The organism is Sinomonas atrocyanea (assembly GCF_001577305.1).
Lineage (GTDB): Bacteria > Actinomycetota > Actinomycetes > Actinomycetales > Micrococcaceae > Sinomonas > Sinomonas atrocyanea.
On the sequence record NZ_CP014518.1, the window covers coordinates 1751104 to 1863221 of the forward strand.

The window sequence follows — 112118 nt, forward strand, 5'->3', positions numbered from 1 at the left end:
CGGCCGGGGTGGGGACCCTCGTGGCCGAGGGCGGGCTCCCGCAGAAGTACGACGCCGACGGGAACGTCGTGCTCGCGTCCTCGCCGAAGGAGGTCCGCTCCTTCAACGGCGCCGACTACGTGCTCGAGGAGTCCCTGACCCCTGACTTCGCGCTCGTCCACGCCCAGAAGGCGGACCGCCACGGGAACCTCGTGTTCCACGCGACGGCCATGAACTTCAACCCGCTGTGCGCGATGGCCGGCAGGATCACGATCGCCGAGGTCGAGGAGCTCGTCGAGCCGGGGGAGCTGGACCCCGAGAACATCGACCTGCCGGGGATCTTCGTCCAGCGCGTGGTGCACGTCCCGCCGGGCAGCCCGCACAGCGAGAAGCGCATCGAGAAGAGGACCGTGTCGAGCACCGAGGGAGCGTCCTGATGCCGTGGACCCGCAATGAGCTCGCCGCGCGCGTGGCCAGGGAGCTCGAGAACGGACAGTACGTCAACCTGGGCATCGGCATGCCCACGCTGATCCCGAACTACATCCCGGACGGAGTGGAGGTGGTCCTCCACTCCGAGAACGGCATCCTCGGCACGGGCCGGTACCCGCGCGAGGACGAGGTCGACCCCGACCTCATCAACGCGGGGAAGGAGACCGTGACCGTCAACCGCGGCGCGGCGTTCTTCGACTCGGCGACCTCATTCGGCATGGTCCGCGGCGGCCACGTGGACGTCGCCGTGCTCGGGGCCATGGAGGTCTCCGCCCACGGGGACCTCGCCAACTGGATGATCCCCGGGAAGATGGTCAAGGGCATGGGGGGTGCCATGGACCTCGTGTTCGGGGCCAAGCGGCTCATCGTCATGATGGAGCACACGGACCGGAACGGGAACCCGAAGATCCTGCCCGAGTGCACGCTGCCGCTCACGGGGCGCGCGTGCGTCGACCGGATCATCACGGACCTCGCAGTGATCGACGTGGAGCGCAACGGCGTGGGCGCCGGGATGGAGCCCGGCACTGGCCCTGTGCTCGTGCTGCGGGAGCTCGCGCCGGGGGTGACCGAGGACCAGGTCGTCGCCGCGACCGCGGCAGAGCTCGAGGTGGAGATCCATGACAACGAGCCCTGAGCCGGCCCCCCTCCGCGTCGTCGAGCAGCGAGGCCTCTACTTCGACGAGCTCGAGGAGGGCGTCTCGTACGCCCACCGCCCCGGGCGCACGGTGACCGAGGCGGACAACGTCCTGTTCACCACGCTGACCATGAACACCCAGGCGCTCCACCTCGACGCGGCCTGGAGCGCGGGCCAGCCGTTCGGACAGCGGCTCATGAACTCGATGTTCACGCTCTCCACCATGGTGGGCCAGTCCGTGGCCCAGCTGACGCAGGGGACGATCGTCGCCCAGTTGGGCCTCACCGACGTGGCCTTCCCCCACCCGCTCTTCCACGGGGATACGCTCTACACCGAAACCGTCGTCGTGGAGAAGCGCCTCTCGGCCTCGCGCCCCGGACAGGGGATCGTGACGTTCGAGCACACCGGCCGCAACCAGGACGGCACCGTCGTGGCCCGGGCCCGCCGCTCGTGCCTCATGTGGACCAAGGAAGCACACACCCGGTGACCGAGATGACCGCCCAGCCCCACGCGCACGGAGCACCCTTCGCGATGGGTCCGGCCCTGCTGTTCTGCCCCGCCGACCGGCCCGAGCGCTTCGCCAAGGCCGCCGAGCGGTCCGACGCCGTGATCCTCGACCTCGAGGACGCGGTGGCGCCGGACGCGAAGGCGGAGGCCCGCAGGAACCTCGCCGAGACGCCGCTCGACCCGGAGCGGACCATCGTGCGGGTGAACTCGGCCGGCTCGGTCCACTTCGATGCGGACCTCGAGGCGCTCGAAGCCACGCCGTACCGCACGGTCATGCTCGCCAAGGCCGAGGCGCCCGAGGAGCTCGCGCTCCTGCGCGCGTACCGGGTCGTGGCCCTCTGCGAGACGGCCGCGGGGATCCTCGCGGCGCCGTCGATCGCCGCCGAGCCGAACACGGTCGGTCTCATGTGGGGAGCCGAGGACCTCGTGGCCTCCCTCGGCGGGACCTCCAGCCGCGCCGCCGACGGCGCGTACCGGGCCGTCGCCCTGCACGCCCGCTCCACGGTGCTCCTCGCCGCCGGCGCCCACGGGAAGGCGGCGATCGACGCCGTCTACACCGACATCCCGGACCTCGAGGGGCTCTCCGCCGAGGCCGCGGACGCCGTCGCCTCCGGCTTCGCCGCGAAGGCATGTATCCACCCGGGCCAGGTCGCCGCCGTGCGGGCCGCCTACGCGCCCTCGCCCGAGTCCGTCGAGGCCGCGCGGGCCCTCCTTGCCGCGGCGGAGGCCGCCGGGACGGGCGTGTTCCAGTACCAGGGGAAGATGGTCGACGGCCCGATCCTGCGCCACGCCGAGGCGGTGCTGCGCAGGGCCGGGCTCGGCTGATCGCGGCCGGGCCCTAGCTTGCCGGGCCCTCGCTCGGCGAACCCTCGCTCGCCGGCCAGAACAGCTCGGTCCGCCACGTGGCCGGGTCCGGCTCGGCGTTGGGGTCGCTCATGTAGACCTCCCACATGCTCGCCGCCGGGGTGAGGCCCTTCTCGCGCATCCACCCCGTGACCTCCTGATAGGTCTCGGCCAGGGACTCGTAGGGGCCCACGTGCAGCGCCCGGACCGTGCGTCCGCCCGGGAGGGAGCTCGCGGCCACCTCGTCCGCGCCCGTGAACGGGCCCGTGACCGGGAAGCCCGCCTCGACGTCGATGGTCTCCCCGGGCATGCCGTGGTACATCGCGAACGGCGGCCCGGCGACGCGGCCGCCCTGCGCCTGGACGGCGGCGACCACCGTGCCGAAGACTCCGTCGAAGAAGCCCCTCAGCTCGTCCATCTTCACGGTGGCCCGCACCACCGCGGTCGGCTGCTCGGGCAGGTCGGTGACGCTGATCTCAGTCATGGTTCCATGCTGGCCCATCGGCTCGCAGGACGCGAGTGTCGGCAGCGGCGGTAGGGAATACTGGAGGGCATGCACACTTCCGGCACCGAGAGGGACCCGCACGCCCAGCGCTCCGTCGTGATCCTCGGATCGACCGGCAGCATCGGCACCCAGGCGCTCGAGGTGGTCGACGGCGCTCCCCACCGCTTCCGGGTCGTCGCGCTCAGCGCCGGGGGCGGAAACCTCGAGCTCCTCGCCCGCCAGGCCGTGGGCACCCGCGCCGAGGCCGTGGGCATCGCCTCCGGCAGCGCCGACGAGCTGCGGTCCCTCATCGGTGCCGCCGCGGCCGCCGCGGGCCTGGCCGGCTACGAGCCGGAGCTGCTCGCCGGCCCCGACGCGTCGGCCCGCATCGCGGCGTGGAGCGGGCCGAGCGGCCCCGCCGACGTCGTGCTCAACGGCATCACGGGAAGCATCGGCCTTGCGCCGACCCTCGCGGCGCTCGCCTCCGGGGCGACGCTCGCGCTCGCGAACAAGGAGAGCCTGATCGTGGGCGGCGCCCTCGTGACCGGGGCGGCGCGGCCCGGCCAGATCGTCCCGGTGGACTCCGAGCACTCGGCGATCGCCCAGTGCCTGCGCGCCGGCCGCGCCGGCGAGGTCGAGAAGCTTATCCTCACCGCCTCCGGGGGCCCGTTCCGCGGCCGGGACCGGGAGCGGCTGGCCTCGGTGACGCCCGCCGAGGCGCTCAACCACCCCACGTGGGACATGGGCAAGGTCGTCACCACGAACTCCGCCACCCTCGTGAACAAGGGCCTGGAGCTCATCGAGGCGCACCTGCTGTTCGACGTGCCGCTCGAGGCGATCGACGTCGTCGTCCATCCCCAGTCCGTGGTCCACTCCATGGTCCAGTTCACCGACGGCTCGGTGATCGCCCAGGCGAGCCCGCCGGACATGCGCCTGCCGATCGCCCTCGGCCTGGGCTGGCCGGACCGCGTCCCGCGCGCCGCCCGGCCGTGCGACTTCACCCAGGCCGCGGCGTGGACGTTCGAGCCGCTCGACTCCCGCGCCTTCCCCGCCGTGGAGATCGCCCGCGACGCGGCGAAGCAGGGCACCACCTTCCCGGCGGTGTTCAACGCCGCCAACGAGGAGGCCGTGGAGGCCTTCCACGCCGGCAGGATCGGGTTCCTCGACATCGTCGACACGGTCGAGGCCGTGCTCGCCGAGCACTCGGGTTCCTCGGAACTCTCTGTGGATTCCGTGCTCGCCGCCGAGGAGTGGGCACGCGCGCGGGCCGGTGAGCGTTTGGGAATCCAGAAGCCTTAGGAGATCTCCCGCGTGAACCCCACTGTCCTGTTCATCCTCGGCGTCGTGTTCGTCGCCGTGGGCATCGCCGTGTCCATCGCCCTTCACGAGGTAGGCCACCTCCTCCCGGCCAAGCTGTTCAACGTCCGCGTCACCCGCTACATGATCGGCTTCGGCCCCACCCTCTTCTCCTTCCGCCGGGGCGAGACCGAATATGGGGTCAAGGCGCTACCGCTCGGCGGCTACGTGGCGATGGTGGGGATGTACCCCCCGAACGCGAAGGACGGCTCGGTGCGGCAGTCGAGCACCGGGATGTTCCAGAGCCTCGCCGAGGCCGCGCGGGACCAGGCGCACGAGGAGGTCCGCCCCGAGGACCACGGGCGGCTCTTCTACCAGCTGCCCGTGTGGAAGAAGGCCGTGATCATGCTCGGCGGCCCCGCGATGAACATCATCCTCGGCGTCCTGTTCACCGCGATCCTGCTCATGGGGTTCGGCACGCCGCAGCCCACCACGCAGATCGCGAACGTCTCGGCGTGCATGGTCACCCAGGGCGGCGCCGGCCAGACCGGCGGGAACCAGAACACCGACCCTGCCACGTGCACCAAGACCCCGGCGGCCGCCGCGGGCTTCCGCCCGGGGGACACGATCGTGGCGTTCGACGGCAGGAAGGTCACCGGCTGGGACCAGCTCACCAGCTGGATCCGGGCCTCCGCCGGGCGCGAGGTCGAGGTGACGGTCAAGCGCGGCGACGCGGAGGTCACCACCAAGGTCACACCCGTGCTGACCCAGCGGCCCGTCCTCGGCGCGGGCGGCCAGCCCGTCAAGAACGCGAACGGCACCTACCAGACCACCCAGGCCGGCTTCCTCGGCATCGGGCCGCAGCAGGGCCTCGTGCCCCAGCCGGCCTCGAGCGTCCTCCCCGCGGTGGGCGAGAACATCGCCCAGGTGACCGGCGTCGTCGTCAACCTCCCCGCCCGCGTCGTCGCCGTCGGGCAGGCGGCCTTCAGCAGCGCCCCGCGGGATCCGAACGGCCCGATCAGCGTCGTCGGCGTGGGCCGGGTCGCCGGCGAGGTGGCCTCGATGGAGGACGTCCCCGTCCAGGCCCGCCTCGCGACGCTCGTGGGGATCCTCGCCGGAGTCAATCTCGCCCTCGCGGTGTTCAACCTCGTCCCGCTCCTGCCGCTCGACGGCGGCCACGTCGCCGGCGCGCTCTACGAGGGCGTCCGACGCCGGGTGGCGGCCTGGCGCCGCCGGCCCGACCCCGGGCCGTTCGACATCGCCAAGCTCCTGCCCCTGACCTACGTGGTGGCCAGCGTGCTGCTCGTCATGAGCGCGCTGCTGATCTACGCGGACATCGTGAAGCCGGTCAACCTCTTCGGATGACGCCGACGACGTTCAGCGGCACCCGGCGCGAGGGGGATAGTCTGGACCCATGACTGTCTTCGCCGTCGAATACCGCTACGTGTCCGAGCCGGAGCAGGCCGCCCGCCTCGACGAGGTGCGCCCCGACCACCGCGCGTGGCTGCGCGAGCGGGCCGAGTCCGGCGACCTGCTCGCGAGCGGCCCCTACGAGGGCGGCGGGAAGGCCCTGCTCATCTTCCAGGCGGCGGACCGCCCCGCGCTGGACGCCGTGCTCGCCGAGGACCCCTTCGCGCAGGCTTCGCTCATTGCGGAGACGGCCGCCACGGCCTGGAACCCGATCATCGGACGTCTCGCAGACGTCGCAACGGTCTGACCGGCGTCCGGCGCCGCCGGCCCTGAAACCACCCAGCAGCACCCCCTGAAGGAGCCCCCCAGTGACCTCGGTCAGCCTCGGAATGCCAGCAGCCCCGCCGCCAGTCCTCGCGCCCCGGCGCAAGACCCGGCAGATCAGGGTTGGCTCGGTCGGCGTCGGCTCCGACTCCCCGATCAGCGTCCAGTCGATGACCACGACCCCCACGACGGACATCAACGCCACGCTCCAGCAGATCGCCGAGCTCACGGCCGCCGGCTGCGACATCGTCCGCGTGGCGTGCCCGTCCGCGGACGATGCCGAGGCGCTGCCCATCATCGCGAAGAAGTCCCAGATCCCCGTGATCGCGGACATCCACTTCCAGCCGAAGTACGTCTTCGCGGCGATTGAGGCCGGGTGCGCCGCCGTCCGGGTGAACCCCGGGAACATCCGGAAGTTCGACGACCAGGTCAAGGAGATCGCGCAGGCCGCCAAGGACCACGGCACCTCGCTCCGGATCGGCGTCAACGCCGGCTCGCTGGACCCGCGCCTGCTGCAGAAGTACGGCAAGGCCACCCCGGAGGCCCTCGTGGAGAGCGCGCTGTGGGAGGCCAGCCTCTTCGAGGAGCACGACTTCCACGACTTCAAGATCTCCGTCAAGCACAACGACCCGGTGGTCATGGTGCGTGCCTACGAGCTGCTTGCCGAGCGGGGCGACTGGCCGCTGCACCTCGGCGTGACCGAGGCCGGCCCGGCGTTCCAGGGCACCATCAAGTCCGCCACCGCGTTCGGGGCGCTGCTCTCCCAGGGCATCGGGGACACCATCCGCGTCTCCCTCTCGGCCCCGCCGGTGGAGGAGGTCAAGGTCGGGATCCAGATCCTGCAGTCGCTGAACCTGCGCCCCCGCAAGCTCGAGATCGTCTCCTGCCCCTCGTGCGGCCGCGCCCAGGTGGACGTGTACACGCTCGCCGAGGAGGTCACCGCGGGCCTGGAGGGCATGGAGGTGCCGCTCCGCGTCGCCGTCATGGGCTGCGTCGTGAACGGCCCGGGCGAGGCGCGCGAGGCGGACCTCGGGGTCGCGTCCGGCAACGGCAAGGGGCAGATCTTCGTCAAGGGCGAGGTCATCAAGACGGTCCCCGAGAGCCAGATCGTGGAGACTCTGATCGAAGAGGCGATGAAGATCGCCGAGGAGATGGGGGAGGCCGGTGGCGAAGATGCTGTCGAAGGCGGCCCCGTGGTCACCGTCTCGTAGCCGCCCTGCCCCGAGGGCGGTGCGCCGGCTCACCGACGAGGACACGCCGGCGCTCGCCGCGCTCGCGGCGGTGGACCCGGTCGCGAACGTGTTCGTCGCGGCGCACCTGGCCGCGCACGGCAGCGCCGCGGAGACGGGCACCGGCGCGGAGATCGTCGGGACGTTCGACGGCGACGGGCGGCTCGCGAGCGCCTGCTGGCTGGGGGCGAACATCGTGCCCGTGGAGGTCCCGGCCGAGCACGCCCGCGCCTACGCGGACGTGATCCGGCACTCGCGCCGCCGGTTCGCCTCCATCTTCGGCCCCGCCGAGGCCACCCTCGCCATCTTCGCCGAGCTGTCCGGGCCCCCGGCGCGCGACGTGCGCCGGGCCCAGCCGCTCCTGGCCATGGAGGGCGCCCCCGCGGTGCCCGCCGACCCGCTCGTGCGCGTCACGACCCTCGAGGACTTCGACGCGCTCGCCCCGGCCTGCGTGTCCATGTTCGAGGAGGAGGTGGGCTACTCCCCGGTGGCCGGCGGCAGCGACAACTACTACCGCAGGGTGCGCCAGCTCATCGCCGAGGGCCACTCGTTCGCCCGCTTCGGGGCGCAGGGGGAGGTCGTGTTCAAGGCCGAGCTCGGCTCCGTCTCGCCGGCGGCCTCGCAGATCCAGGGAGTCTGGGTCGCGCCCGCCCACCGCGGCGCCGGGCTCAGCCACGGGGGCATGGCCGCCGTCGTCGAGCATGCCCAGCGCACCGCTCCGATCGTGAGCCTCTACGTCAACGACTACAACTACAGGGCCCGCGCGAGCTACCGGCGGGTCGGCTTCGAGCAGGTCGGCACCTTCGCGACCGTCCTGTTCTGAGGACACAGCGCAACGGACATTGGGGGACACCGTGGGTCCACTGTCAGTGCCGTGGCGGCGCAGCGCCGCCACGGCAGCCACCGCCGTGCTCGCCGTCGGCGCCCTGGCCGGCTGCCGCGCCGGCGTGCAGGTCCCGCCCTCCTCGGGGCAGGGGGGCCCCGGCCTCAACGCCTCTGGCGAGCAGCGCAGCTTCACCGGCGATGAACTCGTGGGGACGGCCGCTGCGGCCAAGACCGCGCTCAGGCTCGGCGGCGCCGTGCTGGACGCGCCCCAGCTCGCGGCGCAGAAGGAGGCCGCCGTGCAGGGGCTGTTCACGGACACTTCCCCGGCGGCGTGCGCCGCGCTCACCGTGACGTCCACGCCCGCGGGGCTCGACCGCGCCGCCGCGGCACTCGTGGTCGCCCCCTCGGACAGCCACGCGCAGCACACCGCGGTGGGCCTCAAGAGCCGGGCGACCCCCGAGGAGGCGTCCGCCGAGGTGGCCGCCCTGGCCAAGGCCGCCGCGGCCTGCGGGCGCTACCAGGCCTCGTTCGGCGGCCTGCGGGTCCCCGTCACGGCGGCCGCGGCGGATCCGGGCGCGGATGCCCAGGAAGCGGTCATGGTCACCTCCACGGCGCAGGTCCCCGACGGCAGCGGCGGCACCCCCCAGGAGCGCACCGTGGTGCGGGCGCTGGCGGCCAAGGGGACCGTGGTCGTGGAGGTCCTCCTCGTCGACGCGCAGGCCGACGACGCCGCGGCCACCGTCCGCGGCTACATCGACATGGCGCTGGCGCGGCTGCCGCTCTAGGGCTGGGAAGCCCGAGGGGCGGGCAGCGGGCCCGTGAGATGGCGCTCGAGCGCCGGGGCGAGGAGTTCCTCTGCACGCTCGGCGCCCAGCGAGGCGAGGGGCTCGAGCTCGACGATGTAGCGGGCCACGAGGAAGCCGACCACCTGGGTCGCGGCGAGGGACGCGCGCAGCGACCGCTCGGCGTCGTCGTAGGGCAGGCCCTCGGCGACCCGGGCGAGGATCCGGCGGCGGACCACCTCCTTCAACAGGCGCGTCCGCGAGGTCGAGCCGATCGTCGCACGGAAGAAGGCTGCCAGGACGGGGCGCTGGGGTCCCTCCCACAGGGCCACCACCGCGTGCGCGAGGTAGCGGCCGCGGCCTTGGGGTGTCGTGGTGTCGAGGCCAGCCAGGATGTCTCCCGGATCCGCGGGGAGGGACACCGCTGCCGCGAACAGGGCGTCCTTGCCGTCGAAGTAGTGGTGCACGAGCGCCGGGTCCACCCTGGCCTCGCGCGCAACGCGCCGTAGGCTCACGGCGTCGAACCCATGGTCTGCGAAGAGCTGCGCGGCAGCGGCGACGATGCGCTCCCGGCGGTCCCCGCCGTCGTCCGGTCGGCCCCGGCGCCCGGCCCCCGGGGTCATGAGCTCTTGCGGGGCAGCGTGAACGAGGCGAGCAGGAGCAGTCCGACCACGATCGCGGCCATGATGCCGAAGTCCTGCCACAGTGCCGGGGTGGGGTCGGTGTTCTTCGCGATCTCCTGGAGCGCGTTGACCGAGTAGGTCAGCGGCATCCAGTCCGAGACGGCCTCGAAGACGTCGTTCATATGGTCCCGCGCCACGAACAGCCCGCACAGGAGGATCTGCGGGATCACCACCACGGGCATGAATTGGACGGCCTGGAACTCGGTGCGGGCGAAGGCGCTGCAGAACAGGCCGAGGGCCACGCCCAGGACTGCGTTGACCACAGCGACGAGCACCACGAAGCCGCCATTGCCCTTGATGTCGAGGTTGAACACCCAGTAGGCCACACCGGTGGCGATCGCCGACTGGACGGCTGCCATGAGCGAGAAGGCGATGCCGTAGCCGAAGAGGAGGTCGCCCGTATGGATCGGCGTGGTCATGAGCCGCTCGAGCGTGCCGGTGGTGCGCTCACGGAGCATCGTGATCGACGTGATGAGGAACATCACGATGAACGGGAAGATGGCGAGCATGATGAGCCCCACGCGGTCGAACGTGCGGGGCGCGCCCGGCGGGAGGGTCTCGTTCTCATAGAGCCAGTACACGATCGCGAGCAGCGCCGACGGGACCACGACGATCATGGCGAGGCTGCGATGGTCGTGGCGCAGCTGCTTGAGCACGCGCGCGGTCGTGGCCCACAGCATCCGCGGGTTCACGCGGCATGCTCCTTGGTTGCGAGGGGGCGGCCCGCGGCCTGCCGCTCGAGGTCCGCCCGGATGATCCCCAGGAACGCCTGCTCGAGGTCGCGGCTACCGCCGCGCTCGCGCAGGGCCTCCGGGGTGAGCTGGGCCAGGAGCCGCCCCTCGCGCAGCAGGAGGAGCGAGTCGCAGCGCCCGGCCTCCTCCATCACGTGGCTCGAGACCAGCAAGGTGGCGCCGCGGTCTGCGAGCGCCCTGAACCGGTCCCATAGGTCCACACGCAGCACGGGGTCCAGGCCCACCGTGGGCTCATCGAGGACGAGCAGCTGGGGATCCCCGACGAGGGCGCACGCGAGTGAGACCCTGCTGAACTGGCCTCCGGAGAGGTCTGCCGCACGGCGGCGGGCCAGATCGGCGAGGCCCACGGCGCCGACCGCCTCGCGCGCGTCTGCGGCGGACTTGCCGTGGAGGGCCCCGAAGTACTTCACGTTGTCGAGCACCGTGAGGTCCCGGTAGATGCTCGCCTCCTGCGTCATATAGCCGATCGCATGGCGCAGCGGCACCGAGCCCGCCGGCTGGCCGAGGACGGTGAGGGAGCCCGTCCACAGACTCTGGACCCCCACGATCGAGCGCATCAGCGTGCTCTTGCCGCTTCCCGAGGGCCCGAGCAGTCCGGTGATCCGTCCGGCCGGGACCGTGAAGTCCAGCTCGTGGAGGATGGGTCTGCGCCGGATGCGGACGGACAGAGTGTCCGCCTCGATGGCCGGAGCAGTGGAGGCGGCGTGGGCGGCCGTGTGCGGCATGGCTGGCTCCCGGGAGTGGAACGCTCATTCATCAACCGATGAATTGGAGGCTAGGCCCGTCCCCGGGCGCCGTCAAGAGCGGACACCTAGGCCTCCCGGCGGAACTGGACCTTCCACTCCTCGGGCCCCTCGACGAGGTACGAGACATCGAAGGCGCCCTCGCGGTAGCGCTGCCCGACCTGGGCCAGGAGCGGGAGCGGGGCGTGGTTGGCGATGATCACGAGCCCGGCGCCGACGGCGAGGGAGTCGAGGGCTCCGAAGATCGTCGCGTGGCGGATCGCGTGGGGGATGACGCGCACATCGAGCTCGGGGAACCCCTCGCCGTCGTGCTCTCCGCACGCGCATGCGGACTTCTGGGTCAGGGTGAGGGGGTTCTCTGCGGTGTACTCCACGGCGCATCCTTCCGGTGTGATCTGATGGCCGAAACTTTACTACAATAAATTCCGTGGAAAACAGTCCGCTCGGCCCCCAGCCGGCCGCTCCCGGCCCCGCTCTGCCGCTCTCGGCTGCGCGAGCGGCGGTGCTCGACCTCGTCAGGGCCCATCGGGCGCCGTGCACCGTCGACCAGCTCGCCGGCGAGACAGGGCAGCATCCCAACACCGTGCGCGAGCACCTCGAGGCGCTCGTGGCCGCGGGCCTCCTCGAGGCCGCCGCGGGTGCGCCGGCCGGGGACGGGCGGCGCGGACGGCCGGCGAAGCGGTACCGGCCGGCGGGGCAGCCGCTCGAGGCGCCGGGCTACGCCGCACTCGCCGGGGTGCTGGCCGCCGAGGTGGCACGGCTCGCCCCCGATCCCGCGGCGGCGGGGGCCGAGGCCGGCCGCCGCTGGGCGAGGCGGGCCGTCGTGGCCCCCGCGGGGCCGGTCTCGGCCGAGGACGCCCGACGCCGCGTGCTCGCCGAACTCGATGACCTCGGCTTCGCGGTCGCACCGGCACCCGCCGCCGAGTCCTCCGGGGGCGCCGAGCCCTCCGGGAGGCGCGTCCGGCTCGTCGCCTGCCCGCTCCTGGCGGCCGCGAAGGACCAGCCTGCGGTCGTGTGCTCCGTCCATGCCGGCCTCGTCGAGGAGTCCCTGAAGCTGCTCGGCCACCCCGGGCTGCGCGCCCGGCTTGAGCCCTTCGCCGAGCCGGGCGCGTGCGTGCTCACGATCGGCACGGCATGAGCCCGGCGTCCGGCCCCCGCTCCGCCGGTGTCCAGGGACCGTCTGCGGCGCGGGTCCCGCGTGCGGGAACGGCCGTCTGGCACCGCGCCGTCCTCCTCGTCCTGGGCGGCGCCTCGCTCGTCGCGGGCCTCGACGCGGCACTGGTCCTCCTCGGGCTTCCCGCCCCGGTGGGCGGGAACGCGGCCCCCGCCCTGCCCGCCGCCCACGGGACCCTCATGGTGCTCGGCTTCGTGGGCACGCTCATTGCCCTCGAGCGGGCGGTCGCGCTCCGCAGGGCCTGGGGCTACGCGGCCCCCGCCCTGCTCGGCGGCGGCGCCCTCGTCCAGCTCGGCCCCTGGGGTGCCGCGGCGTGGCCGGCACGGCTCTCGCTGCTGGCCGGCACGGTCGCGTTCGCCCTCGTGTACGTGCCACTGTGGCGGCGCCAGCGGGACCCGGCGGTCCTCGTCCAGGCGCTCGGGGCCGTGGCGGCGGCAGGGGCGGCCGGACTGCTGGCCGCCGGGGTGGCCGTGCCCGCCGTCGTGCCCTGGTTCGCCGCGTTCCTGCTGGCGACCATTGCGGGGGAGCGGCTCGAGCTCGCGCGCCTGCGGATCCGCGGCCCCTGGGCCGAACCCCTGCTCGTCGCCGTGAACGCCGCGCTCGTGGCGCTGTGCCCCGCCACGCTGCTGTGGCCCGCCGCGGGCTATCCGCTCTTCGGCCTCGCCGTGCTCGCGCTCGCGGCGTGGCTCGTGCGGTACGACGTGGCACGCGCCACGATCCGCGCCACAGGGCTGCCTCGGTACGTCGCAGCCTGCCTCCTGGCGGGCTACGCGTGGCTCGCGGTGGCCGCCGGCGTGTGCCTCCTCGTTCCGGGCGCGCCCTCGGGAGCGGCGTACGACGCGTTCCTGCACGCGGTCTTCCTCGGGTTCGTGATGTCCATGGTCATGGCCCACGCGCCGGTGATCCTCCCGGCGGTGCTGCGCCGCCCCCTCCCGTACCGGCCGGTGATGTGGGTCCCCGCCGCCCTCCTGCACGCGACGCTGCTGCTGCGGCTAGCTCTCGGCGACGCCCGCGGGGAGACGGCCGCCTGGCAGTGGGGCGGGGCCGGGAACGTCCTCGCCGTCCTCGCGTTCGTGGCGCTCGCGGCGCACTCGGCCGCGCGCGCACGGCACCCGCACGGATCCCGTGCATCGAGGGCGCTCGCGGGCGGGACGGGCGCCCCGTGATGCCCCGCATCGGCGCCGCGCCCTCAGCGCACCGTCCTCCTGCGGGCACCGGGCCACGGCCGGGCACCGGGCGCGCCGCGTGGCACCGCTGGGCCAACGCGCCCTCGCTCGCGTGGCTGCTCGCGATCGTGCTCGTCTCCGGGATCCACCGCGGCATCCCGGCCTCGGGGTGGCTGCTGGTGCACCTTGCGCTCCTCGGTGCCGTGACCAACGCCATCCTCGTCTACTCGTGGCACTTCGCCGAGGCGCTGCTGCGGCTGCCCGTGCCCTCGCGACGGGCACTCGCGGCGAGGATCGGACTGCTGAACGCCGGTGCCGCCGCCGCGATGGCGGGGGTCGTGTCCGGAGTCTGGCCCGCCGCCGTCGCCGGGGCCGCGGCCGTGGGCGCCGCGGCGGCCTGGCACGGCGCCGCCCTGCTCCTCAGGCTGCGGCGCGCCCTGCCCTCGCGCTTCCGGTCCACCCTGCGCTACTACCTCGCCGCGTGCGCGCTCCTGCCCTTCGGCGCCGCCGCCGGCGCGCTGCTCGCCCTGCCGGGCACCGACGGCGGCGACGGCCTCCACGCCCGGCTCCTGCTCGCCCACGAGTCCCTCAACCTCCTCGGCTGGGTCGGCCTGAGCGTCCTCGGAACGCTCGTGACGCTCCTGCCGACCATGCTGCGCACGCGCGCCGACGACTCCGCGGAGCCGGTCGCCCGCCGGGCCCTCTGGGTCCTCCTCGCGGGGGTCGGCCTCGCCGCGGGAGGAGCGTTGGCGGGCGTCCGCGCCGCGGCGGGGGCCGGCGTCGTCCTCTTCCTCGCCGGCGTGCTCGTCTCCGCCGTCCCGCTCGCCCGCGCGCTGCGGCGCAGGGCGCCGGTGGCGTTCGCCCCGCTGTCCGCCGTTGCCTCGCTCGTCTGGCTGGTGGGCGCGCTCGGTCGCCTCGCGTGGCTGTGCGTGACGGCTCCGGACTGGGACGCGCTCCACGAGGCCCTCGGCGGCCTCACGCCGGCGCTCGCGGCCGGGTTCGCCGCCCAGGTCCTCGTGGGGGCCCTGTCCTACCTGCTGCCCGTGGTGCTCGGCGGCGGCCCCGCCGCCGTCCGCCGGCGCACCGAGACGCTCGACGCCGGTGCCTGGCTCCGCGTGGTGCTCGCCAACGGGGCGCTCGGCCTCTACCTCCTGCCGGTGCCCAGCGCCGTCCGCGTCGCGGCCTCGGTTGCGGGGCTGCTGGCCCTCATAGGGTTCGTCTGGCTCGCCGGGCGTGCCTTCCTCGGCCGTCCGCGGCCGCTTCCCGCGCCGGACCGGCCAGAGGCGCCCGAGCCTCGGCAGGGCCGTCCCGCCGGCTCCGGGCCGAGCACGACGGGCGCTTCCGTCCGCAGCCGCCTCGGCTCCGGCGCGGTGGGGCTCGCGGTCCTGCTCGCGGCGGTCGTCGCCGGGGTGGCCGCCGATCCCTCGGTCCTGCCCGTCGCCGCCGGCGGGAGCCCCGCAGGCGCCGTGGGCGGCGCAGGAGGGGCCGGCGTCGTGCCCACCGGCCACACCACGACGGTGGACGTGGCGATGTCCGGCATGCGCTTCGTCCCCGACACGGTGACCGTCCCGGCCGGGGACCGGCTCCTGATCCGCCTGGCCAACAAGGACCAGACCGCCCACGACCTCGTGCTCGCGACAGGGCAGGACTCCTCCCGGGTCTATCCCGGCCGGAGCGGACAGCTCGACGCCGGAGTCGTGGCCCAGTCGGTGGAGGGGTGGTGCTCGGTGGTGGGGCACAGGCAGATGGGCATGGTGTTCCACGTGACCGTGACCGGCGACCCCCGGCCATCCGCGGCGCCGGCCCCGGGCGCCATGGACATGCCCGGAATGCAGCAGTCCGCGGCGCCTTCGGCCGCCCCGGCGGCCCAGCACACGCCCTACCCCGCGGCCCTCCCGCCGGTGCCCGCGTCAACGGTGCACCGGGTCACGCTGACGGTGCGCGACACGGTGACCGAGGTCGCCCCCGGCGTCACCCAGACCCTCTGGACGTACAACGGCACCGCACCCGGGCCGGTCCTGCACGGCCGGGTGGGGGACCGGTTCGAGGTCACCCTCGTCAACGACGCCTCCACCGGCCATTCGGTCGACTTCCACGCCGGATCCCTCGCCCCGGACGGGCCGATGCGCACCATCGACCCCGGCCAGTCGCTCGTGTACACGTTCACCGCGATCCAGCCGGGCATCTGGATGTACCACTGCAGCACGATGCCCATGTCCCTGCACATCGCCAACGGCATGTTCGGCGCGGTGGTCATCGACCCGCCCGGCGCCCCCGCCGTGGACCACGAGTTCGTGCTCGTCCAGAGCGAGCAGTACCGCGGCGCCGCCGCACACGGCGTCCCGGGCATCGCGGACCCGGCCAAGATCGCCGCGGGCACGCCGGACGCGGTCGTGTTCAACGGCTACCCGAACCAGTACGACGCCGACCCGCTCGCCGTGCGCGCCGGCGAACGGGTGCGCGTGTGGGTGCTCGACGCCGGGCCCGGGCGCGCCACCTCGTTCCACGTGGTGGGCGCCCAGTTCGGCGCCGTGTGGGCCGAGGGGGCCTACCGGCTCGCCCCGGGCCCCGGCGGCGCGCAGGCGGGGGCCTCGCAGGCCCTGGACCTCGCGCCCGCCCAGGGCGGGTTCGTGGACCTCACGTTCGACGAGGCAGGGCACTACCCGTTCGTGAGCCACTACATGGTGGACGCCGAGCGGGGCGCGCACGGAGTGTTCGACGTTGCCCCCGCGAGGTGAGCCGCCGTTCCTTCTGTGAGTCACCTCCTGAAGGTCAGGTCCTGAAGGTCAGTTTCTGTGGGCCCCCGCTGGCGAGGTGGGGCGCACGACGGCGCGTGGTCGCCGTCGTGCGCCAGATCGAACCACTCCTCTGGGCCGCCACCCGCCGAGGTGACCCCCAGAAGGTGACCCCCGGACGTGGGGGAGGGGCGTGAGGGCTGCGCGGCTGGGATACATTGGTAGCTGACTTTCCTGCCCTCTTCGCACGGTCGGCCCGCGTGCCCGATCGGCCCAGATACAGAACGGATGCCCGCGTGGTCCTGCGACTCTCCACCCTGTTCCTGCGCACCCTCCGCGAGGATCCCGCCGACGCCGAGGTGGCGAGCCACAGGCTCCTCGTCCGCGCCGGCTACATCCGCCGCGCCGCGCCGGGCATCTACACGTGGCTCCCGCTCGGGCTGGCGGTCCTGCGGAAGGTCGAGCGGGTCATCCGGGAGGAGATGGCGGCCATCGGCGCGCAGGAGGTGCACTTCCCCGCGCTGCTGCCCAAGGAGCCCTACGAGGCCACCAACCGGTGGACGGAGTACGGCGAGGGCATCTTCCGCCTCAAGGACCGCAAGGACGCCGACTACCTCCTGGCCCCCACGCACGAGGAGATGTTCACCCTCCTGGTGAAGGACCTGTACTCCTCGTACAAGGACCTGCCCCTCTCGCTGTACCAGATCCAGAACAAGTACCGCGACGAGGCCCGCCCCCGCGCCGGCCTGCTGCGCGGACGCGAGTTCATCATGAAGGACTCCTACTCGTTCGACGTCGACGACGCCGGCCTCGACGCGAGCTATGCGCGCCACCGCGAGGCGTACCTGAAGATCTTCGCCCGCCTCGGCCTCGAGGTGGTCCCGGTCAAGGCCACCGCCGGGGCGATGGGCGGGTCCAAGAGCGAGGAGTTCCTGCACCCGACCGAGATCGGCGAGGACACATTCGTCCGCTCGCCGGGCGGCTACGCAGCCAACGTCGAGGCCGTCACCACGGTGGTGCCCGAGGCAGTCGACTACAGCGACGCGCCCGCGGCGCAGGTGCTCGACACCCCGGATACCCCCACCATCGAGACGCTCGTCGAGGCTTCCCAGACGATCTTCCCGAACCCCGAGCGTCCCTGGACCGCCGCGGACACCCTGAAGAACGTGGTCCTGACCGTCACGCTGCCCACCGGCGAGAAGCAACTCGTGGCCATCGGCGTGCCGGGCGACCGCGCCGTGGACCTCAAGCGCGTCGAGGCCAACATCGGCGCCTACCTGCCGGTCGGCGGCGAGATCGGCCTCGACCCCGCGAGCGACGAGGAGCTCAAGGCGAACACGGCGCTCGTCAAGGGCTACATCGGCCCGGGCCTCGCCCTGGACAAGCCGGTCCTCGGTCTCGAGGGCACGGCCAAGATGCTGTACCTCGTCGATCCGCGCGTCGTGGCCGGCACCCGTTGGATCACCGGCGCGAACGAGCCCGGCAAGCACGTCTACGGCCTCGTGGCCGGACGCGACTTCGGCTGGGACGGCGTCATCGAGTGCACCGAGGTACGGGCCGGCGACCCCGCCCCCGACGGCTCGGGCCCGCTCGAGACCGCACGCGGGATCGAGATGGGACACATCTTCCAGCTGGGCCGCAAGTATGCCGAGGCGCTCGGGCTCAAGGTCCTGGACGCGAACGGCAAGCAGGTCACGGTGACCATGGGCTCCTACGGCGTGGGCGTCACCCGCGCAGTGGCCGCCCTCGCGGAGTCCAACCACGACGAGCGCGGCCTCGTCTGGCCGCGCGCGGTGGCGCCGGCGGACGTCCACGTCGTGGCCGTCGGGCGCGGCGAGGAGATCTTCGCCGAGGCGGAGCGGGTCGCGGCCGAGTTCGAGGCGCGCGGCCTGACCGTCATGCTGGACGACCGCCCCAAGGTGTCCCCGGGAGTGAAGTTCGGAGACGCCGAGCTCATCGGCGTCCCGACCATCGTCGCGGTCGGCAAGGGCCTCGCCTCGGGCGTGCTCGAGGTCAAGGACCGCCGCTCGGGGACGGCCGAGGACGTGCCGGTCGGCGAGGTCGTCGATCGGGTCATCGCCGCCGTGCGCGGCGCCTGAGCCCAGCCGGCGTGCTCACCGGCTTCGAGGCCGTCGACCCCCTGACGGTGGCCCTCGTGGTCGTCGCCGGGTTCTGCGCGGGCTGGGTCGACGCCGTGGTCGGCGGAGGAGGCCTCATCCAGCTTCCGGCCCTGCTCGCCGTCCCGGGCATCAGCCCGGTCCAGGCCCTCGCCACGAACAAGATGGGCTCCGTCTTCGGCACGACGACGAGTGCCGTCACCTACGCGCGGCGTGTGCGGCCCGACCTGCGCACCGCCATTCCCATGGCGCTCGTGGCCCTGTGCGGCGCGTTCGGCGGCGCCGCCCTGGCCACCGCCCTGCCTGCGCGCGTCTTCAAGCCGATCATCCTCGCGGCCATCATCGCCGTCGCCCTCTTCACGGTGCTGCGCCCACAGATGGGCCAGTACACCCAGCTGCGGCTCAAGGGCCGGCGCCACCTCGCCGCCGCCTGCGGGCTCGGCGCCGTGATCGGGTTCTACGACGGCCTCATCGGCCCCGGCACCGGCTCGTTCCTCGTGATCGCGCTCGTCTCCGGCATGGGGTACGCCTTCCTGGAGGCGAGCGCGAAGGCCAAGATCGTCAACATGGCCACGAACATCGGCGCCCTGCTGCTCTTCGCCCCTCGGGGGTCCTGCTCTGGGGCCTCGGGCTCGTCCTCGGCGCCGCCAACATGCTCGGCGGGTACACGGGCGCCCGCATGGCCGTCAGCCGGGGCAATACGTTCATCCGGTGGGTGTTCCTGGCCGTCGTCGCGGCGCTCGCGGTCAAGCTAGGCCTCGACGTGTGGGCCGAGGACTTCGCCTGAGGATTCCGCGCCGGCTGGCCTCAGCCGAGCCGCGCGAGGTCCTCGACCGCGGGAAGCCCCGGCAGCAGCCGCACGCACAGCGCGCTCGCGACCCAGAGGGAACGCTCGAGACCGCCTCCGTGCCCCGGCCGCTCCGCGTACCAGAGCGCGTTCTCGACCTCGCGCAGCACCGCCCAGCCCCGGGCCGCCTCCTCCTCCAGCCCCGCCTCGCGGGCCAGTAGGCTGCAGCGCTCCGCGAGCGCGGCGGGAGCGTCCGCGCCCGCCAGCTCGGGGAGTCGGTTCCACAGCATCGGCGCGACCGCGAACTCGCCCTCGCCGAGGGAGGCCTGCGGGTCGATCGCGCGGAAGGAGGGACCGCCGTCGGACGCCGCTGGCTCACCCTCCGGCACCGCGAGCACATTCATGCCGTGCAGGTCGGTGTGCACGAGGACGTCCCGGCCGCCCCGCCGGCCCACGGCTCCGCGGGTGAATGCGACCTCGAGGGCGGCCTCGAGCAGCCACCGGGGGAACGGCCGGCCGAGGCGCTCCCAGCGTTCGGGCAGCTCGTCGCTCCAGCGCTCGGCCATGGCATCGATGCGCTCGAACCGGTCCCAGCCCGGCCGGTCGTCCGGGGCGATGGAGAGCTCGCGCAGGAGCGCGCCCCAGATCTGCGCGGCCTCGGGGAAGGGCACGTCCTGCAGGCGGCGGCCCGCGTCGAGCCGCTCGAGCAGGAGGGCGGAGGACTCCGCGTCCTCGTCGACGAGCCGCACCGCGGCGCGGCCGCCCCAGAGCCGCAGGGCGGGCGCCTCGGAGGCCGCCTCGGGGAACGGCCTGGAGAGCTTGAGCGCCAGGCGCTCCTTGACGCGCCGGACGGGGACCACGAGGGCCCACATCCCGGCATGCGCGGCGCTCCCCGTGGCCAGGTCCGGCGTGAGGCCCCATGCCGCGAGCCGCGCGGCAAGGAGGCCGGGCACGGCGTCGAGCCATGCCCGGCCTCCGGGACTGCGCAGACAGCGCCTGAGCAGCGCGTCCGGAACGATTCCGGAAAGGGTCATGCGATGCCGGTGGTCCCCAGCAGGCTGCCGAGCCCGAACGTCGCCGCGAGGGCGATTGCCCCGCCGATCACCACACGCGTGGAGGCGCGCGCCCGCGACCCGCCGCCGATCCACGCCCCGACCCACCCGGTGACCGCGAGGGCGACCAGCACGATCACAAACGTCAGGGGCACACGGATGGCGGGCGGCGCCAGCAGGATGGTCAGCATCGGCAGGACCGCGCCCGCGAGGAAGGAGACGGCCGAGGCGAGGGCAGCGTGCCACGGGCTGACGATCTCGTCCGGGTCGATGCCGAGCTCGATGTCGAGGTGGGCCCGGAGCGCGTCCTTGGCCGTGAGCTCCTTCGCGACCGTCGTGGCGGTCTCCTCCGAGAGGCCCTTGTGCCGGTAGAGGGAGACGAGCTCGGCGAACTCCTCCTGCGGCTGGTCCCGCAGCTCCGCGGTCTCCTTGGCAATGAGGGACTTCTGGCTGTCGCTCTGGCTGCTGACGGAGACGTATTCGCCCAGCGCCATGGAGATGGCACCGCCGACGACGGCGGCCATGCCGGCGGCGAGGATCGGGCCGTTCTCGCTGGTGACGCCGGCGACGCCGACGACGACGGCGGCGACGGAGACGATGCCGTCATTCGCGCCGAGCACACCGGCACGGAGCCAGTTGAGCTTGGCCGCGAGGTCGGTGCCCTGCGGCTCGGGGTGGAGTTGGGTGTTGCTGCTCATGGGACCACTGTGGCATCGGCCGCCGCACCCTGCCAGCGAGACAAGGCTTTCCTTACGGCGCGTCGCTCAGTGGGCGGCCGATGACGGGGCGGAGGCCGTGGCCGGCGGGGTGGTCGCCGCGGTGTCCCTGCCTGACGAGGCGGGGGTGGGGGAGGCGGAGGCCGTGGAACCGGTACTGGAAGAGGAGGTGGCCAGAGAGGCCGCCGCGGACTGGGCGGCGCGGTGGCCGGGGAAGGCCGCGGCCGCGGCCGAGCCAAGCGCCCCGACGGCGGCGGCGCGCCGGGCCGCCCGCTCGAGTCCTCCCGCGGCGGCAGCACGGGTCGGGGCCTCCACGACCCCCACGAGGTCGGACCATCGCGCCACGGCCGAGGCCTCGAGTGCCGCCACCTGCGCCGGGCTGCCGGCGTCGGTGGGCAGCGCGAATCCGGCCTGGGCGGGCGGCAGCGCCGCGCATGCGCCGGCGGCGGCCCCCTCGAGCGCATCGAGCTGGTCCCGGTGCATGCCGGCCGCCGCGAGCAGGGCGGGGCGCTCCGTGGCGCCGGCGCGGGCCGCGAGGACGGTGTAGGTCCAAACCGCTGCCTCCTCGGCGGACTGGACGGCCGCGAACTCCGTGGCGGGGCCGCGCCCGGACGGTGTCGCTGCCGTGGCGGGCAGCGACGAGGCCGAGGTTCCGGCGGACGCCGCCGCGGACGACGGCGTGGCGGCGCCGCCCGCGTCACCTGCAGTCGAGGACCCGGACGGCGACGGGCAGACGCTCGCAGCCGCTGCCGAGGGGGAGGCGGATGGGGAGGGCGAGGGGGCCTGGGAGGGGCCCGGACCGGGGGACGCCGCGCCCGCCGCCAGGGCGAGCCGCTCGGACTGGAGCTGCTGGCCCGCCGCGGCCGAGGCGAGGAGCGAGGCGGTAGGCCCGTCGACCCGGGCCAGGTCCCCGCGCAGCGTGGCGGCACTCTGCGAGAGCGCGGTTGCGAGGGACGCGGGGGAGCCGGACGCGTCGGCTGGGGCCGTCGCCGTGGACGCCGGAGAGGCCGTCCGCGATGGCTGGGGTGCCGAGGCGGACCGGGGGGTCGACGCGCCCAGGAGGCCCGCTTGGAGTTCGAGCACGTCGGCCGCCGAGGTGGCAGCCTGCCGTACGGGACCGGCGGCAGCGGCGGAGGGTGACGCGGAGGGCGACGGCGTGCCGTCTCCCTCCTGGCCGCCCGCCAGGCCGCGGGCTGCAGCGGCGAGGCGCGCGGCGCCGTCGTGCGCCTGCACGAGCGCCGCCGCGCTGGGGTCCGGCAGCCGCCCCGGGGGGGCCGGCGCTGCCAGCAGGGCACCGCCCGCACCCGCGGCGAGGGCGAGGACCAGCACAGCGGCCCACACCCAGGGCGGCTCGGCGCGGCGGCCCCTGCGGCCCCGCGGGCGCGCAGAGGAGTCCGGGGGCGCAGTGGTGGATTTCACGGTCTCGATGATGCCATGGGCCCAGCCCCCGTCACGCGGCCGGGCGCCGAGCAGATAGTCTAGGAGGACAACTGAGCAAAAGGAGGCGGACCCCCCCATGTCCGAGCCCGATCTGCCCTCGCGGGGCGCCCCGACGCCGGCAGAGCAGGATCCGCACGCGGGCGGGGAGGAAGCCCGCCTCCACGCGCTCCTCGAGCCGCTCGTGCAGGCGCGCCAGCTCGTCCTCGAAGGCGTCTCCGTGAAGGCCGCCGGGAAGCACCGGACCGTCGGCGTGGTCGTGGACCTGCAGGACGACGAGACCGGCGGGGTCAGCCTCGACGTCATCGCCGAGCTCTCGCGCGAGCTCTCGGACGCCCTCGACGCCGACCCCGCGGCGGACGCCCGCCCCTACGACCTCGAGGTCTCCTCTCCGGGCGTCTCGCGCCCCCTCACCCAGCTGCGGCACTGGCGCCGGGCCCTCGGCCGGCTGGTCCGGGTCAACGTCATCGGCGAGGAGAACATCACGGGCCGGCTGCGCGAGGTGAGGGAGGACGGCATCGTCCTCGTCCCGGACCTGCCCGCCAAGAAGGGCGTGAGGCCGAAGCCGGGTGCGCCCGTCGAGCTGGCCTTCGACGCCATCCGCAGCGGCAAGGTCGAGGTCGAGTTCTCGCACCTCGAGGACGCCGACCTGGGCCCCGCCGACGGGTTGGACAACGACGACACTGACGAGACCGAGGAGGCCTAGTGGACATCGACATGAGCGCGCTCCGCCTGCTGGAGCGAGAGCGGGACATCCCCGTCGAGAAGCTCATCCCGACCATCGAGCAGGCCCTCCTGCTCGCGTACCACAAGTCGCCGGGCGCCATCGAGACGGCCCGCGCGGAGGTGGACCGCAGGAGCGGCCACGTGACCATCTGGGCCACCGAGGTGGACGACGAGGGCAACGCCGTCGGCGAGTTCGACGACACGCCGGAGGGCTTCGGCCGCATCGCCGCCACGACCGCGCGCCAGGTGATCCTCCAGCGGCTCCGCGACGTGGAGGACGACAACGTCCTGGGCGAGTTCAAGGGCCGCGAGGGCGAGCTCATCGCTGGGCTCATCCAGCAGGGACACAATCCGAACATGGTGCAGGTCAGCCTCGGCGCCGTCGAGGCCGTCCTGCCGCCCCCCGAGCAGGTCCCCGGGGAGAAGTACCTGCACGGCGCCCGCATCCGCGCCTACGTCGTGGACGTGCACCGCGGCCTCAAGGGTCCCTCGATCACGCTCTCCCGCTCCCACCCGGGACTGGTCAAGAAGCTCTTCGAGCTCGAGGTCCCGGAGATCGCCGACCGCAGCGTCGAGATCGTCGCGATCGCCCGCGAGGCCGGCCACCGCACCAAGATCGCGGTCCGGGCGCTTGTCCCGGGCGTCAACGCCAAGGGCGCCTGCATCGGCGAGATGGGTTCCCGGGTGCGCGCGGTGATGACCGAGCTGAACGACGAGAAGATCGACATCGTCGACTACAGCGACGACCCGGCGACGTTCATCGCGAACGCCCTCTCGCCGTCGAAGGTCACGAGTGTGTCCATCGTCGACGAGGCCACGCGGTCGGCCCGGGTGCTCGTCCCGGACTACCAGCTCTCGCTCGCGATCGGCAAAGAGGGCCAGAACGCCCGCCTCGCCGCGAAGCTCACCGGCTGGCGGATCGACATCGGCTCGGACGCCCAGGCCTGAGGCGTCCGCGCCGCCGCATTCCGGGATCCGGGCCCAGAGGGTCTAGAATAGATAGGTCTGGGCCTGTGCCCGGCGGCAGGGCAGGGCATCGGGCTGACAGCTCGGAAGGCCCCGCCCCTTCGATGCAGGAGAGCAGGGATGGAACGGAGAACCGGCCAACCTCTGCGGACGTGCATCGGCTGCCGCCGGACAGCGGCCCGGTCGGAACTGCTCCGGCTGGTGATGGACCGCGGAGGCGCCCAGCGCGTCGTCGTGGATCCCCGCCGCCGGCTGCCCGGTCGTGGCGCGTGGCTGCATCCCGACCAGGCATGCCTGAAGCAAGCCGTCAAGCGGCGCGCGTTCCATCGTGCCTTCCGGGGCCCGGCGGACATCCGCGGCGTCGACGACTACTTCAGCACCTCCGTCCCGGCTACCGCTGGGCCGGACACCGTCCAAGCTGAAAGCGGGTCAGAAATCTGATGGACACCCGATGAGTCCCCGACCGATGAGTGCGTAGCAATGAACTTCTCGTTGCGCACCGCCGAGGGCTTCCCCATGCACACGGGTGCAGAGGGAGCCTGCAGCAAGCAGTAGACGGTCCGTGCCTGGCTCGGCGCGGACCGAGACAGGAGAAATGTGGCCAAGGTCCGCGTACACGAGCTCGCCAAGGAGCTCGGTATCACCTCCAAGGACGCCGTTGCCAAGCTCGCTGAGCTGGGCGAGTTCGTGCGTTCCGCGTCCTCGACGATCGAGGCGCCCGTCGTGAAGAAGCTTCGCGACGCCTACCCCGCCGACGGTGCGAAGGCGAAGGCCAGCGACAGGCCGTCCCGCCCCGCCGCCAGGCCGTCCGCCGGTGCCCCGACGCCGGGACCGTCGCGTCCCGCCCCGTCCCCGCGCCCGGCCGCTGCGCCGTCGCCCGCCCCGGCCCCCGCGGCCGAGGCCCCCGCGGCCAGCCCGCGCCCGGCCGCCGAGGCCGAGCGTCCCGCCGCCGAGGCTCCCCGTCCCGCCGCTGAGGCCCCGCGCCCCGGAGCCCGTCCGGCGCCCCGGCCCGCAGCCGGTGGCCGCGGAGCGACCCCGGGTCCGCGTCCGAGCGGCCCGCGTCCCGGCAACAACCCGTTCTCGTCCTCCCAGGGCATGCAGCGCCCCGGGCGCGACGGCGACCGCGCACCGCGCCCGGGCAACAACCCGTTCGCGTCCTCCCAGGGCATGCCCCGTCCCGGCGGCGGCCGTGACGGCGACCGCCCCGGGGGCCCGCGTCCCTCGGCGCCGCGCCCCGGCGGCACCTCCGGCATCCCGCGCCCCGGCGCACCCCGCCCGGGTGCCCCGCGTCCGGGCGCCCCGCGCCCCGGCGGCACCGGCGGACCCCGTCCGGGCGCCCCGCGCCCCGGCGGCACCGGCGGACCCCGTCCGAACCCCGGCATGATGCCCCCGCGCACCGAGCGTCCCCAGCCGGGCGCCCGGCCCGCGGGCACCGGCGGCCGGGGCCCGAACCGTCCCGGTGGCGGCGGCGGTCCCGCCGGCGGCGGCTTCGGCAAGGGCGGCCGCGGCCGCGGCGGCACCCAGGGCGCCTTCGGCAAGGGCGGCGCCGGACGTGGCAAGCAGCGCAAGTCGAAGCGTGCGAAGCGCCAGGAACTGGAGCAGATGAGCGCACCGTCGCTCGGCGGCGTCTCGGTGCCCCGTGGCGACGGCAGCACGATCGTGCGCCTGCGCCGCGGCGCGTCCATCACGGACTTCGCCGAGAAGATCGATGCGAACCCCGCCTCGCTCGTCACGGTGCTGTTCCATCTCGGTGAGATGGCCACCGCGACCCAGTCGCTGGACGAGGAGACCTTCTCGGTCCTCGGCGAGGAGCTCGGCTACAAGATCCAGGTCGTCTCGCCGGAGGACGAGGAGCGCGAGCTGCTCGAGTCCTTCGACATCGACCTCGAGGCCGAGCTCGAGGCGGAGACCGACGAGGAGCTCGAGGCCCGCCCGGCCGTCGTGACCGTCATGGGCCACGTCGACCACGGAAAGACCCGCCTCCTCGACGCGATCCGCAACACCAACGTGGTGGAGGGCGAGCACGGCGGCATCACGCAGCACATCGGTGCCTACCAGATCGCCTTCGAGCACGATGGGCGCGACCGCAAGCTGACCTTCATCGACACCCCGGGCCACGAGGCGTTCACCGCCATGCGTGCCCGTGGTGCCCAGGTGACCGACATCGCGGTGCTCGTCGTGGCCGCAGACGACGGCGTCATGCCGCAGACCGTCGAGGCCCTCAACCACGCCCAGGCGGCCGGCGTGCCGATCGTGGTCGCGGTGAACAAGATCGACAAGGAGGGCGCCAACCCGGAGAAGATCCGTGGCCAGCTCACCGAGTACGGTCTCGTCCCCGAGGAGTACGGCGGCGACACGATGTTCGTGGACGTCTCCGCGCGCCAGAACCTGCACATCGACGACCTGCTCTCGGCGGTCCTGCTCACGGCCGACGCCGCGCTGGACCTGCGGGCGAACCCGAACAAGGACGCCCGCGGCGTGGCCATCGAGGCCAACCTCGACAAGGGCCGCGGCGCCGTTGCGACCGTGCTCGTGCAGTCCGGAACGCTCCACGTCGGCGACACGATCGTCGCGGGCACGGCCCACGGCCGCGTCCGGGCCATGTTCGACGAGGACGGCGAGGCCGTCGAGGCCGCGCTGCCGTCCCGCCCGGTCCAGGTCCTCGGACTGTCCTCGGTGCCGCGCGCCGGCGACACGTTCCTCGTGACCGAGGACGAGCGCACCGCGCGGCAGATCGCCGAGAAGCGCGAGGCAGCCGAGCGCAACGCCCAGCTCGCCAAGCGCCGCAAGCGGATCAGCCTCGAGGACTTCGACCAGGCTGTGGCCGAGGGGAAGATCGACACCCTCAACCTCATCCTCAAGGGCGACGTGTCCGGTGCCGTCGAGGCGCTCGAGGACTCGCTGCTCAAGATCGATGTGGGCGAGGAAGTCCAGCTCCGCGTCATCCACCGCGGCGTCGGCGCGATCACCCAGAACGATGTCAACCTCGCCACGGTCGACAACGCGATCATCATCGGCTTCAACGTCAAGCCGGCGGAGCGCGTTGCCGAGCTCGCGGACCGCGAGGGCGTGGACATGCGCTTCTACTCGGTGATCTACGCGGCGATCGAGGACATCGAGCTCGCGCTCAAGGGCATGCTCAAGCCGGAGTACGAGGAGGTCCAGCTCGGTACCGCCGAGGTCCGGGAGATCTTCAAGTCCTCCAAGTTCGGCAACATCGCCGGCTCGATCGTGCGCAGCGGCATCATCCGCCGCAACGCGAAGGCCCGTGTGCTGCGCAAGGGCGTCGTGGTGGGCGACCGGCTCAGCATCGAGTCGCTCAAGCGGTTCAAGGACGATGCGACCGAGGTCCGCGAGGGCTACGAGTGCGGTATCGGACTCGGCTCGTTCAACGATCTCCAGCTCGAGGACGTCATCGAGACGTTCGAGATGCGCGAGAAGCCGCGCGCCTGACGCGCCCCATCGGGCGGGGCCCCGGGTTGCCGGGGCCCCGTTCGCACGTCGGCAGCGAGCGATGCGTCCGCGGATCGCTGCGCCGAGACGACAAGCACCCGAGACGATAGGAGGGACCATGGCCGATCCGGCCCGCGCCGCGCGGCTCGCGCAGCGCATCAAGGTGGTCGTGGCAGAGGCCCTGCGCAGGGCTGTGAAGGACGAGCGCGCCGAGGCGATCACGGTCACCGACGCCCGCGTCACGAACGACCTCCAGCACGCCACGGTGTACTACACCGTCCTGGGCGACGCCGCCGCGGCGGCAGGAGCCCGCGAGATCCTCGAGACCAAGAAGGGTGTGCTCCGGCGCGAGGTGGGCCGCAACCTCACGATCCGGCTCACGCCGACCCTCGAATTCGTGGCCGACGAGGTTCCGGTCAACGCCTCGCACGTCGAGGACCTGCTCCGGCAGGCCCGCGAGCGCGACGCCGAGGTGGCCCGCCTCGCCCAGGGCGCGCACCCCGCGGGGGACGCAGACCCGTACCGCAAGGCCGATGAGGCCGACGACGACGCGTTCGACGACGGGTTCGACGACGTCGAGCCGCGCGAGGACTGACGCCCGCGGCAGCCAGCAGTGCCGTGCACCGACGGGGCGGCGCCTCCACGATGTGGGGGCGCCGCCCCGTCGCCGCATGGTGCGGCATGGACCGCCTCCGGCGCTCCATATACTGGGAGGCGTGCTTTCTGGACTGGTGATCGTGGACAAGCCACGCGGGTGGACGAGCCACGACGTCGTGGGGAAGGTCCGCCGGCTCGCGGGGACCCGCAAGGTGGGGCACGCGGGGACGCTCGATCCCATGGCCACGGGCGTGCTCGTCGTCGGGATCAACAAGGCGACCCGCCTGCTCTCGCACATCGTCGGCACCGAGAAGACGTACACCGCCACCATCCGGCTCGGGCAGCGCACGGTGACGGACGACGCCGAGGGCGAGGTCCTCGAGGAGCGTATCGCGGCCGCCGTGACCGAACAGCAGATCCGCGACGCCGCCGCCAAGCTCACCGGCCACATCCTGCAGGTCCCCAGCAGCGTCAGCGCCATCAAGGTCGCCGGCGAGCGCTCGTACGCCCGCGTGCGCGCCGGCAAGGAGGTCACGCTCGAGGCCCGGCCCGTGACGATCCACTCCTTCGACATCCACGCCGTCCGCCGGGAGCGCGGCGGGAAGCTCCAGGACGTGGACGTGACGGTGCGCTGCTCCTCCGGGACCTACATCCGGGCGCTCGCCCGTGACCTCGGCGCCGACCTCGGCGTGGGCGGCCACCTCACGGCGCTGCGCCGCACCCAGGTGGGGCCGTACCGGATCGAGCAGGCCCACACGCTCGAGGAGCTCGCCGGCTCGCTCACCGTGCTGCCGCTCGCGGACGCCGCCCGCTCGCTCCTGCCGGTCCGCGAGCTCAGCGACGGCGAGACGGTGGAGCTCTCCTTCGGCCGCCGCATCCCCGCGACCGGCTCGGCCGAGCTCACGGCCGCCTTCGCGCCCGACGGCGAGCTGGTCGCCCTCGTGAAGGACGTCGGCGGCCAGGCCAAGCCGGAGCTCGTGTTCGCCGCGCACGGCGAGGACGCCTGACGTGGACCCGTTCTTCCTCGTGGGGGCCGTCCTGTGCGCGCTCTCCCTGATCCTGTGCGTGGCCGCCGTCGTCACCAAGACGTATCCAGGGGACGCGGCGATCGTGTCGGTCGCCGTCGTCGAGCTCTTCCTCGTCGTCTTCGGCATCGGAGCCGGCATCCGGCAGGCCGGGGGAGAGGCCGTCCGGGGGGAGCCGTGGGAGTTCTGGGGGTATCTGGTGACCGCGCTGATCGTGCCGGTCGCCGCCTTCTGGTGGGCCATCGCGGACCGCACCCGGTGGAGCAACGCAGTGCTGGCCGCCGTGCCGGTGACGATCTTTGTGATGCTGTTCCGCATGGAGCAGATTTGGAATGGAGCGCCTTTCTCATGACCCCTGCCGAGCCGTCCTCCACGCCCGGGCCCGCGCGCACGCCCGAGCACTCGCCCCGGACCCGCAACGTGGGCCTCGGCCGCATCCTCGTGGCCGTGTACGGCGTCTTCGCGCTGTCGGCGACGGCGCGCGCCGCGTACCAGATCGCCACGAAGTTCTCCGAGGCGCCGCTCGCCTACCTGCTCAGCGCCGTCGCGGCGGTGGTCTACATCGTCGCGACCGTCTCGCTCGCGCACCGCGGCGTGACGAGCTGGTATGTGACCCTTGGGGCGATCCTGCTCGAGCTCGTGGGCGTCCTGGCCGTAGGGACGGCGAGCGTGGTGGACGCGGCGGCGTTCCCCCACGACACCGTCTGGAGCGGGTTCGGCCGCGGCTACGGCTACGTGCCGCTCGCCCTGCCCTTCCTCGGCCTCGCGTGGCTCCTGTACCACCGCCCGAGGGGCGCCGCGGACGTGGACACGGACGGCGGCCGGTAGTCTTGTCAGGCACGCACAGGGCGACGAGGCGAGGACGATGGGCTTGATCTGGCACGGAGTGGACGAGATTCCCGAGGATTTCGGCCCGACGGCGGTCACCATCGGCAACTTCGACGGGGTTCACCGCGGCCACCAGCAGGTCTTGGGGCGCCTGCTCTCGACGGCGAAGGAGAACGGCAGCCGCGCCGTCGCCGTGACGTTCGATCCGCACCCGGCCCAGGTGCACCGCCCCGACACCGCCCCCCACCTCATCATGGGGATCGAGGACCGGCTCGCGGCCCTCTCGGGGTACGGGCTCGATGCGATCCTCGTCCTGCACTACACCCTCGAGTTCGCGCAGCAGAGCGCCGAGGACTTCGTCCGCAGCATCTTCGTCGACGCCCTCCACGCCTCGCACGTGGTGGTCGGCCACGATGTCCGCTTCGGACGTGGGAACGCCGGCGACCTCGCCGCCATGCAGGAGCTGGGGGAGCGGTTCGGCTTCGGCGTCGTCGTCGTGGACGAGTTCACCGAGCAGGCCCCCCGGCACCGCGCCGCGGAGGCGCTGCCGGACGCCGCCGAGGGCGGCAGCGCCGAGCGGGACGGTGCCGAGGGGTACGACGCCGAGGAGCGTCGGTGCTCGTCCACCTGGGTGCGCGAGGCCCTGGAATCGGGCGACGTGCGCACCGCGGCAGAGATCCTCGGGCGCCCCCACGCGATGCACGGGACCGTGGTCCACGGCGCCTCCCGCGGACGCGCCCTCGGATTCCCGACCGCGAATCTTTCCCACGATGCCGCCGGCCACGTCCCTGCGGACGGCATCTACGCCGGCTGGCTCATCGATGCGTCCGGCACCCGCTGGCCCGCGGCCATCTCCGTGGGGTCGAACCCGACGTTCGCAGGGGTCGCCCGCCAGGTCGAGGCGCACGTGATCGACCGTCCCGAGGAGGCCCCCGAGGACTTCGACCTCTACGGGCAGAACATCGTCGTCGAGTTCGTCGAGCGCCTGCGCGGCATGGTCGCCTACCGCGGCCCCGAGGCGCTCGTGGAACAGATGAAGCTCGATGTCGACGCGGCCCGGCACGTCCTGGCGACCTCCGGACAGGGCGGAGCCCCCGCGCGCTGAGGCATCCGCGTTTCGACACGGCGTGGCCCGAACCGATAGAATCCTCGGTGGCCCTCGCTGCAGTCCGTGGCGGCCTGGGCCGCACCGGCCCCGCAGCTGCGGGAACGCATGCCGGTGTTCCCCGGGGACGCAGCGTCCAGCGGGCCGCACGGCACGAAACGAGGAGCTCCAATGGCTTTGGATCCCGCCGTCAAGCAGGAGATCATCAAGGAATACGCGACGAAGGAAGGCGACACCGGGTCCCCCGAGGTCCAGATCGCCGTCCTGACCAAGCGCATCAAGGACTTGACTGAGCACATGAAGCAGCACAAGCACGACTTCCACACCCAGCGCGGCCTGCTCGCGCTCGTGGGTCGCCGCAAGCGCATGCTCGCCTACCTGCACGACACCGACATCGCGCGCTACCGCTCGCTCATCGAGCGTCTCGGCCTGCGCCGGTAGTCTGGGAGCAGTCCGCCCGTCCGCGTCCAGGCGCGGGCGGGCGGCCAGCTTCCCCCGGCCCCGTTCGGCGGGGCATGACAACTGAACCACCACCAGGAGGCGCCGGCTGCCTGCGGTCCTCGGTAGTGGCCCTTGAGGGCGTCCGTGACACGGACGCGCCAAGGGCCTCGATCGAAGACCGGGTTCCGGATCGCCTCCGCCACCTAAGGAAACGGAGGTGCTCTCCTATGGAGGGTCCCGAGATCCAGTTCTCTGAGGCCGTCATCGACAACGGCCGCTACGGCCAGCGCGTCGTCCGCTTCGAGACCGGCCGCCTCGCCAAGCAGGCCGCCGGCGCGGCGATGGCCTACATCGACGATGACACGGCCCTGCTCTCCGCCACCACGGCGGGCAAGTCCCCGCGTGAGGGCTTCGACTTCTTCCCGCTTACCGTGGACGTCGAGGAGCGCATGTACGCCGCGGGCCGCATCCCCGGCTCGTTCTTCCGCCGCGAGGGCCGTCCCTCGACGGACGCCATCCTCGCGTGCCGCCTCATGGACCGCCCGCTGCGCCCGGCCTTCGTCAAGGGCCTGCGCAACGAGGTCCAGGTCGTGGTGACCGTTCTGGCGATCAACCCGGACGAGCTCTACGACGTCGTCGCGATCAACGCCGCCTCGATGTCCACCCAGCTCGCGGGCCTGCCCTTCTCCGGCCCGATCGGCGGCGTGCGCGTGGCCCTCGTCCACGACGAGCAGGGCGCCCAGTGGGTCGCGTTTCCGAAGCACTCGCAGCTGCAGAAGGCGACGTTCGACATGGTCGTCGCCGGGCGCATCGCCGGCGATGACGTGGCGATCATGATGGTCGAGGCCGAGGCCACCGACCACTCCTGGAGCCTCATCAAGGACGAGGGCGCCACGGCCCCGACCGAGGAGGTCGTCGCCGAGGGCCTCGAGGCCGCCAAGCCGTTCATCCGCGCGCTCTGCGAGGCGCAGCAGGACCTGGCCGACCGCGCCGCGAAGCCCACCGCCGAGTTCCCGGTCTTCCTTGACTACGAGGCCGACGCGTACGACGCCGTCGAGGCGGCCGCAGCCGGCAAGCTCGCGGAGGTCTTCCAGATCGCCGACAAGCAGGAGCGCGAGGCGGCGTCTGACGCCCTCAAGGCCGAGGTCCTCGCCCAGCTCGCCGGCCAGTTCGAGGGCCGCGAGAAGGAGCTCTCCGCAGCCTTCCGCTCGGTGACCAAGAAGGTCGTGCGCCAGCGCATCCTCACCGAGCAGGTCCGCATCGACGGCCGCGGACTGACGGACATCCGCCAGCTCACGGCCGAGGTCGAGGTGCTCCCGCGGGTCCACGGCTCGGCGATCTTCGAGCGCGGCGAGACCCAGATCATGGGCGTCACCACGCTGAACATGCTCAAGATGGAGCAGCAGATCGACTCGCTCTCGCCTGAGACGCACAAGCGGTACATGCACAACTACAACTTCCCGCCCTACTCCACGGGCGAGACGGGCCGCGTCGGTTCCCCGAAGCGCCGCGAGATCGGCCACGGCGCACTGGCCGAGCGCGCGCTCGTGCCCGTGCTGCCCTCCCGCGAGGAGTTCCCGTACGCGATCCGCCAGGTGTCCGAGGCACTCGGCTCCAACGGCTCGACGTCGATGGGCTCCGTGTGCGCCTCGACGCTGTCGCTGCTCAACGCCGGTGTGCCGCTGAAGGCCCCGGTCGCGGGCATCGCCATGGGCCTCGTCTCCGACGAGGTCGACGGCCAGACCCGGTACGCCGCCCTCACCGACATCCTCGGTGCCGAGGACGCCTTCGGCGACATGGACTTCAAGGTCGCCGGCACGTCCGAGTTCGTCACGGCGATCCAGCTCGACACCAAGCTCGACGGCATCCCGGCCTCGGTCCTGGCCGCCGCGCTCAAGCAGGCCCGCGAGGCACGCCTGCACATCCTCTCGGTGATCAACGCCGCGATCGACCGCCCGGATGAGCTCTCCGAGTTCGCGCCGCGCATCATCGCGATCAAGATCCCGGTGGACAAGATCGGCGAGGTCATCGGCCCCAAGGGCAAGATGATCAACCAGATCCAGGAGGACACGGGCGCCGAGATCTCGATCGAGGACGACGGCACCGTGCTCATCGGCGCGACCGACGGCTCCTCGGCCGAGGCCGCCCGCGCCGCCGTGAACGCGATCGCGAATCCGCAGCTGCCCGAGGTCGGGGAGCGCTACCTCGGCACGGTGGTCAAGACCACCACGTTCGGCGCGTTCGTCTCGCTCACGCCGGGCAAGGACGGCCTGCTGCACATCTCCGAGCTGCGCAAGCTCGCCGGCGGCAAGCGCGTGGACAACGTCGAGGACGTCGTCTCCGTCGGCCAGAAGGTCCAGGTCGAGATCACCAAGATCGACGACCGCGGCAAGCTCTCGCTCGCGCCCGTCGTGGCCGAGGCCGACGCCGCCGCCGAGGGCGAGGCCTCTGCGGAGGTCGAAGCGTAGCCGCATGGCAACAGTCGAACTGCCGCTGAGCTCCGGCCAGCTCGTGGATGGCGCCCCGGCGTCGACCACGATCTTCGGGAAGGATGGCGGCGCCGTCGTGCGCCGGTCCATCCTTCCCGGGGGCGTGCGTGTCCTCACGGAGGCGATGCCCGGCCAGAGGTCGGCGTCGATCGGCTTCTGGGTGGGCGTGGGCTCCCGGGACGAGGCCCTCGGCCAGCACGGGGCCACGCACTTCCTCGAACACCTGCTGTTCAAGGGGACCCAGCGCCGCACCGCCCTCGAGATCGCCTCGGCGTTCGACGAGGTGGGCGGCGAGTCGAACGCCGCGACCGCCAAGGAGAGCACGTGCTACTACGCGCGGGTGCTCGACACGGACCTGCCCATGGCCATCGACGTGATCGCGGACATGATCACCTCCGCCGTCCTCGACCCCGACGAGCTCGAGCAGGAGCGCGACGTCATCCTCGAGGAGATCGCCATGGACGGCGACGACCCGACCGACGTGGCGCACGAGCACTTCGTCGCGGCCGTGCTGGGCGAGCACCCGCTGGGCCGCCCGATCGGCGGCACGCCCGAGGCCATCAGGGCGGTCCCGCGGGACTCGGTGTGGGAGCACTACCGCCGCTACTACCGCCCCGAGGAACTGGTCATCACCGCGGCGGGCGGCCTCGAGCACGAGGCCGTGTGCTCGCTCGTGCTGGAGGCGCTCCAGGGCGCGGGCTGGGACCTCGGCTCCGAGGCCGCGCCCGTGGCGCGCCGGTCCTCGGCGCCGGCGGCCATCACCGGCCAGCCGGGCCTGACCGTGGTCCGGCGGCAGGTCGAGCAGGCGAACGTGATCATGGGGTGCCCCTCGATCACCGCGACGGATCCGCGCCGCTACGTCATGAGCGTGCTCAACGCCGTGCTCGGCGGCGGCATGTCCTCGCGCCTGTTCCAGGAGATCCGCGAGAAGCGGGGGCTCGTCTACTCGACCTACTCGTTCGCCTCCGCCTACGCGGATGCCGGCTACTTCGGTATCTACGGCGGCTGCGCCCCGGCGAAGGTCCCGCAGGTCCTGGCCCTCATGGCGGCCGAGCTCGAGAAGCTCGCCGAGCACGGCATCACGGACGAGGAACTGCGCAAGGCCGTCGGCCAGCTCTCGGGCGGGATCGTCCTCGCGCTCGAGGACACCGGCTCGCGGATGTCCCGGCTGGGCCGCGCGGAGCTCGTCTCGGGCGAGTTCCAGGACATCGAGGAGACCCTCGCGCAGATCGGTGCCGTCACTGCGGCGGAGGTCCAGGACCTCGCCCGCGTCCTCGCGACCGCTCCGCGCACCACGACCGTGGTGGGCCCGTTCGAGGAGACCGAGACCTTCGGCCTGTCCCCTGAGAGCTGACCCCGCGTCTGTGAAGAGGTGACCCCGCGTCTGTGAAGAGGTGACCCCGCGTCGATACATCGACGCGGGGTCACCTCTTCCGCGTTCCGGGGTCACCTCTTGCGCGTTCCGGGGTCACCTCTCGTGCGCCGCGGGGTCAGGCCAGGATGTCCTTCGTGGTGAACCGGCCGTAGGCGAGGGCCCCGAAGAGCGCGATGTACCCGGCCTGCAGCCAGGCATTCGCCCCGAACGAGTCCCACGAGACCGGGTCGCGCAGGAAGTCGGCGAGGCCGAGCCAGTGGTCCGTGAAGAGCCACGGATGGAGCCAGTCGAGCTGGTCGAGGGCGTCGAGGATCTGGGAGACGACGGCGAGCACCGCGGTGGCGGCCATCGCCCCCACCGGGACACCGGTCAGCGTCGAGGCGAACAGCCCGATCGCGGCGAGCCCGAGCAGGGACACGGTCGTGTACGCGGCCATGAGGAGCAGCCGCCCGAATGACTCGGCCGGACCGATCTGCGTCCCCGACAGGAGGGTGGCCTGCCCCAGCGGGAACAGCGCCAGGCCCACCGCCGTCCCTCCGAGCACGACGGCGATCCCCGCCGCCGCGCAGAAGACGGCAGAGCTGAGGTACTTCACGACGAGCAGCCGGACGCGGCCCGCGGGGGCGACGAGCAGGTAGCGCAGCGTCCCGAGGCCCGCTTCCCCGGCGATCGTGTCCCCGGCGACGACGCTGACCGTCAGCGGCAGGAACAGCGGCGTGCAGACCACGAGCCCCACCACCCCCGCGAAGAGCCCGTTGTCCGTGATCTGGTCGAGGAAGGCGGGCCCCCGGCCGCTCGGGGGCCGCCCCGGGGAGAACTTGACCGCGAGCCCGATGAGCACGGGCACCGCCGCGAGCGCGGCGAGCATCGCCCACGTCCGCCACCGCCGGAAGAGGACCCGCAGCTCCGAGGCGAGGAGCCGCCCCGTGTGGCCGGCGGTGGCCCCGCGGCGGCCGGTGTGCTCAGCCTGCGACATCGAAGCCCTCCCCGGTCAGTTCGACGAACCGCTCCTCGAGCGTCATGGCCTCCGCGCTGAACCCGCGCACCCGCACGCCCGCCGCCACGAGCGCGGCCACGACGTCCTCGGCGGGCGGAGCGCCGGGCGGGCCGTCAGCGGCGGGCGGGTCCCCGCCGTCGTCCGCGGTGCCCCCGACGACGGCGACGACGGTGCCGGGCCCCGCAGGCTCCACGTGGAGGCCCAGGCCGCGCAGCACACCCGCGGCGGCGGCCGCGTCCGGAGTGCGGACCTCGATGCGCGGGCGTGCGCCGGCGCGCAGCGCGTCGAGGGTCCCCTGGGCCACGAGGCGCCCGGCCCGCAGCACGGCGGCGTGGGTGCAGATCTGCTCGACCTCCGCCAGCAGGTGGCTCGAGACGAAGACGGTGGTGCCGTCCTCGGCGAGGGAACGGATCAGGCCGCGGACCTCCCGCGTCCCCTGGGGATCGAGACCGTTGGTCGGCTCGTCGAGGACGAGGAGGTCGCGCGGGGCGAGCAGGGCGGCAGCCAGCCCGAGCCGCTGCTTCATCCCCAGCGAGTACGCGTGCACCTTCTTGCCGGCCGCATGGGTCAGGCCCACGCGCTCCAGTGCCGCGCCCACGCGGGCCCGGCAGGTTGCCCGGGCCGTCAGCGGGTCCGCGGCATCGAACCGGGCCAGGTTCGCGGCGCCGGTGAGGAACGGGTAGAACGCGGGCCCCTCGACGAGCGCCCCGACCCGCGGCAGCACCTCTCGGGCACCCCGCGGCATGGGCTCGCCGAGGACCTCGGCGCGGCCCGAGCTGGGCGCCACCAGCCCCAGGAGCATCCGGATGGTGGTCGTCTTCCCCGAGCCGTTCGGGCCGAGGAACCCGAACACGGTGCCGCGGGGCACCTCGAGCGCGAGGGCATCGACGGCGGTGTGCGCGCCGAAGCGCTTCGTCAGGGCGTGGGTGCGGATGGCAGCGCCCTCGGCCCCGGGCCGGGTCCGCGCAGCGTCGGGCCCTGCCGTCACCTGGCGGCCGCTGCCTCGAGGGCCGCCGCGGGGACGGCCCCGGCGAGCACCCGGCCGTCGTCCGTGAGCAGGAGGGTGAACAGCGACGTGCTGATCACACGCCCGCCCTTGGCCGGCACGGCGAGCTGCTTCATGAGCGGCTGGTCCTTCAGGCCTGCGGGCACCTTGTCCGCCGGGATGACGGCGATGGAGTCCCAGCCCTGCGAGGTGCCCGCGGCCGGGGCGTGCTGGCCCGTGGCCTGCCGATGCTGCCCGGTGGCCGAAGGCAGCTGCTGCTGCGTGACGTTCGCCCCGGCGGGCGGGGTGAAGGCGAAGACGGAGGCGTCCGGCGCCGCCAGGGTGAGCTGGGTGAACGCGGCGTGGAAGGCGGCCGCGTCCTGGCCCTTCGCGTACACGTCCACGGCGAGCGGCAGCCCGGTCTGGGCCTCGACCGCGATCCGCACCGAGGCGACGAGGGCGCCGGCGGCCTTCGGGGTGAGCACGAGCGTGTAGGCGCTGTGGCCGGCGACCGTGGCGGGCTGGGCGAGAGAGACCGCGGTGCTCGGCCCGGCGGCGGCCAGGAGCCGCTGCGCGAGCTGGTCCGGGGAGACGGCGGCGGCGCTGGGCGGGGCGGCGGCCGCCGTGGAGGGCAGCGTGGCATGCGTCACGGCGTGCGCCGCGGAGTCGTAGGTCCACAGGTCGCTGCCGTTGCGCACGGCATCGCGCTCGGCGAGCTGGTCGAGGACCTGCACCCGCTCGCGGGCGGGACCGTCGGCGTAGACCTTCGCCGTGTGCGCGCTCGTGAGCAGCTCCAGCAGCGCGGCCTCGGAGCCGAAGGACGCGCTGCCCTTGGCGGCGCCGAGCGCCTGGCCGGGAATCGAGGGCAGCCCGAGGTCCGAGCTCTGCTCCATCGTGCCGGAGAACTGCCGCGCGGTATGGGCGGCCGCGAGCGCGAGGACCTGCTCCGGGGTTGCGGGCGGGGGCGGGGACCCGGCGGTCGCGCCGGAGGCGAGCAGCCCCACGGCCACGACGGCGGGCACCGCCGCGGCGGGGATCCAGCGGAGCCAGCGGCGCTGGGTGTCGGCGTTCATCGAGACCTCCGGGGAAGGAACCTTTGTCTCAACGCTACGCCGCCCGCAGGCGCCTGTCGTCATCCCTGCGGCGGATCCGGGTGCGCGCTCAGCCGCCGGCGAACGGGGGCAGGACGTCCACCACGTCGCCGTCCGCGAGCACGCGCGCGCGGTCCCGCACGGCGACCTCGTTCACGAGGAAGGAGCATCGGCGCAGCACCTCGGCGAGCGGCGGCGCGCCCGGGCCTGCGGAGACGGGGACACGCACGACGGCGAGGGCAGCCTCGAGCGCGTCGGCGAGGCTCGCGCCGTCGGGCGCCGACAGCGACTCCTCGGCCCTGCCGGCGGCGGCCTGGGCCGCGGCGTAGTACCGCAGGGTGATCTGCAAGGGCTCTCCTAGCGTCTGTCGGGGGGTGGGGGCTGCGCGTCAGCCGCCGATGGCGGACATCGAGCGGTCCGGCTGGACAAAGCCGTCCGCGCCGAGGCCGGTGTGGTCCATCCCGTGGGCGCGCGGCTTGAGCCACATCGCCTCCTGCCACCGCCGCGCCACCTGCTCATCGGACGCTTCCGAGCGCAGGAGGCCGCGGAGGTCCACCTCCTCGTGGGAGAAGAGGCAGCTCATGACCTTGCCCTCAGCCGTGATGCGGGTGCGCTTGCAGTCGGCGCAGAACGGCTCCGTCACGGAGGCGATGATCCCGACGGTGCCCAGCAGCGCGCCGTCGTCCTTGCCGCGGACCTCGAACCGCTCGGCGGGCGCGCCGTCGCGGTCCCGGGCGTCGGGGGAGAGGTGGAAGCGCTCGGAGAGCAGCTCGCGGACCTCGGCGGCGGTGACCATGCCGTCGCGGGTCCACCCGTGGTCGGCGTCGAGGGGCATCTGCTCGATGAACCGCAGCTCATAGCCGCGCTCGAGGCACCACGCGAGCAGGTCCGGGCCATCGGCGTCGTTGATCCCGCGCATGAGCACGGAGTTGATCTTGATCGGGCCGAGCCCCGCGGCGTCGGCGGCCTCGATGCCGGCGAGGACGCGGTCGAAGAAGGGGCGGCGGGCCAGCCGGGCGAACGTCTCCGGGTGCAGGGTGTCCAGCGAGACGTTGATGCGCGTCAGTCCTGCGGACTTGAGGGCAGCGGCCCTGGCGTCGAGGCCCACGGCGTTGGTCGTGAGGGCGATCGGCAGGTCCGGGTGCTCCGCCCGGAGCGCCGCGACGATGTCCACCAGGTCCGCGCGCACGAGCGGCTCGCCGCCGGTGAGGCGCAGCTCCCGCACGCCGAGCAGGTGCACGCCGATCCCCACGACGCGCACGATCTCCTCGGCGGACAGGAGCGCGTCCTTGGCGAGCCAGGGGAGGCCCTCGGCGGGCATGCAGTAGGAGCAGCGCAGGTTGCACTTGTCGGTGAGGGACAGGCGCATGTCCGTCGCGACCCGGCCGTAACGGTCCTCGAGCCCGGGCAGTCCCGCAGGCCGGTCCGCCGCCAGCGCCCCGACCGGCGGGTCCGAGGCGCGCACCTGCGGCATTCCGAGCTCAACACCCATGCATCTACAGTACGCGAGTGGCGTCCGCCACGGGCCGGACGGGCCCGGGGGATCTATTCTGGTCCCATGAGCGCAGGACCCGGTCCCCTGCCCGCGCCGCCGGGGCAGCGACGCGCCGCCCGGGTCCGGCTGGCCGCTGCGGGAGCAGGCATCGTCGCGGGCGCGGCCGGGGTGCTCTCCGGGGAGCTCGCCGCCGGCCTGCTCAGCCCGTCGCTGAGCCCGGTCTCCGCCGTGGGCAGCGCGGTCACGGACCTGGCCCCGCCGGCCGCGAAGGACTGGGCGATCCAGACCTTCGGCACCGGGGACAAGGCGTTCCTCGTCACCGCGATCGGGATCGTCCTCGCGCTCCTCGGCGCCGCGGCCGGCCTCCTCGAGCTCCGCCGGCCCGGGTTCGGGGCCGCCCTGGCCGGGGCCGTCGGGCTCGTGGGCCTCGCGGCAGTGGCCACCCGCTCGCTCGGCGCGCCGGCGGCATGGACCTGTGCGCTCCTGGCCGGCGCGGTCGCCGTGTCCCTGCTCCGCTGGCTCGTGGGGCGGCTGCGGCGCGAGACGGCCGTGTCCGGGCAGCCTCCGGCGGGAGTCCCCCGCAGGGGGTTCCTGCGGGCCCTGGGCGGGACGGCCGCCGCCGTCGCGCTGGGAGGGGTGGTGACGGGCGTCGTGCGCAGCGCCTCGCTGGCCGCGGACGCGGCCCGCGCCGCCCTCCGGCTGCCCGCACCGGCTCAGCCTGCCCCGCCCATCCCCGCGGGCGCCGAGGTCGGGGTGCCGGGCGTGAGCGACCTCGTCACGGCCAATGAGGGCTTCTACCGGATCGACACCGCCTTCGTGGTCCCGTCGGTGGATCCCGGCAGCTGGCGTCTTGCCGTCACGGGCCTCGTCGAGCAGCCGGTGACGATCACCTGGGCCGACCTCCTCGCCCAGCCCCTCGTGGAGCGGTACGTCACCCTCACGTGCGTCTCCAACGAGGTCGGCGGGAACCTCGTGGGCAACGCCCGCTGGCTCGGCTGGCCGGTGCGGGAGCTGCTGGCCCGCGCACGCCCGCGGGCCGGGGCGGACATGGTCCTCTCCCGCAGCGTCGACGGCTTCACGGCCGGCACGCCCCTCGAGGCCCTCACCGACCCCGGCAGGGACGCCCTCCTGGCCATCGGGATGAACGGGGCGCCCCTCCCGCCCGAGCACGGGTTCCCCGTCCGGCTCGTGGTCCCGGGCCTGTACGGCTACGTCTCGGCGACCAAGTGGGTCACCGAGCTCAAGGTCACCACCTTCGCCGCAGACCAGGCCTACTGGAGCACGCGCGGGTGGAGCGAGAAGGGACCGATCAAGACCGCCTCGCGCATCGACGTGCCCCGCCGGGGCAGCCGGGTCGCCGCCGGGGAGGTCGTCGTCGCCGGCGTCGCCTGGGCGCAGCACCGCGGCATCTCGCGCGTGGAGGTCAGCGTGGACGACGGCGCGTGGCAGCAGGCGCGGCTCGGCACCGGCATCTCGCGCGACACCTGGTACCAGTGGGCCGCACCCGTCCGGCTGTCCGCCGGGCGGCACCGCATCGCCGTCCGCGCGACCGACGGCGACGGACAGGTCCAGACATCAGCGACCGCCCCGCCCGCGCCCGACGGCGCGACGGGATACGACATCATCGAGGTGGAGGCCACATGACGCATCCCGACTCCGGCGGCGCGGCCGCCGCGCCGGCCGAGGCACGCCCGCACGACGGCCGGCCCGGGCATGCCCCCGCGCACGGTCAGGGGCATGCCCACGGGCACCGCAGCGTCGAGGAGCACCGCGGGCGTCTCGCCCGGCTCCTCGCCCCGCTCGCGGACAGGGCCGCCCAGGACCGCTCCCTCGACGCGGCCCTGGGCACCGCCCTGGCCGCCGACCTCGCGGCCCCGCTCAGCCTCCCGCCGTTCGACAACTCCCAGATGGACGGCTTCGCCGTGTGCTCCTCCGACCCCGGGACGGGGGACGGGGCGGGGCCGGGCCGGCGCCGGTTCACGGTGGCAGAGCCGATCCCGGCGGGCGCGGCCCCGCCGCCCCTGCGCCCCGGCCACGCGGCGCCGATCATGACGGGCGCGATGCTCCCCGCCGGCGCGGACGCCGTGGTGCGGGTCGAGCTGGCTGTCCCCGCCGCCTACCCGCCGGAAGGCGGAAGCGTGGACCTTCCCGTCGTCGAGGCGGGCACCTACGTGCGGCGGGCCGGGAGCGATGTGGCGGCCGGCGCCGTCGTGCTCCCTGCCGGCACAGCGCTCGGCCCGGCCCAGCTCGGGCTCGCCGCCGGGCTGGGACTGTCGATGCTCCGGGTGCGGCCGCCGCTGCGGGCCGTGCTCGTGAGCACCGGCGCCGAGCTCGCGGCGCCGGGGCGGCCCCTGGCGCCCGGCCAGATCCACGACGCGAACGGAGCGCTCCTGCGCGCCGCGCTGCGGGAGTCCGGCGTTCAGGCGCGCGCGGTCGCGGTGCGCAGCGACGAGCCGGCCGAGCTGCGCGGCGCGCTCGAACGGCTCGCCCGCGGGGCGGAGCGGCCCGACCTCCTGATCACCACCGGCGGGGTCTCGAAGGGCGCGTTCGAGGCGACCAAGCTCGCCCTCGACGGGCACGACGTCGAATTCGCCCACCTCGCGCTGCAGCCCGGGGGCCCCCAGGGCCTGGGCACCTTTGCGGGCCTCCCGCTCATCGCCTTCCCCGGTAACCCCGTCAGCTGCTGGATCTCCTGGGAGGTCCTCCTCCGGCCGGTCCTGTCCGCCCTCCTCGGCGCGCCGCCCGCGCGCCGGCGGCTCCGCGCCCCGCTCGCCGAGCCGCTCGAATCGCCCGCCGGCACCCTCCAGGTGCGCCGCGCGCGCCTGCGGCCCGACGGCGCGGTCGGCCTCGTGGGCGGCCCCGGTTCCCACCTGCTCGGGGCCCTCGCCGCCTCGGATGCCCTGGTCATGGTGCCCGAGGACGTCACCGCGCTCGCGGCCGGGGACGACGTGGAAGTATGGCTGACGTGACTGAGACCCCGCACCCCCCTTCCGGCCCCGGCCTGACCCACGTGCGCGCCGACGGCAGCGCCCACATGGTCGACGTGAGCGCGAAGCCCGAGTCCACCCGGGAGGCGACGGCGCAGGCGGTGGTGAACACCACCCGCGAGGTCATCGCCCTCCTGGCCGAGGGCGGCCTCCCCAAGGGCGACGCCCTCGCGGTGGCCCGGGTGGCCGGCATCATGGCCGCGAAGAAGACCCCGGACCTCATCCCGCTGTGCCACCCGCTGCCGATCGCGAAGGTCACGGTCGACTTCGAGCTCGCCCCCACGGCCGTGACGGTGCTCGCCACGGTGAAGACCCGCGGCGTGACCGGGGTGGAGATGGAGGCCCTGACCGCGGCGTCCGTGGCCGCGCTGGGGGTGTACGACATGGTCAAGGCCGTGGACAAGCAGGCGGTCATCACCGACATCAGGGTGCTCGCCAAGTCCGGCGGCAAGAGCGGGGACTGGGACGTCCGTGCCGGAGGCGGGGCATGAGTGGGCACGACGCCGGGCCCACGCCCGAGGGGGCGCGCCGGGCGGGCATCGTGATCGCCTCCACGCGTGCGGCCACGGGCGTGTACGAGGACCGCACCGGGCCCGTCGTCGCGGACTGGCTGGCCGACCACGGCTTCGACGTCATCCCGCCGGCGGTGGTCCCGGACGGCCCGAGCGTCGGCGCCGCCCTCCGGGCGCTCCTCGCGCTCGGGCCCGCGGCGATCATCACGAGCGGCGGCACGGGGCTCAGCCCGGACGACGTGACGCCCGAGGAAACCGGCCCCCTGCTCGACCGCGACGTGCCGGGCATCATGGAGGCCCTGCGCGCTGCGGGCAGCACCAAGACGCCCCTGGCCGCTCTCTCCCGGGGCCACGCCGGGCTGGCCGGGCGGACGTTCATCGTGAACCTGCCCGGCTCGCCGTCCGGCGTCATGGACGGCCTGGCCGTCCTCGACCCGATCATCGGCCACATCTGCGACCAGGCCGCGGGCCGGGGAGGAGCCAGCCATGACCACCACTGAGCCCGTCGAGGTCCTGCACGCGGCCGTGACCACCCTCCCGCTCGACGAGGCCGCCGCCCGGGCCGCCGTCGACGCGCCGGACGCGGGCGCCGTCGTGCTCTTCTCCGGTGTGGTCCGCGACCACGACGACGGCCGCGGTGTCGCCCGCCTGTCCTACACCGCCCACCCGAGCGCCGAGGCCACCCTGCGCTCCGTCGTCGACGCGACCGTCCGCGAGGTGCTCGCCGCCGGCAGCGAGGCGGCCGGTGCGCCGGAGCGTCCCCTGCGGGTCTGGGTCGCGCACCGCGTGGGGGAGCTCGCTGTCGGGGACGCCGCCTTCGTCTGCGCGGTCTCCGCGGCCCACCGGGGCGAGGCCTTCCGCCTCTGCTCCGAGCTCGTGGACCGGGTCAAGGCCGAGGTGCCGATCTGGAAGGAGCAGTTCTTCGACGACGGCGGGAGCGAGTGGGTCGCGGCGCTCGGCTGACCGGGTTCCCCGGTGCCACGATTCTGAGCACCGCGGGGCGCGACAGTAGGCTGGGGCCCATGGCAGAACGACTTCCCGTGGCAGTGCTGGGCGCGAATGGGCGCATGGGTTCCGAGGCCGTCAGGGCAGTCAGCGCGGCCGGAGACATGGAGCTCGTCGCCGCGCTCGGACGGGGAGACTCGCTCGAGGGCCTCCTCGACGCCGGCGCCCGGTACGTCGTCGACCTCACCGTCCCCGACGCCACCGAGGCCAACGTGCGCTTCGCCGTCGAGCACGGGATCCACGCCGTGGTGGGGACCACCGGCTGGAGCGAGGAGCGGCTCGGCGCACTGCGGCGCCTGCTGGCCGCCAGCCCCGGGACGGGCGTGCTCATCGCGCCGAACTTCGCCCTCGGGGCCGTGCTCGCCTCGGCCTTCGCCGCGAAGGCCGCCCGCTACTTCGAGTCCGTCGAGATCGTCGAGCTCCACCACCCGGACAAGGTCGATGCCCCCTCCGGGACGGCCGTGCGCACCGCCCAGCTCATCGCGGCCGCACGCAGCGAGGCCGGCCTCGGCGCGTCCCCGGACGCGACCACGACCGCGCTCGACGGCGCGCGGGGCGCCGACGTCGACGGCGTGCGCGTCCACGCCGTGCGGCTCCGCGGCCTCGTCGCCCACCAGGAGGTGCTCCTGGGCGGGCCGGGGGAGCAGCTGACCCTCCGGCACGACTCGTTCGACCGCGCGTCCTTCATGCCCGGGGTGCTCGTGGGGCTGCGCGAGGTCGCCGCGCACCCGGGCCTGACCGTCGGCCTCGACGGCTACCTGGACCTCGGGCTGTGAGCGCCATGGATCCCGCGGATCCCCAGCATCCGGGGGGCCCCCAGGAACCGCAGCGGCCTCCCCGGGCCGGTGGTGCCTGGGCGTGGGTCGGTGCGAACAAGACCAAGATCGGCGTCATCGCCATCACCGTCCTGCTGGTGTTCTACCTGGTCGTCACCTTCGACCGCGCGCGGATCCTCCTCCTCGATCCCCAGCCGGTGGCCAAGGCCATCGGCGCGGGCTACCTGGTCCTCCCGATCGTGGGGGCATGGGCGCTCCTGCGCGAGCTCGCCTTCGGCACCCGGCTTGAGCGCATGGGCAGGGAGCTCGAGGCCGAGGGCGGCCTGCCCGAGGACACGCTGCCGCGCACGGCCGGCGGCAGGATCGTCCGGTCGGCCGCGGACGCCGAGTTCGCCCAGTACCGCGCCGAGGCGGAGGGAGCGCCCGAGGACTGGCGGTCGTGGTACCGGCTCGGGCTCGCCTACGACGCCGCAGGTGACCGCAAGCAGGCGCGCGCCGCCATGCGGCAGGCGATCGCCCTCCACCGCGGCCGCTGAGGAGGGCCTACCTGCGCGAGGGCGCGGCCCGGCGGACGGCGCCCCCACCGCGGGCGCCCGGGCCGCCGGCGCGGCCGAGCCGAGCTGCAGCATGGGCCACCGCCTCGCGCGGTCCCCGCCAGCCGTTGGCCCGCACGAAGAGGCCGATCGCGAGCGCGGCGATGACGTGGACGGCCAGGAGCACCTCGCGCGTGGGCCCCGCCCAGTCCGCCAGCGGCACTGCGAGCGCCGCGACGTGCGCCGTGTAGAGGGTCAGCGTCATCCCCCCGGCGCCGGCGAGCGGCGCGAGGAGCCCGGTGCGGGCCAGCGGGCCGATCCGGGCGAGGAGGAGGAAGGCCCCGATCGCCGCGGCCGAGGTCCCCGCCGTGTGCAGGAGGTCGAGGGGCGTGCCGGAATGCGGCGCCGCGGAGGTCAGCCACCACCAGGTGCCCGTCTGGTCCACCCCGGTGAGATTCGCCTCGAGCATGGCCCGCAGGGGCCACACCCTCGCCTGCGGCGTGGCCAGGAGGGCGTTGAGTCCTCCGAGCGGCCCCAGGAAGGCCCAGGCGCACGCCTTCGCCAGCACGGCCGCACTGGCACCGCCGAGGACCAGCCACACCTGCGTCCCGGTCCGGGCGAGGTCCGCGCGGCCGATCCAGAGGCCGACCAGGAGGTAGCCGAACCACTCCAGGGCCGGGTAGTAGCCGGTGACCGTGAGGTCGGCGAGGAGGCGCACCGGATCGGCAAGGTCGGGCCAGGACGGGTTGTGGCCGAGCCGGAGCGGGGGCGTGGCCGCGAGCAGGAGCGGTCGGAGCAGGTAGGCCGCGACGGGCGCGAGGAGGATCCACGCGACCGCGAGCAGCCCGAGGGTCTGGCGCCGCAGTCCGAGCACCCCGAGGGAGCACCAGAACAGCACCGCGTACACCACGAGGATCACCGCCACGTCGACGCGCGCGAGCCCGAGGGTGAGCCCGACGGCGGCGATCACCGCCGCGCGCAGCGCGAGTCCGCGCCGGTTCCGTTCCGCGGGGACCCGTCCCAGGGTGAGCGAGACGCCCGCGAGCACGGCGAACAGGGCCGCGGCCCTGCCCGAGAGCACCGTCCCGACCCACGTGGCGGAGACGGTGCCCGTGCCGGGATCCTGGACGAGGGTCGGCAGGATGTGCGTGGCCATCATGGCCAGCAGGGCCGCCCCGCGGGCCAGGTCGATGCCCAGGAGCCGTGCCTCCCGGCCCCCACGCACGCGGTCACGTGGCCTGCGCTGGGTGCGGGGCACCCCCGATTGTCCGCCCATGGTCCCGATGCTCTCATGGTGCCGGGCGCATGCCCTCCGGTGGCCCGCCGCCGGAGGATCCCGACCTGCCCCCGTTGCGATTCGAAGATATGTTCGAATAGCATGGGCCTATGAGCACGGCACAGGACCACCCGCAGGACCCTCGGGGAGATGGACCGGTGCCGCCGCGGTGGCAGCCCGCATGGCGCGCGGGAGGGCCGCTGCTTCCCGGCGAGCCCCCGCCGGGAGAGCTCGCGCGCCGCCTCTCCGAGCCGGACCTCGCCTTCCTGACCGCGCGCGAGCTCGAGGCCTTCATGGCGGCCTGCCGCCGCCTCGAGGACTGGGTCCGCATCCGCGCCGAGGCCGCCCGCAGGGAACGCGCGGTCCGCACCCACGGACGCGCCTGACCCCCGGCCCGTGCGAGCGGTTGGCCTAGGATGGGCGTATGTCCGCCGAGCTGACCGTCTCTGCCGTGCAGTCCGTGGCGCTCCCGGGCGGGCTCGCTGCGAACATCGACGAGCACGTGCGGCTCCTCGAGGACGCCGACGCCCACGGGGCCAGGCTCGCCGTCTTCCCCGAGCTCTCGCTCACCGGCTATGACCTGGACCTCTTCTCCGACGAGTCCGCCTGGCTCACCCGCCCCTCGGCCCAGCTCTCCGAGCTCCAGGCGGCCTGCGAGGACATGGGGATCTCGGCCGTCGTGGGCGCGGCGGTCCGCGAGCCCGACAGGACGCCGCATCTCGCCTCGGTCCTCGTGCGCCCCGGAGCACCCGCCGTGATCGCCCCCAAGATGCACCTCCACGGCCGGGAGAGGGAGATCTTCGAGCCCGGGGACCGCCTCACGGTCGTCGAGGTCGACGGCTGGAAGGTAGCGCTGGCCGTCTGCTTCGACGTGGCGCAGCCGGGCCACGCTGCCGAGGCGGCCGCCGCGGGAGCGGACCTGTACGCGGCCTCGGCCGTCTATGTAGCGGGGGAGGAGCGCCGGCTCGACCTCCACTTCGGCGCCCGCGCCATGGACAGCAGGTTCTTCGCCCTGCTCGCGAACGCCGGGGGATCCAGTGCGCTGGGTGCCTCGTGTGGCCACAGCGGGGTGTGGGGGCCCGACGGGCACCGGATCGCCTCTGCTGCCGGGACCGGCGCCGAGGTCGTCACGGCGATCCTGTTCCGCTCGGCCCTCGCGCGCTACGCCCGCCCGGCCTGACGCGTTGCCCAAAGCGGCAGCGTACACGGTAACGTTCTATACATGGCAGACGAGAACCGCACGCGCACTTTCGGCACGCTCCTCACGGCAATGGTGACCCCGTTCACTGCCGACGGCGAGGTCGACTACGATGCGGCGGCGTCCCTGGCAGCCAAGCTCGTCGATGACGGCTGCGACGGACTCGTCGTCACCGGCACCACGGGGGAGACCTCGACCCTGACGGACGAGGAGAACCTCGGCATGTTCAAGGCCGTCCTCGAGGCCGTGGGCGGCCGGGCCAAGGTCATCGCGGGGACGGGCACGAACGACACCCGCCACTCGGTGAGCCTCTCGCGCCGGGCCGAGGCCCTCGGCGTCGACGGCCTCCTCCTCGTCACGCCCTACTACAACAAGCCCAGCCAGGCCGGCGTCCAGGCCCACTTCGAGACGGTCGCCTCGGCCACCGAGCTGCCCGTCATGCTCTACGACATCCCCGGCCGGTCGGGCATCCCGATCGCTCCCGAGACGATCCTCCGTCTGGCCGAGCACCCGCGCATCGTCGGCCTCAAGGACGCCAAGGCCGACTTTGCCTCGGTCACGCGCGTGCTCGCCAAGACTGACCTGGCCGTCTATTCGGGCGACGACGGCCTGACCCTCCCGTGGATGGCCGCCGGCGCCCTCGGCGTCGTCTCCGTCACGGCGCACGTCGCCACCAAGCAGTTCCGGTCGCTCGTCGACGCGGCGCTCGCCGGCGACTTCGCAGCCGCCCGCCAGGTCCACTTCGACCTCGACCCGGTGATCCGCGGGATCATGACCCGGGTCCAGGGCGCGGTCGCCGCCAAGCAGGTTCTCAAGTGGCAGGGTGTCCTGCCCAACTCCGTGGTCCGCCTCCCGCTTGTGGAGCCCGGCGACGCGGAGCTCGCCCTCATCCGCAACGATCTCGCCGAAGCCGGAATGGACTTCGGCGCCTAGGAGCAGCCCAGCATGACCCAACGAGCCCTGTCCGTCCTCACCACTCCGCCCCCGCTCCCGTCGGGGACCCTGCGGATCGTCCCGCTCGGCGGGCTCGGTGAGGTCGGGCGGAACATGGCCGTGTTCGAGATCGAGGGCAAGCTCCTCGTCGTCGACTGCGGCGTCCTCTTCCCCGAAGAGACCCAGCCGGGCGTGGACCTGATCCTGCCCGACTTCTCCTACCTCGAGGGCCGCATCCAGGACATCCTTGCCGTCGTGCTAACCCACGGCCACGAGGACCACATCGGTGCCGTCCCGTACCTCCTGCGCCACCGCCGGGACATCCCCCTCGTCGGCTCGCAGCTGACTCTGGCCCTCGTCGAGGCGAAGCTCGCCGAGCACCGTATCACTCCGGTGCTGCGGGTCGTGGAGGAGGGCCAGGTCCTGGACTTCGGCCCGTTCCAGACGGAGTTCGTGGCCGTCAACCACTCGATCCCGGATGCGCTCGCCGTCTTCATCCGCACCGCCGGCGGCACCGTCCTCCACACCGGCGACTTCAAGATGGACCAGCTCCCGCTCGACGGCCGGATCACCGACCTGCGCCACTTCGCCCGCCTGGGCGAGGAGGGCGTGGACCTGTTCATGGCGGACTCGACCAACGCGGACGTCCCGGGCTTCACCACCGCGGAGAAGGAGATCGGCCCCACCCTGGACCGGCTCTTCGGCCAGGCGCGCAAGCGGATCATCGTGGCCAGCTTCTCCTCGCACGTCCACCGCGTCCAGCAGGTGCTCGACGCCGCCCATCAGCATGGCCGCAAGGTCGCCTTCGTGGGCCGGTCGATGGTGCGCAACATGGGGATCGCGGCCAAGCTGGGCTACCTCGACGTGCCGCCGGGCATCCTCGTGGACATGAAGGCCATCGACGACATCCCGGACCACCGCCTCGTGCTGATGTCCACCGGATCCCAGGGCGAGCCCATGGCCGCCCTCTCCCGCATGGCCAACGGCGACCACCGGGTCCAGGTCGGCGAGGGCGACACCGTGATCCTCGCGTCCTCGCTCATCCCGGGCAACGAGAACGCCGTCTTCCGCGTCATCAACGGCCTCCTCAAGCTCGGCGCGAACGTGATCCACAAGGGCATGGCCAAGGTCCACGTCTCCGGCCACGCGGCCGCCGGCGAGCTCCTCTACTGCTACAACATCGTCGAGCCGCTCAACGCGATGCCGGTGCACGGCGAGACCCGCCACCTCATCGCCAACGGCAACCTGGCGCTCGAGACGGGCATGGAGCCGGACAGCGTCATCCTCGCCGACAACGGAACCGTGGTCGACCTCAAGGGCGGTGCGGCGAAGATCGTCGGGCAGGTCGAGGTCGGCTTCGTCTACGTCGACGGCAGCAGCGTCGGGGAGATCACCGACGTCGACCTCAAGGACCGTAGGATCCTCGGCGAGGAGGGCTTCATCTCCGTCATCACCGTGGTGAACCGTTCGACGGGCAAGGTCGTGACCGGCCCCGAGATCCACGCCCGCGGCGTGGCCGAGGACGACGCCGTGTTCGACGACATCATCCCCAAGATCAATGCGGCCCTCGAGGAGGCGATCCTCGCCAAGCCGGACCACACGGCCCACCAGCTCCAGCAGGTGATCCGGCGGGTCATCGGGACCTGGGTGAGCCGCAAGCTCCGGCGCAAGCCCATGATCATCCCGGTGGTCCTGGAGGCCTGACGGCACCGCCTGGCGGACCTCGCGCAGGCCGCCGCTCCCGTGGAAATCCGCGGGAGCGGCGGCCTTTCGCGGTAGCGTGGCGAGTATGGCGACTCGTACCTCCTCCACGCCAAAGGCCGGCACCTCCAAGACCAGACCCACCCGGACCTCCGCGCCCGCGGCCCGCGGCCGGTCGGGCGCAGGCGCGTCCCGGGCCAAGGCGTCCGGCAAGGGGAGCTCGTCGTCGCGCGGCGTGACCGCGACCGACGCGGGCCAGCCGTGGCCGGCGCGCCTCATCGGCGGAACCTGGGGCGCCCTCGCGCACACCGTCGGCGGCGGGGTCCGGCGCATCGGCACCGATGTCAGCGACCTCGATCCCGAGGAGCGCCGCGACGGCGCCGCGCTGTTCAACCTCGTCTTGGCCGTCTTCATCGCGACCTTCGCGTGGTGGGGCTGGAAGGGCTGGTTCCCGGACGCCGTCTACGCGGTCGTCAACGGAACGTTCGGCTGGGTCTCGCTCCTGCTGCCCCTCATGCTCGGCGTCTGCGCCTTCCGGCTCTTCCGCAAGCCCGCCGACCACCGCGGCAACAACCGGGTCGGCATCGGATTCCTGGTGATGACGTTCGCGGCCACGGGCATCGCCGACGTCCTGGGCGGCCTGCCCTCCGCCGCCGCGGGCTTCGACGGCCTCCGCGCCGCCGGCGGCATGCTCGGCTTCCTGGCGGCGTCCCTCCTGGCGGCCGTCCATCCCGCCATCCCGGTCATCGTCTACTCCGCGCTCGCGTTCATCTCGGTCCTGATCGTCACGGCGACCCCCTTCGCTGCAATTCCGCGCCGGGTCCGGGGCGCGTGGGACCACCTCATGGGCCTGGACCTGACTCCCGAGGAGCAGGACGCCCACGACCGCAGCTACCTGTACGACTCCGAGCGCCGCGCCCAGGAGGCCGCGCGGGAGCGCCGCACGAAGAAGCGCCGCATGTTCGGCAAGGACCTCGAGGAGGAGCAGGGTTCCGGAGACGGCTTCGCGGGCGATGAGCCCTACGAGCGCGCGGTCGTCGACGACCCCGACGCGACCGCGGCCATGGCCGCCCCGCCGGCCGGGCGGTCCCAGGCAGAGGCGGCGATCCAGAAGATCCGCGCCGCCCAGGGCCGCGGCAACGAGCAGGCCGGGGACGGCAAGCCGGTGGAGGGTGCCACGGAGGCCATCCCCACGGTCGGGATGCCGGCACCCAGCACCGCCCCGGCCGTCCAGGTGCCCTCCACGCCGGTGGCCCCCACGCCGCCGCCCACGCCCATTCCCCAGCGCACCGAGCAGCTGCAGCTCTCGGGAGACGTCGCGTACACGCTGCCGTCCTCCGACTTCCTCGTGCAGGGGTCGGCGCCGAAGGAGCGGACCGAGGCGAACGACGCCGTCGTCGCGGCGCTGACCAGCACCCTCACCCAGTTCAACGTGGACGCCGAGGTCACCGGCTTCTCCCGCGGCCCCACCGTGACCCGCTACGAGATCGAGCTCGCACCGGGCACCAAGGTGGAGAAGGTCACGGCCCTGTCGAAGAACATCGCCTACGCCGTGGCGAGCTCCGACGTGCGCATCCTCAGCCCAATTCCGGGCAAGAGCGCCATCGGCATCGAGATCCCGAACACCGACCGCGAGACGGTCTCGCTCGGAGACGTCCTGCGCAGCCAGAACGCGCGCCGCACCGACCATCCGATGGTGATGGGCGTGGGCAAGGACGTCGAGGGCGGGTTCGTCGTCGCGAACCTCGCCAAGATGCCGCACCTCCTCGTCGCGGGCGCGACCGGCGCGGGCAAGTCCTCGTTCGTGAACTCGATGATCACCTCCATCCTCATGCGCTCGACCCCGGACGAGGTGCGCATGGTGATGGTCGACCCCAAGCGCGTGGAGCTCACGGCCTACGAGGGCGTCCCGCATCTCATCACCCCGATCATCACCAACCCCAAGAAGGCCGCCGAGGCCCTCCAGTGGGTGGTCCGCGAGATGGACGCCCGCTACGACGACCTGGCCAACTACGGGTTCAAGCACATCGACGACTTCAACAAGGCGGTCCGTGCCGGCAAGGTCGTCCCGCCGCCGGGATCCGAGCGGAAGATCCGCGCCTACCCCTACCTGCTCGTCATCGTCGACGAGCTCGCGGACCTCATGATGGTCGCGCCCCGGGACGTCGAGGACTCGATCGTGCGCATCACCCAGCTCGCGCGCGCCGCCGGCATCCACCTCGTCCTGGCGACCCAGCGGCCCTCGGTCGACGTCGTCACCGGCCTCATCAAGGCCAACGTGCCCTCGCGCATGGCGTTCGCGACCTCTTCGGTCACCGACTCCCGCGTGGTCCTCGACCAGCCCGGCGCCGAGAAGCTGATCGGCCAGGGCGATGCGCTCTTCCTGCCGATGGGCGCCTCGAAGCCCATGCGCGTGCAGGGCGCCTGGGTCTCCGAGTCGGAGATCCACAAGGTCGTCGAGCACGTGAAGGGCCAGCTCCAGGTCACCTACCGCAACGATGTCGCGGCGGAGCCGGAGAAGAAGCAGATCGACGAGGAGATCGGAGACGACCTCGAGGTGCTCCTGCAGGCCACCGAGCTCGTGGTCACGACCCAGTTCGGATCGACGTCGATGCTCCAGCGCAAGCTGCGGGTCGGGTTCGCGAAGGCGGGCCGGCTCATGGACCTGCTCGAGAGCCGTGGCGTGGTGGGGCCGTCCGAGGGCTCCAAGGCCCGTGACGTGCTCGTCAAGCCGGACGACCTGCCGGCGGTCCTCGCCGCGCTGCGCGGCCAGGACGCGCCGTCGTCGTCGGGGAGTGCCGCCGACGAGGCCCTCGCTGACAACGCGAGCGCCAACCACCATCTGGGTCAGTACGAGAACGACTCGCCCTACGCGGAGGACGTCGTGGCCAGGGACCTCGACTCGCGGCCCCAGGCCGTCGACTACCACGACGGGGACGACGACGAGGGCGGCGAAGACGCGTGGTCGCTGACCGGGCGCTAGGCTGAGACGGTGACCTCCTCGCCGTCGGCGTCCCCTTCCCAGCTCTGGAACCTCCCGAACATCCTCACGATGGCGCGGATCGTCCTCGTGCCGTTCTTCATCTGGTCGCTGCTGGCCGACGGCACGGCGCACGGTCCGCTGCGCTGGGTGGCCTTCGGCCTGTTCGCCGTCGCGATCTACACCGACCAGCTCGACGGCTCGATCGCCCGCAGGCGCAACCTCATCACCGACTTCGGCAAGATCGCGGACCCCATCGCGGACAAGCTCCTGACCGGGGCTGCGCTCGTGCTGCTCTCGGTGCTCGCCGAGCTGCCGTGGTGGATCACGGCCCTGATCCTCGTGCGCGAGTGGGGCATCACGGCCCTGCGCTTCGTCGTGATCCGCTATGGCGTCATGCCCGCCTCGCGCGGCGGCAAGCTCAAGACCGTGCTCCAGACCGTGGCGATCCTGCTCTACCTGTTCCCGCTGACCCCCGGCCTCGCCGTGCTCTCCGCCATCGCCTTCTGGGTGATGGTCCTCGCCCTCGCCGTGACCGTGGTCACCGGCGCCGACTACGTCCTCAAGGCCGTGCGCCTGCGGGCGGCGGCGCAGAAGGGCGAGTGAGCCGGTGCCCGGTGACCGAGCGAGGCCCGTGACGGCACGCGAGGTGGTCGAGGCCTTCGTTGCCCGCGGGGCCACGGCCGCGACCGCCGAGTCGCTCACCGCGGGGCTCGTCGCGGCCGCCCTGGCGGATGTTCCCGGCGCCTCCGCGATGCTGCGGGGCGGTGTCGTGAGCTACGCGAGCGAGGTGAAGGCAGCAGTGCTCGGCGTCTCGGCGGAACTGCTCGCACGGGCCGGGTCCGTGGACGCAGAGGTCGCCCGCCAGATGGCCGACGGGGCCAGGCGGGTCTGCGGCGCGGACTACGGCGTCGCGACCACGGGCGCCGCGGGCCCCGAGCCGCACGACGGCAAGCCCGTCGGCACCGTGTTCGTCGGCGTCTCCGGCCCGGCGGGCTCCGCTGTGCACGCCTACGCGTTCGACGGCGACCGGGCCGCGATCCGCCGCGCCGCGACCGAGGCGGCCCTCGCCGCCCTCCTCGCTGCGCTCGGGAGCGCCGCCCCAGCACCCGGCGCAGAAACTGGGAGCGAGCTGTGAATTGGTTCGGTGTGGCGCGCGGCGGGGAACAATGCAGACGTGTCCAGAGTTGTGGATAGTGTCGTCAAGCGATGGCGGCACCACTAGGATGAGTCACACACGGAGCCCCGAGCGTCGGGGAGCCCGAGCCAAGGAGCGCATCGATACACATGGTTAAGCAGCCCGTATCCGTCAACGGCGTAGTGCGCTGGCGTGATGTGGGATTGGCCGACATCGGTAAGCAGGAACAGAAGGAGCGCAAGATGGTTGTTCTGCGTCATGAGATTGGAGACGTCCTGCGCGACGTCCGCCAGCGCCAGGGCCGCACGCTCCGTGAAGTCTCGCACAACGCGCGTGTATCGCTCGGGTACCTGAGCGAGGTGGAGCGCGGCCAGAAGGAAGCGTCCTCCGAGCTGCTGTCGTCGATCTGCTCCGCACTGGACGTCCCGCTCTCGGTCATGCTGCGCGAGGTCAGCGACCGGGTCGCCGTCGCAGAGGGCATCACCATTCCGGACACGGTGCCCCAGGAGTTCGCCCAGCGGTACGGGCGAGACATGAACACGGATTTCGACGCCGAGCTGACCCAGGTCAGCTGACGTCATCAGCAGGGGAGGGCCGGGCGCCGAGCGCCCGGCCCTCCGTCATGCCCGGGAGGCGATGCGGCCGGACGCCGGGCCGCAGTCCCGCTCAGGCCCGCGGTGCCAGGTCCTCGTTGAGCCGGTGCAGGTAGCGGGCGAGCTCGGCCAGCTCGCGCGTGTCCCACGAGGCGAGGCGCTCTGCGAAGTACTCGTGCCTGCGCGCCCTCAGGTCTTCGACATGGCTGCGGCCGGCCGGGGTCAGGGCCACGTGCTGTGCGCGGCGGTCGTGGGGGTCGGCCTCCTTGGCCACGAGCCCGATCTCCTCGAGGAGGGCGATCTGGCGGCTCACGGTGGGCTTGCCCACGCCGACGGTCGCGGCGAGGTCCGTCACCCGCCGCGGCCCCTCGCCGAAGAGGATCGTCAGCAGCCCGTAGGCTGCCGGGTCGAGCTCGGGATGCAGGTCCTTCGACAGGCCGAGGGACGCGGCGCGCCCGCGCCTCCAGAACAGGCCGAGCTGCTGCTCGACGTCGACCAGGGCGGCGTCGAACCCGGCGGAGGCAGGCGGAGAAGGCATGCCACCATCTTAGGTGCGCCGGTGCGGGCGGCGCGTGGCCGCCACAGCGGCGGAGAGGAGAATGGACCAGTGAGGAACAGCGATTTCTGGCGGCTCATGGAAGACGAATTCGGCAGCGGGTACGCCCATGTCCTGGCTTCGTCCGCCGTGCTCGCCGCCGTCGGAGGCCGCACGGCCGAGGAGGCGCTCAAGGCCGGCGTGCACCCCCGCACCGTGTGGCTCGCCGTCTGTGACCTGCAGGATGTGCCCGACGAGCGCCGCCTCGGGAAGGACCGCCCGCTCAAGGACTGACGCCCGGGATCTGCGACACGCCGGGGCCGGATTCGAAGATGTGTTCGGGAGAGGGGTAATGTCCTCCACAGAGGATTCCACGCGCGGCAGCGCGCCGAGATGTGCACATAGCGGGGTCGACGCGTTCGACTGTCGGTGGGCATCGGTAGCGTGAGCGGCATGGAAGAGCGGTGGGCAGGACAGGGCGCTGCCGCGAACGACCAGACCCGGAGGTAGACATGGCAGCAGGAACGCCAGAGCGCCAGAAGGCACTCGAGGCAGCGCTCGCGCAGATCGACAAGCAGTTTGGCAAGGGATCGATCATGCGCCTGGGGGATGACACGCGCGCCCCGATCGAGGTCATCCCGACCGGGTCGATTGCGCTCGACGTCGCCCTCGGGATCGGCGGCCTTCCGCGTGGACGCGTCGTCGAGATCTACGGCCCGGAGTCCTCGGGCAAGACGACGGTCGCGCTCCACGCCGTCGCCAACGCACAGCGGAACGGAGGCATCGCGGCGTTCATCGACGCCGAGCATGCCCTGGATCCCGAGTACGCGGCCAAGCTCGGCGTCGACACCGACGCCCTGCTCGTCTCGCAGCCGGACACCGGCGAGCAGGCGCTCGAGATCATGGACATGCTGGTCGGCTCGGGCTCGCTCGACATCATCGTCATCGACTCCGTGGCCGCGCTCGTGCCGCGCGCGGAGATCGAGGGCGAGATGGGCGACAGCCACGTCGGACTCCAGGCCCGCCTCATGAGCCAGGCGCTGCGCAAGGTCACGGGCCGCCTCAACCAGACCAAGACCACCGCGATCTTCATCAACCAGCTCCGCGAGAAGATCGGCGTGTTCTTCGGGTCCCCCGAGACGACCACGGGTGGAAAGGCGCTCAAGTTCTACGCGTCCGTCCGCATCGACGTGCGCCGGATCCAGACCCTCAAGGAGGGCGCCGACTCGGTGGGCAACCGTACCAAGGCCAAGATCGTCAAGAACAAGATGGCTCCGCCCTTCAAGCAGGCCGAATTCGACATCATCTACGGCCAGGGCATCTCCCGCGAGGGCGGCATCATCGACATGGGCGTCGAGCACGGCATCATCAAGAAGTCCGGCTCCTGGTTCACCTACGACGGCGACCAGCTCGGCCAGGGCATGGAGAACTCCCGTCGGTTCCTGCGTGACAACCCCGAACTTGCCGCGGAGCTCGAGCGGCTCATCAAGGAGAAGCTCGGCGTCGGCGTGAAGCCGGAGTCGGGCGAGGAGCAGCCGCGCCTGAAGGCTGTCGACGGGGAGTAGGCGCATGGCGGCCCGCAGCGGACGTCCCGTGCCCCCGCAGGCGGAGCAGGATCCCGAGCCCGACCCCGAGTCGGTGGCCCGGGCCATCCTGCTCCGCCAGCTGACCCTCGGCCCGCGCAGCCGGCAGCAGCTCGAACGGAAGCTGCGCGACCGCAATGTGCCGGACGCCCTCGCCTCGAGGCTCCTGGACCGCTTCGAAGAGGTGGGCCTGGTTGACGACGCGGAGTTCGCCCGCCTCTGGGTGCGCAGCCGCGGCGAGACGAAGTCCCTCGGCAGGGCGGCCCTCCGTCGCGAGCTCGGGGAGAAGGGGATCACGGGCGACACGGCCGAGGAGGCGCTCGATGAGCTCTCGCCCGAGGTTGAGGAGGAAGCAGCGCGTCGGCTGCTCGCGCGCCGCGTCCGGCCGTTCGACCGCGACGATCCTGCGGCACGGGACAAGGAGCTGAGGCGGCTGGTAGCGATGCTCGCCCGCAAGGGACACGCCCCCGGTGCCGCCTTCCGGATCGCCGCGGAGGTCCTCGACAGCCTGGGACACGGGGAAGACTGAGGCCCCTGCACCCTTGGCTGCGAGCGGCGGCCGGGGCGCCCAGGAGGCCGGCGGCGTGTCTGTGTGGTTCCTGAGAATCCTGTGACTAGAGTGACAAACGGGATTACTGCGGTATCGTCTGACGGGTGCGATCTGAACGAGGTGTCCTCGCGGGCGGCCGCGCCGGCGCAGCCCGCGCTGCGCTCGTCCTGGCGCTCTGCCTGGCCTCCGTCGTGCCGGCGGCAGCCCCGAGTGCGACGGCGGATGACAACACGCCCCCGTCGGGCTATCCGACGTGGGCCGACGTCCAGGCTGCCAAGGCGAACGTCGATTCCGCGAAGGCGGAGAGCGACCGGATCGCGTCCCTGCTGACCACTGTCGAATCCAGCGCCGCCGATGCCTCGGCCAAGGCCGTGGCCGCCGGCGCCGCGTACGCGAGGGCCGCGCAGGCCGTGAAGGACCAGGAGCAGGTGGTCGCCGCCCTCGAGCAGGAAGCGGCCAAGAGGGCGTCGGAGCGGGACGCTGCCCAGCGGACCGCCGGCCAGTTCGCCGCCGATTCCTACATGGGCGGCTCACCGAGCGACCCCATCCAGACCCTCTCCGTGCTGGGGCAGCAGGACGGCATCGGCCGACTCCAGACCCTCCAGGTGCTCGGCGACCAGGAAGCACAGGCTGTCACGGACTACCGGGTGGCGGCCAACGCGGCGACCGCCGCCGAGGACAAGTCGCGGGCGGCCAAGGATGCCCTGGCCGACCTCGCCGCCACCGCGGCCCAGCAGCTCAGCGCCGCCCAGGACGCCCAGAAGCAGGCCGAGGACGCGGTCGCCCAGACGCAGCAGCACGAGGACACGCTGGTCGCGCAGCTGGCGGACCTGAAGGGGACCTCTGCGAACGTCGAACGCGGCTACCGGGAGGGCCAGGCGGCGCAGGCCGCCTACGAGGCCGCCCAGGAGGCCAAGCGGCGCGCCGCCGAGCAGGCGGCCCTCGAGGCCCAGCGCCGGGCCGCGGCCCAGGCCGCCGCAGAGCGGGCGCAGCAGCAGGCCCAGCTCGCAGCCCAGCAGCAGGCCCAGCAGCAGGCCGTCGCGCAGCAGAACGCCGCTGCCGTCCAGCAGCCGGCAGCGGCCCCCGCACCGGTGGTCGTCCCCCCGCCGCCCCCGCCGGTCGTGAGCCCGGGCGTGGGCGTCACGGATGACCCGGCAGGTGCGCAGGCCTACGCGTCCGGCCAGCTCGGCGGGTACGGCTGGGGAGGCGGCGAGTACGGGTGCCTCGTCAACCTCTGGAACAAGGAGTCCAGCTGGATGACGGACGCGACCAACCCGTCGAGCGGCGCCTACGGCATCGCGCAGGCCCTCCCGCCGTCCAAGTACTCCACCGCGGGCAGCGACTGGCTCACCAACTACCGCACCCAGATCACGTGGGGGCTCGGGTACATCCGGGACCGCTACGGTTCGCCGTGCGGCGCATGGGCCCACGAAGTGGCCAACAACTGGTACTGACCCCTGCCCAGCGTCCGCTCGCCGCGGGCGCTGGGCCGCCGGGCCGCTGCCGGTACGCTTGATGGGTGAGTTCCACCTTGCCCGCCCCGATCGCCGAGCCCGCCACGACCTCTGCGCCGCGCTCCTACGAGGTGCGCACCTTCGGCTGCCAGATGAACGTCCACGATTCCGAGCGGATGTCCGGCCTCCTCGAGGCAGCCGGCTACGTGAAGGCGCCCGAGGGCGCCGAGCCTGACGTGGTCGTCTTCAATACCTGCGCCGTCCGGGAGAACGCGGACAACCGGCTCTATGGGCACCTCGGTCAGCTGCGCCCGGTCAAGGAGCGGCACCCCGGCATGCAGATCGCCGTCGGCGGCTGCCTTGCCCAGAAGGACCGGGACACGATCCTCGCGAAGGCCCCCTGGGTGGACGCGGTCTTCGGCACCCACAACGTGGGGGCGCTTCCGGCGCTGCTCGAGCGCGCGCGCCACAACGACGAGGCGCAGCTGGAGATCCTCGAATCGCTCGAGGTGTTCCCCTCGACCCTGCCCACCAAGCGGGACTCCGTCTACAGCGGCTGGGTCTCCATCTCGGTCGGCTGCAATAACACCTGCACCTTCTGCATCGTCCCGAGCCTGCGCGGCAAGGAGCGCGACCGCCGGCCCGGCGAGATCCTCGCCGAGGTCCAGGCCCTCGTGGACGACGGCGCGATCGAGGTCACCCTGCTGGGCCAGAACGTCAACTCCTACGGCGTCGAATTCGGCGACCGGCTCGCCTTCGGCAAGCTCCTGCGCGCCTGCGGGCAGATCGAGGGCCTCGAGCGGGTGCGCTTCACGAGCCCCCACCCGGCGGCGTTCACTGACGACGTCATCGACGCGATGGCCGAGACGCCCAACGTCATGCCGCAGCTGCACATGCCGCTCCAGTCGGGCTCCGATCGGATCCTGCGCGAGATGCGCCGCTCGTACCGCAGCGCGAAGTTCCTCGGCATCCTCGACCGCGTCCGCGAGCGGATCCCGCACGCGGCGATCACCACCGACATCATCGTCGGCTTCCCGGGCGAGACCGAGGAGGACTTCCAGGCCACCCTCGACGTCGTGGAGCGCTCCCGGTTCTCGAGCGCCTTCACGTTCCAGTACTCCCAGCGCCCCGGCACGCCGGCCGCGACCATGGCGGAGCAGCTGCCCAAGGCCGTGGTCCAGGAGCGCTACGAGAGGCTCATCGCCCTCCAGGACAGGATCGCCGCCGAGGAGAACGCCGCCCAGGTGGGCCGCACCCTTGAGGTGATGGCGACGGCGCAGCCCGGCCGCAAGGCGGGGGAGACCCACCGCCTCTCCGGGCGCGCACGGGACAACCGCCTCGTGCACTTCTCCGTCCCCGAGGGCGCCCAGGCCCCCCGGCCGGGCGACCTCGTCACCGTGACCGTGACCGAGGCGGCCGCGTTCCACCTCATCGCGGACCCCGCCGACCCGGCCGACTACTCGCTGCGCCGCTCGCGCGCCGGAGACGCGTGGGACCGCTCCCAGGCCGACTCCTGCGGGGTGCCCGCGCCGGGCGCCGGGTCCACGGGCCGCGGGGTGAGCCTGGGAATGCCCGCGCTGCCCGTCCGCGGCGCATAGCCCCGGTGGGACAGGCAGCGCCGAGCGGGCGGCCGGGTTGCGCGGACGACGCCGGCCGCCCACCCGCCGTCGTGCCGGCGCCTCAGGCTCCCCCCGCCGCCGGCTCCGTCCCCGCCGCGCCGCCGGTCATCGCGGTGGTGGGTCCGACCGGGTCCGGGAAGTCGGACCTCGCGGTGGACCTCGCGCTCGCCCTGGACGGCGAGGTCGTCAACGCCGATGCGCTGCAGTTCTACCGCGGCATGGACATCGGCACCGCCAAGGCCACCCTTGAGGAGCGCCGCGGCGTCCCGCACCACCTCCTCGACGTGCTCGAGGTGACCGAGGAGGCCTCGGTCTCCCGCTTCCAGGGGTGGGCGCGGGCGGCGATCGCGGACATCCACGCCCGCGGCCGGCGCGCGATCCTCGTGGGCGGCTCGGGCCTCTACGTCCGCGCCGCGCTCGACGTCCTCGAGTTCCCGGGCACCGACCCGGCGGTCCGCGCCCGCCTCGAGGCCGAGGCGGCCGAGCGCGGCCTCGGGCCGCTGCGCGAGCGCCTGCGCCGTGTCGACCCCGTCTCCGCAGGCCGGCTGGGGGACGCGCGGCGGGTCATCCGCGCCCTCGAGGTGCACGAGCTCACGGGACGGCCGTTCAGCTCCTTCATGCCCGAGCGCCAGTACGCGGCTCCCGCCGTCCAGATCGGCCTCGACCTCGACCGGGCCGAGCTGCATCGGCGCCTCGCCGCCCGCGTCCACCGCATGGTCGACGCCGGCCTGCCCGCCGAGGTCGCCCGGCTCGCCGCCGCGGGGCTGCGCGACGGACGCACCGCGTCGCGGGCACTGGGCTACGGCCAGTTCCTTGCGGTCCTGGACGGGACGTCCACCACGGAGCAGGCCACGGAGGAGACGATCGTCGCGACGAGGCAGTTCGCGCGCCGGCAGCTCACCTGGTTCCGCGCAGACCCGCGCGTGCACTGGCTGGACGCGCAGGCCCCGGACCTGATCGAGCAGGCGCTCGCCGTGGTCCGGGAGGCCGACTCCTCATCGGTGGCGGCTTCACCGCCCCAACCCGAGGCCCGCGGCGCGGCCCGGTAGGCTTGAGGGCATGACCGTTCCGACGACCTCGGTACCCCACGTCCTCGCAGCCCTGGCGGGCCTGCCCTTCGCCAAGGGGCACGGCACCGGCAATGACTTCGTGCTCGTCGCCGACCCCGACGGAGCACTGCACCTCGGCGAGGCAGAGGCCGCGGCGCTCTGCGACCGGCACCAGGGCCTCGGCGCCGATGGCCTCATCCGCGCCATCCGCTCGCGCCGCCTGCCCGAAGGCGAGGCACTCCTTGCCGAGGAGCCTGGCGCGGAATGGTTCATGGACTACCGCAACGCGGACGGGTCCCTCTCGGAGATGTGCGGCAACGGGGTGCGGGTCTTCGTCGCCTTCCTGCTCGATGCCGGCCTCGTCGAGCTCGCGCCCGGCGAGGTGCTGCCCATCGGCACGCGGGCCGGGGTGAAGCGGGTCGAGCGGCGCGAGGACGGCTTCGCTGTGGACATGGGCCCCTGGACGTTCATCCACCCGGAGCACGCCGCCGCCGAGGCGAGCGATGCGACCGTCACCGCCGCCGGCCTCGACGTCGCCCGGCCCGGGCTGAGCGTGAGCATGGGCAATCCGCACACCGTGGTGGCGCTCGCCGAATCGAGCGAGCTCGCAGGACTCGGCCTCCACACGGCCCCGCTCGTCGACCCCGTGCCGCCGCACGGGACGAACGTCGAGTTCGTCGTGCCCTCGGACCCGCTCGTGTCCGCCGGCGTGGGCAGCATCACCATGCGCGTGCACGAGCGCGGAGTCGGCGAGACCCAGTCCTGCGGGACCGGGGCCTGCGCGGCCGCGGTCGCGATCCGGTACTGGGCCGGGGCCGGTGCCCCGGACCGGTGGGCCGTCGGCGTCCCCGGCGGCACGGTGGGGGTCTCCTTCGTGCCGGGCCCCGACGGCCGCGAGCACGTCGAGCTCTCGGGCCCCGCGGTCATCGTGGCGCACGGAACCCTCGGCTGAGCCCAGCGCTCAGCCGGCACCCGTCCCGTCCGGCGGCGGGTAGGTGATCCGCCCGTCCGCGTCGACGCGGGCGAAGGGCGTGAGCTGCGCGCGCTCCTGGGAGGTGGGCGAGATGAGGTGCACCACCTCGACGCCGGCCACGAGGAGAGCGTCGGTGATGAGCCTGCGGTGGCAGCGCCACGGCACTGCCTCGCTGCACATGATGGCGGGGATGCCCTCCTCGGCCAGTCCGACGAGTTCGGTGAGCCCCTCGTGGAAGTCGCTGCCGGCCATGTAGTCGGCATAGTCGCGGAAGCCCTTCACCCGCCACCCGCCGTTCGGAGTCGGCGTGCCCGCAGGCGTGTGCCGGCGGCCGCCCAGGGCCGGCAGCCACCGGTAGCCGAGCCCCGTGGGGAGCCCCTCGCGGAGGGCGTCCTGGTTCCACTGGGGATGCTTCCTCGACGCCGGGAACGAGCGCACGTCCACCAGCTCCGTCACCCCGTGGGGGCGCAGCATCGCCACGAGCTCGGAGAGCTGGCGGGTCGAGTGGCCGATGGTGAAGACCTTCGTCATGGGCCGGACCCCTAGCGGCGGCGGGTGAGGCGCAGCACGCGGAAGCCCTTCGACGTGGCCGGCCGCGCGACGTCGTACGCGTCACCGAGCTCCTCGGCGAGCCACCGCGCGAGCGAGTCCGCCCCGAGGTTCTTCTGCACCACGAGCCACGCCTCGCCGCCCACCTCGAGCCGCGGCAGCCAGGTGAGCAGCAGCTCGTGCAGCGCGGCCTTGCCGATGCGGATGGGCGGGTTGGACCAGATGGTCGAGAAGCGGATGTCGGGGTCGACGTCGCCGGGGAGCTCGGCCGCCACATTGGCGAGCCCGAGCAGGCTGGCATTCTCGGCGGTGAGGGACAGGCTGCGTGTGTTGACGTCGACCGCGTGGACGCGGGCCGCGGGGGAGCGCAGGGCCAGGGTGAGCGCGATCGGCCCCCAGCCGCAGCCGATGTCGAGCAGGTGGCCCTCGGGGGCCGGGTCGGGCGCCTCGGCCAGGAGCACCGCGGTGCCCTTGTCGATGCCGTCCGGGCTGAAGATGCCAGCCGAGGTCCGCAGCGTCACCTCGCGCCCCTCGAGGACCACGGCGAGCGGCCGGCGCACGTCCGGGATGTCGGGGTCGGCGTTGAAGTAGTGTGCCTGGTCCATGGGAATCGAGCCTAGTGCGAATCCGACGGGGGCGTGAGCCGCGCACGGGCAGTGCCCCGCGGGCGGCCCCCAGCATCCGGTATACTTGATTCATGCGCCTGTTCAAGTGACCCGATGACACCTCCCGCTGCCCTCCCCTGAGGTGCGCAGCCGGGGTTTCCGGGCCTTCCCCGAGCCGATGGACCATTCCGGCCGGACCACGAACAGAGACCACCAAGGAGCACCGTGCTGCCCGAGCACCCTCTGGGCGCTTTTCCACAGCCCACCCCGCCTCGCAGTGGCGCCGCCGCGCGCCCGCACTATTCTGGAACTGCATCCTCGAAGGAGACCATGACCGACGAACAGCACACCACGGGATCGTCCCGTGCGGCAGGGGGCAGCGACGCGCCCCAGGACCTCAGCCCGGCCGACATCCAGGCGGTGATTGACAGGATCCTCGCGAAGGAGGAGGCTGCAACCGCCAAGGGCTCCCGGGCCGACCAGCGCTCGGAGCGCCCCCGGGGCGCGCTCGGCGACGGCCGTGCGCTGGCCATCTCCGACGTCGAGACTGAGCACGGAGACTACGACGGCGACCAGCAGGACCTCGCCGAGCGGCGCGCCCTGCGCCGCGTGGCGGGCCTGTCCACCGAGCTCGAGGACATCACCGAGGTCGAGTACCGGCAGCTGCGCCTCGAGCGCGTCGTGCTCGCCGGCCTCTGGTCCGAGGGCACGCTCGAGGACGCGGAGAACTCCCTTCGCGAGCTCGCCGCGCTGGCCGAGACCGCGGGGTCCGAGGTGCTCGACGGCGTGGTCCAGCGCCGCCAGAAGCCGGACGCGGGGACCTTCCTCGGTTCGGGCAAGGCGCTCGAGCTGCGCGACATCGTCGCGGCGACCGGGGCCGACACCGTGGTCGTGGACTCGGAGCTCTCCCCGTCCCAGCGGCGTGGGCTCGAGGACATCGTCAAGGTCAAGGTCATCGACCGGACCGCGCTCATCCTCGACATCTTCGCCCAGCACGCGAAGAGCCGCGAGGGCAAGGCCCAGGTCGAGCTGGCCCAGCTCGAATACCTGCTCCCGCGCCTGCGCGGCTGGGGCGAGTCGATGTCCCGGCAGGCCGGCGGCCGCGTCGGCGCCGCGGGCGGCGGCATCGGCTCCCGCGGCCCCGGCGAGACCAAGATCGAGCTCGACCGGCGGCGCATCCGCACCCGCATGGCCAAGCTGCGCCGCGAGATCGCCGGCATGAAGCCGGCCCGCGAGACCAAGCGGGCCAACCGCAAGCGCAACGAGGTCCCCTCGGTCGCGATCGCCGGCTACACCAACGCCGGCAAGTCCTCGCTGCTCAACCGCCTCACGGACGCGGGCGTGCTCGTGCAGAACGCGCTGTTCGCGACCCTCGACCCGACCGTGCGCCGGGCCGAGACTCCGGACGGCCTGCCGTACACGCTCGCGGACACCGTCGGGTTCGTCCGCTCGCTGCCCACGCAGCTCGTGGAGGCCTTCCGCTCGACCCTCGAGGAGGTCGCGGACGCCGACCTGATCCTGCACGTGGTGGACGCGTCGCATCCGGATCCCGAGGGCCAGATCGCCGCCGTGCGCGCCGTCCTCGCCGACGTCGACGCCCGGAAGGTCCCCGAGATCATCGTCCTGAACAAGGCCGATGCGGCGGACCCGTTCGTCCTCGAGCGGCTCCGCCAGCGCGAGCCCCGCCACGTCGTGGTCTCGGCCCGGACGGGGCAGGGCATCGCGGAGCTCAAGGAGGCCATCAGCGACGCGATCCCGCGCCCCGACGTGGCCCTGACGATCCTCGTGCCCTACAGCCGCGGCGACATCCTCAACCGGCTGCACACCTCGAGCGCGGAGATCCGCTCGCTCGAGCACGTCGAGTCGGGCACGCGCGTCGAGGTCGTGGTCCGGGAGGAGTTCGCGGCGGAGCTGGAGCCGTTCGTCGTCCATGACTGATCCCCACCGCACCGCAGCGCACGACGGCGGGGGCGCGCCCGCCGTCGTGCGCCCACCGTCCGCCGGCGCGGCAGACGAGCGCGAGGCGCTCGGCCTCCTGGACGCGGCGGTCGCCGCGATGGGCGGCCAGCAGCGCGACGGCCAGCACGAGATGGCCAGGCAGGTCGCCCGGGCGATCGCCGACGGCCAGCACCTCCTTGTCCAGGCCGGCACCGGCACCGGCAAGTCGCTCGCGTACCTCGTGCCGCTCATCGCGCATGCGCAGGCGAGCGACCGCCCGGCAGTGGTGGCCACCGCGACGCTCGCGCTCCAGGCGCAGATCGTGGGCCGCGACCTGCCGCGCCTGCTCGAGGCGGTCACGCCCCACCTGGACCGGCCGGTGGACGTGGCCCTGGTCAAGGGCCGCTCCAACTACCTGTGCCGGCACAAGCTCGAGGGCGGGTTCCCGACCGACGAGCCGGCCGAGGGCCAGCTGTTCTCCCTCGGCGAGGACGCGGTGCCCCACCCGGGCGCCGGGCCCACGAGCCAGCTCGGCCGCGAGGTGCAGCGGCTGCGCGAGTGGTCCGAGGAGACCGAGACCGGGGACCGCGACGACCTCGTCCCCGGCGTCACCGACCGTGCCTGGCGGCAGGTCTCCGTGACCGCCCTTGAGTGCCTCGGCGCGCAGAAGTGCCCCTTCGCCGCCGAATGCTTCAGCGAGCTCGCCCGCCAGCGCGGGGCCGAGGCCGACATCGTCGTGACCAACCACGCGATGCTCGCCATCAACGCCTTCGAGGGCCTCAATGTCCTCCCGGAATATGACGTGGTGGTCGTCGACGAGGCCCACGAGCTCGCCGACCGGGTGACCGGCGCCGTGAGCGCCCAGCTCTCCGGGCAGATGATCCAGGCGGCCGCCTCGAGCGCGCGCCGGCACTGCGCCATCTCGGTCGAGGCGCTCCAGGGCGCCGCCACCGCCCTGGAGCTCTCGCTCACCTCCGCACCTACCGGCCTCCTGGCGCGCGGCCTGAACGAGGAGCAGGCGCAGAACGTCGCGCTCGTCCGGGACGCGTGCCGCGTGGCCCTCTCCGACTCGAAGCCTGGGGAGTCGCAGTCGGCCGACGGCGCCCGGCAGGTCGCCCGGTCGCGGCTCATGGCCGTGCTGGAGGTCTGCGAGCGGCTCCTCGATGCCGAGGCCAACCGCGAAGTCGTCTGGGTCACCCGCCTGGGCGCCCCGGACCCCGTCACGGGCTACTCCACGCCGGACGACGACGCACCGGCCATGCTCCACATCGCGCCGCTGAGCATCGGCGGCAGGCTCCGCGACGGGCTCTTCGACGGGCACACCGTGGTGCTCACGAGCGCGACGCTCGCGATCGGCTCCGCCTTCGAGCCCACCGCGGGCGCCCTCGGCCTCCTGGGGCCCGGCGCGCCCACCTGGACCGGCGTGGACGTCGGCTCCCCGTTCGACTACCCGAAGCAGGGCATGCTCTACGTCGCCCGGCACCTGCCCAAGCCCGGCCGCGGCGTCTCGCCCGAGGCGCTCGACGAGCTCGAGGCACTCCTTGCCGCCTCGCGCGGCGGGGCGCTGTGCCTGTTCTCCTCGCGGCGCGCGGCCGAGGAGGCCGCCGACGAGCTGCGGTCGCGGCTGGAGACCACGATCCTGTGCCAGGGCGAGTCGTCCATGAGCGCGCTCGTGAAGCAGTTCGCGGCGGAGCCGGACACCTGCCTGTTCGGGACCATGTCCCTCTGGCAGGGGGTCGACGTGCCGGGGCAGTCGTGCCGGCTCGTCGTGATCGACCGGATCCCGTTCCCGCGCCCGGACGACCCGCTCATGTCCGCCCGCTCCCGGGCCGTCGCCCAGGCCGGGGGCAACGGCTTCATGAGCGTCTCCGCGACCCACGCGGCGGTGCGCCTCGCCCAGGGCGCCGGGCGGCTCATCCGCACGACCGCGGACCGCGGGGTCGTGGCCGTGCTCGACTCGCGCCTCGCCACCGAGCGCTACGGCGCCTTCCTGCGCGGGGCACTGCCGCCGCTGTGGGGCACCACGGACCGCCGCGTGGTGCTGGACGCGCTCGGGAGGCTCGCGCAGGCGGGCTGAGGCTGCGCTCAGACGGAGCGCAGCACCGAGACGACCTTGCCCATGACCGTCGCCTCGTCGCCCAGGATGGGCTCGTACCTGGTGTTCTGGGGCAGGAGCCAGGTGTGGCCGTCACGCTGCCGGAACGTCTTGACCGTGGCCTCGTCGTCGAGCAGGGCGGCGACGATGTCGCCGTTCTCGGCGCTGTTCTGCCGCCTGACGACGACCCAGTCTCCGTCGCAGATGGCCGCATCGATCATCGAGTCGCCCTTGACGCGGAGCATGAACAGCTCCCCGTAGCCCACGAGCTGGCGGGGGAGCGGCATGACGTCCTCGACCGCCTGGTCGGCGAGGATCGGGCCACCGGCGGCGATGCGGCCGACGAGCGGGACCATGGCCGTGTCCGCTGCGGACGCCATGGTCTCCAGCGTGGCCCCGCCGGCGCCGAGCAGCGCCGCGGCGCCCTCGCCGCTAACGCTGAGCTCGCCCTCGTCGAGGGTGAGCGGCATCAGGACCTCCATGGCGCGCGGACGCTTCGGGTCGCGCCGCAGGTAGCCGAGCTTCTCCAGCTGCGACAGCTGGTGCGTGACGCTCGAGAGGCTAGCGAGCCCGACCGTGTCGCCGATCTCGCGCATCGAGGGCGGGTACCCCTTGAGCTGTACCGAGCGCTGGATCGTCTCGAGGATCCTCTTCTGGCGCGCCGTCAGCCCTTTTGCCGCCTTCGTCCGTGGTGCCATGCCGTCCCTGTCCCTTCGCCGCCCGCGCCTCCGCGCGGTCTGTACCGGCTCGGGACCAGAACTGTCGGACCCCCTCCGCACCATGTCTCCATGGCCTTGAGAGGGAGCAGCCGGTCCGAAGGTTCGGGCCCGTGCCCCGTGCTGCTCCCACCGTAGGACAGTTGTGTGCACCTTTCAAACACATGTTCGAGCGAGTCTGGACATTGTTCGTGGACAGGTGCTAGGAAGGAACCAAGAAGTTCGAAGATGCATTCGAAGAAACTGCACCTCCGAGTCCCGCTCCTGCGCTGGAGCTTCGAAGAATCGAAGCCCGCCGCGCCGCCGGACCCGGGAGGTGCAGGGGAAGGCAGACCATGGCACACGCGATCCATCTCGGCCCCCTCGCGGCACCCCGCGCGGCACGGACCTCCCGCACGCCGCTGCGCCTGACGCGGCGGGGACGCATCGTCCTCGTCGTCGTCCCGCTGTTCCTGGCAACGCTCGCGATGCTCATCGCATGGGCGGCCCTCACGGTGCCGGCCCAGGCGGGCGCGGCGCCCCTCACCGGCCCGGGGGCCACCGTGACCGTGACGGTGCAGCCGGGGGAGTCCCTGTGGACGATCGCCGCCCGGCGCGTGCCGAACCAGGATCCGCGGGTCACCGTCAGTCAGATCCAGGACCTCAACGGCCTCACCGGCGTCCGGGTGCTCCCCGGCGAACAGATCCTCGTCCCGGTCCTCAAGTAGCCGCAAGGCGGCTCCGGTGCCGGGCGTCACGAACGCCCTGTCCTGCCGCCTCCGAATGGGGTGCGCCGAGGGCGCTGGCGTAGGCTGGAGCAGTGGACGACCAGCTTCAGCGACTCAACCGGCTCCCTCTCCGCGATGACCTCCGCGGCCAGCATCCGTACGGCGCGCCGCAGATCGATGTCCCCATCCAGCTCAACGTCAACGAGAACACCCACGGCGTCCCGCAGGACGTCCAGGACGCCATCGTGGAGGCCGTCCGCGGAGTCGTCGGGGGCCTGAACCGGTATCCGGACCGTGAGTTCACGCGGCTGCGGGAGTCCCTTGCCGAGTACCTCGGGCACGGCCTCGCCCCGGAGCAGCTCTGGGCCGCCAACGGGTCGAACGAGGTGCTGCAGCAGATCCTCCAGGCCTTCGGCGGCCCGGGGCGATCGGCCCTCGGCTTCCCTCCCACCTACTCGATGTACCCGCTGCTCGCCGCCGGGACCGGCACCGCGTACCTGAAGGGCACCCGCCAGGAGGACTTCGAGCTCACCGCAGCCTCGGCCGCGCGCCAGGTGCGCGAGCTCGCCCCGAACATCGTCTTCCTGTGCTCGCCCAACAACCCGACCGGGACGGCTCTCGGCCTCGACGTGGTCGAGGCCGTCTACGAGGCGGGCGAGGCGAGCCAGGCCATTGTCATCGTCGACGAGGCGTACGCCGAGTTCGCCCAGCTCGGCACGCACAGCGCCCTCACGCTGCTGCCCGGCCGCCCCCGGCTGATCGTGACGCGCACCATGAGCAAGGCCTTCGCCCTCGCCGGCGCACGCCTGGGCTACCTCGCCGCCGCCCCCGAGGTCATCGACGCGCTGCGCCTTGTCCGCCTCCCGTACCACCTCTCCGCCGTCACCCAGGCCACGGCGCTCGCCGCGCTCGAGCACCGGGCCTCCCTCATGGCCGAGGTCGAGGAGATCAAGCACCAGCGGGACCGCATCGTGAAGGAACTGGCGCGCATGGGCCTCACCCCGGCGTCCTCGGACTCGAACTTCGTCTTCTTCACAGGTCTCGGCGACCCGCAGAAGATCTGGCACGGCCTGCTCGAGGCGGGCGTGATCGTGCGCGACGTCGGGATCCCCGGGAGCCTGCGGGTCACCGCGGGCACCGAGCGCGAGACGAGCGCGTTCCTGACGCGGCTCGAGGAGCTCCTCGCCGCGGACGGCCGCCTGCCCGCCGCCTAGAATAAAAGAAGCACCCCCGCAGACGCCTGATCGAAGGACACACACCCATGAGTACCGAGCTGCAGACCGCGCCCGTGACCCAGCGGACCGCGCGGATGGAGCGCACCACGAGCGAGTCCTCGGTCCTCGTCGACATCAACCTCGACGGCACCGGCCGCTCCGACATCTCCAGCAGCGTCCCGTTCTACGACCACATGCTCACGGCCCTGTCCAAGCATTCGCTGATCGACCTGACCGTGAAGGCGACCGGGGACACGCATATCGACGTCCACCACACCGTCGAGGACATTGCGATCACGTTCGGCGAGGTCCTCAAGCAGGCGCTCGGCAACAAGGCCGGCATCCGCCGCTTCGGCGAGGCCTCGGTGCCGCTCGACGAGGCGCTCGCGCACGCGGTCGTGGACGTCTCGGGGCGCCCCTACCTCGTCCACAGCGGGGAGCCGGCAGGCCAGGAGTACCACCTCATCGGCGGCCACTTCACCGGCTCGCTCACGCGCCACGTGTTCGAGGCCATCACCCTGCACGCCGGGATCTGCCTGCACATGAACGTCCTCGCGGGCCGCGACCCCCACCACATCGTCGAGGCCCAGTTCAAGGCCTTCGCCCGGGCCCTGCGCGCCGCCGTCGAGCCGGACCCGCGCATCGGCGACGCCATCCCGTCCACGAAGGGGGCCCTGTGACCGCGGCGCCCGACGCCCTTCCCACCGCCCCCGAGGGCACCCCGGGCGCGGTCGTCGTCGACCCGAGGCACGCCGCGGAGAAGGTGCCGGACCCGCACGGCCGGCCCACCGTCGTCGTGCTCGACTACGGATCGGGGAACGTCCGCTCCGCGGTCCGCGCCCTCGAGCGCGCCGGAGCGGCCGTAACCCTGAGCTCGAAGGCCGAGGACGCGCTCGCGGCGGACGGCCTCGTCGTGCCCGGGGTCGGGGCCTTCGCGACCGTCATGAAGGAGCTCGCCGCGGTCGACGGACTGCGGATCATCGGCCGCCGCGTCGCCGGGGGACGGCCCGTCCTCGCCATCTGCGTCGGCCTGCAGGTCATGTTCGAGCGCGGCATCGAGCACGGCGTCGAGGCCGAGGGCCTCGGCGAGTGGCCCGGCACGGTCGAGCTCCTCCCCGCCGACGTCGTCCCGCACATGGGCTGGAACACCGTCACCGTCCCCGAGGGCTCGAAGCTCTTCGCCGGGGTCGAGCACGAGCGCTTCTACTTCGTGCACTCCTACGGGGTGCAGTCGTGGGACTTCGAGGTGGCCCAGCCGCGCATGGCGCCCCCGCTCGTGACGTGGAGCGAGCACGGCGCGCCGTTCATCGCCGCGGTCGAGAACGGCCCCCTGTGCGCCACCCAGTTCCACCCCGAGAAGTCGGGCGACGCCGGGGCCCGGCTCCTGCGCAACTGGGTCGAGTCGCTCACCAAGCCCGCTGCCGGGGCGTCCTGACGCATGTGGTCCGTGCTGCTGTTCGGCCTCGCGGGGCTGCTCGTCGGTGGTGCCGTCTCGTTCCGCCGCCAAGGACTGCCCAACTGGACTTGGATCGCCTTCGGGGCGCTCGCCGCAGCCGCCCTCGTGGCGGCCTACCTGCTGACCCTGCCGGCCGCGTGAGCCGGCGGAGACGACACTGAGGGAGACACCATGACCGACCAGGCCCCCGTCCTCGAACTGCTGCCCGCCGTCGACATCGTCGACGGCCAGGCCGTCCGGCTCGTCCAGGGCGAGGCCGGCAGCGAGACCGGCTACGGCTCGCCGCTCGATGCAGCCCACGCGTGGCAGGACGCCGGCGCCGAGTGGGTCCACCTCGTGGACCTCGACGCGGCGTTCGGCCGCGGCGACAACCGGGCGCTCATCGCCGAGGTCGTGCGCGGCCTCTCGCTCAAGGTCGAGCTCTCCGGCGGCCTGCGCGACGACGCCTCCCTCGAGGCGGCGCTCGAGCTCGGGGTGGCCCGGGTGAACCTCGGCACGGCGGCGATCGAGGACCCCGAGTGGACGGCCAAGGCCATCGCCCGCCACGGCGAGCGGATCGCCGTCGGCCTCGACGTGCGCGGCACGACCCTCGCCGGCCGCGGCTGGACCAAGGAGGGCGGGAACCTCTGGGACGTGCTCGCCCAGCTCGAGGACGCCGGGTGTGCCCGCTACGTCGTCACCGACGTCACCAAGGACGGCACCCTCCGCGGGCCCAACGTCGAGCTCCTGCAGCAGATGTGCGCCCGCACGGACAAGCCCGTCGTGGCCTCCGGCGGCATCTCCAGCCTCGAGGACCTCCGCACCCTGCGGACCCTCGTGCCCCTCGGCGTCGAGGGCGCGATCGTGGGCAAGGCCCTCTACTCCGGCCAGTTCACGCTGCCGGAGGCGCTCGACGTCGCCGGGCGGCGCTGAATGGCCGGGGCGCACGACGACGGCCCGTCGCCTTCGACGGAACGCCGCCTTCCCGGGCACATCGCCGCGGCGCTCGCCCGCGCCGGCCGCCCAGCCGACTCCGCCGGCCAGCCCTGGGACGGGCGCGACCTGAGCGGCGACGGCAACCCCCTCCACCAGTTCGACGCCGACGAGGGCCGCCCGGACCCGGCCGTGGCCGCCGCGGTCGCCGACCTCGTCGCGGGCACCGGGAGCGAGGCCGGCGTCCACCGCGCCCTCGCCGGAGCGCGCGTGTTCGTCGCCGTGGTGGCCAGCCTGGCCGAGGGAGGCCTCGGCGAGCACGGCTTCGCCGAGGACAAGGAGGCGGACATGGCCCTCGTGACGGTCGCCGCCCCGGACGGCCGCAAGGCGCTGCCGGTCTTCACCTCCGTCGAACGCCTCGAGGCGTGGCACCGGGACGCGCGCCCGGTCGCCGTGTTCGCTCCCCGCGCCGCGCTCTCCGCCGTCTCCGAAGGCGCCGAGCTGCTGGTGCTCGACCCGGGCGCTGACGTCACCCTCGTGCTGCGGCGCCCCGCGGTCTGGGCGCTCGCCCAGCAGAAGGAATGGACCCCCTCGTACGCGGACCCTTCCCTCGTGGACGAGGTCGAGAAGGCCGCTGAAGGGCTCGCCCCGGTGCGCGGCATCGCGATCTCCCCGGGCGCAGGGGTGGCGTCGAGGGATGCGGCGGGGCGCATCGTCGCGGGCGGCGGCGCGGGGCCGGAGCTGCGCCTCACGGTCTCCCTCGCGCCGGGTTTGCCAGCGGAGGCGGTGCGTGAGACGGTGTCAGAGCTGAACGGCAGGCTCGCCGTCAGCACCCGCTTCGCGGAAGCCGTCGACTCCATCGAGGTCAAGGTCCGCGCCGCGGACGGCTGAGTTCCGCCCTGCCACCGCCGGGCGGTGCGCACGGAAGAGGAACCCATGGACTTCGCCCAGTACGGGCACCTGTGGCGCCGGAAAGAGGTCCGGCGCCTGCTGCTCGTGGCGATGGTCGCGCGGCTCCCGCACTCCGCCGCCGGCGTGCTCCTGACCCTGCACGTCGTCCAGACCCTCGGCCTCGGGTACGCGGCCGCGGGCGCCGTGGCGGCGGTACTGACGATCGGGATCGCCCTCGGTGCCCCGTGGAGGGGCCGCAGGGTCGACACGGTGGGACTGCGGCCCGCGCTCATCCCCTCCATCGTGGCGGAGGCGGTCGTGTGGGGCGTCGCCCCGCACCTGGACTACCCATGGCTGCTCGTCGCGGCACTCGTGGGCGGCCTCTTCGCTCTGCCGGTCTTCTCGGTGGTGCGCCAGTCCCTCGGCGTCATGACCCACGCGGGGCAGCGCCGCACCGCCTTCGCCCTGGACTCGATCTGCACCGAGGTCACCTTCATGGTGGGCCCCGCCCTGGCCGCCTTCGTCGCCGTCGACGTCTCCACGGTCTGGGGCCTCATGGGGGTCGGCGCCTCGGCAGCGTTGGCAGGCCTCGCCCTGCTGTGGTTCAACCCGCCCACCCGCACGGGGCAGCCCGGAGCGGTTCCGGTCACCGACGCTGACGGCGCGGAGCTCGTCGAGGTGGCCTCCGGGCCGGAGTCGGCAGAGTCTCCCGCGCCCACCGAGGTCGCTGCCGGCCAGGCGGACGGAGCGTCGGGCCTGCGGCGCCTCCTCGGCCGGGTTCCCGGCGGTCCCGCCTGGGCCGGCGTGGCGGTCATCGTGGTGATGGCGGTCGCGTTCGGCGCAGGGATGGTCCTCTCCGGCACCGATGTGGGGATCGTCGCGATCCTGCGCGAGCATGGCGAAGGGGGCCAGCTCGGCGTCGTGTTCTTCTTCTGGTGCTTCGCCTCCCTCGTCGGAGGCCTGCTCTATGGGGCGATGCACCGGCCCATCTCGCCACTGGTCCTGCTCATGGCCATGAGCGTGCTGACCATCCCGATGGGCCTGGCCCACGACACGCTGACCCTCAGCCTGCTCTCGGTGCTGCCCGGGCTCCTGTGCGCACCGACGCTCTCGGCCGCCTCGGAGCGGGTCGCCGAGCTCGTCCCGGAGCGCCGCCGCGGCGAAGCGATGGGCTGGTACGGGTCCGCGCTCACCGCGGGGACCGCGCTCGGATCGCCGCTGACGGGCACCATGATCGACACGGTGGGCCCGTGGTCCGGCTTCGTGGGCATCGGCGCCGCGGGGACCCTCCTGTGCCTGGGCGGCATCGTCGCGCAGAGCGCACGACGGCGCCGCTCGCCGCAGTCGGTCGGCTGACCGCGGCGAGCGCCCGTCGCTAGTTGACCGGGCCCGTGTACTTCTCGCCCGGGCCCTTGCCCGGCTCGTCCTGGATCACGGACGCCTCGCGGAAGGCGAGCTGGAGGGAGCGGAGCCCGTCGCGCAACGGCCCGGCGTGCTGCGAGCCGATCTCGGGGCGGCCGCGGTCACGAGCCCCGCGAGCGCGGTGATGAGCTTGCGGGCCTCGTCGAGGTCCTTCAGCTCGGCCGCGTCCGCACCGTCGGCCAGCCCGCACTTGACGGCGGCCGCGCTCATGAGGTGGACCGCCGTCGTCGTGATGACCTCCACGGCCGCGACCTCCGCGATGTCACGCACCCGGGCATCCACGTCCGGGGTGCCGGCGGGGTCCGCGTCGAAGCTGTGGCGGTGGGCGCCATCGGAGGGCATGGGGGCATTGGGGGTGGTGCTGCTCATGCTGATAAGCTTGGCACAGACCGACTGGATGTCGTTATTCACGCGTGAGCCGTTCGACAGCCCGGCCAGCACCCCCACAGGGCGCTGGTGAGGGTTTTCGTGCGCCTACCCTGTATACTTGACTGACAGTTTGCAAGCGGAGATCACCTCCCACCTGTCGGCGTCCGGGCCTCGCGGCCGGAAAGCTGCCGGGTACTCAGGTTGGCCGGCCCGGCGTACGTCGGGCCGAGCAGGCTCGCCCCGACGGGGAGGGCGCCATCCGAGGCCTCCGATTGCACCGGCAATCGGGGGCCTTCCTTGTTGCCGGGGCACTTCCGTCACATGTACAGGAGCTTGAACATTAGCGATCCACGCATCAATGAGCGAATCCGCGTTCCCGAGGTTCGCCTCGTAGGCCCTGCGGGCGAGCAGGTGGGCATCGTACGCATCGAAGATGCGCTGCGACTGGCTACGGAGTCAGACCTCGACCTCGTCGAGGTGGCGCCCCAGGCCAAGCCACCGGTATGCAAGCTGATGGACTTCGGCAAGTACAAGTACGAGGCTGCGGTCAAGGCACGCGAGGCGCGGAAGAACCAGACGAACACCGTTCTGAAGGAGATCCGGTTCCGCCTCAAGATCGACAAGCACGACTACGAGACCAAGAAGGGCCACGCGCTCCGCTTCCTCGGTGCCGGCGACAAGGTCAAGGCCATGATCCAGTTCCGCGGCCGCGAGCAGCAGCGCCCCGAGATGGGCATCCGGCTGCTCCAGCGGTTCGCGGAGGACGTCGCCGAGGTCGGTTCGATCGAGTCGTCGCCCCGCATCGACGGCCGCAACATGGTCATGGTGATCGGCCCCCTGAAGAACAAGGCGGAGGCGAAGGCGGAGGCCCGCCGTGCAGCGCAGCGCGCTGCCGACAAGGCCAAGGCCGAGGAAGCGAAGTCCGCCTCGGTCACCGCCGGGCAGGCGCCGCTGACCCAGTCGCTGGGCGACGCGATCCCCGCCGAGTTCCTCCAGGCCGCCCAGGCCCGCGAGAACGCGGAGCCGGAGGCAGCCCCCGCCGCAGCGGAGGCTCCCGAGGAGTCCGTGGCCCAGGCAGCGGAGCCCGCCGAGGCGCCGCAGGCTGAAGCCCCCAAGGCTGAGGCCCCGAAGGCTGAGGCTCCGAAGGCCGAGGCCCCGAAGGCTGAGGCTCCGAAGGCCGAGGCCCCGAAGGCCGAGGCTCCGAAGGCTGAAGCCCCCAAGGCTGAGGCGCCCAAGGCTGAGGCCCCGAAGGCCGAGGCGCCCAAGGCCCCTGCGCCCGCGCAGCCGGTCGCGCCGAAGCCCGCAGCCGAGGCCGCCCCGAAGCCTGCCCAGTCGGCCCCACGGCCGGCGGCGGCGCCCAAGCCGGTGGTCCCGAAGCCTTCGGTCCCCAAGCCGGGCGCGCCGCGCCCGTCGTCGGCGGCACCGAAGCCGTCCGCCCCGAAGCCGACGGCGCCCCGGCCGTCCGGCCGCCGGGGCAACTAGACCAGACCTGGCCGGGCCGGTCCGCTCGCTCCTGGTGAGCGGACCGCCCGCCGAGTCCGCCGCCGCAGGCCCAGCCCGCGGGCGGCACGCAACGAGTCGGCCTGTGCGAGCAGGCCGCCAACGAAATCCGCGGCCCCGTGCCGCGGGAAGCAAAAGGAGATCGGTTCCCATGCCGAAGATGAAGACGCACAGCGGCGCCAAGAAGCGCTTCAAGCTGACCGGTTCCGGCAAGCTCAAGCGCCAGCAGGCCAACCGCCGCCACTACCTCGAGCACAAGCCGACGACGCTCACGCGCCGCCTCGCGGCGGACAAGATCGTCTCGGGCGGCGACGCCAAGGTCATCAAGCGCATGCTCGGCATCTGATTTCTTCCACCCACCGGCCCTGAGAGGGGCCACGAGCCATCCCGGCCGGGCAGAGCCCGGGTGTCTGGGAGAGATTCAAAAGGAGTACGCACGTGGCACGTGTGAAGCGGGCAGTCAACGCCCTGAAGAAGCGCCGTACCGTCCTCGATCGGGCGTCCGGCTACCGTGGTCAGCGCTCGCGCCTGTACCGCAAGGCCAAGGAACAGCTGCTGCACTCGTTCGTGTACAGCTACCAGGACCGCCACAAGCGCAAGGGCGACTTCCGCCGCCTGTGGATCCAGCGCATCAACGCTGCCTCCCGCGCCAACGGCCTGACCTACAACCGCCTCATCCAGGGCCTCAAGGCCGCTGAGGTCGAGGTCGACCGCCGTATGCTCGCCGAGCTGGCTGTCTCCGACGCCGCCGCGTTCGCGGCCCTCGTCGAGGTTGCGAAGAAGGCCCTCCCGGCCGACGTCAACGCTCCGGTCGCCAAGTAGCCCCGAGAGCAGCATCGCCCAGCGCCCGCGCAGCCCAAGGCTGCGCGGGCGCTGCCGCGCTCCCGGCAGGATCGGGCTCGCTAGAGTTGGTCCGTGATACCGAGTCCGACCATGACCAACCCCCGCGCCGACCGCGTCCGCGATGTCGCGAAGCTGGCCACGCGGGCGGCGAGGAACCGCCGCCGCCAGTTCCTCGCCGAGGGGCCGCAGGCCGTGCGCGAGGCCCTGCGCCTGGACGCCGATCGGCGCGCCGAGGGGGGCGCGCCGATCGTCGTCGAGCTCTACGCGAGCGAGTCCTGTCTCTCCCGCCATCCCGAGATCGCCCATCTTGCCGAGGCCACCGGCCGGCTGCGCCTGGCGGACGACGACGTGCTCGCGGCCATGGCCGACACGGTGAACCCGCAGGGCATCGTGTCCGTCTGCACCATGCTCGACGTTCCGCTCTCCGCTGTCCTGGCTGAGCAGCCGCGGCTGCTCGCCGTCATGTGCCGGGTCCAGGACCCGGGCAACGCGGGGACGATCCTGCGCGCTGCCGACTCCGCCGGCGCCTCCGCGGTGGTCCTCACGGCGGGGAGCGTCGACATCTACAACCCCAAGGCCGTCCGCAGCACGGCCGGCTCGATCTTCCATGTGCCGGTGGTCATCGGCGTCGACCCCGCAGCGTTCGCTGCCGAGGCCCGCGGGGCGGGCCTGAAGATCCTTGCCGCCGACGGCGCCGGTCCGCTCGACCTCGACGGGCTCCAGGACGCCTCGGCCGCGCGGAGGGCCGGCGGCGAGGGGACCGCGGGGGATTACCGGCTCGAGGACCCGACCGCCTGGCTCTTCGGCAACGAGGCCCAGGGGCTCAGCCAGGCCGAGAAGGACCTGGCCGACCACCGCGTCGCCGTCCCGCTCTACGGGCGGGCAGAGAGCCTCAACGTCGGCACCGCCGCGACAGTCTGCCTGTATGCGAGCGCCAGGAGCCAGCGGCGCTGAGCCGGGGCAGATGCCCGTAGGGTAGGACGGAGCCGTCCGTGCGCACCTCACGGCAGCGGCTGCACATCAGTCTGGGCTCTGCAAGGAGGGGACCATGTCGTCCGGTGGTGGGACCAAGGCCGTCGTTGCCGCACTGGCAGCAAACCTGTCGATCGCGGTGATGAAGTTCCTCGCGTTCGCGCTCACGGCATCCTCGTCGATGCTCGCCGAGGCGATCCACTCGGTCGCAGACTCCGGCAACCAGCTGCTCCTCCTCCTCGGGGGCAAGCGCGCCCGCAAGCAGGCGAATCCCGAGCACCCCTTCGGGTACGGGCGCGAGCGGTACATCTACGCGTTCATCGTCTCGATCGTCCTGTTCAGCGTCGGCGGACTGTTCGCCCTCTTCGAGGCCTGGGAGAAGTTCAAGGACCCCCATGGCATCGAGGGCCCGTGGTGGTGGGTGCCGCTCATCATCCTCGTGGGTGCAGCGACGGCGGAGGGCCTCTCCTTCCGCACCGCGGTCAAGGAGGCGAATCAGCTGCGCGGCCGCCAGTCGCTGGTGGCCTTCGTGCGCAACGCGAAGCAGCCCGAGCTGCCCGTCATCCTCCTCGAGGACTTCGGCGCGCTGCTGGGCCTCCTGTTCGCCCTCGCCGGGGTCTCGCTGACACTCGTGACGGGCAACGGGCTGTGGGACGCCGCGGGGACGGCCATGATCGGCCTGCTCCTCGTGGTGATCGCCGCCGTGCTCGCCCTGGAGACCAGCTCGCTCCTCCTGGGCGAATCGGCCACCCGGTCCGACGTGCGGCGCATCGAGGCGGCCATCACCGCGGACGGGACCCGGATCATCCATCTGCGCACCATGCACCTCGGCCCGGAGGAGCTTCTGGTCGGCGCCAAGATCACCGTGGCCCGCGGGGCGAGCGGGGCCGAGATCGCGCGGACCATCGATGAAGCCGAGGCCCGGATCCGCTCATCCGTCCCGAGCGCACGGGTCATCTACCTCGAGCCGGACATCCACCGTGACGGGGACGCGCAGCCGTCCGCCGTCGCGGAACGGCCCGCCGGATAGCGCCGGGGCGCGGTCAGCGCGCCCGGCGCCGCTCGAGGGCGCCGCTCAGCAGCGCGATCCCGAGGCCGAGCACGGCGAGGCCCGCTCCGACGTACGCCGGCGCCACGAAGCCCCACCCCGCCGCGATGACCACGCCTCCGAGGAACGCGCCGAGGGCGTTGGCCACGTTGAGCGCCGAGTGGCTCAGCGAGGTCGCAAGGGTCGCGGCGCCCGGCGCCGAGTCGAGCAGGCGCGCCTGGAGCGCGGGGATGAGGATCGAGCCGGAGCCGCCCACCACGAACACCATGAGCAGGGCGAGCGGCCACACGGGGGCGGCGAGCCCGTAGAGCACCATCACCCCGGCCACGGCGGCGAGAGCCCAGTAGATCGTGCCCATCACGGAGCGGTCGGCGAGACGGCCGCCGGCCATGTTGCCCACGACCATGCCGAGCCCGTACAGGGCCACGACCACCGGCATCAGCGCCTCCGGCAGTCCGGCGATGGACGTCATCGTATGGGCGATGTACGTGTAGGTGGCGAAGAAGCCGCCGAACCCGACCACCCCGACGGCGAGGGCGAGCCACAGCTGCCCGCGCCGGAGGGCGGAGAGCTCCCGGCGGATGCTCGCCTCGGGGTGCGGCGGCTCGTACGGCACGAAGCGGGCGACCATGGCGACGCACGCGAGTGCGATCGCCGCGGTCACCACGAACAGCAGGCGCCAGCCGAGGGACTGCCCGAGCCAGGTCGCGGCGGGCACACCGAGGACGTTGGCGATCGTCAGGCCGGACATCACCGTGGCGATGGCCCAACCCCTCTTGGTGGGTGCCACGAGCGAGGCGGCGATGACCGCGGCCGTGCCGAAGTAGGCCCCGTGCGGAAGGCCCGCCGCGAAGCGGGAGACGAGCATCGCGCCATAGTCGGCGGCCACGAAGGAGGACAGGTTGGCGACGGCGTAGAACGCCATGAGGCCGAGGACCAGGGCCTTGCGCGGCAGCCGGGCGCCGATGGCCGCGAGCAGGGGCGCCCCCACCACCACGCCCAGGGCGTAGGCGGAGATGAGCTGGCCGGCCTGCGGGGTGCTGATCGCGAGCCCGCGCTCGATCTCCTTGAGCAGTCCCATGGTCGCGAACTCGACCGTCCCGATCGCGAAGCCGCCGAGCCCGAGGGCCAGCATGGCCCAGAAGAGGGGCTTCGGCGCGAGCAGCGTGGAGCGATGTCCTCGCGCGGTGCCGCTGCCGGCAGGGGCGCCGGCGGAGGGGCCCCCCGCAGCGGCCGCCGCGGGGGCCTTCAGGGGCATGGACGATTCGGGCGTGGGCACGGTGGCAGTCCTCGTGTCGGGGCCGGATGGGGTGTGGGGAGGAACGCCGTCGGCCCTCGTCTCGTGCCAACAGTACGGGAGGCGCTCCCATTCCGCCCGGCCCCTAGACTGGGCCCGTGCAGACGCAGACCCACGGAGCCGGCCCCCGGCTCGTCCAGGTGGTCGGGGGAGCGATCGTCGACTCGCTCGAACGGCCCACGATGCTCCTGGCGGCGCGCAGGACGGCGCCACCGGCCTTCGCGGGCCTGTGGGAGTTCCCAGGGGGCAAGGTCGAAGACGGCGAGTCGGCCGAGGACGGCCTGCGCCGCGAGCTGGACGAGGAGCTCGGCATCGCGGTGGCCCTCGGCCCCGAGGTGCCCGGCCCGCTCCCGCAGGGATGGCCCCTCAACGACCGTGCCGCGATGCGGGTGTGGCTCGCCGAGGTGCGCGCGGGCGTGCCCGAGCCCCTGCAGGACCACGACCAGCTGCGGTGGGTCAGCCTCGACGGGGACGCCCTGGCGGAGCTCGCCTGGATCCCGGCAGACTTCCCCATCGTGGACGCGGTGCGGCGTCAGGCAGCCCGCTGACCTGTATGGCGCGGCCGGGCCTCCTGGCGGTTCAGAAGAGGGCGTCCTGCCCCGGAACGAGGGCTGGCTCGCGGGCGGCCGGGCGTCCGGCGGCCACGACGTCCGCATCGCGGTGGGCGAAGGCCTCGTCACGCTCGAATCCCCGGCCGAAGCCATGGCGGGCCTTGGCCGCCGCCACGCGCCGGCCCAGCCACGCGCGGTACTCGGAGGGGGCGTAGGCGCCCTTCGAGTAGAGCCTGCGGTACCGGCCGACCAGGCGCGGATGCGTCCGCGCGAGCCAACCCATGAACCATTCGCGGGTCCCCGGACGCAGATGCAGCGCAGCGGCAGTGACCCCCGTCGCCCCGGCCTGCGCGAGGCTGCCCATGAGCGCGTCGAGATGCTCCTCCGAGTCCGTGAGCCACGGGAGGATCGGCATGGCCATGACGCCGCACGGCAGGCCCGCCTCGCGCAGCCTCGACACCAGGCGCAGGCGTGCCGCGGGGGAGGGCGTCCCCGGCTCGAGCGCGGCCTGGAGCTCAGGGTCGAGGACGGCGAGCGAGATCCCGGCGCCGATCGGCACCTGGGTCGCAGCCGACTTCAGCAGCGGGACGTCGCGGGCCAGGAGCGTTCCCTTGGTCAGGATGGAGAACGGGGTGCCGGAGTCCGCGAGGGCCCGGATGATGCCGGGCATCAGGGCGTAGCGCCCCTCGGCCCGCTGGTAGGGATCGGTGTTCGTCCCCAGCGCCACGTGCTCGCGGGCCCAGGAGCGCTTGGAGACCTCGCTCCGCAGCACCTCGCCGACGTTGACCTTGACCACCAGCTGCCGGTCGAAGTCGAGGCCCGCATCCAGGTCGAGGTAGGTGTGGGTGTTCCGGGCGAAGCAGTAGACGCAGGCGTGGCTGCACCCTCGGTAGGGGTTCACCGTCCAGCGGAACGGCATGGAGGACGCCGGCGGGACCTTGTTGAGCGCCGATTTCGCGGCGACCTCGTGGAAGGTGATTCCCTGGAACTCCGGCGTCCTCACCGTGCGCAGCGCGCCCGCAAGGGACAGGAGGGGCGGCTGGGCCGGGGTGCCGTCGTCCGGCCCGGAGAGCGGCTCGGCGACCGACTGCGTGTTCCATCGCATGGCACTCATTCGAATACATCTTCGAATGAGTGTCAAGGGTGCCCCGCCGAGGGCAGCCGCTACGCCCTGTCCGCGAGGGCCCAGGTCACCGTCACGCTGGCCTGCACCTCGGTCTCGCCCGCCTCGAGGGGGGCGCTGGCCTCGGCCGCGGCGAAGGAGGCCCGGCGCAGCGGCACGGGCTGGCCCGGCCCGGCAGGAGGGGCCTCGCCGGCGTCGATGCGGACCACGGCGCCCAGCTCCCGCGCCCCCAGCGCGGCAAGCCGCCGGGCGGCCCTCTCGGCCTCGCGGAAGGCCGCCTCCTGGGCCGATGCCTCCGCCGCGGACTGGTCCGAGACGCCGAGGGAGATCCCGTGGATGCGCACGGCGCCGCCTCCGGCGGCCACCACGGCGTCGAGCAGCTCGCCCGTGCGGGCCAGGTCCCGGGCGCCGATCGTGAGGCCGCGGCTCGCGACGTAGCCGACGAGGCGCTGGCCGCGGCCCTCCTCCCACGTCAGCTCCGGTGCCACCGAGAGCGAGGCGGAGACGATGTCGGAGCGCGTCACGCCGGACCGCAGCGCCGCGGCGACGATCGCCTCCGAGGCCCGGGAGGCGCCGTCGTACGCCTCTCCCAGGCGCGGGGAGCGGACCTCCGCTCCCACGCGGAGCACCGCGATGTCGGGAACCACCGTCACCGATCCGGTGCCGACGACGGTGATGGAGTCCGGACTGCTCATGGCTTCAGGTCCTTCCGCAGGCGGCGGCCGCGCCCCTGGGCGCGCACAGGGGCATCGTAGCCGTGAACTAGACTTGACGGGTGCCCGAGACAACGCCCCCATCCGCCGAGACCGAGGTTCCCGTGAGCGAGACGAGCGTCCCCGACCCCGTGGACGAGGCTGCCGTCGCCGCCGCCGTCGAGAGGGCCCTCGAGGCCGTCGCGGGTGCCGCCGACCTCGATGCGCTCAAGTCGGCGCGCATCGCCCACACCGGGGAGAAGTCCCCCCTCGCCCTCGCCAACCGCGCGATCGGCTCGCTGCCCAAGGAGTCCAAGGCCCTGGCGGGCAAGCTCGTCGGCGGCGCCCGGGGCCGGGTCAACAAGGCGATCGCCGAGCGGCAGTCCGTGCTCGAGGCCGAGAACGAGGCCCGGATCCTCGTCGAGGAGACCGTCGACGTCACGGCGGCTCCGCGGCGCCGCCGCGCCGGGGCGCGGCACCCGCTCTCGACGCTGCAGGACCGGGTGAGCGACATCTTCGTCGGCATGGGCTGGGAGATCGCCGAGGGCCCCGAGGTCGAGTCCGAGTGGTTCAACTTCGACGCCCTCAACTTCAAGCCCGACCACCCCGCGCGCGAGATGCAGGACACCTTCTTCGTCGACCCGCCCGAGGCGCACCTGCTCCTGCGCACGCACACCTCGCCGGTCCAGGTCCGCTCGATGCTCGAGCGCGAGGTCCCCATCTACGTGCTCTGCCCGGGCAAGGTGTTCCGCACCGACGAGCTCGACGCGACCCACACTCCCGTGTTCCACCAGTTCGAGGGCCTCGCCATCGACAAGGGGCTGTCCATGGCGGACCTGCGCGGGACGCTCGAGCACTTCGCACGGCAGATGTTCGGCGCCGAGGCCCAGATCCGGCTGCGCCCCAACTACTTCCCGTTCACCGAGCCGAGCGCCGAGCTGGACATCTGGCACCCCGGCGCGAAGGGCGGACCCGCCTGGATCGAGTGGGGAGGGTGCGGCATGGTCAACCCGAACGTCCTGCGGGCGGCGGGCATCGACCCTGAGCAGTACTCGGGGTTCGCGTTCGGCATGGGCATCGAGCGCACCCTCATGTTCCGCAACGAGGTCGCCGACATGCACGACATGATCGAGGGCGACGTCCGCTTCAGCCAGCACTTCGGGATGGAGATCTAGTCCAATGCGAATCCCCCTTTCGTGGCTGCGCGAGTACACGCAGCTCCCCGCGGACGCGACCGCCGAGGACCTCATGGCCGACCTCGTCAAGGTCGGCCTCGAGGAGGAGGCCGTGCACCGGCCGTCCGACTCGATCCGCGGCCCCATCGTGGTGGGCCAGGTGCTCAGCGCCGTCAAGGAGCCGCAGAGCAACGGCAAGACGATCAACTGGTGCCAGGTGCGCGTGGTCCCCGAAGGCCAGGAGCAGACCCTCACGGGCAAGGGCATCGACCCCTCCGGCGTCCAGGGGATCGTGTGCGGCGCGCACAACTTCGTCCCCGGCGACAAGGTCGTCGTGACCCTGCCCGGCGCCACGCTGCCCGGTGACTTCCACATCGCCGCGCGCAAGACCTACGGGCACGTCTCGGCCGGCATGATCGCCTCCGTGCGCGAGCTCGGAATCGGCGACGACCACGACGGCATCCTCGTCCTCTCCCGCATCGGGCTCGACCCCGAGGTGGGCACGGACGCGCTCGAGCTCCTCGGGCTCACCGATGAGGCCGCCGAGATCAACGTGACCCCGGACCGGGCCTACTGCTTCTCCATCCGCGGGATCGCCCGCGAGTACTCGCACGCGACCGGCACCGACTTCACCGACCCGGCCGAGCTCGTGACGGCGCCGCAGACGCTCGAGGGGGGCTACAGCGTCGTGCTCGACGACCAGGCGCCCATCTACGGGGTGCCCGGGTGCGACCGCTTCGTGGCCCGCACCGTCCGCGGCGTCGACCCGACCCGGCCCACGCCCGAGTGGATGGCCTCCCGGCTGCGCCTGGCCGGGGTGCGCTCGATCTCGCTGCCCGTGGACATCTCCAACTACGTCATGTTCGAGCTCGGCCAGCCCACGCACTGCTACGACCTGGACACGCTCACCGGTCCCATCACCGTCCGCCGCGCCGCGCCGGGGGAGAAGATCACCACCCTCGACGACAAGGTCCGCGCCCTCGACCCCGAGGACCTGCTCATCACGGACGAGTCCGGTCCGATCGGCATCGCCGGCGTCATGGGCGGCGCCGCCACCGAGTGCTCCGACTCGACCGTGAACGTCCTCATCGAGGCCGCCCACTTCGACACCGTGAGCATCGCCCGCTCGCGCCGCCGCCACAAGCTGCCCTCGGAGGCGTCCAAGCGCTTCGAGCGGGGCGTCGACTGGAACATCGCCGGCGTGGCCGCGCAGCGCGTCGTCGACCTCCTGGTCCAGTACGGCGGCGGGATCGCCGACGAGGCCGGCACCGACGTCGGGACCGCGCCCGCCCCGGTGCGGATCGAGCTCCCCGCCGGGTTCGCGTCCTCCCGGATCGGCATGGAGTTCAGCGACGAGCTCATCACCCGCGCCCTCGGCGACCTCGGCGCCGATGTGGAGCGCGCGGGCGAGGACTTCGTGGTCACGCCACCGAGCTGGCGCAACGACCTCGAGACCAAGGAGGACCTGTCGGAGGAGATTGCCCGCCTCGTCGGGTACGACAAGATCCCCTCGACCCTCCCGACCGCCCCTCCCGGGCGCGGGTTCACCCGCCGGCAGCAGCAGCGCCGCCGGGTCGTCCAGGCGCTCGCCGACGCGGGCCTGACCGAGGTGCTCGCGTACCCGTTCGCCACGAAGGCCGAGAACGAGACGTTCGGCGTGCCCGAGGAGGGAGCGCCGCGGGCCGCGGTCAAGCTCGCCAACCCGCTGAGCGAGGAGCGCGGCTGGCTCCGCACCTCCCTGCTGCCCGGGCTCCTCGAGACCGCCCGGCGCAACCACGGGCGCGGCTTCCGGGACCTCGCCCTCTACGAGGCCGGGCTCGTCTTCCTCCCCGGGGACGGCCCGCTCGGCACTGCCGTCATCCCGCCCCTGGGCGTGCGCCCGGCGGACGAGGTGCTCGACTCCCTCTACAACGGCCTGCCCGAGCAGCCGCTCCACGTCGCCGGCGTCTTCACCGGCAAGGACATGCCCGAGGCGCCCGGAAGCGCGCCGCGGGCCTGGGACTGGGCCGACGCGCTCGACTACGCCCGGCTCGCCGCCGACGCCCTCGGGGTGGAGCTGGTGGTCGCGCAGGGCTCCCACCAGGCGTTCCACCCGGGCCGCACGGCCCAGCTGTCGCTGCGGTCGGGGGAGACGGTGGGCTACGCCGGCGAGCTGCACCCCAAGCTCCTCGCCGGCCTCGACCTTCCGGCCCGGTCCGTCGCCTTCGAGCTCGACGCGGACGCCCTCTTCGAGGCCGCCGCCGACGTCGTCGTGGCCCGGCACCTCTCGACGTTCCCGGTCGCGACGCAGGACGTCGCCCTGATCGTCGACGCCGCCCTCCCGGCCGACGCGGTGCTCGGCGCACTCCGCGAGGGCGCGGGCGAGCTCCTCGAGGACGTCCACCTCTTCGACGTGTACACGGGCAAGGGCATCGACGAGGGCAAGAAGTCCCTCGCGTTCGGCCTGCGGTTCCGTGCCGACGACCGCACCCTCACCGCCGACGAGGCGTCCGAGGCGCGCGCCGCCGCCGTGGCCCTGGCCGCCGAGCGGTTCGGCGCGGTCCAGCGCGGCTAGGCGCGCGGCCACCAGCCACGATGCTCCTGCGGGCAGTGCCGCTCGGTCGACCCGGGTCGGCGCTGCCCGCCGGCGTCTGCACGCCCGGCGAGCTCGATCGGGCCGCGGCGATCCTCGACCCGCGCCGCAGCCGCGAGTTCGTCGAAGCCCGGCTCGCGCTGCGGTGCCTCGTGGCCGAGCTCGTCGGAGCGGACCTGCGGCTCCTCGTCCCCGTCTACCGCTGCCCGGACTGCGGGCCGGGGGAGCACGGCGCGCCAGGGTTCGCGCTCGCCCGTGCGGTGCCGGGCGCCGCGCACGACGACGGGGGGCCGCTCCCGCTGCCCGTCGCCGCGAGCATGTCCCGGGCCGGCGGGTGGGCCCTCCTGGCCGCCGAGGTCACCCCGCCGGAGCGCGAGGTCGGGGCCACACCGCCCCGGATCGGCGTCGACCTGGCACGCGTCGCAGACTTCCGTGGCGCGATCCCGGACGCTGCCTTCTCGGCGGCCGAGCGCCGTCGTGTGTCGGCAGCGGAAGATCCGCCCACTGAGGCGGCGCGGCTGTGGGTCCGCAAGGAGGCCTTGCTCAAGGCCCTTGGCGCCGGCCTGCGCGTCCACCCCGCAGCGGTCAGTACGGGCGGCGACAGCCGGGTGGAAGACCTCGATCGGGAGGCGCTCGGACTTCCGGCCGGCTTCGTCGCCGCACTCGCCCAGATCTGACCCCGGGTCGCCCAGATCTGACCCCGGGTCGCGCAGATCTGACCCCGGGTCGTTCGGGAGGTGACCCCGCGTCGGGGCTACGCCGGCAGGGGTGGCAGCGGGCGCTCGAACAGCCACGGGCGCAGGACCGCGTCGGCGCCGAACCCGGGGGCCCCGGCGCCCACACGGTCGAGGAGCTCGAGGAAGTCGGCCGTGGACACGTTCTGGTGCCGGTTCTCCTCGCAGAAGGCCTTCAGGGCGCGGAAGAACCGGTTGTCCCCGAGGGCACGGCGCACGGCGTGCAGGGCGAGGGCGCCGCGCTTGTAGACGCGGTCGTCGAACATCATCGCGGGCCCCGGCGCGCCGATGACGAGGTCCTGCTCCTGCGCCGCCACGAGCGTCCAGGCCGCGGTCGCCCGGGAGGCCACGGAGCCCAGGCCCGCGTGCTCGCTCCAGAGCCACTCGGCGTAGCACGCGAAGCCCTCGTGGAGCCAGATGTCCTCCCACCTCCTGGCGGTCACGGAATTCCCGAACCACTGGTGCGCGAGCTCGTGCGCGAGGAGCCGCTGCGACTCCCAGCTGCGGGTGATGTGGTTCCGGCCGACGATGGAGAGCGTCTGGGCCTCGAGCGGGATCTCGAGCTCGTCCTCGGTGACCACCACGGTGTAGTCCCGGAACGGGTAGGGCCCGAACAGGTCGGTGAACAGGGCGAGCATCGCCCGCTGGTCGCGCAGGCCGCTGAGCGCGCTCTGGCGCAGGGCGGGCGGCACGGCGGCGAACACCCCGACCGAGGGGTGCTCCCGCCGGGGCAGGCGCCCGAGCTCGAGCAGCTGGAACCGGCCGATCAGCAGCGTTGCGAGGTAGGGCGCCATCGGCTCGTGCACCTCGTAGACCCAGGTCTCCCGGCTGGCCTTCCGCCGGTGCCCGACCACGAGGCCGTTCGAGACGACGCGGTACCCGGCGTCCGCGGAGGCGGAGATGCGGAACGTGGCCTTCTGGCTGGGGTGGTCGTTGCAGGGGAACCACGTGGGCGCCCCGACCGGCTGGCCCGCGACGAGGATGCCGTCCTCGAGCTCCTCCCAGCCGACATCGCCCCACTCGCCGTCCGTGGGGCCCGGGCTGCCCTCGTAGCGGACCTCGAGGGAGAACTCCCTGCCCTCGGGCACGGGCGCGGCGGGCGTGATGCGCAGCTCGTCCCCGCGCTGGACGGCCCTGGCCCGCGCGCCCTCGACCTGCACCTTCAGCACGCGGAGCCCCGCGAGGCTGAGAGTGATCGCCTCGAGGCGCCGGTTCGCCGTGGCGCGCAGGCGGGCCCTGCCCGCGAGGCGGTTGCTCGCGAGCCTGACCTCGAGATCGAGGTCGTAGTGGGTGACGGTGTAGGCGGCGCTTCCGTGCCCGGGCGTGTAGGGATCGGGCAGGGCGGCGGGTCGGGGCGGCGCGTCCGGTCGCAGATGACGGTCCTGTCTCACCTGGTGGCTGCCTCCGGTTCCTTCCACGGCACCACGGGGTTGCCCCGCCAGTACGTTCCCGCGGGCACGTGCTCGCCGCGCATGACGAGCGACGCCGGCCCCACCGTCGCGCCGTCGTCGATCCTCCCGCCGGGGAGGACGACGCCGTGCGGACCGAGCGTCGCACCCTCGCCGAGGGCGGCGGTGTCGATCGCCATGATGCGGTCGTGGAAGAGGTGCGTCTGCACGACGCAGCCCCGGTTCACGGTCGAGCTGCGTCCGAGGGAGACGAGGTCCGCCTCGGGCAGCCAGTAGCTCTCGCACCAGGCGCCGGAGCCGATCGTGGCCCCGAGGGACCGCAGCCACCACACGAGGGCCGGGGTGCCGGCCGCTGCCCTCGCGAACCAGGGGGCCGCGACCATCTCCACGAACGTGTCCTGGACCTCGTTGCGCCACACGAACGAGCTCCACAGCGGATGCTCGCCGGCGCGGATCCGGCCCACGAAGAGCCACTTCGCGGCGGTCGCAGACGCGGCCGCGATGCCCCCGGCCACGAGCATGACGGCCCCGCACAGGGCCGCCGCGGCCAGATAGCCCCACGTGGCGGCGAGCCAGTCGAGGGCCGCGAGGACGCCCACGGCGATGGCCACCGTGAGCACCACCGGCAGGGCGCGGCACAGTTCCCACAGGGCGCGCGCGACCCTGAGGCGGGGCGGTGGCCGGAAGGTCCGCCCGGCGTCCGTGGCTATTGCGGTGCGGCGGAGGCGCACCGGCGGGCTGCCGAGCCATGACGAGCCCGACTTCGCCTTCTTCGGGGCGGCGGAGAGCACCGCGACGAGGCCGTCCTTCGGCACGGACCGCCCCGCTGCCGTCATCCCGGAGTTGCCGAGGAAGGCGCGCTTGCCCACCTTGGCCCGAGCGATCTTCAGCCATCCGCCGCCGAGCTCGTAGCTGGCCACCATCGTGTCGTCGGCGAGGAAGGCCCCGTCGGCGACGGTGGTCATCGAGGGCAGCAGCAGCACGGTGGACGCCTCGACGTCCTTGCCGACCTTCGCTCCCAGGAGGCGCAGCCACGCGGGCGTGACGAGGCTCGCGTAGATCGGGAACAGGACCTCGCGGGCCAGGTCGAGCACCCTTTCGGTGGCCCAGACCTGCCAGCCGATCCGCGAGCGGACGCGGTGGTACCCGGCGGTGATCCCCACCCCCAGCAGGCGGGTGGCCCCGGCGATGAGGAGGAGGTTGAGGACGAACCACGTGGCGGCCGCGAGGGGGGTCGCCGCGAGCAGCGGCCCGAGCGCGGCGTGGACCGAGTCGTGTCCGCGGGCCGTCCACGCGAGCAGGATGCCGGCGGCCGCGGCCGAGACGAACGGGATGAGCGCCAGCAGCGCCGAACCGGCCGCGAACGCGCCGATCCACGCGGCCTCGGCCGCCCGGGACCTGCGCACGGGGGCCAGGGGCCAGCCGGGCTTCGCCTTGCCCACCCGGCTCGCGGGCGACCCCGCCACCCTCAGGCCAGCCTTGACCCTGCCCGAGACGGCGGAGCCGGGGTCGACGACGGCGCCGGCGCCGATGCGGGCACCGGGCAGGAGGGTGGAGCGGGCGCCGACGCTCGCACCGGAGCCGATGCTGATGGCACCGAGGTGGACCCAGTCCCCGTCGATCCACCAGCCCGAGAGGTCGACCTCGGGCTCCACCGAGGCGCCAGGCCCGACCGAGAGCATGCCGGTGACCGGCGGAACGGCGTGCAGCACGGCGTCGCGGCCGATCTTCGCCCCGAGGGCCCGGGCGTAGTAGGGGACCCACGGCGCGCTCGCCAGGCTCACGGCCTGGGCGAGGTCGGCGATCTGCTCGGAGAGCCAGAGCCTCAGGTGGACCGAGCCGGCCCGGGGGTACCTGCCCGGGGAGACCCCGTGCAGGAGGAGCCGGGCCGCTGCCACCGAGATGGCCATCCTTCCCCAGGGGCTGACGAACACGAGCCAGGACGCCGCGACCCACCACCAGGAGAGCGTCGGGGCCGCCGCGGACCCCGCGGTGGCCGCGAGGATGTTGTTCGCGGCGGCGAGGTAGGTCAGCCAGCGCATGCCCACGAGGATGAACAGCGGGACGCCCATGAGCGTCTGGAGCCACTGGGTGGTCGCGGGAGTCGGCCGCACCGCCCGTCCCGGCGCGGGCGGGGCCGTCCCCGTCCCGACGACGGCGTCGACGAGGGCGCCGACCCGGGGGTGCGCGTAGACGTCGGCGACCGTGACCGTGGGGTAGCGCCGCCGCAGGGCGGAGACGAGCTGGGCGGCCGCGAGGGAGCCGCCGCCGTGGGCGAAGAAGTCGGCGTCGAGCCCCGGCGCGGCGGTGCCGAGGACCGCGCCCCACTGCTCGACGATCCACGCGGCGTCCTCGGGCAGCTCCAAGTCGGGGCCCTCGTCGTTGTCCTGCCCGGTCAGCGGCCAGGGGAGGGCCGTGCGGTCGACCTTGCCGCTCGTCGTCACCGGGAGGGAGTCGACGACGGCGAGCACGGGCACGAGCGCGGCCGGCAGCTCCCGCGCGAGCCGCGTCCGGTGGGCGGCGAGGTCCGGGACGGCGCCGCGGACCGGCGCGAGGTACCCGACGAGGATCTGGTTCCCGGCCGCCGTCGTGCGCACCGCGGCGGCCGCGCCGGCGATGCCGGGGAGCGCCCGGAGCGCGGCGTCGACCTCGCCGAGCTCGATCCGGCGGCCGCCGAGCTTGACCTGCTCGTCCGCGCGGCCCTGGAAGAGCAGGCCCTCGGGCTCGAACCGCACGAGGTCGCCGGAGCGGTAGGCCCGGTCCCATCCGAGCGTCGGGACGGGGGCGTACTTCTCGGCGTCCTTGGCCGGGTCGAGGTAGCGGGCCAGGCCCACGCCGCCGATGATGAGCTCGCCCACCTCGCCGGCGCGCACGGGCGCACCGACGGCGTCGACGACGGCGAGGTCCCAGCCGTCGAGGGGGAGCCCGATCCGCACCGGGCCGGTGCCGTCCATCAGGGCCGCGCACGCGACCACCGTCGCCTCGGTGGGACCGTACGTGTTCCACACCTCCCGGCCCTCGACGGCGAGCCGCGCGGCGAGCTCCGGGGGCACGCCTCGCCGCCGAAGATGAGCAGGCGCACGTTCTCGAGCGCCTCGGCCGGCCACAGCGCGGCGAGGGTCGGGACGGTCGAGACGACCGTGATCCCGCGCTGCACGAGCCACGGGCCGAGGTCCATGCCGGTGCGCACGAGCGCGCGGGGGCGGGCACGAGACACGCCCCGTGCCGCCAGGCGAGCCACATCTCCTCGCACGAGGCGTCGAACGCCACGGAGAGCCCGGCCAGCACGCGGTCGTCGGGGCCGATCGGCTCGCCCCGCAGGAAGAGCCGGGCCTCGGCGTCGACGAAGGCCGCGGCGGAGCGGTGGGTGACCGCGACTCCCTTGGGCGTGCCGGTGGAGCCGGAGGTGAAGATGATCCAGCAGTCGTCCCCGGGGCCGGGCAGCCGGGGAGCGGGGAAGGGCTTGGGACGGTCCTTGGCCACCACCATGGACCCCCCGCCGCGCAGGATCGCGGCCACCTTCGCCTCGCTGAAGACGAGCTTCGCCCGCTCGTCCGGGTCGTCGGCGTCGACCGGCACGTAGGCGGCGCCGACCAGCAGGGTGGCGAGGATGGCCACGTACAGTTCGGCGGTGCCCGAGGGGATGCGGATGCCCACGCGGTCCCCGGCGCCCAGGCCCGCCGCGTGCAGCCTCCGGCCCATGGCCCGGACCTCGTCGAGCAGCTCCGCATAGGAGAGGGAGGTCGAGCCGTCGTCGAGCGCGGGGGCTTCCGGGAAGGCCTCCGCGCTCGCGGCCAGGATGTCGATCAGTGTGCGGGGCCGAGGGGCCCGGTCGGAACCCCTCAGCTGGGCCGCGGCCTGGGCCCGGGGCATGGGCTCGTGCGTCTCGGTCACTGCCGTGCCTTCTTCGCTGGTGGGTGGGCGGCTACGGGACGAGGAGCACCTTGCCGGTGGTGGCGCGGCCCTCGAGCGCGGTGTGCGCGGCGGCGGCCTCCCACAGGGGGAACTGGGCCCCGATGCGGACGTTGAGGGAGCCGTCGGCGACCGCGCCGAAGACCTCGGAGGAGCGCCAGCGCCGCTCGGCGGCATTGAGCAGGTGGTGGGCGAGCGTGGGACGGGTCAGGAAGAGGGAGCCGCCCGCGTTGAGCCGCTGCGGGTCGACCGGGGGCACCGGGCCGGACGCCGCGCCGAAGAGCACGAGCATCCCGCGGATGCGCAGGCTCTTCAGCGAGCCGTCGAACGTGTCCCGCCCCACGCCGTCGTACACCACGTCGACGCCCGCGCCGCCGGTGAGGTCGCGGACCTCCTCCGGGAAGCCGTCGTAGCGGATCACGTGGTCCGCGCCGGCGCCGGAGGCCAGCTCGGCCTTGGCGTCGTTGGAGACCGTGGTGATGACGCGGGCGCCCTTGGCCTTGAGCATCTGGATCATGAGCAGGCCCACCCCGCCGGCGCCGGCATGGAGGAGGACCGTCTGTCCCGGCTCGACGCGGAAGGTCGAGTTGATGAGGTAGTGGGCCGTCATGCCCTGCAGGGGGAGCGCGGCGGCGGTGAGCAGGTCCACGCCCTCGGGGATCGGCAGGGCCTTGTCCGCGTCGATGAGCGCGTACTCCGCGTAGGTGCCCGCGCCCTCGGCGGTCGCCACCCGGTCGCCCTCCGAGAAGTCGGCGACCCCCTCGCCCACGGCGGCCACGACCCCCGAGGCCTCCGCGCCGGGAGTGAAGGGGAAGGACATCGCGTAGAGGCCCTGGCGCTGGTAGGTCTCGATGAAGTTGATGCCGGTCGCGGCGACGCGCACCAGGATCTGGCCCGGGCCGGGCTCTGGCCTGGCGATCTCGGTGGGCTTGAGGACTTCAGGGCCCCCGGGGCCGTGGCGACGATAGCGTTGATCATGGTTCTCCTGCGTGTCTCGAAGTCCAGTGTCGTTCGGTGCGCACCACCATCCTAGGGAAGGCTCCCGGGGAAGAAGTCGATGCATAAATATTGACTGCAATGCATAAACTTGCCTAGAGTGGGGCGGTGACCATTACTGCAGCTGTCTCCGGAGCCAGCGGCTACGCCGGGGGAGAGGTCCTCCGCCTGCTGGCCAACCACCCCGAGGTCGAGATCGGGGCCATCACCGCCCATTCGAGCGCGGGCAGCCGGCTGGGGGAGCTCCAGCCGCACCTGCTCCCGCTGGCCGACCGCGTCATCGTCGAGACGACCGTGGAGAACCTCGCGGGCCACGACGTCGTGTTCCTCGCGCTCCCGCACGGGGCATCCGCCGAGGTCGCCGCCGCGCTGCCCGAGGGCACCCTCGTGATCGACGCCGGCGCGGACCACCGCCTCGAGGACCCCGAGGCGTGGTTCCAGTTCTACCGCTCCGAGCATGCCGGCACCTGGCCCTACGGGCTCCCCGAGCTGCCGATCGGCCCGGGCGCGGGTCCGGGCAGCGGCCACAAGCAGCGCGAGAAGCTGCGCGGGGCGCGGCGGATCGCCGTCCCAGGCTGCTACCCGACCTCCGCCCTGCTGGCCCTCACCCCCGGCTTCGCCGCCGGCCTCCTCGAGCCCGAGGACGTCGTCATCGTCTCGGCATCGGGGACCTCCGGCGCGGGCAAGAGCGTCAAGCCGCACCTGCTCGGCTCCGAGGTCATGGGCTCGATGAGCCCATACGGCGTGGGCGGCGGCCACCGGCACACGCCCGAGATCGAGCAGGGCCTCTCCAACGCCGCGGGAGAGCCCGTCACCGTCTCCTTCACCCCCACCCTCGCACCTATGAGCCGCGGCATCCTCACCACCGCCACGGCCCGCGTCAAGGACGGCGTCGGCGCCGCGTCCCTGCGGGCCGCCTGGGAGTCCGCCTACGAGGGCGAGCAGTTCGTCCACCTCCTGCCCTCCGGCCAGTGGCCCGCCACGCAGATGGTGCTCGGCTCGAACAACGCCGTCATCCAGCTCGCCTTCGACGAGCACGCCGGCCGCGTGATTGTGAGCTCCGCCATCGACAACCTCACCAAGGGCACCGCCGGCGGCGCGGTGCAGTCCATGAACATCGCGCTGGGCCTTCCCGAGGTCACCGGCCTCGCACAGCTGGGAGTCGCACCGTGACCGTCACCGCACCCAAGGGCTTCCGGGCCGCCGGCGTCACCGCCGGCCTCAAGGCCTCCGGCAAGCCGGACATGGCCCTCGTCGTCAACGACGGCCCCGACCGCCACGCCGCCGCCGTCTTCACCACGAACCGGGTCATGGCCGCCCCCGTGCGCTGGTCGAAGCAGGTCGTCACGGACGGGCGCGTCGACGCCGTCGTGCTCAACTCCGGCGGCGCCAACGCCTGCACCGGCCCGCAGGGGTTCCAGAACACCCACACGACGGCCGAGAAGGCCGCCGACGTCCTCGGCATCTCGGCCGGCGACGTCGTGGTCTGCTCGACCGGGCTCATCGGCGAGCAGCTGCCGATGGACAAGATCATCCCCGGCGTTGACGCGCTCGCCGGGGCCCTCGCCGACGACGGCGGCCACGATGCCGCCCTCGCGATCATGACCACCGACACCGTGCCGAAGGAGGCCGTGTTCACCGGCACCGACGCGGCCGGGATCGAGTACACCATCGGCGGGATCGCCAAGGGCGCAGGCATGCTCGCCCCGGGCCTCGCGACGATGCTCGTGGTCCTCACGACCGACGCCGCCGCCGCTGCCGAGATGCTCGACGCCGCCCTCCGGGACGCGACCCGCGTGACCTTCGACCGGGCCGACTCCGACGGGTGCATGTCCACGAACGACACGGTCGTGCTGCTCTCCTCAGGGGCCTCGGGGGCGGTCCCGGACGCCGACGCGTTCGCCGCCGGCCTGACCCAGGTCTGCGCCGAGCTGGCCCGCAAGCTCATCGGAGACGCCGAGGGCGCCGCGCACGACATCGCGGTGCGCACCTTCAACGCCGCCAGCGAGCGCGACGCCGAGGTCGTCTCCCGTGCCGTCGCGCGGTCGAACCTGTTCAAGACCGCGATCTTCGGCAAGGACCCCAACTGGGGCCGCGTGCTCTCCGCCGTCGGCACCACGGATGCCGCCTTCGAGCCGGACTCCCTGAACGTGTCCATCAACGGCGTCGAGATCTGCCAGAACGGCGGGATCGGCAAGGACCGCTCCCTGGTCGACCTCGAGCCGCGCGAGGTGCTCGTCGAGATCGACCTCGCCGCCGGCGACGCGGAGGCGACCATCTGGACCAACGACCTCACGCACGACTACGTGCACGAGAACTCCGCCTACTCGAGCTGAGACCCATGACTGACGCACACACCGGCCCCCAGAGCCCCAATCTCCGCCTCGCCATGGACAAGGCCGAGACCCTCATCGAGGCCCTGCCGTGGATCCAGAAGTTCGCCGGCACCACCATGGTGGTCAAGTACGGCGGCAACGCGATGGTCAACGACGAGCTCCGCCGCGCGTTCGCCGAGGACATCGTGTTCCTGCATCACGTCGGCATCCGCCCCGTGGTCGTCCACGGCGGCGGCCCGCAGATCAGCGCGATGCTGGGCCGGGTGGGCATCGAGAGCGAGTTCAAGGGAGGGCTGCGCGTCACGACCCCGGAGGCCATGGACATCGTCCGCATGGTCCTCACCGGCCAGGTGGGCCGCGAGCTCGTGGGCCTCATCAATTCCCACGGCCCGTATGCGGTGGGCCTCTCCGGCGAGGACGCGGGCCTCCTCCGCGCCGTCCGCACCGGCGCCGTCGTGGACGGCGAAGAGGTGGACCTCGGCCTCGTCGGCGAGGTGGTCGGCGTCGAGCCCGGCGCCGTGCTGGACATCCTCGAGGCCGGGCGCATCCCGGTGATCTCCGGCGTCGCCCCCGAGGTCGAGGACGCCGAGGCGGCCGACGGCGCCGCCCCCTACCAGCCGACCGGCCAGGTCCTCAACGTCAACGCGGACACGGCCGCGGCGGCGGTCGCCGTGGCCCTGAAGGCCTCGCGCCTGGTGATCCTCACCGACGTCGAGGGCCTCTACCGCAACTGGCCAGACCGGGACTCGCTCGTCTCGCAGATCTCCGCCTCGGAGCTGCGCGAGATGCTGCCCGGCCTCGCCTCGGGCATGATCCCGAAGATGGCCGCCTGCCTCAAGGCCGTCACCGAGGGGGTGGACCGCGCCGCCATCGTGGACGGCCGCAGCCCCCACACCATGCTCCTCGAGATCTTCACCAACGCCGGCGTCGGGACCCAGGTGGTCCCCGACGGGGAAGGAACGCGCGCATGAGCCAGGACAGCAGGCAGAGCACCGGGAGCAGCCCGGAGGCGCGCGGCGCCTCGGAGCTCGCGGGGACCTCGAGCGGGAGCGAGTGGCTCTCCCGCTATTCGGGCTCGCTCATGGGCGTGTTCGGCACGCCGCAGCGCGTCCTGGTCCGCGGACAGGGCTGCTACGTGTGGGACGCCGACGGGAAGCAGTACCTCGACCTCCTCGGCGGCATCGCCGTGAACGCCCTCGGCCACGCCCACCCGTTCGTGACGAGCGTGATCTCCTCGCAGCTGGCCACGCTCGGGCACGTCTCGAACTTCTTCACCAGCCCCACCCAGGTGGCCCTCGCCGAGAAGCTCCTCGAGGTCACCGGTGCCCCGGCCGGGTCCAAGGTGTTCTTCGCGAACTCCGGGACCGAGGCCAACGAGGCCGCGTTCAAGCTCGCGCGCCGCAACGCCGGCACCGCCGAGGAGCCGAGGACCAAGGTCGTCGCCCTCGAGGGCGCCTTCCACGGCCGCACCATGGGGGCCCTCGCCCTCACGGCGAAGAAGGCCTACCGCGAGCCGTTCGAGCCCCTTCCCGGCGGCGTGGTCCACGTGCCGTTCGGCGACGTCGAGGCCCTCGCCGCGGCCGTGGACCGCACCACCCAGGCCGTGTTCCTCGAACCGATCCAGGGCGAGGCCGGCGTGGTGCCCCTCCCGCCCGGGTACCTCGCCGCGGCGCGGAAGATCACGCGCGACGCCGGCGCCCTCCTGATCGTCGACGAGGTCCAGACCGGCATGGGCCGCACCGGCACCTGGCTCGCGATCGAGGGCTCAGGGATCGTGCCAGACGCCGTGACCCTCGCCAAGGGCCTCGGCGGCGGCTTCCCGATCGGCGCCCTCGTGACGTTCGGCGGGGAGAACAGTGCCCGCCTCACCGCTGGCCAGCACGGCACCACGTTCGGCGGCAACCCGGTGGCGACGGCGGCCGCCCTCGCGACGCTGCACGCGATCGAGACGCAGGGCGTCCTCGCGAACGTCCGGGCGGTGGGGGAGCGGCTGCACGCCGCGCTCGGGGCCCTGCCGGAGGTCGCCGAGGTCCGCGGGCGCGGGCTGCTCCTGGGCCTCGACCTGGTGACCCCCGCCGGGGTGCCCGAGGGCGCGAACCTGGCCGCCGCCGTCGTCGATGCCGCCCTCGAGGCCGGGTTCATCGTCAACGCCCCCGGCCCCCGCACCGTCCGCCTGGCCCCGCCCCTCATCCTCACGGCCGAGCAGGCCGACACGTTCGTCGCCGCGCTGCCCCGACTCGTGGCCACCGCCGCCGAGCGGCTCACGGCAGAAAAGGAGACCAAGTGACCACCCGCCACTTCCTCAAGGACACCGACCTCAGCCCCGCCGAGCAGGCAGAGGTCCTCGACCTCGCGGTGCGGATGAAGGCCGCGCCCTATGCGGTCCAGCCGCTTGCGGCCGAGGGCTCCGCCCGCAAGACGGTCGCGGTCATCTTCGACAAGACCTCGACCCGGACGCGGGTGTCCTTCTCCACCGGCGTCTCCGACATGGGGGGCACCCCGCTCATCATCAACCCGGGCGAGAGCCAGATCGGGCACAAGGAGTCGGTCGAGGACACCGCCAAGGTCCTCGAGCGCATGGTCGCCGCGATCGTGTGGCGCACCGGAGCCCACCAGGGGCTCGTGGACATGGCCGCGAACTCCCGCGTGCCCGTGGTCAACGCGCTGTGCGACGACTACCACCCCTGCCAGCTCCTCGCGGACCTGCTCACGGTCAAGGAGCACAAGGGCGAGCTCGCCGGCCTGTCGATGGCCTACCTCGGCGACGCGGCGAACAACATGGCCAACTCCTACCTCCTCGCCGGCGTCACGGCCGGCATGCACGTGCGGATCGCGGGCCCCGAGGGCTACCTGCCCTCGGCCGAGGTGGTCGCCGAGGCCGAGGCCGTCGCCGCCCAGACCGGCGGATCGGTACTCGTCACCGTCGATCCCGCCGCTGCCCTCGAGGGCGCCGACGTGGTCACCACCGACACCTGGGTCTCGATGGGGCAGGAGGCGGAGAAGGAGGCGCGCCTGTCCCTCTTCCGCGACTACTCGGTCGACGCCGCCGCCATGGCGAAGGCCGCCCCCGACGCCGTGTTCCTCCACTGCCTCCCGGCCTACCGCGGCTACGAGGTCGCCGCCGAGGTCATCGACGGGCCGCAGTCCGTGGTCTGGGACGAGGCCGAGAACCGCCTGCACGCCCAGAAGGCCCTCCTCGCGTGGGTCCTGCACTACTCGGGCAAGGCCGTCGTCGAGGGCCTCCCGGCCCTCTGACGGGGCGATGGCCATGACAGCGGTTCCGGGCGCCGCCCCGCAGACGAAGGCCGCCCGCCAGGCGCGCATCCGCGCGCTCCTGGCGGGATCCGCCGTGCGCTCGCAGGCAGAGCTCGCCGCGCTCCTCGCGGACGACGGCGTGCAGGTCACCCAGGCGACCCTCTCCCGCGACCTCGTGGAGATCGGCGCCGTCCGGGTGCGGGGCGCGGACGGCGGCCTCGTCTACGCGGTGCGGGGCGAGGGAGGGGACCGCAGCCCCCGGCTCGGCCAGGCACCCGAGGTCCTCGACGCGCGGCTGGCCAAGCTGTGCGCCGAGCTGCTCGTGACCGCCGAGTCGAGCGCGAACATCGTGGTGCTGCGCACCCCGCCCGGCGCCGCGAACTTCCTGGCGCTCGCGATCGACCATTCCGTGATCCCCTCGATCCTGGGCACGATCGCCGGGGACGACACGGTCATGATCGTCACCCGCGACCCGTCCGGCGGGGAGGCCGTCGCGGCGCGCTTCCTCGAGCTGGCCTCGCAGGGGGCCTGAGCCGTGGGACGGGTGCGGCGCCTCGACCACGTGGGCATCACGGTGGCGGACCTCGAGGCCGCCACCGCGTTCTTCGTCGGCCTGGGCCTCGAGGTCGAGGGCCGGATGACCATGGAGGGCGAGTTCGTGGACACCGTCATCGGCATCCCCGGCTCCCGCAGCGAGATCGTCATGCTGCGCCCGCCCGACGGCGGCGCCGGCGTGGAGCTCTCCCGCTTCCTCCGGCCCGACCACGAACCGGGCTCGCCCACAGCGATGTCCACCGAACTGGGGCTGCGCAACGTGGCCTTCGAGGTCGAGGACCTCCCCGCGGCCCTCGAGCGGCTGGCCGCCGACGGCTACGGCCTCGTCGGCGGCGTCGGCGAGTACGAGCACGTGTGGCGCATGGCCTACGTGCGCGGGCCGGAGGGCATCATCGTGGCCCTGGCCGAGCGGATCGGCTAGTCGCCTCTGCCCCGCAGGCCGGTCAGAACCGGTCCGCCAGCGCGGTGAGCTTCTGCACGTACAACGGCCAGTCCTGCTCCGGGAGATTGCTGCTGTCCGCCACGAGGCCGGCCGCGCCGTCGATCGACTCGCGGAGGATGTCGGCGTGGCCCGCGTGCCGGGCGAGGTCGGTGAGGACGTGCACGAGGACGCGGCCGAGTGTCACCTCGCCGTTGCGCCACCAGGGAACCCGGCCGGGGGCGTCGAGGGGCAGGGCCTCGATGGTGGCGTCGGCGAACGCCCAGACGCGACGGTAGAGGTCGACGATGCCGGCCGCGCTCTCGCGCTCGGTCGCGTACCAGTCGGCCTGCGGGTCGGCGTCGACCTCGGCGTCCGAGACGCGCTCCTGCGGTGTGGGCCATGGGCGGCCGAAGGTGTCGCCGAAGTACCCGATCTCCACGTTCGCCGCATGCTTGACGATGCCGAGCAGGTTGGTGCCCGTCGGTGTGCGCGGCATCCTCAGCTCTCGCTCGCTGAGCCCGTCGAGTTTCCACAGGAGCGACTCCCGGGCCTCTTGGAGGTAGTACCTGAGTGCGTCCTTGGCGTCGGTGAGGTCCGTCATGCCTGCATTCTGCTACGGCCGCGTCCGATCGATCAGGAATCGAGAAGGGGCGCCGCGGGGCCGGCCGTAGTGTGGGCGGTACAAGGACCACTTCGAGGAGCGACAGATGCCGTACACCGTAGATTTCAAGGACGTCTCCACCGTGGGGCTCGAATCGTCCCCCGTCGCGGAGGCCCTGGCCGGGCTGCGGGCCAACGAGTCCCGCTACTTCAAGAACAAGTACAACCACGACTTCACCGTCACCCCGGCCGGCGAGGCCCCCGAGACCCTCGAGTGGATCCACCGGATCCTCGCCGAGGAGCGCAGCATCACCATCGCCTCCCGCCCGCTCGAGGTCACCTCCTTCGAGGTGGACGGCACGAGGATGGCCTACGTGTTCTACGAGTCCGGCCTCTCGGTCAACGTCATGTACGCCCTCGACGACAGCGGCAAGCGGGCCGTGGGCTTCAAGCTCTCCCAGGGCATGGACGTCCCCGAGGAGCTCGCGGGCACCTTCAAGTTCGCGCGCCAGAAGTCGAAGCTCGCCGGCGAGATCCGTGGCTCGTACTTCGTGATCAAGGGCGAGTACTGACCGGGCCGGCGGGCGCCGCGCCGGACGGCCTCACCGTCGTGGCGCCGAGCCCCGTCATGGGGGACGCCGGCCGCGCGGCGTTCACCACTGCCGGCGGACCGTGGCCTTCTCTCCGGTGACCAGGGTCGCCGGAGGCACGTCGTCGGCCACCACGGCGCCCGCGGCGATCACGGCGTCCCGCCCGATGCTGACGCCGGGCAGGATCGTGGCGCCGGCCCCGATCCACACGTTCTCCGCCACGTCGATCGGCGCCCCGGTCAGCCACAGCCGCCGCTCGGCGGGGTCGACCGGATGGCCGTTCGTGATGAACGTGACCCTGGGCCCGACCATCACGCGTTCTGCCAGCCGGATTCCCGCGTAGTCGAGGAAGGTGCAGTTCTGGTTGATGAACACGCGCTCGGCGAGCTCCAGCCGGAGGCCGTGGTCGGTGTAGAAGGGCGGGTAGATGGTCACGCGCGGCGGAAGCGGACGGCCCAGGATCTGCTCGAACAGCGCGGCCTTGCCGTCCTCGTCGTCGAACGGCAGGACGTTCAGCCGGGAGGTCAGCTCGGTGACGCGCAGCACGCGCTCGCTCATCGCCTGGAACTCGGGGCTGTGGATGCGCAGGAACCTCTCGCGGGACATCGCTCCATCCTCTCGCGCAGGCACGGCCGCGGCTACCCGAGCCGCGCGAAGGGCGCGGCGTAGCGGAAGGTGCCCCGCGCGCCGTCGTGCGCCGGGAGCAGGCGGACCTGGAACAGCTCGCCCCATGCCGGGTCCGGGGCGGCGATGCCATGCCGGGAGGCGGGCTCCCAGCCGTGGGCCCCGTAGTACGCGGGATCGCCGAGGAGCGCGATGAGCCGCTCGCCGAGGGCCTCGGCGCCGCGCACGGTCGCCGCGAGCAGCGCCCCGCCGATGCCCCGGCCCTGGCGGTCCGGCCGGACCGAGATCGGTCCGAGGCCCAGGGCCGGGACGGGGTCGCGGCCGGGCGCGTCGATCCACCCGCGGGTCGTGATGGCGTGGCCGACGACGAGGCCCTCCTCCTCAGCGACGAGGGCCAGCGTGGGCAGGTACCCCGCATCGGCGCGGAGCCACTCGACGAGCGCGGCCTCGCCGGGATCGCCCGTCGCGTCCACGGGCGGTGCGGAGTGGGCGGCGCCGGCGAACGCCGCCGCGGTCACGGCGCGGATGGCGGCGAAGTCCCCGGGACGCTCGGGGCGGACGACGGCGGCCGGCCGGCTCACGCGGTCACGTCGCCGGGGCGCCGAGCGAGGCCAGCAGGAGCGCCTCTGCGAGGACGGCTTTGTGGAAGTCGCCCAGATCGATGGACTCGTCGGCGCCGTGGGCGCGCGAGTCCGGGTCCTCCACCCCCGTGATGAGCACCTGCGCCGACGGGAACCGGCCCGCGAGCTCGGCCGCGGCGGGAATCGAGCCGCCTACCCCCATGAGCACCGGCTCCACGCCCCAGACTTCCTCCATTGCCGCCAGCATCTTCCGGGCGGGATCCGAGGCGGCGTCCCCCGCGAAGGCCTTCGTCGAGGCGCCGGGCGTCAGCGTGATCCGGGTGCCGAGCGGGACGTTCGCCTCGAGGTGGGAGCGCACGGCTGCCAGTGCCCGCGCCGGGTCGTCGCCGGGGGCGAGCCTGAGGCTGAACCTCGCCCGGGCGGAGGGGACGATCGCGTCCGCGGACAGGGCGACCGGCGGGGCGTCGATGCCGATGACGGACAGGGCCGGCTTGGCCCACAGCCGTGACGCGATGCTGCCGGAACCGGCAAGCTGGACACCGTGCAGCACCCCGGCATCCAGCCGGTAGTCCTCCTCGCTCAGCTCGGGCCTGCCCTCGTCCCACCCCACGAGGCCGGGAACGGCGACGCTGCCGTCGGCGGCATAGAGGCTGGCAATGAGGTGGGAGAGCGCGGCGAGGGCATCGAGGACGGGGCCGCCGAAGGTCCCGGTGTGCAGGGAGTGCTCGAGGACGCGGACCTCGAGGGTTGCCGAGGCAAAGCCCCGCAGGCTCGTGGTGAGAGCGGGCACGCCCACCCGCCAGTTGCCCGAGTCGGCCACGATCACCACGTCGGGGCGCAGGAGCGCGCCATGGGTGTCCAGCAGCCGGGGCAGGGACGGCGAGCCGACCTCCTCCTCGCCGTCGACGAGCACCGTCACGCCGACGCCGCCCTCCGCGCCGAGCGCCCGGACCAGGGCGCGGCACGCGGCCAGGTGGAGGACCACGCCGCCCTTGTTGTCGGCCACTCCGCGCCCGAACAGTCGTCCTCGGCGCTCGACGGCCTCGAAGGGCGGGCTGTGCCAGGCCCCGAGGTCTCCCGTCGGCTGGACGTCGTGGTGGGCATAGAGGAGCACCGTGGGGCACCCCGGCGCCGCGGGCCGGTGCGCGAGGACGGCCGGGGCTCCGGGCATCCCGTCCGGCTTCGGCACCCGCACGACGCCGACCTCCGGGAACCCGGCCCCCTCGAACAGCTCGGCCACGAGGGCGGCGCTGCGCTCGAGGTGCAGCGGATCCGTCCCTGCCCACGCGGAGCCGGGGATGGCGACGAGGTGCCGCAGATCGCGCAGGGCCTCGTCGGCGCCCGCCCGCGCGTGCGCCCGCAGGAGCTCGGTGTAGTCCGCCATGGGACCACCCTTCCATCCGGCCCGGCTCCCGCCAAGCGCTGTACGCGGGCCCAGCGGACAGCGGAGAATGCCTGCAGTGCCTCTTGTCCCCGGATTGCGGTGTATGTATATCTATGTAGACTGATGCATAACAATTCGTGTTGGCCGTGCTGCCATCATCCCCGTGCTGAAGGAGAACACCGTGAAGGATCGCATCGTCCTCGCCTATTCGGGCGGTCTGGACACCTCCGTCGCGATCGGCTGGATCGCCGACGCGACTGGCGCCGAGGTCGTCGCCGTCGCGGTCGACGTCGGCCAGGGCGGCGAGAACATGGAGACCGTCCGCCAGCGCGCCCTCGGCTGCGGCGCCGTGGAGGCCTATGTCGCCGACGCGCGCGACGAGTTCGCGGACGAGTACTGCATGCCCACCCTCAAGGCGAACGGCCTCTACCAGGGCCACTACCCCCTCGTCTCCGCGATCTCCCGCCCGGTCATCGTCAAGCACCTCGTCAAGGCCGCCCGCGAGTTCGGCGCGACCACGGTGGCGCACGGCTGCACCGGCAAGGGCAACGACCAGGTCCGCTTCGAGGTCGGCATCCAGACCCTCGGCCCCGACCTGAAGTGCATCGCCCCGGTCCGCGACCTCGCCCTCACCCGCGACAAGGCGATCGCCTACGCGGAGGAGAAGCACCTCCCGATCGTCACCACGAAGAAGAACCCCTACTCGATCGACCAGAACGTGTGGGGCCGCGCCGTGGAGACCGGCTACCTCGAGGACATCTGGAACGCCCCGACCAAGGACATCTACGACTACACGGCCACCCCGGAGTTCCCCCCGGCCCCCGACGAGGTGACGATCACCTTCGTCCAGGGCGTGCCGACGGCGCTCGACGGCGTGGCGATGTCCCCGCTGCAGATCATCCAGGACCTCAACCGCCGCGCCGGCGCCCAGGGCGTGGGCCGCATCGACGTGGTCGAGGACCGGCTCGTGGGCATCAAGTCCCGCGAGATCTACGAGGCCCCCGGCGCGATGGCCCTCATCACCGCGCACAAGCACCTCGAGGACATCACGATCGAGCGCGAGCACGCCCGCTTCAAGGCCGGGGTGGACCGCCGCTGGAGCGAGCTCGTGTACGACGGGCAGTGGTTCTCCCCGCTCAAGCGCGCCCTCGACGTCTTCATCGACGACTCCCAGAAGTACGTCTCCGGCGACATCCGCATGGTCCTGCACGGCGGCACCGCCGTGGTCAACGGCCGCCGCTCCGACACGTCGCTGTACGACTTCAACCTCGCCACCTACGACACGGGCGACACGTTCGACCAGTCCAACGCCAAGGGCTTCATCGACATCTGGGGCATGTCCTCGAAGGTGGCCTCGACCCGCGACCAGCGCGTCGCGGGGGAGTGAGCCGGAGTGGCTGAGACCGGAGTGCCGCAGCAGCACGGGACGAACGAGGGCGCGCTCTGGGGCGGCCGCTTCGCCGGGGGGCCTGCGGACGCGCTCGCCGCGCTGAGCAAGTCGACGCACTTCGACTGGAGGCTGGCGCGCTACGACATCGCCGGCTCCCGAGCCCACGCCCGGGTCCTGCACCACGCAGGCCTGCTGGACGATGCCGAGCTCGCCGGCATGCTGGACGCCCTGGACCGGCTGGACGCCGACGTGGCGTCCGGGGCCTACCTCCCGGCCGAGTCGGACGAGGACGTGCACGGCTCGCTCGAGCGCGGCCTCATCGAGCGCGCGGGCGCCCGCCTGGGCGGCAAGCTCCGGGCCGGGCGCTCGCGCAACGACCAGGTGGCGACCCTCGGGCGGATGTTCCTGCGCGACCACGCGCGGGTCATCGCCCGGGGCGTGCTGGCCACGGTCGACGCGCTCGTGGCCCAGGCGGAGGCGCACCCGGACGCGGCGATGCCCGGCCGGACCCACCTCCAGCACGCCCAGCCGGTGCTCCTCAGCCACCACCTCCTCGCCCACGCCTGGGCGCTGCTGCGCGACGTGCAGCGCCTGCAGGACTGGGACCGCCGCGCGGCTGTGTCGCCCTACGGCTCGGGCGCGCTCGCGGGCTCGTCCCTCGGGCTCGATCCCGAGGCCGTCGCCGCGGACCTCGGCTTCGACTCGGCAGCGCACAACTCGATCGACGGCACCGCCTCCCGCGACGTCTTCGCCGAGTTCGCGTGGGTCGCGGCGATGATCGGCGTGGACCTCTCCCGCATCTCCGAGGAGGTCATCCTCTGGGCCACCAAGGAGTTCTCCTTCGTGACGCTGGACGATGCCTACTCGACCGGCTCGAGCATCATGCCGCAGAAGAAGAACCCGGACGTGGCCGAGCTCGCGCGCGGCAAGGCGGGACGCCTCATCGGCGACCTCACCGGTCTGCTCGCGACCCTCAAGGGCCTCCCGCTCGCGTACAACCGCGACCTGCAGGAGGACAAGGAACCCGTCTTCGACGCCGCGGACACGCTCGAGCTCCTGCTCCCCGCCGTGTCCGGCATGGTCGCCACGCTCGTCTTCAACACCGGGCGCATGGCCTCCCTCGCCCCGCAGGGCTTCGCCCTCGCGACCGACATCGCCGAGTGGCTCGTGCGCCAGGGCGTGCCGTTCCGCGAGGCCCACGAGCTCTCCGGCGCCGCGGTCAAGCAGGCCGAGTCCCGCGGCGTCGAGCTCTGGGACCTCACGGACGAGGAGTACGCGGCGATCAGCCCCGCGCTGACGCCCGAGGTCCGCTCCGTGCTCTCCACGGAGGGATCCCTCGCGAGCCGGAGCGCCCAGGGCGGGACCGCGCCGTCGGCCGTCGCGCGGCAGCTGGAGGCCCTCAAGGCGCAGCTGGCCGACGCCCGGGCGTTCGCCGGCTGAGCGCCTCCGCTCCGATTCGGGGCGGACGTCCCTTCCCGGGGCGTCCGCCCCGGCGCATCATCGAGGCGTGCCCCCGCGCACCCTCATGCTCGTCGTGGCGCACCCGGACGACGACGCCATCGGGATCGCCGGTTCGATCGCCCTGCACGGCGCCGACCCGGGGTTCAGGTTCGCCCTCGTCCACGCGACGGACGGGGCTGCGGGCCTGATCGCCCCCGGGACCGACACGACCCGCGCCGGGCTCGGCCAGTACCGGCGCGACGAGGACGAGCGGGCGTGGTCGGCGCACGGGCGGGGACCCGACCGCCACGAATGGCTCGGCTACGAGGACGGACGCCTCGGCGACGCCGACTTCGGCGCGCTCACGGCCCACCTCCGGGCCCTGCTGGAGGACGAGCGCCCGGACGTCGTGGCCACCTTCGGGCCGGACGGAGTGACAGGGCACCCCGACCACATCGCGATCGGCCGCGCCACGGACGCCGCGTTCCTCGACCTCGCGGACCGCGGCGGCCCGGGTCTGAAGCGCCTCCTGCACTGGGCCCTGAAGGAATCCACGTGGCTGCGCATCAATGCGGCCCGCACCTCCAGCGGCCTGCCGCCCTGGGACCCCGCGCAGGTCTACCACTTCCGCGGCATCCCCGACGACCTCGTCGACATGCGGGTGGACACCCGCAGCGTCGCCGAGCGGGTCGTCGCCGGACTCGCCGAGCACCGCAGCCAGCGGCTGTCCCTGTTCGAGCACCCGCTCGCGCGCGACGCCTGGCTCGCTGCGGCCTCCCACGAGCACTTCGTGCAGGCCTGGCCCCCGCGCGAGCCGCGCCGCCCACTTCTGACCGACATCTTCGAGGGCCTCGGCTAGGCCCCGCCCGGGCGCCGACTGGTTACGCTGGAGGGCATGGGAACCGTCGCCGCAGCCCCGACCGACACCGAGCTCCTCGCCGCCCTCCGCGCCGCGGCGGAGGGGATCCACCAGGAGATCGGGGGCCTCGGCGAGGACGCGGTCGCCGCGCCTTCCGAGCTGCCCGGGTGGACCCGGGGGCACGTGCTGGCCCACATCGAGGGGATTGCCGCGGCGCTGGCCCGGCAGGCCGAACTCGCGCGCCGGCACGAGCAGGCGGACCTCTACGACGGCGGCAAGGCCGCCCGCGACCGTGCCATCGAGTCGGGCGCGCGCGCTTCTGCCGAGGTCCACCGCCGTCGCACCGGGGCGGCCGTGGACCGCGCCGTCGCGGCGTTCGCCGCGCTCGAGCCGGCCGAGTGGGAGACCCCGGTCCGCTTCCGCGACGGGGTGGCGCGGGACGCCGGGCTCGCCCTCTGGCGCGAGCTGGTGGTCCACCGCAGCGACCTGGGCACCGGGTGCACCCAGCAGGAGTGGACCGCCGGCTTCTGCCGGCACCTCGTGGACTTCCTGGCTCCCCGGGTCCCCGAGGGCCAGGCGTTCGTGCTGCGCCCCGAGGGCGGCGAGCAGATCCGCCTCGGCGGCGGCAGCGACGACGTCGTGCTCGCCGGGCGCCTGCAGGACCTTGCGGCCTGGCTCGCAGGGCGCCCGGTCTCCCACGGTGCCGTCCGCGCCGAGCGCGACGGCCAGGCGGTCCCGCGGCCCGAGCTCGGGCCGTGGCCGTCGGCGATCCCCGCCTAGAGCCCGTGGACTTCGACGCCCTGGTCCACTGGCTCCTGCGCGACCCGGTCGCCGTGGCCCCCGACCTGCTCGGCGCCATCCTCTCGCACACCACGCCGGAGGGGACCGTCGCCGTGCGCCTGACGGAGGTGGAGGCCTACCGCGGGCACCGCGACTCCGACCACCCCGACCCCGGATCGCACTCCTACAACGGCCGCACCCCGCGCAACGAGGTGATGTGGGGCCCTCCGGGGCGCCTGTACGTCTACTTCACCTACGGCATGCACTTCTGCGCGAACATCGTGTGCGGCCCTGCGGGCAGTTCCTCCGGCTGCCTGCTCAGGGGCGCGGAGGTCGTCGAGGGCCTGGTGCTCGCGCGGTCCCGGCGCCCCGCGGCCAGGAGGGACGCCGAGCTCGCCCGGGGGCCGGCGCGCCTGGCCCAGGCCCTCGCGATCGGCCGCGCGGACAACGGCGCGGCGCTCGACGGCGGCCGGTTCCGGCTCGAACCCCCGGCCCACCGCGCCGCCGGGGTCCTCTCAGGCCCCCGCGTGGGCGTGGCCGGCCCGGGGGGCTCCGCCGACTCCCCGTGGCGGTTCTGGCTCCCCGGGGAGCCGAGCGTCTCCCCGTACCGCCCGGCGAAGGCCCGCCCGCCCCGCACCCTCTGAAGGTCACCTCCTGTAGGTCACCTCCTGAGAGTCAGCTTCTGGAGGTCACCTCCTGGAGGTCACCTCCTGCGGGTCCGCGGCCCGCATCGGCCCGTGGCCGTGCCACGGGGGACATTCGGTAACGTGGACCCGTGATTGAGCCCAGCCCAGAGACGCCGTACCCCGAGGACCGTGCGGCGGCAGCCCCGCCCGGCACCTCCGTGGCGGAGATCCTCGACCGCCTCTGCGCGACGGTGCCGGACTACCCGAAGCCCGGCATCGTCTTCAAGGACCTCACCCCGGCGTTCGCCGACCCGCAGGGCCTGCGTGCCATCGTCGACGCGATCGTCGCCCCGTTCGCGGGCCAGTTCGACCTCGTCGCAGGCATCGAGGCCCGCGGCTTCCTGCTGGCGGCCGCCGCGGCCTACGCGACGGGCACGGGCGTCCTCACGGTCCGCAAGGCCGGGAAGCTCCCGCGCGAGACCTTCCTGGAGGAGTACGCCCTCGAGTACGGCACGGCCGCCCTCGAGGTGCACACCACGGACATCGCCCCGGGCGCCCGCGTCCTGGTGCTCGACGACGTCCTCGCCACCGGCGGCACGGTCGGGGCCGCGGTGCGCCTCGTGGACCGCTGCGGCGGTGACGTCGTGGGCGTGGGAGTCGTGCTCGAGCTCGAAGGGCTCGGCGGCCGCGAGGCCCTCTCGGGGCACCGCGTGCACTCGCTCCAGCGCCTCGGCGACTGAGCCGCCCGTCCCTGCGGCACCGGTGCACCTGAAGTTCACCGGAATCGCAGTAGAATGGACGGTCAAACTTTTCTTGTTAGGGGAAGGCAAGGATGCTCGACGCCGATCTCGCCCATGAACGGGACTACGTCAGGGGTCTCTACACGCGTCTCGATGAGCTGCGCGAGGAAAAGCGCAGCCAGCTGGCGGCGGTCCGCAAGGCCGGTGCCATCGGCTCGAGCCAGAATGTGTCCGAACGCGACGCGTTCGCGGCGATGTACGAGGACCGTCTCGCCCAGCTCGACGCCGTGGAGAACCGCCTGGTCTTCGGCCGGCTCGACCTCGACGGCGGGGAGTCGCAGTACATCGGCCGCATCGGCCTGAGCACCGAGGACCTGCGCCGCCTGATGGTGGACTGGCGGGCCCCCGAGGCGAGCCACTTCTACCAGGCCACGGCGTTCGACCGGCAGGGAGTGCGCCGGCGCCGGCACCTCATCCTGCAGGGCCGGGAGGTCGTGGCCATCGAGGACGACGTCCTCGACTCGGACATGCTCACCGAGGGGACCGCCCAGCACCAGGGCGAGGGTGCACTGCTCGCAGCGCTGAACTCGAAGCGCACGGGCCGCATGGCGGACATCGTCAGCACCATCCAGGCCGAGCAGGACCGGATCATCCGCGCTCCCATGGCCGGCGCCCTCGTCGTCCAGGGCGGACCGGGCACGGGCAAGACCGCGGTCGCCCTGCACCGCGCGGCGTACCTGCTGTACTCGCACCGCGACCGCCTCAAGAGCGCCGGGGTCCTGCTCGTGGGCCCGTCGTCGTCCTTCATGAAGTACATCGAACGGGTCCTGCCTTCGCTCGGCGAGACCGGTGTTGTGATGTCCAGCGTGGGCCGGCTCATGCCCGGCATCGCGGCCGTGCCCGAGAAGGATCCCCGCATCGCGGCCCTCAAGGGGAGCCAGCGCATGGTCCCCCTCATCGCGGCGGCCGTGGCCAACCGGCAGCGGATCCCCTCGGCGGACCGGGTGCTCGAGGTCGAGGGCTACCGGCTCCTGCTGACCCCGCGCCAGGTGCGCCGGGCGCGGGACAAGGCCCGGGCTACCGGCAAGCCGTACAACGAGGCCCGGA

General features: G+C 73.2%; 108 protein-coding genes and 4 pseudogenes (2 of these 112 only partly in view). 83 read left to right on the plus strand and 29 right to left on the minus strand.

Annotated features, from left to right (window positions below; all coding sequences use genetic code 11):
- The 4 genes in view from SA2016_RS08045 to SA2016_RS08060 are tightly spaced (at most 5 nt apart) and all read left to right on the plus strand, a layout consistent with a single transcriptional unit that may run on beyond the window.
- Positions 1-416 carry the 3' portion of a CoA transferase subunit A gene (locus tag SA2016_RS08045; protein WP_066497195.1) on the plus strand. Its footprint begins 361 nt before the window's first position, so the window shows 416 of its 777 coding nt (coding positions 362-777); its start codon lies beyond the left edge, outside the window; its stop codon occupies positions 414-416.
- Positions 416-1102 (plus strand): CoA transferase subunit B, encoded by a 687-nt coding sequence (locus SA2016_RS08050; protein ID WP_066497197.1) that lies wholly within the window; start codon positions 416-418, stop codon positions 1100-1102. The genes SA2016_RS08045 and SA2016_RS08050 overlap by 1 nt, the downstream gene beginning before the upstream one ends.
- Entirely contained in the window at positions 1086-1589 is a 504-nt protein-coding gene (locus SA2016_RS08055; protein WP_066497198.1) for a MaoC family dehydratase, read from the plus strand. Before SA2016_RS08050 ends, SA2016_RS08055 begins: the two co-directional genes overlap by 17 nt.
- Before the next feature lie 5 nt (positions 1590-1594).
- Positions 1595-2434, plus strand: a complete 840-nt coding sequence (locus SA2016_RS08060; protein ID WP_066502200.1) for an HpcH/HpaI aldolase/citrate lyase family protein — start codon at positions 1595-1597, stop codon at positions 2432-2434.
- A gap of 13 nt (positions 2435-2447) precedes the next feature.
- On the opposite strand, the gene SA2016_RS08065 is transcribed toward SA2016_RS08060, so the two are convergent.
- On the minus strand, positions 2448-2936 hold the full coding sequence (locus SA2016_RS08065) for a GyrI-like domain-containing protein (protein ID WP_229710992.1): 489 nt from the start codon (positions 2934-2936) through the stop codon (positions 2448-2450).
- A 69-nt stretch (positions 2937-3005) separates the two neighbouring features.
- Between SA2016_RS08065 and dxr the strand changes: the two genes are divergently transcribed.
- The 6 genes from dxr to SA2016_RS08095 all read left to right on the plus strand — a co-directional run bounded on the left by dxr (position 3006) and on the right by SA2016_RS08095 (position 8805).
- Positions 3006-4235, plus strand: coding sequence for a 1-deoxy-D-xylulose-5-phosphate reductoisomerase (dxr, locus tag SA2016_RS08070; RefSeq protein WP_066497200.1), 1230 nt, complete (start codon positions 3006-3008; stop codon positions 4233-4235).
- 12 nt (positions 4236-4247) lie between these two features.
- Positions 4248-5597 carry a M50 family metallopeptidase gene (locus tag SA2016_RS08075; RefSeq protein ID WP_066497202.1) on the plus strand — a complete coding sequence of 450 codons (1350 nt, stop codon included), beginning with the start codon at positions 4248-4250 and terminating at the stop codon, positions 5595-5597.
- Positions 5598-5646: 49 nt separating this feature from the next.
- Positions 5647-5949, plus strand: coding sequence for a YciI family protein (locus SA2016_RS08080; RefSeq protein WP_066497204.1), 303 nt, complete (start codon positions 5647-5649; stop codon positions 5947-5949).
- 61 nt (positions 5950-6010) lie between these two features.
- On the plus strand, positions 6011-7177 hold the full coding sequence (ispG, locus tag SA2016_RS08085) for a flavodoxin-dependent (E)-4-hydroxy-3-methylbut-2-enyl-diphosphate synthase (protein WP_066497205.1): 1167 nt from the start codon (positions 6011-6013) through the stop codon (positions 7175-7177).
- 19 nt (positions 7178-7196) lie between these two features.
- The gene (locus tag SA2016_RS08090) at positions 7197-8018 is read left to right on the plus strand and encodes a GNAT family N-acetyltransferase (RefSeq protein WP_306505429.1); all 822 of its coding nucleotides are present in this window, start codon (positions 7197-7199) and stop codon (positions 8016-8018) included.
- A 31-nt stretch (positions 8019-8049) separates the two neighbouring features.
- The gene (locus SA2016_RS08095) at positions 8050-8805 is read left to right on the plus strand and encodes a hypothetical protein (RefSeq protein ID WP_141305712.1); all 756 of its coding nucleotides are present in this window, start codon (positions 8050-8052) and stop codon (positions 8803-8805) included.
- On the opposite strand, the gene SA2016_RS08100 is transcribed toward SA2016_RS08095, so the two are convergent.
- The 4 genes from SA2016_RS08100 to SA2016_RS08115 form a co-directional block, all read right to left on the minus strand.
- A complete protein-coding gene (locus tag SA2016_RS08100; protein ID WP_066497208.1) occupies positions 8802-9425 on the minus strand; it encodes a TetR/AcrR family transcriptional regulator in 624 nt (207 codons plus the stop codon). The genes SA2016_RS08095 and SA2016_RS08100 overlap by 4 nt on opposite strands.
- Positions 9422-10165: an ABC transporter permease gene (locus tag SA2016_RS08105; protein WP_084249742.1), complete on the minus strand. Its 744-nt coding sequence runs from the start codon at positions 10163-10165 to the stop codon at positions 9422-9424. The genes SA2016_RS08100 and SA2016_RS08105 overlap by 4 nt, the downstream gene beginning before the upstream one ends.
- 8 nt (positions 10166-10173) lie before the next feature.
- Complete coding sequence (locus SA2016_RS08110; protein WP_066497211.1) at positions 10174-10962, minus strand: ABC transporter ATP-binding protein; 789 nt, start codon at positions 10960-10962, stop codon at positions 10174-10176.
- An 86-nt stretch (positions 10963-11048) separates the two neighbouring features.
- On the minus strand, positions 11049-11354 hold the full coding sequence (locus SA2016_RS08115) for a DUF2249 domain-containing protein (protein ID WP_066497212.1): 306 nt from the start codon (positions 11352-11354) through the stop codon (positions 11049-11051).
- 53 nt (positions 11355-11407) lie between these two features.
- On the opposite strand from SA2016_RS08115, the gene SA2016_RS08120 reads away from it, so the two are divergent.
- The 5 genes and pseudogenes from SA2016_RS08120 (at position 11408) to SA2016_RS08140 (ending at position 18959) form a co-directional block, all read left to right on the plus strand.
- The gene (locus tag SA2016_RS08120) at positions 11408-12118 is read left to right on the plus strand and encodes a helix-turn-helix transcriptional regulator (RefSeq protein ID WP_084249405.1); all 711 of its coding nucleotides are present in this window, start codon (positions 11408-11410) and stop codon (positions 12116-12118) included.
- Positions 12115-13320 (plus strand): DUF8744 domain-containing protein, encoded by a 1206-nt coding sequence (locus SA2016_RS08125; RefSeq protein WP_218030640.1) that lies wholly within the window; start codon positions 12115-12117, stop codon positions 13318-13320. The genes SA2016_RS08120 and SA2016_RS08125 overlap by 4 nt, the downstream gene beginning before the upstream one ends.
- Positions 13320-16058: a multicopper oxidase domain-containing protein gene (locus SA2016_RS08130; protein WP_084249406.1), complete on the plus strand. Its 2739-nt coding sequence runs from the start codon at positions 13320-13322 to the stop codon at positions 16056-16058. Before SA2016_RS08125 ends, SA2016_RS08130 begins: the two co-directional genes overlap by 1 nt.
- A 293-nt stretch (positions 16059-16351) precedes the next feature.
- The gene (locus SA2016_RS08135; RefSeq protein ID WP_066497215.1) at positions 16352-18154 is read left to right on the plus strand and encodes a proline--tRNA ligase; all 1803 of its coding nucleotides are present in this window, start codon (positions 16352-16354) and stop codon (positions 18152-18154) included.
- A gap of 11 nt (positions 18155-18165) precedes the next feature.
- Positions 18166-18959 (plus strand): annotated as a pseudogene (locus SA2016_RS08140) (sulfite exporter TauE/SafE family protein).
- A gap of 20 nt (positions 18960-18979) precedes the next feature.
- Here the strand turns inward: SA2016_RS08140 and SA2016_RS08145 are convergent.
- From SA2016_RS08145 to SA2016_RS08155, 3 genes are all read right to left on the minus strand, one after another.
- On the minus strand, positions 18980-19993 hold the full coding sequence (locus tag SA2016_RS08145) for an aminoglycoside phosphotransferase family protein (RefSeq protein ID WP_066497217.1): 1014 nt from the start codon (positions 19991-19993) through the stop codon (positions 18980-18982).
- A complete protein-coding gene (locus tag SA2016_RS08150) occupies positions 19990-20709 on the minus strand; it encodes a VIT1/CCC1 transporter family protein (protein ID WP_066497219.1) in 720 nt (239 codons plus the stop codon). The genes SA2016_RS08145 and SA2016_RS08150 overlap by 4 nt, the downstream gene beginning before the upstream one ends.
- Positions 20710-20775: 66 nt before the next feature.
- Positions 20776-22146 (minus strand): DUF4439 domain-containing protein, encoded by a 1371-nt coding sequence (locus tag SA2016_RS08155; protein ID WP_169803059.1) that lies wholly within the window; start codon positions 22144-22146, stop codon positions 20776-20778.
- 97 nt (positions 22147-22243) lie between these two features.
- Between SA2016_RS08155 and rimP the strand changes: the two genes are divergently transcribed.
- The 12 genes from rimP to SA2016_RS08215 all read left to right on the plus strand — a co-directional run bounded on the left by rimP (position 22244) and on the right by SA2016_RS08215 (position 35148).
- Positions 22244-22870, plus strand: a complete 627-nt coding sequence (rimP, locus tag SA2016_RS08160) for a ribosome maturation factor RimP (protein WP_066497221.1) — start codon at positions 22244-22246, stop codon at positions 22868-22870.
- Positions 22870-23838, plus strand: a complete 969-nt coding sequence (gene nusA, locus SA2016_RS08165) for a transcription termination factor NusA (RefSeq protein WP_066497223.1) — start codon at positions 22870-22872, stop codon at positions 23836-23838. Before rimP ends, nusA begins: the two co-directional genes overlap by 1 nt.
- A gap of 222 nt (positions 23839-24060) precedes the next feature.
- Complete coding sequence (locus SA2016_RS08170) at positions 24061-24297, plus strand: YlxR family protein (RefSeq protein WP_371326660.1); 237 nt, start codon at positions 24061-24063, stop codon at positions 24295-24297.
- A 156-nt stretch (positions 24298-24453) separates the two neighbouring features.
- Positions 24454-27309: a translation initiation factor IF-2 gene (infB, locus tag SA2016_RS08175; RefSeq protein WP_066497226.1), complete on the plus strand. Its 2856-nt coding sequence runs from the start codon at positions 24454-24456 to the stop codon at positions 27307-27309.
- Positions 27310-27427: 118 nt separating this feature from the next.
- Positions 27428-27904, plus strand: coding sequence for a 30S ribosome-binding factor RbfA (gene rbfA / locus SA2016_RS08180; protein ID WP_066497227.1), 477 nt, complete (start codon positions 27428-27430; stop codon positions 27902-27904).
- A gap of 121 nt (positions 27905-28025) precedes the next feature.
- Positions 28026-28913 (plus strand): tRNA pseudouridine(55) synthase TruB, encoded by an 888-nt coding sequence (truB, locus tag SA2016_RS08185; protein WP_084249409.1) that lies wholly within the window; start codon positions 28026-28028, stop codon positions 28911-28913.
- Between the two features lies 1 nt (position 28914).
- Positions 28915-29283 (plus strand): hypothetical protein, encoded by a 369-nt coding sequence (locus SA2016_RS08190; RefSeq protein WP_066497228.1) that lies wholly within the window; start codon positions 28915-28917, stop codon positions 29281-29283.
- Positions 29280-29759 (plus strand): hypothetical protein, encoded by a 480-nt coding sequence (locus tag SA2016_RS08195; RefSeq protein WP_066497230.1) that lies wholly within the window; start codon positions 29280-29282, stop codon positions 29757-29759. Before SA2016_RS08190 ends, SA2016_RS08195 begins: the two co-directional genes overlap by 4 nt.
- 37 nt (positions 29760-29796) lie before the next feature.
- Entirely contained in the window at positions 29797-30864 is a 1068-nt protein-coding gene (locus SA2016_RS08200) for a bifunctional riboflavin kinase/FAD synthetase (protein WP_066497232.1), read from the plus strand.
- 171 nt (positions 30865-31035) lie between these two features.
- On the plus strand, positions 31036-31305 hold the full coding sequence (rpsO, locus tag SA2016_RS08205) for a 30S ribosomal protein S15 (protein WP_066497233.1): 270 nt from the start codon (positions 31036-31038) through the stop codon (positions 31303-31305).
- A gap of 227 nt (positions 31306-31532) precedes the next feature.
- Positions 31533-33773: a polyribonucleotide nucleotidyltransferase gene (locus SA2016_RS08210; protein WP_066497234.1), complete on the plus strand. Its 2241-nt coding sequence runs from the start codon at positions 31533-31535 to the stop codon at positions 33771-33773.
- 4 nt (positions 33774-33777) lie between these two features.
- A complete protein-coding gene (locus tag SA2016_RS08215) occupies positions 33778-35148 on the plus strand; it encodes a M16 family metallopeptidase (protein WP_084249410.1) in 1371 nt (456 codons plus the stop codon).
- Positions 35149-35284: 136 nt separating this feature from the next.
- Here SA2016_RS08215 and SA2016_RS08220 read toward each other — a convergent pair whose 3' ends face one another.
- From SA2016_RS08220 to moaA, 5 genes are all read right to left on the minus strand, one after another.
- Positions 35285-36145, minus strand: a complete 861-nt coding sequence (locus SA2016_RS08220) for an ABC transporter permease (protein WP_066497235.1) — start codon at positions 36143-36145, stop codon at positions 35285-35287.
- The gene (locus tag SA2016_RS08225) at positions 36132-37154 is read right to left on the minus strand and encodes an ABC transporter ATP-binding protein (RefSeq protein WP_066497237.1); all 1023 of its coding nucleotides are present in this window, start codon (positions 37152-37154) and stop codon (positions 36132-36134) included. Before SA2016_RS08225 ends, SA2016_RS08220 begins: the two co-directional genes overlap by 14 nt.
- The gene (locus SA2016_RS08230; RefSeq protein WP_066497238.1) at positions 37151-38224 is read right to left on the minus strand and encodes a LolA family protein; all 1074 of its coding nucleotides are present in this window, start codon (positions 38222-38224) and stop codon (positions 37151-37153) included. Before SA2016_RS08230 ends, SA2016_RS08225 begins: the two co-directional genes overlap by 4 nt.
- An 88-nt stretch (positions 38225-38312) precedes the next feature.
- Positions 38313-38585, minus strand: a complete 273-nt coding sequence (locus tag SA2016_RS08235) for a MoaD/ThiS family protein (RefSeq protein WP_066502221.1) — start codon at positions 38583-38585, stop codon at positions 38313-38315.
- 45 nt (positions 38586-38630) lie between these two features.
- Entirely contained in the window at positions 38631-39734 is a 1104-nt protein-coding gene (gene moaA, locus SA2016_RS08240) for a GTP 3',8-cyclase MoaA (RefSeq protein ID WP_084249411.1), read from the minus strand.
- A gap of 66 nt (positions 39735-39800) precedes the next feature.
- Between moaA and SA2016_RS08245 the strand changes: the two genes are divergently transcribed.
- Genes SA2016_RS08245 through SA2016_RS08275 form a run of 7 tightly spaced genes read left to right on the plus strand, consistent with a single transcriptional unit; the run spans position 39801 to position 45553 of the window.
- Positions 39801-41381 (plus strand): molybdopterin-dependent oxidoreductase, encoded by a 1581-nt coding sequence (locus tag SA2016_RS08245; protein ID WP_066497242.1) that lies wholly within the window; start codon positions 39801-39803, stop codon positions 41379-41381.
- Positions 41378-42706, plus strand: a complete 1329-nt coding sequence (locus SA2016_RS08250; RefSeq protein WP_066497246.1) for a molybdopterin molybdotransferase MoeA — start codon at positions 41378-41380, stop codon at positions 42704-42706. Before SA2016_RS08245 ends, SA2016_RS08250 begins: the two co-directional genes overlap by 4 nt.
- On the plus strand, positions 42694-43215 hold the full coding sequence (gene moaC / locus SA2016_RS08255) for a cyclic pyranopterin monophosphate synthase MoaC (protein ID WP_066502225.1): 522 nt from the start codon (positions 42694-42696) through the stop codon (positions 43213-43215). The genes SA2016_RS08250 and moaC overlap by 13 nt, the downstream gene beginning before the upstream one ends.
- Positions 43212-43736 (plus strand): MogA/MoaB family molybdenum cofactor biosynthesis protein, encoded by a 525-nt coding sequence (locus tag SA2016_RS08260; RefSeq protein ID WP_066497250.1) that lies wholly within the window; start codon positions 43212-43214, stop codon positions 43734-43736. Before moaC ends, SA2016_RS08260 begins: the two co-directional genes overlap by 4 nt.
- Entirely contained in the window at positions 43723-44199 is a 477-nt protein-coding gene (locus SA2016_RS08265) for a molybdenum cofactor biosynthesis protein MoaE (RefSeq protein WP_066497252.1), read from the plus strand. Before SA2016_RS08260 ends, SA2016_RS08265 begins: the two co-directional genes overlap by 14 nt.
- A 59-nt stretch (positions 44200-44258) precedes the next feature.
- Positions 44259-45017 carry a 4-hydroxy-tetrahydrodipicolinate reductase gene (dapB, locus tag SA2016_RS08270; RefSeq protein ID WP_066497253.1) on the plus strand — a complete coding sequence of 253 codons (759 nt, stop codon included), beginning with the start codon at positions 44259-44261 and terminating at the stop codon, positions 45015-45017.
- Entirely contained in the window at positions 45014-45553 is a 540-nt protein-coding gene (locus tag SA2016_RS08275) for a tetratricopeptide repeat protein (RefSeq protein WP_229710840.1), read from the plus strand. Before dapB ends, SA2016_RS08275 begins: the two co-directional genes overlap by 4 nt.
- A 7-nt stretch (positions 45554-45560) precedes the next feature.
- On the opposite strand, the gene SA2016_RS08280 is transcribed toward SA2016_RS08275, so the two are convergent.
- On the minus strand, positions 45561-46826 hold the full coding sequence (locus SA2016_RS08280) for a heparan-alpha-glucosaminide N-acetyltransferase domain-containing protein (RefSeq protein WP_084249412.1): 1266 nt from the start codon (positions 46824-46826) through the stop codon (positions 45561-45563).
- Between the two features lie 110 nt (positions 46827-46936).
- On the opposite strand from SA2016_RS08280, the gene SA2016_RS08285 reads away from it, so the two are divergent.
- From SA2016_RS08285 to SA2016_RS08320, 8 genes are all read left to right on the plus strand, one after another.
- Positions 46937-47212, plus strand: coding sequence for a hypothetical protein (locus SA2016_RS08285; protein ID WP_141305466.1), 276 nt, complete (start codon positions 46937-46939; stop codon positions 47210-47212).
- 38 nt (positions 47213-47250) lie between these two features.
- Positions 47251-48006 carry a carbon-nitrogen hydrolase family protein gene (locus SA2016_RS08290; protein ID WP_066497255.1) on the plus strand — a complete coding sequence of 252 codons (756 nt, stop codon included), beginning with the start codon at positions 47251-47253 and terminating at the stop codon, positions 48004-48006.
- A gap of 42 nt (positions 48007-48048) precedes the next feature.
- Positions 48049-48957, plus strand: a complete 909-nt coding sequence (gene dapA, locus SA2016_RS08295; RefSeq protein WP_066497256.1) for a 4-hydroxy-tetrahydrodipicolinate synthase — start codon at positions 48049-48051, stop codon at positions 48955-48957.
- A 12-nt stretch (positions 48958-48969) separates the two neighbouring features.
- Positions 48970-50661 (plus strand): ribonuclease J, encoded by a 1692-nt coding sequence (locus SA2016_RS08300; protein WP_066497257.1) that lies wholly within the window; start codon positions 48970-48972, stop codon positions 50659-50661.
- A gap of 85 nt (positions 50662-50746) precedes the next feature.
- Positions 50747-53641, plus strand: coding sequence for an FtsK/SpoIIIE family DNA translocase (locus SA2016_RS08305; protein ID WP_066497259.1), 2895 nt, complete (start codon positions 50747-50749; stop codon positions 53639-53641).
- Positions 53642-53710: 69 nt separating this feature from the next.
- Positions 53711-54244, plus strand: a complete 534-nt coding sequence (gene pgsA, locus SA2016_RS08310) for a CDP-diacylglycerol--glycerol-3-phosphate 3-phosphatidyltransferase (protein WP_169803101.1) — start codon at positions 53711-53713, stop codon at positions 54242-54244.
- 28 nt (positions 54245-54272) lie between these two features.
- Positions 54273-54776: a CinA family protein gene (locus SA2016_RS08315; RefSeq protein WP_066497264.1), complete on the plus strand. Its 504-nt coding sequence runs from the start codon at positions 54273-54275 to the stop codon at positions 54774-54776.
- 149 nt (positions 54777-54925) lie between these two features.
- Entirely contained in the window at positions 54926-55351 is a 426-nt protein-coding gene (locus SA2016_RS08320; RefSeq protein WP_066497267.1) for a helix-turn-helix domain-containing protein, read from the plus strand.
- A 91-nt stretch (positions 55352-55442) separates the two neighbouring features.
- On the opposite strand, the gene SA2016_RS08325 is transcribed toward SA2016_RS08320, so the two are convergent.
- On the minus strand, positions 55443-55907 hold the full coding sequence (locus SA2016_RS08325) for a MarR family winged helix-turn-helix transcriptional regulator (protein WP_066497270.1): 465 nt from the start codon (positions 55905-55907) through the stop codon (positions 55443-55445).
- A 69-nt stretch (positions 55908-55976) separates the two neighbouring features.
- Here SA2016_RS08325 and SA2016_RS08330 point away from each other — a divergent pair, with 69 nt between their 5' ends.
- The 7 genes from SA2016_RS08330 to dapF all read left to right on the plus strand — a co-directional run bounded on the left by SA2016_RS08330 (position 55977) and on the right by dapF (position 63111).
- A complete protein-coding gene (locus tag SA2016_RS08330; protein WP_066497271.1) occupies positions 55977-56198 on the plus strand; it encodes a DUF3046 domain-containing protein in 222 nt (73 codons plus the stop codon).
- 218 nt (positions 56199-56416) lie between these two features.
- Positions 56417-57469, plus strand: a complete 1053-nt coding sequence (gene recA / locus SA2016_RS08335) for a recombinase RecA (protein ID WP_066497272.1) — start codon at positions 56417-56419, stop codon at positions 57467-57469.
- 4 nt (positions 57470-57473) lie between these two features.
- Positions 57474-58016 carry a regulatory protein RecX gene (locus tag SA2016_RS08340; protein WP_066497273.1) on the plus strand — a complete coding sequence of 181 codons (543 nt, stop codon included), beginning with the start codon at positions 57474-57476 and terminating at the stop codon, positions 58014-58016.
- A gap of 125 nt (positions 58017-58141) precedes the next feature.
- Positions 58142-59491, plus strand: coding sequence for an aggregation-promoting factor C-terminal-like domain-containing protein (locus tag SA2016_RS08345; RefSeq protein WP_066497274.1), 1350 nt, complete (start codon positions 58142-58144; stop codon positions 59489-59491).
- Positions 59492-59556: 65 nt separating this feature from the next.
- A complete protein-coding gene (gene miaB, locus SA2016_RS08350; RefSeq protein ID WP_066497275.1) occupies positions 59557-61089 on the plus strand; it encodes a tRNA (N6-isopentenyl adenosine(37)-C2)-methylthiotransferase MiaB in 1533 nt (510 codons plus the stop codon).
- A 71-nt stretch (positions 61090-61160) separates the two neighbouring features.
- Positions 61161-62159 (plus strand): tRNA (adenosine(37)-N6)-dimethylallyltransferase MiaA, encoded by a 999-nt coding sequence (gene miaA, locus SA2016_RS08355; protein ID WP_066497276.1) that lies wholly within the window; start codon positions 61161-61163, stop codon positions 62157-62159.
- Positions 62160-62169: 10 nt separating this feature from the next.
- Positions 62170-63111, plus strand: coding sequence for a diaminopimelate epimerase (dapF, locus tag SA2016_RS08360; RefSeq protein WP_066497278.1), 942 nt, complete (start codon positions 62170-62172; stop codon positions 63109-63111).
- A gap of 9 nt (positions 63112-63120) precedes the next feature.
- Here the strand turns inward: dapF and SA2016_RS08365 are convergent, their stop codons facing one another.
- Together SA2016_RS08365 and SA2016_RS08370 are read right to left on the minus strand one after the other, a co-directional pair.
- Positions 63121-63663, minus strand: a complete 543-nt coding sequence (locus tag SA2016_RS08365) for a DUF488 domain-containing protein (protein WP_066497279.1) — start codon at positions 63661-63663, stop codon at positions 63121-63123.
- 11 nt (positions 63664-63674) lie between these two features.
- Positions 63675-64286 carry a class I SAM-dependent methyltransferase gene (locus SA2016_RS08370; protein WP_066497281.1) on the minus strand — a complete coding sequence of 204 codons (612 nt, stop codon included), beginning with the start codon at positions 64284-64286 and terminating at the stop codon, positions 63675-63677.
- A gap of 330 nt (positions 64287-64616) precedes the next feature.
- Here SA2016_RS08370 and hflX point away from each other — a divergent pair, with 330 nt between their 5' ends.
- Together hflX and SA2016_RS08380 are read left to right on the plus strand one after the other, a co-directional pair.
- Entirely contained in the window at positions 64617-66224 is a 1608-nt protein-coding gene (gene hflX / locus SA2016_RS08375; RefSeq protein WP_066497282.1) for a GTPase HflX, read from the plus strand.
- Entirely contained in the window at positions 66217-68301 is a 2085-nt protein-coding gene (locus SA2016_RS08380; RefSeq protein WP_084249414.1) for an ATP-dependent DNA helicase, read from the plus strand. The genes hflX and SA2016_RS08380 overlap by 8 nt, the downstream gene beginning before the upstream one ends.
- A gap of 8 nt (positions 68302-68309) precedes the next feature.
- On the opposite strand, the gene lexA is transcribed toward SA2016_RS08380, so the two are convergent.
- Positions 68310-69017 (minus strand): transcriptional repressor LexA, encoded by a 708-nt coding sequence (gene lexA / locus SA2016_RS08385; RefSeq protein WP_066497283.1) that lies wholly within the window; start codon positions 69015-69017, stop codon positions 68310-68312.
- Between the two features lie 353 nt (positions 69018-69370).
- Here lexA and SA2016_RS08390 point away from each other — a divergent pair, with 353 nt between their 5' ends.
- The 8 genes from SA2016_RS08390 to SA2016_RS08420 all read left to right on the plus strand — a co-directional run bounded on the left by SA2016_RS08390 (position 69371) and on the right by SA2016_RS08420 (position 75571).
- On the plus strand, positions 69371-69742 hold the full coding sequence (locus tag SA2016_RS08390) for a LysM peptidoglycan-binding domain-containing protein (protein ID WP_084249415.1): 372 nt from the start codon (positions 69371-69373) through the stop codon (positions 69740-69742).
- A gap of 92 nt (positions 69743-69834) precedes the next feature.
- Positions 69835-70956, plus strand: a complete 1122-nt coding sequence (locus SA2016_RS08395) for a histidinol-phosphate transaminase (RefSeq protein WP_066497284.1) — start codon at positions 69835-69837, stop codon at positions 70954-70956.
- A gap of 47 nt (positions 70957-71003) precedes the next feature.
- Positions 71004-71636: an imidazoleglycerol-phosphate dehydratase HisB gene (gene hisB, locus SA2016_RS08400; protein ID WP_066497286.1), complete on the plus strand. Its 633-nt coding sequence runs from the start codon at positions 71004-71006 to the stop codon at positions 71634-71636.
- An 83-nt stretch (positions 71637-71719) separates the two neighbouring features.
- Positions 71720-72391, plus strand: a complete 672-nt coding sequence (gene hisH, locus SA2016_RS08405; RefSeq protein ID WP_141305470.1) for an imidazole glycerol phosphate synthase subunit HisH — start codon at positions 71720-71722, stop codon at positions 72389-72391.
- Between the two features lie 3 nt (positions 72392-72394).
- Entirely contained in the window at positions 72395-72553 is a 159-nt protein-coding gene (locus SA2016_RS21755; protein WP_503413212.1) for a CG2302 family histidine operon protein, read from the plus strand.
- A 30-nt stretch (positions 72554-72583) separates the two neighbouring features.
- The gene (gene priA / locus SA2016_RS08410; RefSeq protein WP_066497288.1) at positions 72584-73324 is read left to right on the plus strand and encodes a bifunctional 1-(5-phosphoribosyl)-5-((5-phosphoribosylamino)methylideneamino)imidazole-4-carboxamide isomerase/phosphoribosylanthranilate isomerase PriA; all 741 of its coding nucleotides are present in this window, start codon (positions 72584-72586) and stop codon (positions 73322-73324) included.
- A complete protein-coding gene (locus SA2016_RS08415; protein ID WP_066497289.1) occupies positions 73325-74215 on the plus strand; it encodes an SseB family protein in 891 nt (296 codons plus the stop codon).
- 45 nt (positions 74216-74260) lie between these two features.
- On the plus strand, positions 74261-75571 hold the full coding sequence (locus SA2016_RS08420) for an MFS transporter (protein ID WP_066497290.1): 1311 nt from the start codon (positions 74261-74263) through the stop codon (positions 75569-75571).
- Positions 75572-75590: 19 nt separating this feature from the next.
- On the opposite strand, the pseudogene SA2016_RS08425 reads toward SA2016_RS08420, so the two are convergent.
- Positions 75591-75979 (minus strand): annotated as a pseudogene (locus SA2016_RS08425) (DUF1844 domain-containing protein).
- Positions 75980-76327: 348 nt separating this feature from the next.
- Here SA2016_RS08425 and infC point away from each other — a divergent pair.
- From infC to SA2016_RS08450, 5 genes are all read left to right on the plus strand, one after another.
- On the plus strand, positions 76328-77488 hold the full coding sequence (gene infC / locus SA2016_RS08430; protein WP_066497292.1) for a translation initiation factor IF-3: 1161 nt from the start codon (positions 76328-76330) through the stop codon (positions 77486-77488).
- 169 nt (positions 77489-77657) lie between these two features.
- Entirely contained in the window at positions 77658-77852 is a 195-nt protein-coding gene (gene rpmI, locus SA2016_RS08435; RefSeq protein ID WP_066497294.1) for a 50S ribosomal protein L35, read from the plus strand.
- A gap of 92 nt (positions 77853-77944) precedes the next feature.
- Positions 77945-78328, plus strand: coding sequence for a 50S ribosomal protein L20 (gene rplT / locus SA2016_RS08440; RefSeq protein WP_066497295.1), 384 nt, complete (start codon positions 77945-77947; stop codon positions 78326-78328).
- A 111-nt stretch (positions 78329-78439) separates the two neighbouring features.
- Positions 78440-79303, plus strand: coding sequence for a TrmH family RNA methyltransferase (locus tag SA2016_RS08445; RefSeq protein ID WP_066497296.1), 864 nt, complete (start codon positions 78440-78442; stop codon positions 79301-79303).
- 94 nt (positions 79304-79397) lie between these two features.
- Positions 79398-80351: a cation diffusion facilitator family transporter gene (locus SA2016_RS08450; protein WP_066497298.1), complete on the plus strand. Its 954-nt coding sequence runs from the start codon at positions 79398-79400 to the stop codon at positions 80349-80351.
- A 13-nt stretch (positions 80352-80364) separates the two neighbouring features.
- On the opposite strand, the gene SA2016_RS08455 is transcribed toward SA2016_RS08450, so the two are convergent.
- Positions 80365-81504: an MFS transporter gene (locus tag SA2016_RS08455; RefSeq protein WP_229710845.1), complete on the minus strand. Its 1140-nt coding sequence runs from the start codon at positions 81502-81504 to the stop codon at positions 80365-80367.
- A 260-nt stretch (positions 81505-81764) separates the two neighbouring features.
- Between SA2016_RS08455 and SA2016_RS08460 the strand changes: the two genes are divergently transcribed.
- Positions 81765-82214 carry a (deoxy)nucleoside triphosphate pyrophosphohydrolase gene (locus SA2016_RS08460; protein ID WP_276508648.1) on the plus strand — a complete coding sequence of 150 codons (450 nt, stop codon included), beginning with the start codon at positions 81765-81767 and terminating at the stop codon, positions 82212-82214.
- A 31-nt stretch (positions 82215-82245) separates the two neighbouring features.
- Here SA2016_RS08460 and SA2016_RS08465 read toward each other — a convergent pair whose 3' ends face one another.
- Positions 82246-83322 (minus strand): Rv2578c family radical SAM protein, encoded by a 1077-nt coding sequence (locus tag SA2016_RS08465; protein WP_084249417.1) that lies wholly within the window; start codon positions 83320-83322, stop codon positions 82246-82248.
- A gap of 59 nt (positions 83323-83381) precedes the next feature.
- Entirely contained in the window at positions 83382-84035 is a 654-nt protein-coding gene (locus SA2016_RS08470; RefSeq protein ID WP_066497299.1) for an SIMPL domain-containing protein, read from the minus strand.
- Between the two features lie 122 nt (positions 84036-84157).
- On the opposite strand from SA2016_RS08470, the gene pheS reads away from it, so the two are divergent.
- Genes pheS through SA2016_RS08485 form a run of 3 tightly spaced genes read left to right on the plus strand, consistent with a single transcriptional unit; the run spans position 84158 to position 88456 of the window.
- The gene (pheS, locus tag SA2016_RS08475; RefSeq protein ID WP_066497303.1) at positions 84158-85207 is read left to right on the plus strand and encodes a phenylalanine--tRNA ligase subunit alpha; all 1050 of its coding nucleotides are present in this window, start codon (positions 84158-84160) and stop codon (positions 85205-85207) included.
- A gap of 4 nt (positions 85208-85211) precedes the next feature.
- Positions 85212-87761, plus strand: coding sequence for a phenylalanine--tRNA ligase subunit beta (gene pheT / locus SA2016_RS08480; protein ID WP_066497304.1), 2550 nt, complete (start codon positions 85212-85214; stop codon positions 87759-87761).
- 35 nt (positions 87762-87796) lie between these two features.
- Positions 87797-88456, plus strand: coding sequence for a 4'-phosphopantetheinyl transferase family protein (locus SA2016_RS08485; protein WP_169803062.1), 660 nt, complete (start codon positions 87797-87799; stop codon positions 88454-88456).
- Positions 88457-88533: 77 nt separating this feature from the next.
- On the opposite strand, the gene SA2016_RS08490 is transcribed toward SA2016_RS08485, so the two are convergent.
- The 3 genes and pseudogenes from SA2016_RS08490 to SA2016_RS08500 all read right to left on the minus strand — a co-directional run bounded on the left by SA2016_RS08490 (position 88534) and on the right by SA2016_RS08500 (position 94812).
- Positions 88534-89904 (minus strand): M1 family metallopeptidase, encoded by a 1371-nt coding sequence (locus SA2016_RS08490; protein ID WP_229710955.1) that lies wholly within the window; start codon positions 89902-89904, stop codon positions 88534-88536.
- Positions 89901-93795: pseudogene (locus tag SA2016_RS08495) on the minus strand (Pls/PosA family non-ribosomal peptide synthetase). The gene SA2016_RS08490 and the pseudogene SA2016_RS08495 overlap by 4 nt, the downstream one beginning before the upstream one ends.
- 52 nt (positions 93796-93847) lie before the next feature.
- Positions 93848-94812 (minus strand): annotated as a pseudogene (locus SA2016_RS08500) (quinone oxidoreductase family protein).
- 126 nt (positions 94813-94938) lie between these two features.
- Here SA2016_RS08500 and argC point away from each other — a divergent pair.
- The 7 genes from argC to SA2016_RS08535 are packed head-to-tail and all read left to right on the plus strand — an operon-like array spanning position 94939 to position 101397.
- Entirely contained in the window at positions 94939-96003 is a 1065-nt protein-coding gene (gene argC, locus SA2016_RS08505) for an N-acetyl-gamma-glutamyl-phosphate reductase (protein WP_066497308.1), read from the plus strand.
- Entirely contained in the window at positions 96000-97166 is a 1167-nt protein-coding gene (gene argJ / locus SA2016_RS08510) for a bifunctional glutamate N-acetyltransferase/amino-acid acetyltransferase ArgJ (RefSeq protein WP_066497309.1), read from the plus strand. Before argC ends, argJ begins: the two co-directional genes overlap by 4 nt.
- Before the next feature lie 5 nt (positions 97167-97171).
- Positions 97172-98137 carry an acetylglutamate kinase gene (argB, locus tag SA2016_RS08515; RefSeq protein WP_066497310.1) on the plus strand — a complete coding sequence of 322 codons (966 nt, stop codon included), beginning with the start codon at positions 97172-97174 and terminating at the stop codon, positions 98135-98137.
- Complete coding sequence (locus tag SA2016_RS08520) at positions 98134-99453, plus strand: acetylornithine transaminase (protein WP_066497311.1); 1320 nt, start codon at positions 98134-98136, stop codon at positions 99451-99453. Before argB ends, SA2016_RS08520 begins: the two co-directional genes overlap by 4 nt.
- Positions 99450-100421: an ornithine carbamoyltransferase gene (argF, locus tag SA2016_RS08525; protein WP_066497312.1), complete on the plus strand. Its 972-nt coding sequence runs from the start codon at positions 99450-99452 to the stop codon at positions 100419-100421. Before SA2016_RS08520 ends, argF begins: the two co-directional genes overlap by 4 nt.
- Before the next feature lie 7 nt (positions 100422-100428).
- Positions 100429-100953, plus strand: coding sequence for an arginine repressor (locus SA2016_RS08530; protein ID WP_066497314.1), 525 nt, complete (start codon positions 100429-100431; stop codon positions 100951-100953).
- A 3-nt stretch (positions 100954-100956) separates the two neighbouring features.
- Positions 100957-101397, plus strand: a complete 441-nt coding sequence (locus tag SA2016_RS08535; protein ID WP_141305468.1) for a VOC family protein — start codon at positions 100957-100959, stop codon at positions 101395-101397.
- 22 nt (positions 101398-101419) lie between these two features.
- Here the strand turns inward: SA2016_RS08535 and SA2016_RS08540 are convergent, their stop codons facing one another.
- Positions 101420-101998 carry a DinB family protein gene (locus SA2016_RS08540; RefSeq protein ID WP_066497316.1) on the minus strand — a complete coding sequence of 193 codons (579 nt, stop codon included), beginning with the start codon at positions 101996-101998 and terminating at the stop codon, positions 101420-101422.
- Positions 101999-102104: 106 nt separating this feature from the next.
- Here SA2016_RS08540 and SA2016_RS08545 point away from each other — a divergent pair, with 106 nt between their 5' ends.
- On the plus strand, positions 102105-102569 hold the full coding sequence (locus tag SA2016_RS08545) for a DUF8821 family protein (RefSeq protein ID WP_066497317.1): 465 nt from the start codon (positions 102105-102107) through the stop codon (positions 102567-102569).
- 81 nt (positions 102570-102650) lie between these two features.
- Here SA2016_RS08545 and SA2016_RS08550 read toward each other — a convergent pair whose 3' ends face one another.
- The 3 genes from SA2016_RS08550 to SA2016_RS08560 are packed head-to-tail and all read right to left on the minus strand — an operon-like array spanning position 102651 to position 105176.
- Positions 102651-103193, minus strand: a complete 543-nt coding sequence (locus SA2016_RS08550) for a DapH/DapD/GlmU-related protein (protein WP_066497319.1) — start codon at positions 103191-103193, stop codon at positions 102651-102653.
- Positions 103194-103225: 32 nt separating this feature from the next.
- Complete coding sequence (locus SA2016_RS08555; RefSeq protein WP_066497320.1) at positions 103226-103792, minus strand: GNAT family N-acetyltransferase; 567 nt, start codon at positions 103790-103792, stop codon at positions 103226-103228.
- A gap of 4 nt (positions 103793-103796) precedes the next feature.
- Positions 103797-105176 carry a M20/M25/M40 family metallo-hydrolase gene (locus tag SA2016_RS08560; RefSeq protein ID WP_066497324.1) on the minus strand — a complete coding sequence of 460 codons (1380 nt, stop codon included), beginning with the start codon at positions 105174-105176 and terminating at the stop codon, positions 103797-103799.
- Between the two features lie 181 nt (positions 105177-105357).
- Here SA2016_RS08560 and SA2016_RS08565 point away from each other — a divergent pair, with 181 nt between their 5' ends.
- The 7 genes from SA2016_RS08565 to SA2016_RS08595 all read left to right on the plus strand — a co-directional run.
- A complete protein-coding gene (locus SA2016_RS08565) occupies positions 105358-106563 on the plus strand; it encodes an argininosuccinate synthase (RefSeq protein WP_066497327.1) in 1206 nt (401 codons plus the stop codon).
- A 6-nt stretch (positions 106564-106569) separates the two neighbouring features.
- Entirely contained in the window at positions 106570-108006 is a 1437-nt protein-coding gene (argH, locus tag SA2016_RS08570) for an argininosuccinate lyase (RefSeq protein ID WP_066497328.1), read from the plus strand.
- Positions 108007-108073: 67 nt separating this feature from the next.
- A complete protein-coding gene (locus SA2016_RS08575; RefSeq protein ID WP_229710956.1) occupies positions 108074-108865 on the plus strand; it encodes a PIG-L deacetylase family protein in 792 nt (263 codons plus the stop codon).
- Positions 108866-108901: 36 nt separating this feature from the next.
- A complete protein-coding gene (locus SA2016_RS08580; RefSeq protein ID WP_066497330.1) occupies positions 108902-109645 on the plus strand; it encodes a maleylpyruvate isomerase family mycothiol-dependent enzyme in 744 nt (247 codons plus the stop codon).
- Positions 109646-109650: 5 nt separating this feature from the next.
- Positions 109651-110289 (plus strand): DNA-3-methyladenine glycosylase, encoded by a 639-nt coding sequence (locus tag SA2016_RS08585; RefSeq protein WP_244932799.1) that lies wholly within the window; start codon positions 109651-109653, stop codon positions 110287-110289.
- A gap of 209 nt (positions 110290-110498) precedes the next feature.
- Positions 110499-111011: an adenine phosphoribosyltransferase gene (locus tag SA2016_RS08590; RefSeq protein WP_084249743.1), complete on the plus strand. Its 513-nt coding sequence runs from the start codon at positions 110499-110501 to the stop codon at positions 111009-111011.
- A gap of 92 nt (positions 111012-111103) precedes the next feature.
- Positions 111104-112118, plus strand: partial view of a HelD family protein gene (locus SA2016_RS08595; protein WP_066497331.1) — the 5' end (the start) only. The gene runs 1247 nt beyond the window's last position; the window shows 1015 of its 2262 coding nt (coding positions 1-1015); it begins with the start codon at positions 111104-111106; the stop codon falls past the right edge of the window.

Coding starts and splice junctions, on each gene's coding strand:
- SA2016_RS08365 (WP_066497279.1), bottom strand. CDS start 63,663: ATGACGAAGGTCTTCACCATCGGCCACTCGACCCGCCAGCTCTCCGAG.
- SA2016_RS08450 (WP_066497298.1), top strand. CDS start 79,398: ATGTCGTCCGGTGGTGGGACCAAGGCCGTCGTTGCCGCACTGGCAGCA.
- SA2016_RS08250 (WP_066497246.1), top strand. CDS start 41,378: ATGACGCATCCCGACTCCGGCGGCGCGGCCGCCGCGCCGGCCGAGGCA.
- SA2016_RS08280 (WP_084249412.1), bottom strand. CDS start 46,826: ATGGGCGGACAATCGGGGGTGCCCCGCACCCAGCGCAGGCCACGTGAC.
- SA2016_RS08550 (WP_066497319.1), bottom strand. CDS start 103,193: ATGTCCCGCGAGAGGTTCCTGCGCATCCACAGCCCCGAGTTCCAGGCG.
- SA2016_RS08580 (WP_066497330.1), top strand. CDS start 108,902: ATGGGAACCGTCGCCGCAGCCCCGACCGACACCGAGCTCCTCGCCGCC.
- rimP (WP_066497221.1), top strand. CDS start 22,244: ATGTCCGAGCCCGATCTGCCCTCGCGGGGCGCCCCGACGCCGGCAGAG.
- SA2016_RS08060 (WP_066502200.1), top strand. CDS start 1,595: ATGACCGCCCAGCCCCACGCGCACGGAGCACCCTTCGCGATGGGTCCG.
- SA2016_RS08305 (WP_066497259.1), top strand. CDS start 50,747: ATGGCGACTCGTACCTCCTCCACGCCAAAGGCCGGCACCTCCAAGACC.
- SA2016_RS08220 (WP_066497235.1), bottom strand. CDS start 36,145: ATGTCGCAGGCTGAGCACACCGGCCGCCGCGGGGCCACCGCCGGCCAC.
- SA2016_RS08380 (WP_084249414.1), top strand. CDS start 66,217: ATGACTGATCCCCACCGCACCGCAGCGCACGACGGCGGGGGCGCGCCC.
- SA2016_RS08420 (WP_066497290.1), top strand. CDS start 74,261: ATGGACTTCGCCCAGTACGGGCACCTGTGGCGCCGGAAAGAGGTCCGG.
- pgsA (WP_169803101.1), top strand. CDS start 53,711: ATGGCGCGGATCGTCCTCGTGCCGTTCTTCATCTGGTCGCTGCTGGCC.
- rpsO (WP_066497233.1), top strand. CDS start 31,036: ATGGCTTTGGATCCCGCCGTCAAGCAGGAGATCATCAAGGAATACGCG.
- SA2016_RS08125 (WP_218030640.1), top strand. CDS start 12,115: ATGAGCCCGGCGTCCGGCCCCCGCTCCGCCGGTGTCCAGGGACCGTCT.
- moaA (WP_084249411.1), bottom strand. CDS start 39,734: ATGGGTGTTGAGCTCGGAATGCCGCAGGTGCGCGCCTCGGACCCGCCG.
- lexA (WP_066497283.1), bottom strand. CDS start 69,017: ATGGCACCACGGACGAAGGCGGCAAAAGGGCTGACGGCGCGCCAGAAG.
- SA2016_RS08520 (WP_066497311.1), top strand. CDS start 98,134: ATGAGCCAGGACAGCAGGCAGAGCACCGGGAGCAGCCCGGAGGCGCGC.
- SA2016_RS08325 (WP_066497270.1), bottom strand. CDS start 55,907: ATGCCTTCTCCGCCTGCCTCCGCCGGGTTCGACGCCGCCCTGGTCGAC.
- SA2016_RS08340 (WP_066497273.1), top strand. CDS start 57,474: ATGGCGGCCCGCAGCGGACGTCCCGTGCCCCCGCAGGCGGAGCAGGAT.
- SA2016_RS08215 (WP_084249410.1), top strand. CDS start 33,778: ATGGCAACAGTCGAACTGCCGCTGAGCTCCGGCCAGCTCGTGGATGGC.
- SA2016_RS08150 (WP_066497219.1), bottom strand. CDS start 20,709: ATGAGCAGCAACACCCAACTCCACCCCGAGCCGCAGGGCACCGACCTC.
- dapF (WP_066497278.1), top strand. CDS start 62,170: ATGACCGTTCCGACGACCTCGGTACCCCACGTCCTCGCAGCCCTGGCG.
- SA2016_RS08370 (WP_066497281.1), bottom strand. CDS start 64,286: ATGGACCAGGCACACTACTTCAACGCCGACCCCGACATCCCGGACGTG.
- SA2016_RS21755 (WP_503413212.1), top strand. CDS start 72,395: ATGTGGTCCGTGCTGCTGTTCGGCCTCGCGGGGCTGCTCGTCGGTGGT.
- SA2016_RS08265 (WP_066497252.1), top strand. CDS start 43,723: ATGACCACCACTGAGCCCGTCGAGGTCCTGCACGCGGCCGTGACCACC.
- SA2016_RS08540 (WP_066497316.1), bottom strand. CDS start 101,998: ATGACGGACCTCACCGACGCCAAGGACGCACTCAGGTACTACCTCCAA.
- SA2016_RS08530 (WP_066497314.1), top strand. CDS start 100,429: ATGGCCATGACAGCGGTTCCGGGCGCCGCCCCGCAGACGAAGGCCGCC.
- SA2016_RS08290 (WP_066497255.1), top strand. CDS start 47,251: ATGTCCGCCGAGCTGACCGTCTCTGCCGTGCAGTCCGTGGCGCTCCCG.
- SA2016_RS08455 (WP_229710845.1), bottom strand. CDS start 81,504: ATGCTGGCCCTCGGGCTCGGCGGCTTCGCGATCGGGACGGTCGAGTTC.
- SA2016_RS08100 (WP_066497208.1), bottom strand. CDS start 9,425: ATGACCCCGGGGGCCGGGCGCCGGGGCCGACCGGACGACGGCGGGGAC.
- SA2016_RS08300 (WP_066497257.1), top strand. CDS start 48,970: ATGACCCAACGAGCCCTGTCCGTCCTCACCACTCCGCCCCCGCTCCCG.
- SA2016_RS08195 (WP_066497230.1), top strand. CDS start 29,280: ATGACCCCTGCCGAGCCGTCCTCCACGCCCGGGCCCGCGCGCACGCCC.
- rbfA (WP_066497227.1), top strand. CDS start 27,428: ATGGCCGATCCGGCCCGCGCCGCGCGGCTCGCGCAGCGCATCAAGGTG.
- SA2016_RS08260 (WP_066497250.1), top strand. CDS start 43,212: ATGAGTGGGCACGACGCCGGGCCCACGCCCGAGGGGGCGCGCCGGGCG.
- SA2016_RS08560 (WP_066497324.1), bottom strand. CDS start 105,176: ATGGCGGACTACACCGAGCTCCTGCGGGCGCACGCGCGGGCGGGCGCC.
- SA2016_RS08210 (WP_066497234.1), top strand. CDS start 31,533: ATGGAGGGTCCCGAGATCCAGTTCTCTGAGGCCGTCATCGACAACGGC.
- argB (WP_066497310.1), top strand. CDS start 97,172: ATGACTGACGCACACACCGGCCCCCAGAGCCCCAATCTCCGCCTCGCC.
- SA2016_RS08415 (WP_066497289.1), top strand. CDS start 73,325: ATGGCCGGGGCGCACGACGACGGCCCGTCGCCTTCGACGGAACGCCGC.
- SA2016_RS08545 (WP_066497317.1), top strand. CDS start 102,105: ATGCCGTACACCGTAGATTTCAAGGACGTCTCCACCGTGGGGCTCGAA.
- SA2016_RS08230 (WP_066497238.1), bottom strand. CDS start 38,224: ATGAACGCCGACACCCAGCGCCGCTGGCTCCGCTGGATCCCCGCCGCG.
- SA2016_RS08055 (WP_066497198.1), top strand. CDS start 1,086: ATGACAACGAGCCCTGAGCCGGCCCCCCTCCGCGTCGTCGAGCAGCGA.
- SA2016_RS08145 (WP_066497217.1), bottom strand. CDS start 19,993: ATGACCCTTTCCGGAATCGTTCCGGACGCGCTGCTCAGGCGCTGTCTG.
- infC (WP_066497292.1), top strand. CDS start 76,328: ATGTACAGGAGCTTGAACATTAGCGATCCACGCATCAATGAGCGAATC.
- SA2016_RS08465 (WP_084249417.1), bottom strand. CDS start 83,322: ATGCGATGGAACACGCAGTCGGTCGCCGAGCCGCTCTCCGGGCCGGAC.
- SA2016_RS08065 (WP_229710992.1), bottom strand. CDS start 2,936: ATGACTGAGATCAGCGTCACCGACCTGCCCGAGCAGCCGACCGCGGTG.
- SA2016_RS08130 (WP_084249406.1), top strand. CDS start 13,320: ATGCCCCGCATCGGCGCCGCGCCCTCAGCGCACCGTCCTCCTGCGGGC.
- rpmI (WP_066497294.1), top strand. CDS start 77,658: ATGCCGAAGATGAAGACGCACAGCGGCGCCAAGAAGCGCTTCAAGCTG.
- SA2016_RS08390 (WP_084249415.1), top strand. CDS start 69,371: ATGGCACACGCGATCCATCTCGGCCCCCTCGCGGCACCCCGCGCGGCA.
- dapA (WP_066497256.1), top strand. CDS start 48,049: ATGGCAGACGAGAACCGCACGCGCACTTTCGGCACGCTCCTCACGGCA.
- SA2016_RS08285 (WP_141305466.1), top strand. CDS start 46,937: ATGAGCACGGCACAGGACCACCCGCAGGACCCTCGGGGAGATGGACCG.
- hisB (WP_066497286.1), top strand. CDS start 71,004: ATGAGTACCGAGCTGCAGACCGCGCCCGTGACCCAGCGGACCGCGCGG.
- SA2016_RS08110 (WP_066497211.1), bottom strand. CDS start 10,962: ATGCCGCACACGGCCGCCCACGCCGCCTCCACTGCTCCGGCCATCGAG.
- priA (WP_066497288.1), top strand. CDS start 72,584: ATGACCGACCAGGCCCCCGTCCTCGAACTGCTGCCCGCCGTCGACATC.
- SA2016_RS08445 (WP_066497296.1), top strand. CDS start 78,440: ATGACCAACCCCCGCGCCGACCGCGTCCGCGATGTCGCGAAGCTGGCC.
- SA2016_RS08170 (WP_371326660.1), top strand. CDS start 24,061: ATGGACCGCGGAGGCGCCCAGCGCGTCGTCGTGGATCCCCGCCGCCGG.
- pheT (WP_066497304.1), top strand. CDS start 85,212: ATGCGAATCCCCCTTTCGTGGCTGCGCGAGTACACGCAGCTCCCCGCG.
- SA2016_RS08080 (WP_066497204.1), top strand. CDS start 5,647: ATGACTGTCTTCGCCGTCGAATACCGCTACGTGTCCGAGCCGGAGCAG.
- SA2016_RS08470 (WP_066497299.1), bottom strand. CDS start 84,035: ATGAGCAGTCCGGACTCCATCACCGTCGTCGGCACCGGATCGGTGACG.
- SA2016_RS08320 (WP_066497267.1), top strand. CDS start 54,926: ATGGTTAAGCAGCCCGTATCCGTCAACGGCGTAGTGCGCTGGCGTGAT.
- SA2016_RS08105 (WP_084249742.1), bottom strand. CDS start 10,165: ATGCTGTGGGCCACGACCGCGCGCGTGCTCAAGCAGCTGCGCCACGAC.
- recA (WP_066497272.1), top strand. CDS start 56,417: ATGGCAGCAGGAACGCCAGAGCGCCAGAAGGCACTCGAGGCAGCGCTC.
- SA2016_RS08050 (WP_066497197.1), top strand. CDS start 416: ATGCCGTGGACCCGCAATGAGCTCGCCGCGCGCGTGGCCAGGGAGCTC.
- hflX (WP_066497282.1), top strand. CDS start 64,617: ATGACCGACGAACAGCACACCACGGGATCGTCCCGTGCGGCAGGGGGC.
- dxr (WP_066497200.1), top strand. CDS start 3,006: ATGCACACTTCCGGCACCGAGAGGGACCCGCACGCCCAGCGCTCCGTC.
- dapB (WP_066497253.1), top strand. CDS start 44,259: ATGGCAGAACGACTTCCCGTGGCAGTGCTGGGCGCGAATGGGCGCATG.
- moaC (WP_066502225.1), top strand. CDS start 42,694: ATGGCTGACGTGACTGAGACCCCGCACCCCCCTTCCGGCCCCGGCCTG.
- SA2016_RS08200 (WP_066497232.1), top strand. CDS start 29,797: ATGGGCTTGATCTGGCACGGAGTGGACGAGATTCCCGAGGATTTCGGC.
- SA2016_RS08245 (WP_066497242.1), top strand. CDS start 39,801: ATGAGCGCAGGACCCGGTCCCCTGCCCGCGCCGCCGGGGCAGCGACGC.